This window comes from Metabacillus dongyingensis (genome assembly GCF_019933155.2).
Classification (GTDB): domain Bacteria; phylum Bacillota; class Bacilli; order Bacillales; family Bacillaceae; genus Bacillus_P; species Bacillus_P dongyingensis.
This window is the reverse complement of sequence record NZ_CP082944.1, coordinates 2452353-2567695: the sequence shown is the minus strand read 5'-3', so window position 1 is coordinate 2567695 and position 115343 is coordinate 2452353. Positions and strand designations below refer to the sequence as shown.

General features: G+C 37.8%; 122 protein-coding genes, 8 pseudogenes and 1 riboswitch (2 of these 131 cut by a window edge). Of the genes and pseudogenes, 79 read left to right on the top strand and 51 right to left on the bottom strand.

What is annotated here, in order from left to right:
- The 11 genes from K8L98_RS12795 to K8L98_RS12745 form a co-directional block, all read left to right on the top strand.
- Positions 1-982, top strand: partial view of a molybdopterin molybdotransferase MoeA gene (locus tag K8L98_RS12795; protein WP_223435217.1) — the 3' portion only. 308 nt of this gene lie to the left of the window's left edge; only the last 982 of its 1290 coding nucleotides appear in the window; its start codon lies beyond the left edge, outside the window; it ends in the stop codon at positions 980-982.
- Complete coding sequence (gene mobB, locus K8L98_RS12790) at positions 952-1482, top strand: molybdopterin-guanine dinucleotide biosynthesis protein B (protein WP_223435215.1); 531 nt, start codon at positions 952-954, stop codon at positions 1480-1482. The genes K8L98_RS12795 and mobB overlap by 31 nt, the downstream gene beginning before the upstream one ends.
- The gene (locus K8L98_RS12785) at positions 1463-1939 is read left to right on the top strand and encodes a molybdenum cofactor biosynthesis protein MoaE (RefSeq protein WP_223435213.1); all 477 of its coding nucleotides are present in this window, start codon (positions 1463-1465) and stop codon (positions 1937-1939) included. Before mobB ends, K8L98_RS12785 begins: the two co-directional genes overlap by 20 nt.
- Positions 1932-2165 (top strand): molybdopterin converting factor subunit 1, encoded by a 234-nt coding sequence (gene moaD / locus K8L98_RS12780; RefSeq protein WP_223435211.1) that lies wholly within the window; start codon positions 1932-1934, stop codon positions 2163-2165. The genes K8L98_RS12785 and moaD overlap by 8 nt, the downstream gene beginning before the upstream one ends.
- 225 nt (positions 2166-2390) lie before the next feature.
- Complete coding sequence (gene fdhF, locus K8L98_RS12775; protein WP_223435209.1) at positions 2391-5357, top strand: formate dehydrogenase subunit alpha; 2967 nt, start codon at positions 2391-2393, stop codon at positions 5355-5357.
- Positions 5341-5880, top strand: a complete 540-nt coding sequence (locus tag K8L98_RS12770) for a helical membrane plugin domain-containing protein (protein ID WP_223435207.1) — start codon at positions 5341-5343, stop codon at positions 5878-5880. Before fdhF ends, K8L98_RS12770 begins: the two co-directional genes overlap by 17 nt.
- Positions 5881-5945: 65 nt before the next feature.
- Positions 5946-7217 (top strand): L-lactate MFS transporter, encoded by a 1272-nt coding sequence (locus tag K8L98_RS12765; RefSeq protein WP_223435205.1) that lies wholly within the window; start codon positions 5946-5948, stop codon positions 7215-7217.
- Between the two features lie 130 nt (positions 7218-7347).
- A complete protein-coding gene (locus tag K8L98_RS12760) occupies positions 7348-7491 on the top strand; it encodes a hypothetical protein (RefSeq protein WP_223435204.1) in 144 nt (47 codons plus the stop codon).
- A gap of 117 nt (positions 7492-7608) precedes the next feature.
- Positions 7609-9285 (top strand): DUF6044 family protein, encoded by a 1677-nt coding sequence (locus K8L98_RS12755; RefSeq protein WP_223435202.1) that lies wholly within the window; start codon positions 7609-7611, stop codon positions 9283-9285.
- 22 nt (positions 9286-9307) lie between these two features.
- Positions 9308-10318, top strand: coding sequence for a glycosyltransferase family 2 protein (locus K8L98_RS12750; protein WP_223435200.1), 1011 nt, complete (start codon positions 9308-9310; stop codon positions 10316-10318).
- Complete coding sequence (locus tag K8L98_RS12745) at positions 10302-10727, top strand: GtrA family protein (RefSeq protein WP_223435197.1); 426 nt, start codon at positions 10302-10304, stop codon at positions 10725-10727. The genes K8L98_RS12750 and K8L98_RS12745 overlap by 17 nt, the downstream gene beginning before the upstream one ends.
- 98 nt (positions 10728-10825) lie before the next feature.
- On the opposite strand, the gene K8L98_RS12740 is transcribed toward K8L98_RS12745, so the two are convergent.
- The gene (locus tag K8L98_RS12740; protein ID WP_223435195.1) at positions 10826-12043 is read right to left on the bottom strand and encodes a TerD family protein; all 1218 of its coding nucleotides are present in this window, start codon (positions 12041-12043) and stop codon (positions 10826-10828) included.
- A gap of 325 nt (positions 12044-12368) precedes the next feature.
- Here K8L98_RS12740 and K8L98_RS12735 point away from each other — a divergent pair, with 325 nt between their 5' ends.
- The 3 genes from K8L98_RS12735 (at position 12369) to K8L98_RS12725 (ending at position 14660) form a co-directional block, all read left to right on the top strand.
- A complete protein-coding gene (locus tag K8L98_RS12735; RefSeq protein ID WP_252205539.1) occupies positions 12369-12737 on the top strand; it encodes a replication termination protein in 369 nt (122 codons plus the stop codon).
- A 113-nt stretch (positions 12738-12850) separates the two neighbouring features.
- A complete protein-coding gene (locus K8L98_RS12730; RefSeq protein ID WP_223435191.1) occupies positions 12851-13462 on the top strand; it encodes a hypothetical protein in 612 nt (203 codons plus the stop codon).
- 112 nt (positions 13463-13574) lie between these two features.
- Positions 13575-14660 (top strand): PRK06851 family protein, encoded by a 1086-nt coding sequence (locus K8L98_RS12725; protein ID WP_243550964.1) that lies wholly within the window; start codon positions 13575-13577, stop codon positions 14658-14660.
- Positions 14661-14697: 37 nt separating this feature from the next.
- Here K8L98_RS12725 and K8L98_RS12720 read toward each other — a convergent pair whose 3' ends face one another.
- From K8L98_RS12720 to sspL, 5 genes are all read right to left on the bottom strand, one after another.
- Complete coding sequence (locus K8L98_RS12720; RefSeq protein ID WP_223435188.1) at positions 14698-15096, bottom strand: hypothetical protein; 399 nt, start codon at positions 15094-15096, stop codon at positions 14698-14700.
- Between the two features lie 26 nt (positions 15097-15122).
- On the bottom strand, positions 15123-15302 hold the full coding sequence (locus K8L98_RS12715; RefSeq protein ID WP_070877424.1) for a hypothetical protein: 180 nt from the start codon (positions 15300-15302) through the stop codon (positions 15123-15125).
- Between the two features lie 171 nt (positions 15303-15473).
- Positions 15474-16109 carry a class D sortase gene (locus K8L98_RS12710; RefSeq protein WP_420828786.1) on the bottom strand — a complete coding sequence of 212 codons (636 nt, stop codon included), beginning with the start codon at positions 16107-16109 and terminating at the stop codon, positions 15474-15476.
- Positions 16102-17505, bottom strand: a complete 1404-nt coding sequence (locus K8L98_RS12705; RefSeq protein ID WP_223435187.1) for a processed acidic surface protein — start codon at positions 17503-17505, stop codon at positions 16102-16104. Before K8L98_RS12705 ends, K8L98_RS12710 begins: the two co-directional genes overlap by 8 nt.
- 150 nt (positions 17506-17655) lie before the next feature.
- Entirely contained in the window at positions 17656-17799 is a 144-nt protein-coding gene (gene sspL, locus K8L98_RS12700) for a small, acid-soluble spore protein L (RefSeq protein ID WP_223435186.1), read from the bottom strand.
- Positions 17800-17921: 122 nt separating this feature from the next.
- Here sspL and K8L98_RS12695 point away from each other — a divergent pair, with 122 nt between their 5' ends.
- The 7 genes and pseudogenes from K8L98_RS12695 (at position 17922) to K8L98_RS12665 (ending at position 25615) form a co-directional block, all read left to right on the top strand.
- Positions 17922-18083: a hypothetical protein gene (locus K8L98_RS12695; protein ID WP_223435185.1), complete on the top strand. Its 162-nt coding sequence runs from the start codon at positions 17922-17924 to the stop codon at positions 18081-18083.
- A gap of 557 nt (positions 18084-18640) precedes the next feature.
- Complete coding sequence (locus K8L98_RS12690; RefSeq protein ID WP_223435183.1) at positions 18641-19201, top strand: glycerol-3-phosphate responsive antiterminator; 561 nt, start codon at positions 18641-18643, stop codon at positions 19199-19201.
- Positions 19202-19240: 39 nt separating this feature from the next.
- The gene (locus K8L98_RS12685; protein ID WP_223435181.1) at positions 19241-20071 is read left to right on the top strand and encodes an HAD-IIA family hydrolase; all 831 of its coding nucleotides are present in this window, start codon (positions 19241-19243) and stop codon (positions 20069-20071) included.
- 285 nt (positions 20072-20356) lie between these two features.
- Positions 20357-21448 carry a HupE/UreJ family protein gene (locus K8L98_RS12680; RefSeq protein WP_223435178.1) on the top strand — a complete coding sequence of 364 codons (1092 nt, stop codon included), beginning with the start codon at positions 20357-20359 and terminating at the stop codon, positions 21446-21448.
- 98 nt (positions 21449-21546) lie between these two features.
- A complete protein-coding gene (locus K8L98_RS12675; RefSeq protein ID WP_223435176.1) occupies positions 21547-24108 on the top strand; it encodes an outer membrane protein assembly factor BamB family protein in 2562 nt (853 codons plus the stop codon).
- 237 nt (positions 24109-24345) lie between these two features.
- A pseudogene (locus tag K8L98_RS12670) lies at positions 24346-24516 on the top strand (UDP-glucose 4-epimerase GalE); the annotation flags it as partial.
- A gap of 208 nt (positions 24517-24724) precedes the next feature.
- Positions 24725-25615: an endonuclease/exonuclease/phosphatase family protein gene (locus K8L98_RS12665; RefSeq protein WP_223435173.1), complete on the top strand. Its 891-nt coding sequence runs from the start codon at positions 24725-24727 to the stop codon at positions 25613-25615.
- Positions 25616-25911: 296 nt separating this feature from the next.
- Here K8L98_RS12665 and K8L98_RS12660 read toward each other — a convergent pair whose 3' ends face one another.
- Complete coding sequence (locus tag K8L98_RS12660; protein WP_223435167.1) at positions 25912-26262, bottom strand: YkgJ family cysteine cluster protein; 351 nt, start codon at positions 26260-26262, stop codon at positions 25912-25914.
- A 423-nt stretch (positions 26263-26685) separates the two neighbouring features.
- On the opposite strand from K8L98_RS12660, the gene K8L98_RS12655 reads away from it, so the two are divergent.
- Entirely contained in the window at positions 26686-27081 is a 396-nt protein-coding gene (locus tag K8L98_RS12655; protein ID WP_223435165.1) for an SRPBCC domain-containing protein, read from the top strand.
- A gap of 272 nt (positions 27082-27353) precedes the next feature.
- The gene (locus K8L98_RS26695; protein WP_338036969.1) at positions 27354-29072 is read left to right on the top strand and encodes an aminoglycoside phosphotransferase family protein; all 1719 of its coding nucleotides are present in this window, start codon (positions 27354-27356) and stop codon (positions 29070-29072) included.
- 439 nt (positions 29073-29511) lie between these two features.
- Here the strand turns inward: K8L98_RS26695 and K8L98_RS12645 are convergent, their stop codons facing one another.
- Entirely contained in the window at positions 29512-30525 is a 1014-nt protein-coding gene (locus K8L98_RS12645; protein WP_420828785.1) for a L,D-transpeptidase family protein, read from the bottom strand.
- Positions 30526-30819: 294 nt separating this feature from the next.
- On the opposite strand from K8L98_RS12645, the pseudogene K8L98_RS12640 reads away from it, so the two are divergent.
- Positions 30820-31221: pseudogene (locus K8L98_RS12640) on the top strand (bleomycin resistance protein).
- A gap of 442 nt (positions 31222-31663) precedes the next feature.
- On the opposite strand, the gene K8L98_RS12635 reads toward K8L98_RS12640, so the two are convergent.
- Positions 31664-32074 carry a small multi-drug export protein gene (locus K8L98_RS12635; protein WP_275976706.1) on the bottom strand — a complete coding sequence of 137 codons (411 nt, stop codon included), beginning with the start codon at positions 32072-32074 and terminating at the stop codon, positions 31664-31666.
- 377 nt (positions 32075-32451) lie between these two features.
- On the opposite strand from K8L98_RS12635, the gene K8L98_RS12630 reads away from it, so the two are divergent.
- A complete protein-coding gene (locus tag K8L98_RS12630) occupies positions 32452-33231 on the top strand; it encodes a hypothetical protein (protein WP_223435159.1) in 780 nt (259 codons plus the stop codon).
- A 31-nt stretch (positions 33232-33262) separates the two neighbouring features.
- Here the strand turns inward: K8L98_RS12630 and K8L98_RS12625 are convergent, their stop codons facing one another.
- Positions 33263-33568 (bottom strand): hypothetical protein, encoded by a 306-nt coding sequence (locus tag K8L98_RS12625; RefSeq protein ID WP_223435157.1) that lies wholly within the window; start codon positions 33566-33568, stop codon positions 33263-33265.
- A gap of 252 nt (positions 33569-33820) precedes the next feature.
- On the opposite strand from K8L98_RS12625, the gene K8L98_RS12620 reads away from it, so the two are divergent.
- From K8L98_RS12620 to K8L98_RS12580, 9 genes and pseudogenes are all read left to right on the top strand, one after another.
- Complete coding sequence (locus K8L98_RS12620; RefSeq protein ID WP_223435156.1) at positions 33821-34384, top strand: cysteine dioxygenase; 564 nt, start codon at positions 33821-33823, stop codon at positions 34382-34384.
- Between the two features lie 60 nt (positions 34385-34444).
- Positions 34445-34762, top strand: coding sequence for a hypothetical protein (locus K8L98_RS12615; RefSeq protein WP_223435154.1), 318 nt, complete (start codon positions 34445-34447; stop codon positions 34760-34762).
- A 116-nt stretch (positions 34763-34878) separates the two neighbouring features.
- On the top strand, positions 34879-35253 hold the full coding sequence (locus K8L98_RS12610; protein WP_070877419.1) for a nucleotide excision repair endonuclease: 375 nt from the start codon (positions 34879-34881) through the stop codon (positions 35251-35253).
- 335 nt (positions 35254-35588) lie between these two features.
- A complete protein-coding gene (locus K8L98_RS12605; RefSeq protein WP_223435152.1) occupies positions 35589-35810 on the top strand; it encodes a hypothetical protein in 222 nt (73 codons plus the stop codon).
- A 134-nt stretch (positions 35811-35944) separates the two neighbouring features.
- On the top strand, positions 35945-36220 hold the full coding sequence (locus K8L98_RS12600; RefSeq protein ID WP_223435150.1) for a DUF1292 domain-containing protein: 276 nt from the start codon (positions 35945-35947) through the stop codon (positions 36218-36220).
- Positions 36221-36385: 165 nt separating this feature from the next.
- Positions 36386-37171: a phosphatidate cytidylyltransferase gene (locus K8L98_RS12595; protein ID WP_223435148.1), complete on the top strand. Its 786-nt coding sequence runs from the start codon at positions 36386-36388 to the stop codon at positions 37169-37171.
- Positions 37172-37367: 196 nt separating this feature from the next.
- Positions 37368-37682 carry a PadR family transcriptional regulator gene (locus K8L98_RS12590; RefSeq protein WP_223435146.1) on the top strand — a complete coding sequence of 105 codons (315 nt, stop codon included), beginning with the start codon at positions 37368-37370 and terminating at the stop codon, positions 37680-37682.
- A 13-nt stretch (positions 37683-37695) separates the two neighbouring features.
- Complete coding sequence (locus tag K8L98_RS12585; protein WP_223435144.1) at positions 37696-38334, top strand: hypothetical protein; 639 nt, start codon at positions 37696-37698, stop codon at positions 38332-38334.
- 36 nt (positions 38335-38370) lie between these two features.
- A pseudogene (locus tag K8L98_RS12580) lies at positions 38371-38981 on the top strand (DedA family protein).
- A gap of 1965 nt (positions 38982-40946) precedes the next feature.
- Here the strand turns inward: K8L98_RS12580 and K8L98_RS12570 are convergent.
- Positions 40947-42068 (bottom strand): NAD(P)/FAD-dependent oxidoreductase, encoded by a 1122-nt coding sequence (locus K8L98_RS12570; protein WP_223443044.1) that lies wholly within the window; start codon positions 42066-42068, stop codon positions 40947-40949.
- 345 nt (positions 42069-42413) lie between these two features.
- On the opposite strand from K8L98_RS12570, the gene K8L98_RS12565 reads away from it, so the two are divergent.
- Entirely contained in the window at positions 42414-43163 is a 750-nt protein-coding gene (locus K8L98_RS12565) for an FG-GAP repeat domain-containing protein (RefSeq protein ID WP_420828866.1), read from the top strand.
- Between the two features lie 439 nt (positions 43164-43602).
- Here the strand turns inward: K8L98_RS12565 and K8L98_RS12560 are convergent, their stop codons facing one another.
- Entirely contained in the window at positions 43603-44052 is a 450-nt protein-coding gene (locus K8L98_RS12560; RefSeq protein ID WP_223443038.1) for a cupredoxin domain-containing protein, read from the bottom strand.
- Between the two features lie 205 nt (positions 44053-44257).
- Here K8L98_RS12560 and K8L98_RS12555 point away from each other — a divergent pair, with 205 nt between their 5' ends.
- The 3 genes from K8L98_RS12555 to K8L98_RS12545 all read left to right on the top strand — a co-directional run bounded on the left by K8L98_RS12555 (position 44258) and on the right by K8L98_RS12545 (position 47957).
- Positions 44258-44449, top strand: coding sequence for a hypothetical protein (locus tag K8L98_RS12555; protein ID WP_223443034.1), 192 nt, complete (start codon positions 44258-44260; stop codon positions 44447-44449).
- 216 nt (positions 44450-44665) lie between these two features.
- Positions 44666-45640, top strand: coding sequence for a quinone oxidoreductase family protein (locus K8L98_RS12550; RefSeq protein WP_223443032.1), 975 nt, complete (start codon positions 44666-44668; stop codon positions 45638-45640).
- Positions 45641-45707: 67 nt separating this feature from the next.
- Positions 45708-47957 (top strand): molybdopterin-dependent oxidoreductase, encoded by a 2250-nt coding sequence (locus tag K8L98_RS12545; protein WP_223443030.1) that lies wholly within the window; start codon positions 45708-45710, stop codon positions 47955-47957.
- Between the two features lie 65 nt (positions 47958-48022).
- Here K8L98_RS12545 and K8L98_RS12540 read toward each other — a convergent pair whose 3' ends face one another.
- Positions 48023-48307 carry a hypothetical protein gene (locus tag K8L98_RS12540; RefSeq protein ID WP_223443027.1) on the bottom strand — a complete coding sequence of 95 codons (285 nt, stop codon included), beginning with the start codon at positions 48305-48307 and terminating at the stop codon, positions 48023-48025.
- 231 nt (positions 48308-48538) lie between these two features.
- Here K8L98_RS12540 and K8L98_RS12535 point away from each other — a divergent pair, with 231 nt between their 5' ends.
- The 19 genes from K8L98_RS12535 (at position 48539) to K8L98_RS12445 (ending at position 66238) form a co-directional block, all read left to right on the top strand.
- A complete protein-coding gene (locus K8L98_RS12535; RefSeq protein ID WP_420828848.1) occupies positions 48539-49789 on the top strand; it encodes a M20 family metallo-hydrolase in 1251 nt (416 codons plus the stop codon).
- A 235-nt stretch (positions 49790-50024) separates the two neighbouring features.
- Positions 50025-50702, top strand: a complete 678-nt coding sequence (locus K8L98_RS12530; RefSeq protein WP_223443024.1) for a Dph6-related ATP pyrophosphatase — start codon at positions 50025-50027, stop codon at positions 50700-50702.
- Between the two features lie 78 nt (positions 50703-50780).
- Positions 50781-50964, top strand: a riboswitch (cobalamin riboswitch).
- A 129-nt stretch (positions 50965-51093) separates the two neighbouring features.
- Positions 51094-51642, top strand: a complete 549-nt coding sequence (cobO, locus tag K8L98_RS12525) for a cob(I)yrinic acid a,c-diamide adenosyltransferase (RefSeq protein WP_223443021.1) — start codon at positions 51094-51096, stop codon at positions 51640-51642.
- Positions 51626-53158 carry a cobyric acid synthase gene (locus K8L98_RS12520; protein ID WP_223443018.1) on the top strand — a complete coding sequence of 511 codons (1533 nt, stop codon included), beginning with the start codon at positions 51626-51628 and terminating at the stop codon, positions 53156-53158. Before cobO ends, K8L98_RS12520 begins: the two co-directional genes overlap by 17 nt.
- 2 nt (positions 53159-53160) lie before the next feature.
- Positions 53161-54216 carry a nicotinate-nucleotide--dimethylbenzimidazole phosphoribosyltransferase gene (gene cobT / locus K8L98_RS12515; protein ID WP_223443015.1) on the top strand — a complete coding sequence of 352 codons (1056 nt, stop codon included), beginning with the start codon at positions 53161-53163 and terminating at the stop codon, positions 54214-54216.
- 33 nt (positions 54217-54249) lie between these two features.
- Entirely contained in the window at positions 54250-55239 is a 990-nt protein-coding gene (locus K8L98_RS12510; protein ID WP_223443012.1) for an ABC transporter substrate-binding protein, read from the top strand.
- Positions 55202-56269, top strand: a complete 1068-nt coding sequence (locus K8L98_RS12505; protein ID WP_420828847.1) for a FecCD family ABC transporter permease — start codon at positions 55202-55204, stop codon at positions 56267-56269. Before K8L98_RS12510 ends, K8L98_RS12505 begins: the two co-directional genes overlap by 38 nt.
- A 17-nt stretch (positions 56270-56286) precedes the next feature.
- A complete protein-coding gene (locus K8L98_RS12500; protein WP_223443009.1) occupies positions 56287-57630 on the top strand; it encodes an ABC transporter ATP-binding protein in 1344 nt (447 codons plus the stop codon).
- Entirely contained in the window at positions 57614-58573 is a 960-nt protein-coding gene (cbiB, locus tag K8L98_RS12495) for an adenosylcobinamide-phosphate synthase CbiB (RefSeq protein ID WP_223443006.1), read from the top strand. The genes K8L98_RS12500 and cbiB overlap by 17 nt, the downstream gene beginning before the upstream one ends.
- A gap of 4 nt (positions 58574-58577) precedes the next feature.
- Positions 58578-59648, top strand: coding sequence for a pyridoxal phosphate-dependent aminotransferase (locus K8L98_RS12490; protein WP_223443003.1), 1071 nt, complete (start codon positions 58578-58580; stop codon positions 59646-59648).
- On the top strand, positions 59645-60220 hold the full coding sequence (locus K8L98_RS12485; protein WP_223443000.1) for a bifunctional adenosylcobinamide kinase/adenosylcobinamide-phosphate guanylyltransferase: 576 nt from the start codon (positions 59645-59647) through the stop codon (positions 60218-60220). Before K8L98_RS12490 ends, K8L98_RS12485 begins: the two co-directional genes overlap by 4 nt.
- Positions 60217-60975, top strand: a complete 759-nt coding sequence (gene cobS / locus K8L98_RS12480; RefSeq protein WP_223442997.1) for an adenosylcobinamide-GDP ribazoletransferase — start codon at positions 60217-60219, stop codon at positions 60973-60975. The genes K8L98_RS12485 and cobS overlap by 4 nt, the downstream gene beginning before the upstream one ends.
- Positions 60927-61544 (top strand): histidine phosphatase family protein, encoded by a 618-nt coding sequence (locus K8L98_RS12475; RefSeq protein WP_223442994.1) that lies wholly within the window; start codon positions 60927-60929, stop codon positions 61542-61544. Before cobS ends, K8L98_RS12475 begins: the two co-directional genes overlap by 49 nt.
- Positions 61496-61903: a bifunctional adenosylcobinamide kinase/adenosylcobinamide-phosphate guanylyltransferase gene (locus K8L98_RS12470; RefSeq protein ID WP_223442990.1), complete on the top strand. Its 408-nt coding sequence runs from the start codon at positions 61496-61498 to the stop codon at positions 61901-61903. Before K8L98_RS12475 ends, K8L98_RS12470 begins: the two co-directional genes overlap by 49 nt.
- Positions 61904-62213: 310 nt before the next feature.
- Positions 62214-63494, top strand: coding sequence for an MFS transporter (locus K8L98_RS12465; RefSeq protein WP_223443376.1), 1281 nt, complete (start codon positions 62214-62216; stop codon positions 63492-63494).
- A gap of 133 nt (positions 63495-63627) precedes the next feature.
- Positions 63628-63969, top strand: a complete 342-nt coding sequence (locus K8L98_RS12460; RefSeq protein WP_420828846.1) for an ArsR/SmtB family transcription factor — start codon at positions 63628-63630, stop codon at positions 63967-63969.
- 24 nt (positions 63970-63993) lie between these two features.
- Complete coding sequence (locus K8L98_RS12455) at positions 63994-64518, top strand: SRPBCC family protein (protein WP_223442984.1); 525 nt, start codon at positions 63994-63996, stop codon at positions 64516-64518.
- A gap of 127 nt (positions 64519-64645) precedes the next feature.
- Positions 64646-65428: a nucleotidyltransferase domain-containing protein gene (locus tag K8L98_RS12450; protein WP_223442981.1), complete on the top strand. Its 783-nt coding sequence runs from the start codon at positions 64646-64648 to the stop codon at positions 65426-65428.
- A gap of 129 nt (positions 65429-65557) precedes the next feature.
- Positions 65558-66238, top strand: coding sequence for a GNAT family N-acetyltransferase (locus tag K8L98_RS12445; protein WP_223442978.1), 681 nt, complete (start codon positions 65558-65560; stop codon positions 66236-66238).
- Between the two features lie 263 nt (positions 66239-66501).
- On the opposite strand, the gene K8L98_RS12440 is transcribed toward K8L98_RS12445, so the two are convergent.
- From K8L98_RS12440 to K8L98_RS12430, 3 genes are all read right to left on the bottom strand, one after another.
- On the bottom strand, positions 66502-67833 hold the full coding sequence (locus K8L98_RS12440; protein WP_223442975.1) for an MFS transporter: 1332 nt from the start codon (positions 67831-67833) through the stop codon (positions 66502-66504).
- Between the two features lie 83 nt (positions 67834-67916).
- On the bottom strand, positions 67917-68213 hold the full coding sequence (locus tag K8L98_RS12435; RefSeq protein ID WP_223442972.1) for an ArsR/SmtB family transcription factor: 297 nt from the start codon (positions 68211-68213) through the stop codon (positions 67917-67919).
- A gap of 188 nt (positions 68214-68401) precedes the next feature.
- Positions 68402-68941: a transcriptional regulator gene (locus K8L98_RS12430; protein ID WP_223442969.1), complete on the bottom strand. Its 540-nt coding sequence runs from the start codon at positions 68939-68941 to the stop codon at positions 68402-68404.
- Between the two features lie 150 nt (positions 68942-69091).
- Here K8L98_RS12430 and K8L98_RS12425 point away from each other — a divergent pair, with 150 nt between their 5' ends.
- The 4 genes and pseudogenes from K8L98_RS12425 to K8L98_RS12410 all read left to right on the top strand — a co-directional run bounded on the left by K8L98_RS12425 (position 69092) and on the right by K8L98_RS12410 (position 71880).
- A complete protein-coding gene (locus K8L98_RS12425) occupies positions 69092-69331 on the top strand; it encodes a PLD nuclease N-terminal domain-containing protein (RefSeq protein WP_223442966.1) in 240 nt (79 codons plus the stop codon).
- Positions 69328-70233 (top strand): ABC transporter ATP-binding protein, encoded by a 906-nt coding sequence (locus K8L98_RS12420; RefSeq protein ID WP_223442961.1) that lies wholly within the window; start codon positions 69328-69330, stop codon positions 70231-70233. Before K8L98_RS12425 ends, K8L98_RS12420 begins: the two co-directional genes overlap by 4 nt.
- The gene (locus tag K8L98_RS12415; RefSeq protein ID WP_223442958.1) at positions 70230-71018 is read left to right on the top strand and encodes an ABC transporter permease; all 789 of its coding nucleotides are present in this window, start codon (positions 70230-70232) and stop codon (positions 71016-71018) included. Before K8L98_RS12420 ends, K8L98_RS12415 begins: the two co-directional genes overlap by 4 nt.
- Before the next feature lie 222 nt (positions 71019-71240).
- Positions 71241-71880 (top strand): annotated as a pseudogene (locus tag K8L98_RS12410) (formylglycine-generating enzyme family protein).
- A gap of 120 nt (positions 71881-72000) precedes the next feature.
- Here the strand turns inward: K8L98_RS12410 and K8L98_RS12405 are convergent.
- Both K8L98_RS12405 and K8L98_RS12400 read right to left on the bottom strand, forming a co-directional pair.
- Positions 72001-72255: pseudogene (locus tag K8L98_RS12405) on the bottom strand (LysR substrate-binding domain-containing protein); the annotation flags it as partial.
- Between the two features lie 72 nt (positions 72256-72327).
- Positions 72328-72501: an alpha/beta hydrolase gene (locus K8L98_RS12400; RefSeq protein WP_223443374.1), complete on the bottom strand. Its 174-nt coding sequence runs from the start codon at positions 72499-72501 to the stop codon at positions 72328-72330.
- A 429-nt stretch (positions 72502-72930) separates the two neighbouring features.
- Between K8L98_RS12400 and K8L98_RS12395 the strand changes: the two genes are divergently transcribed.
- Complete coding sequence (locus K8L98_RS12395; protein ID WP_223442956.1) at positions 72931-73446, top strand: GNAT family N-acetyltransferase; 516 nt, start codon at positions 72931-72933, stop codon at positions 73444-73446.
- Positions 73447-73659: 213 nt separating this feature from the next.
- Positions 73660-74415, top strand: coding sequence for a class I SAM-dependent methyltransferase (locus K8L98_RS12390; RefSeq protein ID WP_223442952.1), 756 nt, complete (start codon positions 73660-73662; stop codon positions 74413-74415).
- 877 nt (positions 74416-75292) lie between these two features.
- Here the strand turns inward: K8L98_RS12390 and K8L98_RS26870 are convergent.
- The 7 genes and pseudogenes from K8L98_RS26870 to K8L98_RS12360 form a co-directional block, all read right to left on the bottom strand.
- Positions 75293-75463, bottom strand: coding sequence for a PepSY domain-containing protein (locus tag K8L98_RS26870; protein ID WP_223442948.1), 171 nt, complete (start codon positions 75461-75463; stop codon positions 75293-75295).
- A 30-nt stretch (positions 75464-75493) separates the two neighbouring features.
- Positions 75494-75871 (bottom strand): MaoC family dehydratase, encoded by a 378-nt coding sequence (locus K8L98_RS12385; protein ID WP_223443373.1) that lies wholly within the window; start codon positions 75869-75871, stop codon positions 75494-75496.
- Between the two features lie 304 nt (positions 75872-76175).
- Positions 76176-77270: an acetyl-CoA C-acyltransferase gene (locus tag K8L98_RS12380; protein WP_223442944.1), complete on the bottom strand. Its 1095-nt coding sequence runs from the start codon at positions 77268-77270 to the stop codon at positions 76176-76178.
- Positions 77267-78715 (bottom strand): AMP-binding protein, encoded by a 1449-nt coding sequence (locus K8L98_RS12375; RefSeq protein ID WP_223442941.1) that lies wholly within the window; start codon positions 78713-78715, stop codon positions 77267-77269. The genes K8L98_RS12380 and K8L98_RS12375 overlap by 4 nt, the downstream gene beginning before the upstream one ends.
- Positions 78716-79276, bottom strand: coding sequence for a biotin transporter BioY (locus K8L98_RS12370; protein ID WP_223442939.1), 561 nt, complete (start codon positions 79274-79276; stop codon positions 78716-78718).
- Between the two features lie 311 nt (positions 79277-79587).
- Positions 79588-79728, bottom strand: a pseudogene (locus tag K8L98_RS26865) (helix-turn-helix domain-containing protein); the annotation flags it as partial.
- A gap of 336 nt (positions 79729-80064) precedes the next feature.
- Positions 80065-80883 (bottom strand): glycerophosphodiester phosphodiesterase, encoded by an 819-nt coding sequence (locus K8L98_RS12360; protein WP_223442936.1) that lies wholly within the window; start codon positions 80881-80883, stop codon positions 80065-80067.
- 215 nt (positions 80884-81098) lie between these two features.
- On the opposite strand from K8L98_RS12360, the gene K8L98_RS12355 reads away from it, so the two are divergent.
- Together K8L98_RS12355 and K8L98_RS12350 are read left to right on the top strand one after the other, a co-directional pair.
- Positions 81099-82106, top strand: a complete 1008-nt coding sequence (locus K8L98_RS12355; RefSeq protein ID WP_223442933.1) for a hypothetical protein — start codon at positions 81099-81101, stop codon at positions 82104-82106.
- 274 nt (positions 82107-82380) lie between these two features.
- Positions 82381-82689, top strand: a complete 309-nt coding sequence (locus tag K8L98_RS12350) for a hypothetical protein (protein WP_223442929.1) — start codon at positions 82381-82383, stop codon at positions 82687-82689.
- A 195-nt stretch (positions 82690-82884) separates the two neighbouring features.
- On the opposite strand, the gene parC is transcribed toward K8L98_RS12350, so the two are convergent.
- Together parC and parE are read right to left on the bottom strand one after the other, a co-directional pair.
- Positions 82885-85305 carry a DNA topoisomerase IV subunit A gene (gene parC / locus K8L98_RS12345; protein ID WP_223442927.1) on the bottom strand — a complete coding sequence of 807 codons (2421 nt, stop codon included), beginning with the start codon at positions 85303-85305 and terminating at the stop codon, positions 82885-82887.
- Positions 85306-85309: 4 nt separating this feature from the next.
- Positions 85310-87277 (bottom strand): DNA topoisomerase IV subunit B, encoded by a 1968-nt coding sequence (gene parE / locus K8L98_RS12340; protein ID WP_223442925.1) that lies wholly within the window; start codon positions 87275-87277, stop codon positions 85310-85312.
- Positions 87278-87610: 333 nt separating this feature from the next.
- On the opposite strand from parE, the gene K8L98_RS12335 reads away from it, so the two are divergent.
- Positions 87611-88207, top strand: a complete 597-nt coding sequence (locus K8L98_RS12335; protein ID WP_223442923.1) for a PadR family transcriptional regulator — start codon at positions 87611-87613, stop codon at positions 88205-88207.
- A 158-nt stretch (positions 88208-88365) separates the two neighbouring features.
- Positions 88366-88674, top strand: a complete 309-nt coding sequence (locus K8L98_RS12330) for a hypothetical protein (RefSeq protein ID WP_223442921.1) — start codon at positions 88366-88368, stop codon at positions 88672-88674.
- A gap of 138 nt (positions 88675-88812) precedes the next feature.
- Here the strand turns inward: K8L98_RS12330 and K8L98_RS12325 are convergent, their stop codons facing one another.
- Entirely contained in the window at positions 88813-89226 is a 414-nt protein-coding gene (locus tag K8L98_RS12325) for a CoA-binding protein (protein ID WP_240549822.1), read from the bottom strand.
- Positions 89227-89341: 115 nt separating this feature from the next.
- On the opposite strand from K8L98_RS12325, the gene plsY reads away from it, so the two are divergent.
- The 3 genes from plsY to K8L98_RS12310 all read left to right on the top strand — a co-directional run bounded on the left by plsY (position 89342) and on the right by K8L98_RS12310 (position 91604).
- Positions 89342-89926: a glycerol-3-phosphate 1-O-acyltransferase PlsY gene (gene plsY, locus K8L98_RS12320; protein ID WP_223442919.1), complete on the top strand. Its 585-nt coding sequence runs from the start codon at positions 89342-89344 to the stop codon at positions 89924-89926.
- 178 nt (positions 89927-90104) lie between these two features.
- Complete coding sequence (locus K8L98_RS12315) at positions 90105-91229, top strand: CapA family protein (protein ID WP_223442916.1); 1125 nt, start codon at positions 90105-90107, stop codon at positions 91227-91229.
- A gap of 72 nt (positions 91230-91301) precedes the next feature.
- Complete coding sequence (locus K8L98_RS12310) at positions 91302-91604, top strand: HesB/YadR/YfhF family protein (RefSeq protein ID WP_223442913.1); 303 nt, start codon at positions 91302-91304, stop codon at positions 91602-91604.
- Between the two features lie 12 nt (positions 91605-91616).
- Here K8L98_RS12310 and K8L98_RS12305 read toward each other — a convergent pair whose 3' ends face one another.
- The 7 genes from K8L98_RS12305 to acnA all read right to left on the bottom strand — a co-directional run bounded on the left by K8L98_RS12305 (position 91617) and on the right by acnA (position 96651).
- A complete protein-coding gene (locus tag K8L98_RS12305) occupies positions 91617-91919 on the bottom strand; it encodes a hypothetical protein (RefSeq protein ID WP_223442910.1) in 303 nt (100 codons plus the stop codon).
- An 8-nt stretch (positions 91920-91927) separates the two neighbouring features.
- The gene (locus K8L98_RS12300) at positions 91928-92344 is read right to left on the bottom strand and encodes an acyl-CoA thioesterase (protein ID WP_223442907.1); all 417 of its coding nucleotides are present in this window, start codon (positions 92342-92344) and stop codon (positions 91928-91930) included.
- A gap of 128 nt (positions 92345-92472) precedes the next feature.
- Positions 92473-92703 carry a small acid-soluble spore protein Tlp gene (tlp, locus tag K8L98_RS12295; RefSeq protein WP_223442904.1) on the bottom strand — a complete coding sequence of 77 codons (231 nt, stop codon included), beginning with the start codon at positions 92701-92703 and terminating at the stop codon, positions 92473-92475.
- Positions 92704-92797: 94 nt separating this feature from the next.
- Complete coding sequence (locus tag K8L98_RS12290) at positions 92798-92941, bottom strand: acid-soluble spore protein N (RefSeq protein WP_223442901.1); 144 nt, start codon at positions 92939-92941, stop codon at positions 92798-92800.
- A 66-nt stretch (positions 92942-93007) separates the two neighbouring features.
- A complete protein-coding gene (locus K8L98_RS12285; protein ID WP_375142520.1) occupies positions 93008-93148 on the bottom strand; it encodes an FbpB family small basic protein in 141 nt (46 codons plus the stop codon).
- A gap of 105 nt (positions 93149-93253) precedes the next feature.
- Positions 93254-93766 carry a TlpA family protein disulfide reductase gene (locus K8L98_RS12280; protein WP_223442898.1) on the bottom strand — a complete coding sequence of 171 codons (513 nt, stop codon included), beginning with the start codon at positions 93764-93766 and terminating at the stop codon, positions 93254-93256.
- A 158-nt stretch (positions 93767-93924) separates the two neighbouring features.
- Positions 93925-96651 carry an aconitate hydratase AcnA gene (acnA, locus tag K8L98_RS12275; protein ID WP_223442895.1) on the bottom strand — a complete coding sequence of 909 codons (2727 nt, stop codon included), beginning with the start codon at positions 96649-96651 and terminating at the stop codon, positions 93925-93927.
- Between the two features lie 242 nt (positions 96652-96893).
- Between acnA and sspO the strand changes: the two genes are divergently transcribed.
- Complete coding sequence (gene sspO, locus K8L98_RS12270) at positions 96894-97043, top strand: small acid-soluble spore protein SspO (protein WP_070877357.1); 150 nt, start codon at positions 96894-96896, stop codon at positions 97041-97043.
- 34 nt (positions 97044-97077) lie between these two features.
- Here sspO and K8L98_RS12265 read toward each other — a convergent pair whose 3' ends face one another.
- Positions 97078-97341: a hypothetical protein gene (locus tag K8L98_RS12265; protein WP_223442892.1), complete on the bottom strand. Its 264-nt coding sequence runs from the start codon at positions 97339-97341 to the stop codon at positions 97078-97080.
- 130 nt (positions 97342-97471) lie between these two features.
- Between K8L98_RS12265 and K8L98_RS12260 the strand changes: the two genes are divergently transcribed.
- The 3 genes from K8L98_RS12260 to K8L98_RS12250 all read left to right on the top strand — a co-directional run bounded on the left by K8L98_RS12260 (position 97472) and on the right by K8L98_RS12250 (position 98625).
- Positions 97472-97618, top strand: a complete 147-nt coding sequence (locus K8L98_RS12260; RefSeq protein ID WP_223442888.1) for a small acid-soluble spore protein P — start codon at positions 97472-97474, stop codon at positions 97616-97618.
- A 268-nt stretch (positions 97619-97886) separates the two neighbouring features.
- Positions 97887-98291 carry an Hsp20/alpha crystallin family protein gene (locus K8L98_RS12255; protein WP_223442885.1) on the top strand — a complete coding sequence of 135 codons (405 nt, stop codon included), beginning with the start codon at positions 97887-97889 and terminating at the stop codon, positions 98289-98291.
- Between the two features lie 154 nt (positions 98292-98445).
- The gene (locus tag K8L98_RS12250) at positions 98446-98625 is read left to right on the top strand and encodes a hypothetical protein (protein ID WP_223442882.1); all 180 of its coding nucleotides are present in this window, start codon (positions 98446-98448) and stop codon (positions 98623-98625) included.
- On the opposite strand, the gene K8L98_RS12245 is transcribed toward K8L98_RS12250, so the two are convergent.
- Complete coding sequence (locus K8L98_RS12245) at positions 98602-98754, bottom strand: hypothetical protein (protein ID WP_223442879.1); 153 nt, start codon at positions 98752-98754, stop codon at positions 98602-98604. The two genes, K8L98_RS12250 and K8L98_RS12245, sit on opposite strands and share 24 nt — an antisense overlap.
- 126 nt (positions 98755-98880) lie before the next feature.
- Here K8L98_RS12245 and K8L98_RS12240 point away from each other — a divergent pair, with 126 nt between their 5' ends.
- The 3 genes from K8L98_RS12240 to K8L98_RS12230 all read left to right on the top strand — a co-directional run bounded on the left by K8L98_RS12240 (position 98881) and on the right by K8L98_RS12230 (position 99875).
- A complete protein-coding gene (locus tag K8L98_RS12240) occupies positions 98881-99039 on the top strand; it encodes a YflJ family protein (protein WP_223442876.1) in 159 nt (52 codons plus the stop codon).
- Positions 99040-99183: 144 nt separating this feature from the next.
- A complete protein-coding gene (locus tag K8L98_RS12235) occupies positions 99184-99378 on the top strand; it encodes a hypothetical protein (RefSeq protein WP_223442873.1) in 195 nt (64 codons plus the stop codon).
- A gap of 71 nt (positions 99379-99449) precedes the next feature.
- On the top strand, positions 99450-99875 hold the full coding sequence (locus tag K8L98_RS12230) for a DUF2621 domain-containing protein (protein WP_223442870.1): 426 nt from the start codon (positions 99450-99452) through the stop codon (positions 99873-99875).
- A gap of 128 nt (positions 99876-100003) precedes the next feature.
- On the opposite strand, the gene K8L98_RS12225 is transcribed toward K8L98_RS12230, so the two are convergent.
- The 3 genes from K8L98_RS12225 to K8L98_RS12215 all read right to left on the bottom strand — a co-directional run bounded on the left by K8L98_RS12225 (position 100004) and on the right by K8L98_RS12215 (position 101777).
- The gene (locus tag K8L98_RS12225) at positions 100004-100486 is read right to left on the bottom strand and encodes a CcdC family protein (RefSeq protein ID WP_223443368.1); all 483 of its coding nucleotides are present in this window, start codon (positions 100484-100486) and stop codon (positions 100004-100006) included.
- A 109-nt stretch (positions 100487-100595) separates the two neighbouring features.
- Complete coding sequence (locus tag K8L98_RS12220; protein WP_223442867.1) at positions 100596-100955, bottom strand: response regulator; 360 nt, start codon at positions 100953-100955, stop codon at positions 100596-100598.
- Between the two features lie 114 nt (positions 100956-101069).
- Positions 101070-101777, bottom strand: a complete 708-nt coding sequence (locus K8L98_RS12215) for a cytochrome c biogenesis CcdA family protein (protein WP_223442864.1) — start codon at positions 101775-101777, stop codon at positions 101070-101072.
- Between the two features lie 268 nt (positions 101778-102045).
- On the opposite strand from K8L98_RS12215, the gene K8L98_RS12210 reads away from it, so the two are divergent.
- Both K8L98_RS12210 and K8L98_RS12205 read left to right on the top strand, forming a co-directional pair.
- Entirely contained in the window at positions 102046-102225 is a 180-nt protein-coding gene (locus K8L98_RS12210) for an aspartyl-phosphate phosphatase Spo0E family protein (protein ID WP_223442861.1), read from the top strand.
- A 752-nt stretch (positions 102226-102977) separates the two neighbouring features.
- A complete protein-coding gene (locus K8L98_RS12205) occupies positions 102978-103400 on the top strand; it encodes a spore coat protein (RefSeq protein WP_223442858.1) in 423 nt (140 codons plus the stop codon).
- A 278-nt stretch (positions 103401-103678) separates the two neighbouring features.
- On the opposite strand, the gene K8L98_RS12200 is transcribed toward K8L98_RS12205, so the two are convergent.
- The 11 genes and pseudogenes from K8L98_RS12200 to K8L98_RS12150 form a co-directional block, all read right to left on the bottom strand.
- Positions 103679-103849: a hypothetical protein gene (locus K8L98_RS12200; RefSeq protein WP_223442855.1), complete on the bottom strand. Its 171-nt coding sequence runs from the start codon at positions 103847-103849 to the stop codon at positions 103679-103681.
- A gap of 297 nt (positions 103850-104146) precedes the next feature.
- Positions 104147-104236, bottom strand: a pseudogene (locus K8L98_RS12195) (YneF family protein); the annotation flags it as partial.
- 219 nt (positions 104237-104455) lie between these two features.
- Positions 104456-105181: an STM2766 family helicase-associated protein gene (locus tag K8L98_RS12190; protein ID WP_223442853.1), complete on the bottom strand. Its 726-nt coding sequence runs from the start codon at positions 105179-105181 to the stop codon at positions 104456-104458.
- A complete protein-coding gene (locus K8L98_RS12185; protein WP_223442851.1) occupies positions 105178-107229 on the bottom strand; it encodes an STM2767 family DEAD/DEAH box helicase in 2052 nt (683 codons plus the stop codon). The genes K8L98_RS12190 and K8L98_RS12185 overlap by 4 nt, the downstream gene beginning before the upstream one ends.
- A 337-nt stretch (positions 107230-107566) precedes the next feature.
- Positions 107567-107798: pseudogene (locus K8L98_RS12180) on the bottom strand (recombinase family protein); the annotation flags it as partial.
- A 501-nt stretch (positions 107799-108299) separates the two neighbouring features.
- A complete protein-coding gene (locus K8L98_RS12175) occupies positions 108300-109235 on the bottom strand; it encodes a DUF4145 domain-containing protein (RefSeq protein WP_223442849.1) in 936 nt (311 codons plus the stop codon).
- A gap of 46 nt (positions 109236-109281) precedes the next feature.
- Complete coding sequence (locus tag K8L98_RS12170) at positions 109282-111036, bottom strand: coiled-coil domain-containing protein (protein WP_223442847.1); 1755 nt, start codon at positions 111034-111036, stop codon at positions 109282-109284.
- Complete coding sequence (locus tag K8L98_RS12165) at positions 111029-111466, bottom strand: hypothetical protein (RefSeq protein WP_223442845.1); 438 nt, start codon at positions 111464-111466, stop codon at positions 111029-111031. The genes K8L98_RS12170 and K8L98_RS12165 overlap by 8 nt, the downstream gene beginning before the upstream one ends.
- A 1-nt stretch (position 111467) precedes the next feature.
- On the bottom strand, positions 111468-112622 hold the full coding sequence (locus K8L98_RS12160) for a hypothetical protein (protein ID WP_223442843.1): 1155 nt from the start codon (positions 112620-112622) through the stop codon (positions 111468-111470).
- 547 nt (positions 112623-113169) lie between these two features.
- Positions 113170-113418 (bottom strand): hypothetical protein, encoded by a 249-nt coding sequence (locus K8L98_RS12155; protein ID WP_223442841.1) that lies wholly within the window; start codon positions 113416-113418, stop codon positions 113170-113172.
- Positions 113419-115335: 1917 nt separating this feature from the next.
- On the bottom strand, positions 115336-115343 hold the 3' portion of the coding sequence (locus K8L98_RS12150; protein ID WP_223442838.1) for an ATP-dependent helicase. The gene runs 2344 nt beyond the window's last position; the window shows 8 of its 2352 coding nt (coding positions 2345-2352); the start codon falls outside the window, past its right edge; its stop codon occupies positions 115336-115338.

The window sequence follows — 115343 nt, the reverse complement described above, 5'->3', positions numbered from 1 at the left end:
GACCGGAGCTCAATTACCTGAAGGGGCAGATGCGGTTGTCATGCTCGAACTAACGAAAGAGATTGCAGGGGAAGAAGGAAAAAGATTTGAATTAAAGCGCCCCTTGAAAAGCGGAGAAAACATCTCTTTTCAAGGGGAAGATACAAAAAAAGGAACCATACTTGCCGGAAAAGGAAGCGTCATTACCCCAGGCATTGCCGCTTTGCTTGCGACGTTCGGGTATCATGAGGTTCCGGCAGCGAAAAAGCCAGTAATCGGAGTGCTTGCAACGGGCAGTGAACTGCTTGATGTCAATGAACCGCTGCAGCCTGGAAAAATCCGCAACAGCAACTCTTATATGATTCTCGCTCAAATTGAACGGGCAGGCGGAGAGGCGAAGTATTTCGGGAAATTCAGCGATGATCTTGAACAATGCATCAATGCCGTGAGAGAAGCACTAAGTCAAGTCGATCTGTTGATTACAACTGGCGGAGTGTCTGTTGGTGATTATGATTATTTGCCTGCAATTTATGAAAAGCTCGGTGCAGATGTTCTTTTTAATAAAATTGCGATGAGGCCGGGAAGTGTCACTACCGTTGCTGCTTTAGATCAAAAATTGCTGGTTGGCCTTTCGGGAAATCCTTCTGCTTGTTTTGTTGGATTTGAATTGTTTGTCAGGCCTGTCATCCGGCATCACAATTTTCACCTATCACCGCATGTAAGAAAAGAAAAAGCTTATTTGGGCGAGGATTTTTCCAAGGCTAATCCATTTACCAGGTTTGTAAGGGCTGAGCTTCATTTTAATGAGGGCCGGCTTACTGTTCTTCCTTCTGGCTTTGATAAATCAAGTGCCGTTTCATCCTTAGCTGAAGCAAACGCACTTATTATTCTTCCCGGAGGAACGAGAGGCTATCAGGCTGGCATGATGGTGGATGTCCTATTATTGGATGATCAAAAGGGAAGTGATTGGCCGTGGGAAAACATTGTGCCGTCATACAAATAATCGGACATCAAAACGCAGGAAAGACAACTTTATTGGAAAAGCTCATAAAAAGAGCTGAAGAGAACAGACATCAAGTTGGAACAATCAAGCATCACGGACACGGAGGCATTCCTGATCATAGATTTCAGGTGAAAGACAGTGATCGCCATTCAAAAGCAGGGGCTGTTTTAGCAGGGGTTGAAGGCGATGGTGTCCTTTTGCTCAGTTTGGCAGGTCAGCATTGGCCGCTTGCAAAGCTGGTGGAAATCTACCAATCTCTCTCCATTGATACAATTTTCATAGAGGGATACAAGAAAGAACATTTTCCAAAAGTAGTTTTATTAAAAGAGGAAAGTGATCTCTCTCTATTAAAATTAAGCAGCATCATATGCGTTATTTCTTGGTTTGATATCCACAGCTTAAACATTCATGTTCCAATCTTTCATATCGAAGATGAACAGAATTATATCGACTACATAATAGGAAGTGTGAGGGGTCAGCATGAGTCAGGAATATTTTGAGATTACGAAGCATCCAATTTCAGCTGATCAAGTGACGAATAAAGTTGCAAGAAGAGAAGCTGGAGCCATTACAGCTTTTATTGGGACAGTAAGAGAATTTACACATGGCAAAAGAACGCTCCATTTAGAGTATCAGGCATATGAACCGATGGCTGTAAAAATGCTTGAACAAATTGGGGAAGAAATAAAAGGACGCTGGCCGGATGCCATAACAGCTATTACCCACCGCATAGGCAAGCTCGAGATTTCAGATATAGCTGTTGTGATTGCTGTTTCTTCTCCACACAGGAAAACAGCATATCAAGCAAATGAATATGCCATAGAGCGGATCAAACAGATTGTTCCAATCTGGAAAAAAGAACATTGGGAAGATGGGACAATGTGGATTGGAGATCAGCTTGGGCAAACACCATACCCTGAGGGAAAACCCATGAAAGAGGGCGGGAAAAATGATTAAAATCTTGCTGTTTGCCCATTTACAGGATGAGGCCGGAACCGCTGCAATGGAAATTGACAAAAAGGGCCTTACCGTGCACGAATTAAAACAGCTGCTGCAGGATAACCACGGGCTGCAAGGATTAAGCAGTGTCATGACCGCGATTAATGAAAGCTTTGCAAATGAAGGTGATATAATTAAAGATGGAGATACTGTTGCGTTCATTCCTCCTGTAAGCGGAGGCTAAGAAAAGATGGGTTTCAGTTTAGCTGAAACTCTTTTTTTGTTTCATTCCTTCATGATATGAACAGTTTGAGGTTTATCGATTGTTGAAAAGACAGAATCTTGCTACAATTTAGGAAGCGCTTACATAAAGTGCCGCCTTGTTTTGTTCCTGATAGCAGAGGGTAAATATAATGCTGTATTGAAAATTGATTGAACATTTCAACTATTCTTGAAAGGGGAGGTCTTTTTGTCAGATAGTTTTAGCGTGAAAATAAACGGATCCGAAGCCAAAGTAAATGAAAATCAGACAGCTCTCCAGATTCTTACCGGCCAAAAACTGGAGGTCCCCAGTGTTTGCTTTCATCCGAGCCTTGGTGCAATTGAAACATGTGATACATGCATCATTAAAGTAAACGGTGAATTTGTGAGAGCATGTTCAACAGAGATCAGGAACGGGGATGTGATCGATTCATTATCACCTGAAGTAATAGAGGCCCAGCTCATTGGCATGGACCGGATTTTGCACAATCATGAGCTATATTGTACAGTCTGCGATTACAATAATGGAGGCTGTGAAATACACAATACGGTGAAAGAAATGAAAATCAATCATCAAAGCATACCCTTTGCCCCGAAGCCTTATGAAATAGACCAGACGAATCCTTTTTACCGATATGATCCCGATCAATGTATTCTTTGCGGCAGATGTGTAGAAGCATGTCAGAATGTACAGGTTACAGAGACCCTTTCAATTGACTGGGAACGAGACCGGCCCCGTGTGATTTGGGACAACGACGTGGCGATCAATGAATCATCATGTGTTTCTTGCGGTCATTGTTCAACTGTTTGCCCATGCAACGCAATGATGGAAAAGGGGATGGAAGGGGAAGCGGGGTATTTAACAGGAATCTCCAAACAAACATTGCGCCCGATGATTGAGATCACGAAAAATGTTGAAACCGGCTACGGTTCAATCCTTGCTATATCTGACATGGAATCAGCTATGCGTGATGAGAGAATCAAAAAGACAAAAACCGTCTGTACATATTGCGGTGTCGGCTGCAGCTTTGACATTTGGACGAAAGGGAGAGAAATCTTAAAGGTTGAACCTCAGGCTGAGGCACCAGCCAATGGGATCTCAACCTGTGTGAAAGGCAAGTTCGGGTGGGATTATGTGAATAGCGAAGAACGACTTACGAAGCCGCTGATCAGAGAAGGAGATTCCTTCCGGGAAGCTGAATGGGATGAGGCACTGACGCTGATTGAGCGAAAGTTTTCTCAAATAAAAAATGAACATGGGCCTGACGCACTGAGCTTTATCAGTTCCTCGAAATGCACAAATGAAGAATCATATTTAATGCAAAAGCTTGCCCGGTCAGTAATAGGCACGAATAATATTGATAATTGTTCAAGGTACTGTCAGACACCGGCAACAATGGGATTGTTCCGAACAGTCGGCTATGGAGGGGATTCCGGCACGATAAAAGATATTGAGATGTCAGAGCTTGTCCTGATCATCGGCTCAAACACTTCAGAATCGCATCCAGTTCTGTCCACCAGAGTGAAGCGGGCTCACAAGCTGCATGAACAGAAGCTGATTGTCGCAGACCTCAGAAAACATGAAATGGCTGAGCGCTCCGACTTATTTATTCAGCCTGAATCTGGTACAGACATTGTGTGGCTATCTGCGGTAACCAACTATATAATCGACCGGGGCTGGGCAGACATGCAATTTTTGAAGAACAGAGTAAATGGATTTGATGACTATAAGGAAAGCTTAAAGAAATTCACACTGGAATATGCAGCAAAAACGACAGGCATATCTAAAAACAAATTGATAAAAATAGCTGAGATGATCCATGAATCGAAAAGCACAGTTGTCCTTTGGGCCATGGGCGTCACTCAGCATTCTGGAGGAAGCGACACGAGTACAGCCATCTCGAACCTGCTGCTGATTACAGGAAATTATGGCCGTCCCGGAACAGGTTCTTACCCTTTGAGAGGCCACAACAATGTGCAGGGAGCAAGTGATTTTGGAAGCATGCCTGACAGGCTGCCTGCCTATGAAAAAATTACCGATCCTGCTGTACGTGCAAAATATGAAAAAGGATGGGGAGTCAAACTGCCGGCGCACCCGGGTTTAAACAACCACGAAATGGTGGCCGGGATTCATGCCGGCAGTGTGAAAGCGATGTATTTAAAAGGAGAGGAAATGGGGATTGTGGATTCAAACTTGAACTACGTCCACGCTGCTTATGAAAAATTGGATTTCTTCGTCGTTCAGGACCTCTTTTTATCGAAAACAGCTGAATATGCTGATGTTGTGCTTCCGGCAAGTCCAAGCCTTGAAAAAGAAGGAACATTTACGAATACTGAACGCAGAATTCAGCGTTTATATCAGGTCCTAGAACCTTTAGGAGACTCAAAGCCGGACTGGAAAATCATCATGGAAATTGCGAATAAGCTTGGGGCTCACTGGGATTATAAACATCCTGCCGACATTATGTCAGAAGCAGCAATGCTCGCCCCTCTTTTTGCAGGAGTAAACTATGAGCGGCTTGAAGGGTACAGGAGTCTTCTATGGCCTGTAGCAGCTGATGGAACAGATACACCGGTCCTTTTCCTGAATGAATTTCCTTTTCCGGACGGCAAGGCCCGCCTCTTTCCCGTCGATTGGACGAAGCCGCTCCATTTTGGAGATGAATATGATATTCACGTGAATAATGGAAGGCTGCTTGAACATTTTCACGAAGGCAATATGACTTATAAATCAAAAGGAATTACTTCAAAAACACCAAGTGTATTCCTTGAGGTATCTCCTGAGCTTGCTTTGGAGCGCGGACTAAAAGACGGATCACTTGTCAGGCTGATATCTCCATATGGAAAAGTAAAGGTTAAATGTGTGATTACAGATCGTGTGAAAGGAAAAGAAGTGTACCTGCCGATGAATGATTCAGGTGAATCAGCTATTAATCTTATTACGAGCAGCTATGCAGATAAAGACACAGATACACCCGCTTATAAAGAAGTAAAAGCAAAACTTGAGGTGCTGGAAATCGAGGGTGTCAATCCACTGCCAAAAACCAATTTCCGATATGGAAACCCTAATCCTCAAAGAGGGGTAGAAGTAGAAAGAAAATGGAAGCGAAAAGATTATACATTCCCAGGCGACCTCGTTAGGAAGGAGGGAAATAAGGTTGGCAAAAGCAACTAAAACCATTACCCGAATTGAAAAAACAGAAGAAGAAAAGCGAAAAGATGACTTAAGAGAAGTTGAAAATGCTTTAATAGATCATAAAGACGCTATTATTGATACGCTTGAGATTCTTCAGCACATGCAGGATAGAGGGATTTTGCCCTTATTAAAGGGTTTATTCGGACAGGGTGACAAAGTAATGGACATTTTAGTTAAAACAGTAGATAAAAAAGAAACAACCAACAGTTTAAAAAATCTGCTTTTAATGACAGGGGTCCTTGGCATGATCAATGTCAAGCAGCTGGAACCATTTTTATTAAAAGTGAATGCGGGAATTGCAAGAGTGGCTGAAAATAAAAATCCATCAGAAAAAACGAGCTATTTTGACATTGCCCGCTCGCTGAAGGATCCTGAAGTAAACCGCGCAGTCACAATGCTGATCAGTTTCTTGAAGGGAATGGGTCAGGAGACCGAGCACATTGAAAAAACCACGCAAAGTAAAGAAAATCAAGCGCGTCATAAAAATGAAACTCTGGAATAAGGAAATGAGGGCAGACAACCAAAGTGTCTGCCTTCACCCTAATGCTCAGAAAAGAGGAGAAAAAAATGACGAAAACGAAAAATCGCTGGCTGATCGCAGCAGCGGCGGTAGGGATCCACATTTCAATTGGCTCTGTTTATTCGTGGAGTGTATTTACCAATCCCCTCAGAGATGAGCATAATTGGGGGTTAAGAGAAATCTCTCTTACATTCAGCATTGCGATTCTGTTTTTAGGATTATCTGCGGCATTTATGGGACATTTTGTTGAAAAATATGGACCAAGAGCTTCCGGTCTTGTTTCTACGCTATGTTTTGCAGCAGGATTAATAGGAGCAGGTTTTGCTGAAAGTATTGGTTCTTTGTATCTTTTGTATTTTTTTTATGGAGTACTTGGAGGCATTGGGCTTGGCATCGGATATATTACCCCGGTTTCCTCATTAGTTAAATGGTTTCCCGATAGAAGAGGACTTGCGACCGGACTTGCCATAATGGGCTTTGGGTTTGCATCTCTAATTGCCAGTCCTGTTATAGCATCCCTCATATCAAGTGTTGGAATAGACAGGACTTTTTATATACTTGGAACCGTCTATTTTATCATCATGATCTCATCATCGCTTTATCTTGCTCCTCCTCCTGAGGGATGGATACCTGTAAATAAGAAAGGGAATCAGCCTGCCGCAGAAATTGTAAAGAGTGATCTGTCACAGATGACAGCAAATGAAGCGGTCAAAACACTGCGTTTTTGGGCTTTGTGGGGAATGCTTTTTATCAATGTTACCTGTGGAATTGCAATAATATCAGTAGCATCCCCGATGGCTCAGGATATTGCAGGTTTAAGCACAGCTGCAGCCGCTGCTATGGTAGGTATTATGGGGTTATTTAATGGCTTTGGACGAATAGGGTGGGCATCTGTATCAGACTATATTGGCCGTCCTAACGTCTATACTGCTTTCTTTGCCATTCAAACCGCTGCATTTCTTTTACTGCCTAATGTCACAAACGCCATCGTATTCCAGGCCCTTATCTTCTTAATATTAACCTGCTATGGAGGAGGATTTGCTTCCATTCCAGCTTATATTGGCGATCTTTTTGGCACAAAACAGCTTGGGGCTATCCATGGATATATTCTGACGGCATGGGCGGCTGCAGGACTGGCAGGTCCTCTTGTTGTTTCATGGATCAGAGAAACGACTGACAGCTATTCCTTGACCCTCTATATTTTTGCAAGTGCATTTGTTGCTGCTTTAGCAATTTCTCTTCTAATAAGGATCAATATAAAAAAAGTTCGTGATCTAAATCGCACCTCTGCATCTAATGCAGTAAGCCATCATAATTAATAAAAACATGTGCATCCTATTTAATAAATAGGATGCACATGTTTTTATTAATAGGGAAAATATTCAAAAATAAGCAAAATACTTACTTTAAATGGCGCAATAGACACAAATAGGTAAAGGGTGATATATTATGGAACAAAAGCCTTTGCATTATGACGGCAGTGTACAAACTGTATCTGATAAGGAGCTCCGTTTGAACGAACAGCTCATAATAACAGATGAAATTAGAAAAAACCTTGGATTTAATCCTTATTTTTCTGACAGCAATGAATAAAATCGAGAAGGACTTGTGAAAACAAGTCTTTTTTTATACGGAAATAAACATGGAATATTTTATCTGAAGTTGTAAAAATTAAAGAAAACACACCTGCTTTATCCCCGAGGTGAATTTATGGAACAAAAAATGAATAAAAAAATTGAACGCATTTTGATCTTTTTATGCATGTTGGCAATTGCTTTATATGTGTCACCACTTTATATCCTAAACGAAAATGCGCACATTCGCATTCATGATAACCTGGATTCTAACCTTGCCTGGTATAAAGTACTGACCGAAAATGGTTATCTCTTCAGCGGACTGGATGGAACTTTGCCGAAAATCATAAACGGACTCCCAAGAAATGCGCTCGGTTCAGAATGGAATCTTCAAATCTGGCTTTATTATTGGTTTCCGACTATGTCAGCTTATGCATTATCTCAATCTATAACAAGAGTTTTTGCCTTTTTGGGCATGTTTCTTCTCTTGAAGGACCATTTTATGAAAGAAAGGAAATATCTATTTATTATCGCAGGGACTGCCTTAACATTTGCCCTGACACCTTTCTGGCCCCAGGGGATGCTCAGTACGCTTGGAATGCCTCTTGCTTTATGGGCCTTTTTAAATATCAGAAAGGGTAATCATTCTTGGCGCTGCATTGCTGTTTTAACCTTGCTTCCTTTTTACTCAAGCTTCGTCTTAGGTTTTTTCTTTTTTTTAGCGGCTATGGGTATTCTATGGATAGTGGATGTGATGAAAGACAAGAAATGGAATTTCCCTTTTCTTGTCTCCATCGGATACATGACACTTGTCTTTTTTATAGTTGAATACCGATTAATCTATTCCTTTTTATTTTCATCTGAACCAAATAGCCGTGATGAATACTTTCATGCGAGACTTCCTTTATGGCGAGTCATAAGGCTCACATTTAAGAACTTTGTATTAGGCCATACACATGTTATGACCGTTCATGGCCTGATTATCCTGCCGGTCACTCTGATTGCTCTATACATAATTATCCGTAAAAGAAAATGGAAACTTGAAAAGCCTTTTGTCTTTTTATTAAGCTTCAATTTCTGTTTATCAGCATGGTATGCCTTCTGGTTTTATAAGGGCTGGCTTCCTTTAACGGAACGTTTTCATTTCTTGGATACCTTCAACTTTGCTAGATTTCACTTTTTGCGTCCTATCGTTATTTATATTGGATTCGCTCTCGGACTAAAAATTTTATACAGTGAATTCCGGAGAAAATGGGTAATCGGGGCGTGTATTCTAGCTCAGGTATTTTTGCTTGGCAGCTTTAACGATGAAATTATCTATCAAAATAAACCATCTGTAAAAGAATTCTACGCAGAGGAACAATTCGCCGAAATTAAAAAACATATCGGCATGCCTGTTGAGGATTACAGAGTTGCAAGTCTCGGGCTTCATCCTGCCATCGCTCAATACAACGGATTTTATACTCTCGATACATATAACAACTTTTACCCGCTCTCGTATAAATATCAATTTCGGCAAATCATTGAAAAAGAACTTAGTAAAAATAATAGGCTGCGGATTTATTTTGATGAGTGGGGAGGGCGGTGCTATCTATTCAGCAGCGAGCTCGGGAAAAGGTATATGTTTACTAAAAATTCAACAATTAAATTGAAAGATCTTGATTTGAATATGGAACCATTTAAAAAAATGGGGGGAAGGTATATTTTTTCAAGCTTGCCGATCGAACATCCCGAAAAGAACCATCTAATTTTGGATCATGTATTTCATTCTCACGAATCTGTATGGAGAATTTATCTTTATAAGGTCAAATAAACACCATGGGGGACTTCACATAATGAATGCACCAACGCTAACCATTGTAGTTCCATGCTATAACGAAGAAGAAATTCTACCTCAAACCATTCATAAACTAAGTCAATTGCTGGACAGTTTGTGTATAGAGAAGAAAATCTCATCAAAAAGCAAAGTCCTGTTCATTGATGATGGCAGCAAAGACTCTACGTGGACAATTATTAATAAAGCATGCCTTCATTTGGACAGGGTAGCAGGGTTAAAATTATCACGAAATGCAGGACATCAACATGCATTGCTTGCAGGCATGTTTGCAGCAAATGAGGGATCCGACTGCATTATCTCTATTGATGCAGATCTTCAGGATGATATCACAGTCATTCATGAATTTATTGACAACTATCAAAAAGGGTATGAAATCGTTTATGGAGTCAGAAAGAAAAGAGAAACAGATACTCTTTTTAAACGCAAATCGGCTGAATGGTTTTATAAGTTAATGAAAAAGCTTGGAGTTGAGCTTATATACAATCATGCGGATTATCGACTGATGAGCAATCGTGCTGTACAAGAATTGAAAGGATTTGAGGAGGCTAATTTGTTTTTGCGGGGCATCGTTCCTCTCATTGGGTTTAAATCAGCCAAGGTCTACTATGACCGGAAAGAAAGGCTTGCAGGGGAAACCAAGTATCCTTTAAGCAAAATGCTTTCCTTTGCCTTTGATGGCATCACATCCTTTTCAGTTACACCGATCCGCTTAGTTTTATCAATGGGTTTGATTACTTTTATTGTTAGTCTTCTGTTCAGCGTTTACTGTCTGACGATGAAATATTTAGGAAGGACTCAATCAGGATGGACTTCTTTAATTGCCTCTATATGGTTAATAGGCGGTTTGCAGATGATTGCTACAGGATTAGTCGGAGAGTATATCGGAAAAGTGTACAAAGAAACAAAAAGGCGTCCCAAATATATTGTCGAGATTGATTTATTCAATCTTCCCATCCAAAAAAATAACCTGATTCAAGAAGAAGACTATCGCTATGAGCTCAGAAAGTAATTTCATTCGACTTGATCCTCTTTTACTAAAATTCATTCTCGTCGGAATTATGAATACAGCCGCAGGCTTATCAGCAATCTTGCTTTTGCTGAACGTAATTAATGTTTCTTACTGGCTATCAACTTTTTTGGGAAATACCATAGGTGCAGCCATCAGCTATTATTTAAATCGTTCATTTACCTTTTCAAGTCAGGCCAGCATCAAAAAAAGCCTCCCGCGGTTTATAATAGTGATTGTATTTTGTTATTTCGTGTCATTTTCCGTCGCAAAAGCTGCAGCTAAACTCATTTATACTGGATTCCCCCTAGGCTTTATCTTGACTCAAGATATGCTTGCTGTACTAGCAGGGACAGGTTTTTATACGATCTTAAATTTTTTGGGACAGAAGTATTTTGTTTTCAAATACTGATTATTAACGCTGATATCAGCTACCATACGAAAAAAGCAGAAGTATATACATTACTGCTGCTTTTTTTATCTATCTAAACTATGTTCTAAATAATCAGACTAATTTCCGAAATAATTGTTATAGTCCTGGTCATTTTTAAATTCTATCGGTCCTACATCCATTCTAAAGCTGCCATCTGAGTACAGAAGTGGTGAAGCCTCGGAATGATCACGTGAATAACGTTCTACATGTGATACTTTCATCGCCTTTGAGTCTGTGAAATCAATATGAGCTATGGCAACCCAATAAGCTAAATCATTACGTTCCAGCAGCGGAGCGACGACGACATTACCCATATGATTATCAACCACAGCTTTGGCTTTCATTGACTTAAAGCTTCCAATACCGTTTCCAACAGCACTATATGCAGCAAACATAACATATGACAATTCATCAGTCCGATATATTTCAATTGTTTCTGTTCCAAATTTCTGAGAGTCTCCATCAAGACGAATAAAAGGAAATTGACTGCTGCTTCCTAAATCCTTGTAATAGATCTTCCCTTGAAAACCTGTTTTAGTAACATAAAAACAATATAGATCAAGATCTTTATTTGACTCCCATTCAAGAACTGCGGTAATTCTTTGAGATTTCTGAATATTGACCGATTGTTTTTTCTTTAATTCGATTTTAGAAAAGTTTATTTTTGAAGCTGGCTTTTTCGAAATGGGTTCAGGTATATGATGAACTGATTTTACCTCTTTGGGAGCCAGCTGAGCAGGAGTTTCTTCTTCTATTTCAACTCCGAAATCCTTGCATAATGAAGCAAGACCTCCAAAATAACCTGCTCCAACACTATTAAACTTCCATTCTCCGGAATGTCTATATAGATCGCCGACAACTATTGCCGTTTCTTCTGAAAATGTATTTGGAACAGGGAAGCAATAATATTCCTTTCCAGACTGTTCATCAACAATAGATAAAGTGATATCCGAAACTTGTCTAAATGAACCCTTAGTTCCATTTTTTTGATAGATAGTAAGAGAAAATACGATTTTACTAATTTCGGAAGGAACTTTATTTAAAAAAATCTGAAAAGGCTGGATGCTCGAAAAGGAATTCTTTTTAATAACAGATCCACAGCCAGAGGAAGTCTGTCCGTAAAAGACAAAATCTGAATCTTTTAAAACTTTTCCATTTGAACCTACTAAAAATGCAGAAGCATCTATTTCCAGATCTATAGCTGTATGCCAGCTTAACTCAATATTTACACACCTTAATTTTGGATCAAGTCTTGTCAGATCAGCTTTTTGACCTTTAACTAGTACAATTGACATTCTGAAATCCTTCCTCTCGATTATTTTTATTAAATCATCCTTAAATTATAATCCAAAAGTAACAAATCTAATATAAAAAATTGTAGATTCATTCCTTTATTGAAGAAGCTATTTATTCAAATTAAACTATGTTCTAAATAATCATTATACTTATAAAAATGCTCAGACTATATTCCGATTACTACTCCATTTCACTTTCTAACTAAAAAAGGATATAAAGGGTCAAAAGACTCAATTTCCGTCTTAATGCAGGAAATTTTTCTAAAAACATTGAATTATTAGAACATGCTGCATGTAAACGATCTTCAAAAAGGAGATGGTTAAATTGGGTGAAAAGAGAAGTGCTAGCGGATTTTTGTTAAAACAAAGAGCTTTTTTAAAGCTCTACATGATTCGCATGACAGAGCAGGACCGGCTTTATGGATTAAAGCTTCTGGATGTGCTGCGGGACGAATTCAGAAGATATGGATACAGGCCAAATCATTCTGAAGTTTATAAATCATTACACGAATTAATTGAAGATGGTGTATTAAAGCAAGTGAAGCGGAAGAAAGAAGGCATGAAGCTGCAGGAAGTCGTTTATTACAAGTTTGAAGATTATGAGAAGGCAAAGCTATACAAAAAACAGCTGAAAACAGAATTGGATCGGTGTCAAAAACTTCTCGATAAGGCTATTCAGGATAATTTCTCATAACATCAGGCAGTTCTTCAGAATCCATGAAACGGATTCTTTTTTTGTTTGAAGTATGATTATGTTAGGTTATGATAAGTATTAGAATTTCTGCAAAAAAATTGGAGGACTATAAATTGCTGAAAAAAACAATAAAAGCATACATTGAAAATGAAATAGCCAATCATCCTGAAAATCTATCTATTGGAATTTACAAAGCAGAAAAGGAATATGCAGAGGCACACAGTCTGGTTCCGGAGCAAGTTACTTTAGAAGAGCTGAAAGCACTTTCCCGTTTTATGCATTCCTATGTTGAACGAGTGGATAAAGAAACGGAGGAATTGATTGCAGTTGAGAAGCCGTCAGATTTTCTTCAGGAAAAAGTAAGTTTCTTAAAAACCAATCAAAAAGAGTTTGTTTATTTAGAATCTGAATGGTTTGACATCATCAAAATTGATGGATTAACCCTTGAGCATGATGATGTTTTTGGATCTTATAAAGGTCTACTTGGGTTAAAGCAAAAAAAAGCTGCAGGAAGCAGCATCCGTGAATGGTTGAATGAAAAGGCAAATGGAGAATCAACTAAATTCCAGCTGCTATTCAATGACAAAGACGGCTTATGGGATGTTAATTTTGACTGTGATCTGATAGATGGTTTTCACGAAAACTTATCACTTAATGCAGCTTTTGAATTAATCTATGATTTCCTCTTTCAGCTTGTGAATGAATTAGATAGGAAAGGACAATAAAAGATTACACCAAGCCTGCAGAAATGCAGGTTTTTCATTTTTTGAAAAATTAGGCGTTCACCCTTATTCACTCTTAACATATGTTAGTAGAAAAGAGGGAGAGGATGATTGGATGAAAGGAAAAGCTCTACATTATTTTGCTAGCGGCAATACAGCTAAAGGATATTTCAGTCTGTATAATTTTTCAGTTAAAGGGTTAAATCGGGTATTTTTGCTACAAGGCGGGTCAAGATCCTGCAGATCAGAATACATGAAAACAATAAGTGAATCATTGCTTTCAGCAGGTCATTCGATTGAGTATTTACACTGCCCTTCAAATAATGACTGGATTGAAGGATTTATTGTTTCTGATGCCCGTATCGGTATTATTGATGATGCGGTTCCTGAGATTCGCAAACATATTTCGGATGAAAACCTGCAAGTTATTGTTCTTGAAAATGAAATGAAAATTCATTCTGCAAATAGGGATGCAATTGGACAGCTAAACGCCGATATTTCTTCTAAATTTCAAGAGGCTTACGGAACGTTTGCCGCATCACTAAAAGCGCATGATGAGATTGAAGATATTTACATCGCAAATATGGATTTTACTAAAGCCAACCAATTGTCGAATGATTTGATTGAACTTTTCTTTGGAGAGGAAAAGGCTGACAAACCTTCGAATGTAAAACACCGCTTCTTAGGCGCTGCTACACCTGATGGAGCAGTAGATTTTATTCAAAACTTAACAGAAGATATCGGGAAACGGTATTTTATAAAAGGCAGGGCAGGTTCAGGAAAATCTACTATGCTTAAAAAAATTGCAGCTGCTGGAGAAAAAAAGGGATACGACGTTGAAATTTATCATTGCGGATTTGATCCAAACAGCTTGGACATGGTCATTCTTCGTGAAAAAGGCATCGCAATATTTGACAGCACGGCACCTCATGAATATGAACCTGAACGAGAAACAGATGAGATCATTGATATGTATCAAACTTGCATAACGCCTGGGACAGATGAAAAATTCGCATCTGAAATCAATCGAACAACTAAAGCTTATAAGGACAAAATGAAAGAAGCAATCACATACCTGTCAGAAGCAAAAGAACTGATAGATCAGCTGGAGGAAATCAAGGGAGAAAAAAACTCTTCACGTTTTATTGATCTATACGAACTAATAGCAGGAGAGATAAAACTATATTTGAATCATTCATGATATAGAAAATAGAGCTAAACAAACATTTAGCTCTTTTCTATATTGTTAATTTAAAAAAGCGTATTGGTGCATTCAATTTATTCTGATCACGATAAGAACGATATGACACAACATGATGCTCTAAAGTACGGACGTCAAGCTGTAAAATGTCAGATCCCTTGGTTTCCAGTTTGTAATGAACATCACCTTGGTCCAATGTAAAAAACGAAAAGCTCAGACCTAAAAGATTCTTGGTCCTTTTTTTAGTATCGGGATGGTATTGAATATAAGCAGCTAATTGTTCAATTGTAGCTGTCTGAGTTCCAGTAAGAGAATCAATTCGCTGTTTTACATATGCAGCCGCCTGAATCAGATTCATTTTTGTTTTATTTATCATTTTTGAAATAGGAATATCCATATCGCTTCTCCTTTCAATAGGATCGGGAGAATTCATCATGAATTGTTCTCCCGATCATGCAAATTTTATTGATTTTGATCCGGCTGAGCAGAAAATTGATTATTTGCCCCTTGGCTGCTCATTCCTGTTAATTGCGGCATCATATTTTGAAGCTGTCCTCCGCGGCCTGTCATCAAACTATAAGCAGCTGCACCAATGCCGATAGAAGCAATGATAGGGAGAATTTGGATATTGTTTTTATTCATTTTATATCACCCATTTTATAATTATTTTTCATGCAGTTATAGGTTCTGTATTTTACTATAAATCTAAAGCTAACAAATCCTTCCTGGTCTAAATATTTGCAGAAAGAGGCAAAATACACGATGCCATATTAAAAAGCCTCTCTTTTTTACCAAGAGAGGCTTGACTGCAAACTATTTATAAATCGTTTTAGATGTCAAGTAAGCTACAAGAACATATCGTTTTGGTGCGGAACCAATAAATTCAAACGGGTAGCATGTGCTCACTGTAAGTGCTGCCCGCGGCTTTGGAACAATTACTGTGCGGTCATCCTCATCAACAATTCTTACTTTTTGTACCTTGAATATGAATTCACCGGCAGCAGTTCTGACTATCAGCAAATCACCCTTGCCAACTTCGCCAAGCCTTCTAAATACCGTATCTCTATGACCTGAAAGAACAGAGTTATCATTTTCGCCAGGGAGTACACTTTCAGCAAAATGCCCTACACCTTTTTCAAGTTCATTTTCATCAGTGCCGTGAAAAATAGGGAGTACCGCATTTAATTTTGGAATATAAAGTTCTCCCATTTCTTCTCCAATTTCAGGCCGGCTTGGGTATATCACTTTTTTTACTTCCGAATCTTTTCCTTCGGGTATGTTTTTTTGTTTTACTTCTCCTGAATTGTAATCAGGGGAAATAGAAAAGGATCCCGCAGCAAATTTATAGAGATTAGTTGCTGTAAACAGCAACCCGATTAGGATTAAAAACACAGGAAATGAAAGGAAAATCATCCGCTTTTTGCTGATTCTTCTTTCCATTTTAAACATTGCGGACCTTTCGATATAAGAAGCTTCCAGCTGCCGATAAGATTACCCCAATTGCTGCATAGGTGAGGTAATTACCTGCTGTTTTTGGCAATTTTGCGCCTTTTACAGTTTTCTGTTCCGCATGATTCATTGGTTTGGTGATGTGTTTTTTTACAGGCTGTACGGAAGTGTCAATTGTTTTAGCAGCTTGCATTGCAGATTCCTCAACTTGCTTTCCAGTTTCTTCAAGAACTTCAGAACTTACCATTTCACCAGTTATGATAAGGTCAGCAAGGAACGTTCCATCCACAGAAAATAGGGTTACTTTTAAATTTGCTCCTTTTAATTCATCTAATCTGATTAAGTCTGCAAGTGACAATGGGGTTTCCGACCCATCTTTAACAAGACTGTACGATGCCTTTAATTTAAAAATAGAAAGAATCTCATCATAGATTGAAGCAAGCTCGGCTATTTGACCTGCTGATAAATCTTCTGTAACTTCAAATTCCCCGATAGCAAGCATCCGGTTTCCTAAAACATCAAGACGTTCAATGGTTGCCTGGTCTGAAAGGTGATCCTCTAGTGAAATCAAATGCTCTTCAATATTTTGAAGCTCTTTTTCCGTTAATCCCAGCTCATCTTCAAAAATAGGCAAAAGATCCTCAGCTATTTCTTCTTCCAATCCCATTAAAGTCCATACTGTTTCCTCCAATTCGAAAATGTAGATATAATCATGAAGATCCTTATCATTCTCAGCAAGCAATTGAAGCAATGACTGCTGATCAAGATCATAATTTTCTTTGAAGTAAGCCAAGTTGCTCAAATCAGCTTTTATAACTTCTCCAAGAAAATCTTCAAGCTGCTTAACAGATTCAAAATTCGCAATGCTTTCATCGTAAATTTTAAGAGCTGTTTCAATATCCTCTTTAGTTACTTCAAATCCTCTTTCAGCACTCACTTCCGCAAGATAAACAGCGAAGTTCTGGTCAAAATCTGGATCTCTTTCAAACTCAAAATCTTCTGTATAAAAATAGATAGTTTGAGAAAGATCGTCAATGAATATATAATCTTCTAAACTTTCTCCGTTTTCTTCTAATAGAGATACCATTTCTTCATGATCTAAATTAAATTCATCATATAAATCTGTAAGATTTCTATAATCTGATTCAATAACCTCTCCTAAGAAACCCTTAAGGTCTGCTGCAGATTGATAATTCCGAAGACTATCACCGTAATATGAGAGCGAGATTTCGATATCAGCTTTCGTCACTTTAAATCCTCTTGTATTACTTACTTCGTTTAAATATTCAGAAAGTTCAAGCTCGAATTTTGAGTTTTGAGCAGCCGTCGTTAAATGTGGAAATAAACTTAAAACCAAAATAATTGTTAGTAAAAATGCCCCCAGTTGTCTTTTCATCCTTTTCTCCTCATTTTATAAAATTTATATAAACCTAGAAAATTATAAAATAGGAAGAAAGATTTAACAATGAGGTAATTTAAACCAATTACAAGGTCATAAAAGACTGACATAGAGAGTGGGAAGGGAGGCAGCAGTGCCTCCTGGTTTCTAGATTTTCGTATTGGATTTTTTAGCTCGATTCTCAAGCTCGCTTTTCGGTTCAGCTGAAACCTCAGTATCTTTTCCTTGGCCCTGTGGATTCACGCTTGGTGCTGCTTTACCGCGGTTTGATCCTGTAAATTTACTGCTCATTTCATTCACCTCCAGACCTATTATGCCCTTAATCATGGATTTAATTAGCAAATTTTGATGAACCCTCGTAAAAACGTTCTTTAAAACGAATATTATACTAATACATATATAGGAGGACTATAATGAAAACGATCATAACAAATAAAGAATTGGCATTTTTGGTTGAAACAGCAATAAAATCTGATGTCTCAAAAGAAGACTTCAAAGTGTTCGTTCAATCAAAAAAACTTGAAAGTGAAATAAAGGTCTGCGTAAATAATAAATTTATGTCCTTACTTAAATAGTTTGGCAGTTTTTTAAGCTGGCTTAAGTTTAATAGCAGACCTGACAAATGTCCCAGATCCATTTTAATTGGAGCTATCGTAAAATCAGCGTCATTTTTTTTATAAATTTATCATGCCATCACATAGCAAAACCAATAAAAGGTCTGGCATCTTGATCTTTGAATCCATTAAACTATACTAACTCTAGGATTTATGTTTAACAAAATTTGTCAATATAATTTACATGAAATTTATATATAGTTAATTTTGGATTAATAAACTATTGGTATTATTTAAACATAGAATTATTACTTAAAATTAATTCGCATTATTAATGATAATTCCTATTTTGTGTAAATTTCTTTATAATTAAATATCCTAAGATGTAATTGGGCGGAGACCAGGAGAGATCCCAAATATATTGAAGGTTCGAATCGTATGTATTATTTAATTTGTCAATTTATTGACGAAATTAGATGTATATGTTTGAACTTCATTATATTTGGGATTTTCTTATTTTTTCGAAAATTAAAACAATTGGTTCATCGCCAGTTATACAGGAAAAATAAGGAGGAACTATGGACCACATAAAACAACTTTTTGAATTAAATCCAATTGTAGCCGCCGTGAGAGATGTAAAACAAATTGAAGATGCATCGGAATCAAATGTTCAAGTTATTTTTTTAATGACTGGCGATATTTTCAATATTAAACATTGTGTAGATACTGCTAAACAACATAATAAGAGCATTTTTCTTCATGTCGATTTAATGAAAGGGATTGCGAAAGATAAAGAGGGAATCAAGTATTTAGCACGTGAGATTAAGCCTGATGGAATCATAACTACGAAAAGTAATTTAATTAAAGTAGCAAAAAAAGAAGAGCTAATTGCTATACAACATCTATTTTTTCTTGATACCCATGCTTATACTTCAGGTGTTCGAAATATAATGGAAACCAAACCAGATGCGATTGAAATAATGCCAGGATTAATGCCAAGAGTTATTAAAGATCTAAGTAAAGTTTGCCCGTATCCAATTATTTCAGCCGGTCTTATTAAATCGCACGAGGAGATTTTAGAAGGATTGGAAGCAGGTTCAAATGCAGTAGCTGTAGGGGCATCTGAACTTTGGAAATGAAAACTCAATTAAGCATTTTATAAAGGACTAATAAAGGTCGTGACTACTCTGCATGGAATGGAATGGAATGTAAATAAAATATCAGCATTCATTTTTGATTTAGATGGATGTATATATTTAGGCAACAAAGTTTACGAAGGTTCTGTAGAGTTACTTCATTATTTGATTGATTCAGATAAGAAAATATTTTTTCTAAGTAATAACTCTACTGATCAAGCAGAAACAATTCGCCAAAAATTAATTAATATGGGACTGCCAGCTGAAAAAACTACGATTTTAGTTGCGACAGAATTAATAGGGGAATACTTATTTGAAAATTATGGTTCAGTAAATGTTCTACCTATTGGAACAGAGCAGTTAAAGGAGTCTCTTCAAGTGCAAGGACATAAGATATGCCTCTCTGACAATGAAGATTCATATGACTTTGTTGCAGTAGGTCGAGATACTTCATTTACTTATGACACATTGCATAAATGTGCTCGATATGTGATGAACGGTTCGAAATTAATAGCTACTAATCTTGATTTATATCACCCTGGGGAAGATGGAAATAGAGTTCCAGAAACAGGCGCTCTAATTGCTGCAATTCAAGCAGTGACAGGGATAGAAGAAGTACAAGTAGTTGGCAAACCTTTTATCTATCCTTTTAATAAAATTATCCAGGAAACAGGGTTTACCCTAAATAACTGTGTAATGGTAGGGGATAATCCCTATACCGATGTTGAGGGAGCACATGCTGCAGGGTTAAAGACTTTTTGGATTTCTCACGGTCAGTCTTTTCCAAACGAACTTGGCTATCAGCCAGATTTAACATGTAGATCAATGAAAGAATTAGCTGAAATAGTAATTACGACTCACAGTAAAGAATAGGGGAAGTAATTATAGAAAAAAATGTTTTAAACCTGCTTCCTTATTCGACAATCCATTTACAGATATACAGGGAGTATGGTTGAAAATTTTACGGGACAAGTCTGTCCCAAATGCGTTGGGAAATATCAGAAAATTCTTAATTCCCAAACGGATGTACAGGGAGGACATTTCGCCAGAATGTATATAATCTGATTTCTCACGGTTATTCCTTTCCCGATGACAACCATTTTAAATCTAGTTAATAGAAAAAAACTATTAAATCAAAGATGTGAAGGTGTGAATCAAGTGAAAATATGGATAAAGTGCTGGTTTGTGATCTTATGTATATGGATGATGGCAGCTTCAATACCTGGGAAGGCATGGGCTCACACGGACAACAGTGAAGGTCAATCCAAAGTGACTGTGAACAACGATACTCTGCATTACGATCTATATATTGACTTTTTTGAACTCGGGCGGCTCGTAGATTTGGGAGTTCAACCCGGTGTCCCGCAAAGCGAACTGAAAACAGCTTTACAGAACAAACAAACAGACGTGACTGAATACCTCGAAAAGCGACTGGAGGTATTTATCGACGGGGCTAAAGCGGAAGGATACATATCGAACACCGATGTGGAGAAGAAACTGGACAGGGAGTACGCACACATCACAATAGATTACCCGATTTCCAGCAGCAGCTCGACATCAATCCAAATTGACTACAGTATCTTCTTTGACGACAACGATCCCATGCATAGAAATATTGTGAGCTATGAAGTTGGGGGTGATAAAGGACAGTTTATTTTCAATGCGAGTGACAGACAGCTGCAGGTAGGTAAAGGAACCGTCTTCGGACAGGTATCCCGTTTTATTCAGCTTGGCTTTCATCACATCATGATTGGGATCGACCATATTCTCTTTGTTATTGCGCTTGTGTTAGGTTCCAGAAAAATAGTCGATGTGCTTAAAGTGGTCACCGTGTTTACAGTGGCACACAGTGTAACATTGGGCCTCACGGCACTGAATCTTCTAAATATACCGCCGGAAATCATAGAGCCTCTGATCGCATTGAGTATCGCGTACGTCGCCATCGAGAACATACTGTTCCCGACATCCAAATATCGGCTTTGGGTGGTATTGGGATTCGGACTTTTCCATGGTATGGGGTTTGCCGGTGCCTTGCAGCTAACCAGCGATATGACATGGAAGACCCTATTGTCGATACTATCGTTTAATGCAGGTGTGGAAGCAGGTCAGGCTCTTGTTATCCTATTGCTGTTCCCGGCTTTATTTTTGGTACGCAGGTTCCAATGGTCAGGTTGGATTCAGGGAACGGCAACCACGGCAATTGCAATGTTTGGTTTCTGGTGGTACTTTGAACGCTTTTTGGCAGCGTAGGGGCAGGGATTACGCTTGAAGGAGGGGATGCACGCAAAAACAAATCTATTTTGGAAGAAACGTTTTAATAAAATTTTGAGAAGAAGGAGAAACCAAACATGGACAAATTCGAAAGATGGAAGAAAATAGTTCGGCCGTTCGCTGTACTCAGTATGGTTGGTCTCGCAGCAGCAGTGATGATAAAGCCGGCTCTTGCGGAAGAGGACAGAGCAGTTGTCTCAGGGGTGGTATTTGAAGATAAAAACGGAAACGGTCAGCAAGAAGGTAACGAAAAGGGACTTGAGGGCGTAAGCGTTTCTGATGGTATGGAGATAACCAAAACAGACGAAAAAGGGAACTACACACTGAAAGTAGACACCGAAAGACGCATTAACGATCTTGTTTTCATAACGATTCCAACCGGATACGGTGTTCCAACCGACCAGTACATGACTCCGCAGTTCTACAAACAGCTGGGTCAGTTACAGGTGAACGAGAATCGTCAGCAAAACTTCGGCTTGCTTCCTAAACCGGAGAGCAAAAATCCTAATTTCAATTTTGTCAACTATGCCGATGTGCACGTACAAGCGGGCACTGCCAATAACCTGGAACGATTCAGCGGCCAACTAGCTCAAACCAATGAGTTGACAGGGAACCCGGCATTCGTCGCGGTTAGCGGGGACTTGACCAACGGGGCTACGGATCAAGAGTTTCAGGATTACCGAGCAGCCACAGCCAAATCCAAGTTGCCTGTATTTCCTGCTGTCGGTAATCATGACTTAACGGCAGGTGCAACGTACAAGGACCGTATTGACCGCTACCGCCAGCTTCTTGGACCGGAGTGGTACTCATATGACTACGGTAATAAGCACTTTGTTACATTGGAAAACAACGTTGCATTCAGTGATCCCCAACAACTGGAATGGTTGAGACAGGATTTGGAGCTGAATGCCAAAGGAAAAGAGGTTGTTGTAATCGTTCACAAACCTTTGAACACACCACAAACCCCTTCTCCGGACAATACAAAGAAATTTATTGAACTGCTTGGACAGTATAAGACAAGCATGTTGCTGATGGGGCATACTCACGTAAACGATGTGTCAGCCGATACGATTAAGGGTGCAAAACATATCATAACCAACTCTGCCTCTTACACGATTGACCAGTCTCCGAATGGATTCCGTATCATCAATTTTAAGGGAGGTAAGCCAGAGACTCCGTTTAAGATGTTTGACGTGAAACAAAGCTTGACGATTGTCAATCCGGCACCAAACAGCAAGATCGCGCAAGATGAGACGGTGATCCAAATCAATGCATATAACACATCTAGCAATGTGAAAGAAGCTAAATACCGTATTGACGGTCGTTCCTGGAAGAAGCTTAACCGAACGAGTGCTTTCACCTGGGTTGCTGATTGGGACGCTGAAGATTTAAAGAAGGGTCAACATCAAATTGATGTAAAAATCACCGATGATGCACCGAAAACTTGGGAAAAATCCTCTGTGTTCCAAGTGGTCGATGAAGATAGTGTAAGCGAACCGAAAGGCGGAGAGGACTGGACGATGTTCAAAGGTAACGCACAGCATACCGGGAAGGCTCTGGACGTTCTCGCACCGGAACTGAACTTCGCATGGAGCCATCGTACACCTGGATCCATCTTGACGTCATCACCTGCCATTGTGGATGGAACCGTTTATGTAGGTACAAGGGATGAGAATGGCAGCGATAATAATACCGTTGTGGCTGTTGATCTGGAAGACGGGGAAAAACGGTGGAAGTTCAAAGCAGATTCGCAGGTACAAAGCTCTCCTGCCGTAGCGGACAGAATCGTCTATGCATCATCCATCCGTGGTACGCTCTATGCACTTGATACAAAGAGCGGTGAAAAGCTCTGGGAGAAATCGGTTGGCAAAGATGAAGTACAGCGCGCATGGATGTACTACTCTCCTACCGTTTCTGACGGAGTTGTCTACCAAGCTTACAGTACTGGAAAAGGTGGAGCCCTTATGGCGCTTGATGCAAAAACTGGTCAGGAATTGTGGACTAGCAAACTCGCTGGAAACTGGATTGCTGAAAACTCTCCGGTAGTTAAAGACGGACGTGTGTACGTAGGTGCTGACGGAGGCTATTTAATTGCCTTTGATGCAAAAACCGGAGCCGAACAATGGAGAAAAAGACCTGTTGGCGGTTGGATGCACTCCATGCCTGCCATTGATAACGGACGTATCTATATGGGATACGGCGGTGGACTGGTTGTCGCTCTGGATGCTGCAACTGGCAATGAACTGTGGCGTTATAAGAGTGAAGACAGCTCGTACATTGCAGGCGGCACAACCGGTTCCTCGCCTGCTATTGTGGACGGCAAGGTATATATGGGCTTCCCGGATGGCAACATTGCAGCTCTAGACGCAGTAACAGGTCAGAAGAAATGGAGCTATCGTACACAGGGTGGTATTATCTCTTCACCGGCGATCAGCGGCAATATCTTGTACATCGGTTCCAATGACGGCAACCTGTATGCTTTGGATCGTACGACCGGTGAAAAGAAATGGAACTTTGAAATCGGTGCATGGGTTGGATCTTCCCCTGCAATCTCTGGCAACACACTTGTAGTGGGTGCATTCGACGGTAACCTATACGCATTCACGACAGATAAGAAAGAAGAAAAGAAAAAAGACTAATTCAATTTCAAAACAAAGATCGTTAACTTTTTCTATTTCATACACAAAATTGTGGTTAGTGTAGACGGTGACTAGGTGGCCACTACTCTGAAGATCCCCAATTTGTTATTAAATGACATAGGAATGTTGGGTAGAACAAATGCCAAAAAACGAGTTTATCATCTCATTAACCAGTAAGTTAAGATACACATTAAAAGTGTGACCTACTGGTTAAAAGAGAAGAAATCAGCAGAAGTTTTTAATCTAGGTAATGGACTTGGTTATTCTGAAGTCATTTAGCCGTGTGAAAAGGTAACAGGGATAAAAGCGAATGTAGAAAACGTCGACCGCCGCACCGGGGATCCGGCAAGGCTAGTAGCTTCTTCCCAAAAGATCTTTTCTGAGTTTGATGGAAAGCAGAACGGATGACTTTGGCACCTAGTGAAATCCGATGCGAGGATTTTTCCAATGAAGGCTAGTGTTTTAGTCCTTATTAAGCTGGTTGTGTTATCTCTTATCTAGCTTTGATTATCATCGGCCAAAAGAAAGCCAGTAAACTCAAATTAGGCATTTTCGACAATGAAAATTGTTTATACTCTAAAAATAGTTTAATAGAAAACTTTGAGAGGTGTTAGGTTTGTTTAAAAAATTATTTATTTTCACTTTTATTTTATTGTTGTCCATGATTCCTATGTTCTCTTACAGCAGTGAAACTCATGCCACAGAACTACCAATGTTTGAAAGAGGTATTGAGACTGACATTAAAGTTATGGCTTATAATATTCATCATGGAGAGGGCACAGATGCCATTTTGGATTTGAAAAGAATTGCAGAGATTATTAAAACGTCGGATGCTGATATCATTGGTTTGCAAGAAGTAGATAATCATTTTTCAGAGCGCAGTAATTTCGAAGATCAAGCGAAATGGTTGGCAAATTACTTAGGAATGCATTATGCATATGCTGCAAATCTTGACTATGAACCTTTACAAGAAGGAGAACACCGCCGTCAATACGGAACGGCCGTGATAAGTAAATATCCTATCCTTTCTGCCGAAAATCATCTGCTCACTAATATTCCATATCCAGTAAACCCTACAGAACAGCGCGGTCTTTTGGAAACTGTGATTAACGTGAGAGGAAACCATGTTCACTTTTACAATACGCATCTTGACAATAAAAGAGCAGAACAGAGGGATCTGCAAATCAGGGAGATACTTGACATTGCAAAACAAAAAGAAGGAACAAGTATCTTTGTAGGAGATTTCAATGCTACACCTGAAAGTTCAGAAATTCTAAAGATGACTGCACAATATAAAGACGTATTTGCTGAACTTGGTCAAAATGATGACTTTACCATTCCTGTAGATAAACCGGATCGTCGCATCGACTATATTTTCACTTCTGAAGATGTCAAAATTAGGACTGGGGAAGTTATAAACACTAATGCATCTGATCATTTACCAATTACTGCAGAATTAGTACTGAAAAAAAAATCGCTATTTAATAATGGGATAGGCAATAACTAACCCCTAATGAGGACTACCTGTCCTTGATTATGTGAATACGAAACCCCTACAGTAAAGATATACTGCACCCCAATTGTTAGACATAATCTAACATTTGGAGGTGCAGTTTTTCTATGGCTAAATTTTCAAAATAAGAAAAAATAATGGCCGTTAAAAGATATCTAGCAGGTGTAGAATCTTTTATGGAATCGCTAATTCTATTGGTCCAAAAGCAAAATTAAAAGGCATGAGTCCGGCAGAATACCGAACTCATGCCCTACCCGTTGCCTAATAATAAAGTGTCTAACTTTTTGGGTTCACTTCAAATCTTTCCATGTAAAATCCAACGTTAAAATTCCAACATGTTTTTCTTTATCAGATTGATCTATGTTTTTTGTTGCTAATGCTGGTTTCCGAAAACAAACTAGATCTTTGTAATATCCAAACATACGACAAATTTCAGGTCTTACCGAATGTATTCCACATCTATCTTTATTTAGATCATAGAAAATACATGTTCCATAATATCTTTTTTGATTCTCTAGCTCCGAACGCATTTTAGTAGGCATTGATTTTATCTTCTTTTTTATTTTCTTAAATTCGCTTTCAGTGACAGGAACTGGACCGCAGCACAACCCTTTACACCCTTCGCATGGTAAGATTTCCATATATACACCCCTAATAATTTATTTAATATAAAAATAAGTGAGTTTTTTCCCTGTCTAAAATGTTGGCAGTACCCTTTAGACAATTAAAAAAGCCTCGCAAAAATGCGAGGCTTTTAAAAAATAGTATTGTGACAGAGTCAAAGAGTGCTGAGGCTCATAACAATTGAATGTAAACATACAGAGAGAATGCAATAAATGCAAGGCCAAATCTAATATTATCATTAATATAATTATAGCAAAAATTAGGAAAAAAAACAAAAGTTAAAAAAATTTATTGAATAATTAGCTTATTCTACAAAAGAGCGCTTATATGTAGGAACGTGTCTCTTTTCGTGTATTAGACCAGGTTATTTAACAAGAATTTAATTTCTGAGGGAGTTAATTTATAGCCATTAATTGCTACAAATTAAAGGAGGAATAGATATGGGTAAGGCAGAAGAGATAAGTTCAGTTTGGATTGATGGGGAAAAAGAAACCGTTTGGACTGCTATAACGGATGCGAATAAACTCTCACAATGGTATGCTCCAGGTTCACCTTGGGAAATCCCCAATCTGTATGTAGGGGAGAAAGTATTTTTTACGTTAATGCCTAGTGTTCATAATAATCTAACAGAGAAGCTTACTATGTCTTTAACAATTGAAGTCATTAATCCTTATCGGGAATTTTCCCTTTACTTGGATTCACAACAATTGCTTATTTCTTTTATGTTAGAAGAGGAAAACAATGGAACCAGAGTTACAATCAATTCTGGTGGATTCAATGAATCGTTAGCAAATTTAAAAGCACTAATAGAGGGAAAGGAAATACCTTTCATTTAGAGTATTCAACAATCGGACCTAATAAGTGCGAGCAAGCTTCTATAGCCTTCGATCTAACAAAACCAGCTAATATGATCTATTTCTGATCTTCAGCAACCCGGAAGCAAGTATACGCAATACAATATTAAACATTAATAACGAACTATAGAGCAGAGATGAATACGGTTTTGGTAAATCATCAGCAGTTTGGATGTGTATGATGCCGTTATAAATGCCGGTGTGCGCAATAATGATGGATTATTTATGTGGAATAAAGAAAAGGAGATAAAATCATGTTCGATATAAAAAACTATGCTACATTTGAAAAAATCAAACCGATAAACAAAGGCTGGTCGAGCGACAAAAAATACTATATTGAAACCGTGACGAACGAAAAAATGCTGCTCCGCATAGCCGATATTTCAGAGTATGCCAAGAAGAAAAGCGAATTTGAAATGATGAAACGGTTAGCCGAATACGGTGTACCCATGTCGCAGCCTGTTGATTTTGGTATGTGCGACAACTGCAAAAGTGTCTACATGCTTTTAATATGGTGTGACGGTGAAGATGCGGAGATTGTATTACCAAAAATGACTGAAACCGAGCAATATGTACTCGGTATAAAATCGGGGCGAATACTGAGGAAAATCCATAGTATTCCTGCACCAAAAGAGCAAGAAGAATGGGGAACACTTTTTAACCGCAAAACAGACAACAAAACCAAAAAATACAATGGCTGTGGCATAAAAATAGATGGTGACGATAAAATCATCGCCTATGTTGAGGCGAACAGACACCTCCTTGACGGCAGGCCGCAATGCTTTCAGCACGGCGATTATCATGTGGGAAATATGATTATTTCGCCGGAAGGAGAACTGAGCATAATCGATTTCAACCGTATTGACTACGGCGACCCATGGGAAGAGTTTAACCGCATTGTGTGGAGTGCTGCTGTCAGTCCGCATTTTGCCACAGGGCAGCTTAACGGTTATTTTAACGGAAGACCGCCTGTGCAGTTCTTCACGCTTTTGGCTTTTTATATAAGCAGCAATACGCTGTCGTCAATATATTGGGCAATCCCTTTCGGTGAAGATGAAGTTACCGTTATGAAAAATCAGGCAAAAGATGTTCTAACTTGGTTTGACGGCATGAATAATCCTGTACCGACTTGGTATTTAGCAGATTTTTATATACAGTACATAAATAATATTCCATACAAATTAAAATCTCCATTTGATATCTCTTTCATTGAGCAATATGGTGAGATTTTTAAAATTTATGACGATCAAGATTCGGGCAATATCTGCTTCGGCGTAGAGAACGGTGATAAGAGATACTTTATAAAATTTGCCGGCGCACCGACAGAGCAATATTCCGGCAAACCCGAAGATGCAATAGCAAGTCTGAAATCCACCGTTCCGATTTATCAGGATTTAGCGCACCCCAATTTGATAAGATTTATCAAAGCGGAGGAAATAGGCAGAGGGTTTGCCGTCATTTTTGAATGGACAGACGGCGTGTGTATGGGCAGAATGTATCCGCTGTCCAGAGAAAAGTTCTTGCAGATGCCGGACAGCACAAGGCTTGAAGTATTTAACGACATACTGAACTTTCACATTCATATTATAAAGCAAGGGTATATTGCCATTGACTTTTATGACGGCAGTATTATGTATGACTTTGACACAAAAAAGACCATTATTTGTGATATTGATCTCTATTCTAAAATGCCCTATATAAATACGATGGGCAGAATGTGGGGTTCATCACGCTTTATGTCGCCGGAGGAATTTACACTCGGTGTAGCCATAGATGAAATAACTAATGTGTATTTAATGGGAGCTACCGCGTTTGCTCTGTTTGGCAGGGAAAAAGACAGGTCAATCGAAAAATGGCGATTGGGCGACGAATTATACAAAGTGGCGTTAAAAGCGGTCAACGATAACAGAGGCAAGCGTCAGCAGTCGCTTTTGGAGTTTGAATGCGAGTGGAACAGGGCATGTCTTATATAAGCTTTAGAAATAATTCAACAAACGGGCGTGATTGCGGAATATCGAAAGCCTAATTCCTCACTAAAAATACTGAGAAATCAGACTTTTTTGTCTTTTGATATTTTTAACGTTGTAATCCTCATTTTCCTGACTATAAATAGAGAGTACCAAGCTTCTCTATAGGGGTGAAAATCCCAAATACGTCGCCGAGATCAGTAGGGAAGTAAAGCTTACAGACAGTGCGGTGTTTGGGAGGAAGACTGGAATAGAGGAAAGTGAGTGCTGGTTTATAGAATTATGTTTCGCGTTCAGGTGTGGCAAAATTGTATGTAGATGCTGAGAGATTTACGTCTAAACTACCTGGAACCGCAGCATTTTTAGAAATGCGATCACATTTATTCAGGGATGAAAAATTAAAAGAAACCTAGGTGATTTCGACATCTGCCTAGGTTTTTTAAAATTATATCCCAAGTGCTTTTTTCGTAGCAGGACCAACGATACCGTCTACAGATAGGTTTTTAGATTTTTGGAAAGAACGAACTGCTTTTTCTGTGTTAGAACCAAATACTCCGTCTACACCTTTAGTGTTGTAGCCTTTTGCAGTAAGTGTACTTTGAAGTGTTTTTACTCCGGTTCCACGACTGCCCATTTTTAAAGTACCGCTGACTGTTCCCGTGGATGGTTTATCAGGTGATGTCGGTGGCTTTGTTCCATCTAGTGCTTTTCTTGTTGCTGGACCAACAACACCATCCACTGTTAAATGAAGGGATTTTTGAAACTGGCGAACTGCCTGATCTGTATTATTTCCGAACGCTCCATCAATACCTTTGGTGGTAAAACCAAGAGAAGTAAGTTTGCGTTGCAGCTCTTCGACTGCAGGACCTCGGCTGCCTTTTTTCAGAATCGAGCCATTATTCATTGCAGGAATGGAAGGTGATACTGAACTCGCAGTCGTTTTGTATCCATACGATGCAGCAATAGAATCAAATGACTTACCTGAAGAAGTAATGATTACTGGTGTGTTGGTCGGCACTTGCCCGAACAGCCATTCTACTTCATTATCGAACATTCGAACACAACCGCTACTAACGTATCCGCCAATTGAGTTTGGATTGTTATTGCCATGAATGGCATACGTTGTACCGTATGTTCCCCTCGCATTTAATCCTAGCCAGCGGTTGCCAAGAGGATTTCGCGGATCACCACCTGGAATGTTGTCCTTGTAGTAAGGTCTGTTCACAATTTTATTCACAATCTTAAATTTCCCTTCAGGTGTAAGTGATTGACTTCTGCCTGTGCCCACCCTAAACACTTTTTTCAGCTGACTGTTTTCATAATATGCAAGCTGATTATTGCTCTTGTTGATGATGATGAATTTGCTTCCTGCTGCAGATGCAGAACTCAAATCTAAACTAAAAATCATAAGAAAAGATAACATAAAAAGAATAAACATTTTTTTAATCACAGTTACCATCCCCTTTATTCAAATTCACTCTGTATTCAACCTATATAACGAAGTAAATTTCAATATTGTTCCATAAAATAACAATATTTAGAAAATAAAAAAACGCTAAGATTATATTTCCTAGCGTTGATACTCATACCATCTATACACTTTCCCCAAAAGTTCAGCAAAATCAATTAACGATTTATTGAACTAAAGGATCAAGTTTCTTAAAAAAGGAAATATGATTCTTTTGAAGAAATTTTATGTAGATAACTTATTTGAAATTTGTAAATGGTTTAGTAATGTAGGGGGAATTAGGATATGAAAATGTTGCAAGCCATTCCAGCTTTACCAGTGAGAGATATTAAACGAAGCATAGATTTTTATTGTAAAAAGCTTGGTTTTTCCCTGGGCTATCATGAGGGTGGTTTCGCGGTGCTTCTTTATAATGATGTTCGCCTTATCCATCTTTGGGAAGCCAGTGATGAAAGCTGGCGTACTCGCAGCAACTCAACACCGGTCGTTTCAGGTGCAGAATCGTTTATTGCAGGAACTGCTAGTTGTCGAATAGAAGTAGAGGGTGTTGATTAACTGTATCAACACATACAGCCGTTGGGTATTTTGCACCCAAATGCGAAACTAAGTGACCAGTGGTGGGGAGTACGTGATTTCGGTGTATCTGATCCCGACAATAATCTAATAGGATTTTTCGAAAACCTATAAATTCTCCTGTCATTGAATTAACAGGTGTATTTGTTGGATACATTAATCCCAATTTCTCATGGGCATTTTACTGTGCGGCTGAATGCATTAGAATAAAGTACAAGATAATGAACGTCGGCTTAAAGAAAAAAGGATCTACCCTATAAACCGGTGGATCCTTTTTAAACTAAGGGGGAATACCTTCGGGAATTCAGGATCATACCACCCTAGCAAGGAATATAAATACTTTCTAAACGAAAAAAAACATGTATATCAACATGTCAAACAGTCTAAATTGACTAGAGGAACCTTTTTTATAGGGCCTTTACGAGTTGTTAATTTACTAGAATTTGATTATTACTGAACAAAAAATGCAGAATTTTTTTGCAAAGTAACTATAATATAGTTTTCTCGCTTTCTACAAAAACAGATGGCCTAAGTCGGATTCTAGCAGCTCACCCAGCTAAATCCAATTTACGTATTTAAGGCCATAAACAGAGCCAACTGTCATAAGAATTGACCAAATGACTAAGCTGATTCCCATCCAAGTAATTACTCTAATTCTAGATGAACCAAGCAAAATAGCTGTTAAAGCAGCTAAATCTGTTCCAAGTAACGAGGGTGAAAGCAAAGCAAACGCTGGGAGACCATATTTCTCCCAAATATGTCTGGCTCTAGTTTCTCTTTTTGAAGGCTCTGATTTCCCCTTTTTTTCTCTCCGTTTTTTACGCCATTCAGAAATTTGTCTAAAAAACATTGCAAAGACTAAAACCATAATAAAATTTCCTAAAAAAGCAATAATCCCAACGGCTACAGGTGACATCTCCAACACAATTCCTACTGGAATAATATAAAAAACATCCAGTAATGGCAATATTGATATTAAAAATAAAGCGATGTATTGCCAAATTCCATCTGCTTGTTGAACCTATTCAACCATCCGAACAACCCCTTGTAAAATAACAAAAATTTCTCTCTCTTTACCTATTATACAATAGTAATAAAAAACCGTTTAATTTTCTTGTATTATTCAAAAGCAACAAAGTTTACGAAAAGAGCCTTAATGAAAAATCATTTCTTGGTATTTATCCGAACTAAGAACTTCTCCTTTATTCCTCGATTTCTTATTATTTTCTGTTTACCATTATTTCATTTTTTCCTTTTAAACGGAGCTCAAATAGATGCGGGTCACACGGTCAAAGACACCCACATAGACTATAAAGAATGAATTAGAAAGAAAGGAGGAAAAGCGTGTCCAAAAATGACAGCCATAAAGGTCAATCAAAGGCTTATTTAACGATTCCTGCAAAAGCGAGTACTTCAAACCAGGAATTTTTCCGTGTAAATTATATGCAAGAATTTTTGAAACACCAGCAGCATGTAAATACCGGGCTATCACATGCAGCAGATACCTTAAACAGCTTGCTGCATGAATCTAGATCAGAGCAAGCCCAACACTTTCATGCTGTTTACAGGCAATTAGAAAAACAGGAAGCTGCGACATCACCGCTGCTGTCAAATATAGAAACACAGCAGTCTGCATCAAGAATAATGAGTGAACGATTAGAAAATCTTGAAAAATCAAACAAAGAATTGATGATTAAGTTATTAAGTGAAGGTCATATAAGCCAGGCAATTATTGATCAGCTCACTTTCCAGGATCAGTCCATAAAAGAACTTTCAGGGAGATTTAAAACGTACGAGAGTCTGCAGGAAAAAATAATAGACCAGCTGGATTCACATGCTGTACTTAAAGAACAGATTAAAGACAGGCTGGAACTGCAAGAAGTGTTTCATCAGAGTGTAATCGAGAGGATCAGTCATCAAGAAGCTTTGACCGAGAAAATTTCAAGAGATATAGATCACTTAAAATCAGTTATCTATGAGAGAGTATCTTATATCGCTGAAAAAGTTGAAGAGAATTTCAAGGTGACGAAAGAGTATATATTCAATCTTTTTTCAAAGAGTGGATCTATTAAAGAATATACCATTACAAAACCTCATAAGAAAAAGGACCTTTCAAACCTTTGATTCTAAAAAACCAACTTAATTGTTGGTTTTTTCATGATTTATTTTTCAATTTAGCAATCTCCTCCGTTACTACAAACGCAAGATCGTCATTTCCAAACAGGGATAGTACGCCAAGAAGGGTATCGTTTGAAATTTCGCCAGCTTCCTCTTTGGACACAGTTAATTCAATCGCTTGCTTTAATTCGTGATTTTCAGCCTGGTTAGGATATGCGCGTAAATAAAGTTCTGCAGGATCAAAATCATGATTAATGCACCACTGCGCAAAGACAAGAATCATCATTTGCTCGTCCCGCTGATAATTGCGGATAATTTGTTCTTGTGTTTCTTTTGAATTCATATGAAAAACTCCTTACTATGTATCGATTTCATACCTATCATAGCACAGGATTTTTTCCTTGTAATGAATAGAAGAAGAAAGATGCTTCGATATTTGTTCATCATAATTCCTTTCTCTGCCATTTAGGTTATTCACCTAGAAAGAAAGTAGTGACAAAGTGAATATAGACAAAAGAAAAATTTTTTTCATATGGATGAGATATCTAATCATATTGTTTAAAGTGATACTCGAACTTGCGAGGAGGTTTAAGAATTGGAGCTTTCTGAAAGGCTGCAAACCATTCTTGGAAATGTTCATTCAGCATCGAAAATGGAATTATTGGAAGCTTTAAAAAGTCTGAACATACAGATTGAAGAATTGAAGCCCTTCTTAAAAAAAGAACGGAATAGACCATACTACCGAAAGCTTCTTTATAAAAATGAAACACTCGAATTACTTGTGATGAACTGGTCTGAACTGGATTGTGCACCACATGATCACGGGAAGTCGCATGGTTGGATTCAAGTCATAAACGGAGTTTCTGAAAACACTGTTTATGAAGTGAAAGAAAATCATCTGCCTTCTGAATTATTTACTGAAAAAAAGGAGAAAGGAAGGAGCTTTTTTGCACCAAAAGGAGGGGTGCATAAAATGGGGGAGTCTGAAGGCACAAATCTGGTGACGCTTCATCTCTATTCTCCGCCAATAACAGGAATGAAGGTGTATGATCTCGAAAAATGTGCAGCATGCGTAGTTTCTGATGATTGCGGGGCATGGTGGCCTGATGAAATACATCAAAAAGTAAAAGAAATAAAATTGAAAAAAGCTGCGGAATAAATTGCAGCTTTTTATTATGCCGTTTTTGAAATTGGATATAACTAAACAGAGGTGATTTCATTGAAACGGCCAATAGGAACAATCATTCTATTCATATCAGCGTTTTTACTCTATTATGCCTGGTCAAGCTTTGTTAAAAGTGAACTGACAGTTACAACATATCAAGGAGATGTTGTGAAAAAATATCAGACAACAGACATCGCAGAATCAGGAATAAATGTCATGTCACAGCAGGTTTATCACATTAAGCTTTCAACAGGAACGCTTTTGTCAGTTTCAGCATTTGTTTATGACTCTCTCAAGACCGGGCAATCAGCCGTTTTCGCAGAAAAACAAAATCATGTGTACCTTATAGCCGAAAACAAGTTAATATATTGAATAGTCTTTTTATAAGATTTGGTGGTATTTTCCGATATACATATGAGATAATACTTAAGTTCATTTTTACTCGAAATAGATAAGAACAAGTCACATAAAATAGGAAGTGAATCTTAATGATCAAAATTGAAATACCTAGAGCAGATGTTGTTTTGACTAGAAATCCGGTCAAAGGTCAGCCTGTTGAGGCTCCATTAAGCAGCGAATACGGTTTTACTGATTACAACAGAATTCCCCGCGATAAAGGCGGAATTTTTATGTTTTACAATATCAATGATGAGCTGTTGTTTGTAGGAAAAGCACGCAAACTTAGACAGAGAATCAAAAAACATTTTGAAGATACCGTATCTCCAATCAAAAATAATCGTGATGAAGTACATGAAATTGCTGTTTGCATCGTAGACAATGCTGTGGATCGTGAAATTTACGAGACTTACATTATTAATGAGCTTCAGGCTAAATATAATGTAGATAAAGTTTTCTATAAATAAATAACATGCAAGAAGCGGTGACTATGCTGTCACCGCTTTTTAATTTGTATTTTTACGTGCGTTGAACATTAGATATTTGAAAATATAGTAGTGATTGCTTTTGGGAATTTTGCTCATTATTCTGATGTACTCTGAATACAAACACGAAGAATCCTCATCTGGCGCTGCCGGATGCTCTTTTTTTGCAGCGAATGAAAAAAATTGTATGTTAATTTTATAAGATGCCTTATTAATTTAGTGAGGCGAAATACTTTAATGAGCATGTATTTGCAGGAATTAGCGAATGCCGGAAACCCCATCCAAATGTCTTTAATGATGAACAGAGGTCTTATGAAATGAAGGGCATTGCCAATTCATTAAGCCAGAAGGCCTTTTCATTCGGCTGGGCAACGATGGGCCCGCTTTCAACTTTCATTGTTGCAAAGTATGGATCTTATTGGGGCTACTCCTATGTTTTTTTGATTACTGGCATAATCTATTTTAGTGGGGCTCTCTACTTTTTACTTGTGTTTAAAGAAAAGAAAAATAACTTAGTAAATGAATCCGCGGCTGCTTAACGATTAATAGGTAATTTCTTTTCAAAGTGTTATAATAAATTGGGTTCAAAAAGAGGATTATATTACTTGAGTTAGGGAAAATAACTAAAGCAAAGAATTCATCCGAATTTCAACTAATGAAAGGAGATTTTACGATGGATAAAATTGAAGTAGGCGAGATTTTCACAATCAGCGATGAGAACGATCAGGAGCAGGAAGTAGAAGTTCTTGGGGTATTAACAGTTGAAGGCACAGAATATGTTGCAGTCGGGTTTGTAGAAGAAATCCAGCAGGAAACTGACGAAGACATTGATATCTATTTCCTTCGAGTAGACGAAGAAGGAGATTTTACTGCAATCGAGAGCGACGATGAGTTTGATAAAGTATCTGCTGCATTTGACGAATTGATGGATGAAGAAGAAGAAAACTGATTTACATATACTAAGACCAAGTGCATTTGTGTATTTGGTCTTTTTTGATGGATATTAATAGGAATTGAGGAAACATCTATATAAAAATACAGATTTGTTTTTCGTTTTTCTTATCTTTATAGTACAATCAATTCTAATGGAAAAAAAGATAAGGAAGTGTAACAAATGAAAGAACGCGTCATCACCGGCATTATTATCTTGATTTTATTCATGATTCCATTTTACATTGGAGCATTCTGGTTTACTTATTTAGCAATGGTACTGGCCATAATTGCCTTTCATGAATTGACTACCATCATAAAAATACGGAAATATGGGACGAAATATTTTGTAGGTCTTGCAGGAATCGTCCTGTTATTTCTCCCGCTGCTTCCGTTTTTGAATGTAACATTTGAGATTATCCAAATTAAAGTGCTGCTGGCACTCGTTTTGTTTTTCCTGACATCCACTGTCTTTAATATTGAATATTCGATCGAAAAGGCTGGGACACTGCTGATCGGTGTTCTGTACATCGGATTTGGCTTTGTGTTTTTGGCAGAAGCAAGAATTGATGAAGGACTTATCTGGACGTTAGCTGTTTTAATCTCAATTTGGGCAACTGATTCAGGAGCCTATTTTGTCGGCAGAAAGTTTGGTAAAACGAAGCTTGCTGAAAAGGTAAGCCCGAATAAGACGATTGAAGGTTCAATCGGGGGCATCATCATTGCTCTTATTATTGGCCTTATTATGCAAATGAGTTTTCAGCCATTTGACAATTACGGTGAAACGGTTCTACTCATTTTGGTCGTTTCTATTGCCGGTCAAGTGGGGGACCTGGTAGAATCAGCTTTAAAACGCCACTTCAAAGTAAAAGATTCGGGCAAGCTGCTTCCTGGACATGGCGGAATTTTGGACAGGCTGGACAGCTGGATCTTTGTCTTCATCGGATTAAAATTAATTGGGTTAATTTAAGATATACGGTTACCGTATATCTTTTTTTTGATCTTGACATGGTAATAGTCCTTCTTTATTCCATTATAGGGCCAAATTGGTAAAAAAAGAAAATAGGTAATAATAAAGATTATTCTAGTGACTAAAACCAGCATTTTCTTGCTGGTTTTTAATTTACATAAAATAATATTAAGTAGTTGGTTGGGAGTGTATGGGATTGAACAAAGAATTGTTAAAAGGAAATATCGATCTGCTGATTCTTTCTGTCGTGAAGGAAAAAGAGAGCTATGGCTATGAGATTTCAAAGACAATAAAGGATAAAACAGTCGGAGAATATGAAATTCAAGAAGCCACACTCTATTTGTCGCTCAAAAGGTTAGAAAAGCAGGGAGCAGTCGCATCTTCATGGGGAAAGGAAAGTCATGGAGGTAGGCGCAAATACTATGCGATTACAGATGAGGGTGTTCAATTATTAGATCATCTTATAAGTGATTGGAAAAAAGTGATGGAAATGGTGAAACGGTTTATTTAAGGGAGGGCAAATCATGAGTCAGCAAAAAAAGAAAATTTTTAGTCTCGGAGATATTAAATATAGCTGGATACTATCACTTTCAGCGATCTTTTTTTGCATAACGAATTACTTGGATCGAATGTATTCAAATGATCCACTTTGGGTACATGCTGGTTATTGGATTTCGTTTGCGATTGCCGTTCTGTGGGGCGTGCTAAATTATATTAGTCATATTCGAATGAACAATATGTACAAGAAACAAGATGACCTGCAGGTGTATGTAAATCAATTAGTCATGAGTGAAGAGGACAAACTGGAATTACGAACTTATCTAGAAGATTATGTCCAAGATTTGATGAAGCAAGGCAACACCGAGGCAGATGCTATGAGAGAAGCAATCAATCAATTCAAGGTCAAAGAATTTTTATCACTATCAAAAAATACGATGTTCTTCAATTTGCATGCTCATTATTATTTAATTGGTTGGACTTTTCTTTCAGTTATTGCTTCTATTTTAGTCTGGATATTTGAGCTTACGCTATTTCCTTATCCATTAATTACACTCACGATAGAAAGTATTTTTATTGCATATGCTATTGGACTTTTTGGAATGTTTTTCTTGTATAAGATTATCGATGCGGTCATTTATCGGAAGTTTAAAGAGTTATTTTAATACAATTTATAATAATTAATAGAAGGAGAATATGAAATGGAAAGCTGGATTACAAGTATAATGGAGCAATTTGGATATATAGGTATTTTCTTATTAATTACGTTAGAGAATCTATTTCCACCGATTCCGTCAGAGGTCATCTTAACATTTGGAGGATATATGACTACCCATACAAACTTAAATGTTTTCGGGGTGGTTGTGGCTTCCACAATTGGATCAGTGGCTGGTGCCATCGTTCTATACGGCATCGGGTTACTTATTGATATAAACAGAATAGAAAAAATTGTTGAGAAGTGGGGGCATATTCTTAGACTATCAAAAGGAGATATTCATAAGCAAATAATTGGTTTTCTAAGTATGGGGTGTGGACAGTATTCTTCTGTCGCTTTATCCCTTTAATTAGAAGTTTAATCTCCTTACCAGCTGGAATGGCACATATGAATTTTGGAATATTTCTGGTATTAACAACGTTAGGAACGATAATTTGGAATGTTGTTCTTGTTAATATAGGTGCTGCAGTTGGGGGATCATGGGAAACTATTGTAGGTTATATGGATGTATACTCCAATGTGGCATATGTAGTGTTGGCGTTACTATTTATGGTGTTTGTTGTTTTATTTATCAGAAAAAGAATTATATTAAATTAAATTAGTATTCTTTTATTAGAGGAATACATTTTCAAAGTCTATTTTTTATTCTCCTGTAAGGATTAAAATACGGTTTGTTTTTTAAGTAAAATGTATACTAATATAGCCTTCTATGTTTAAATCAATATTTTGAAGTGGTGGGGATTTTCTTCGTAATAAAACATAAGTAATCACAAAGAAACGGGCGCTTTTCTGGAGTAATGAAACAGTCCAACTTTTCAATTTAATATTGAGAAATTGGACTTTTTATATAGGAATTTCCTTAACGTTGTAAATTTGCATTTTCCTGACGCCACCCCTAGAAACGCTGCAATTTGCTGAGTTGTCGGGGGATAAAAGCAGATATCATTTGGAGCATGATAAAAAGAAAAGGCTGATGATGGATGGTTTAATTACTGTAAGTATTGGAACGAAGATAGGGGGAATTTAAATTACATTTCAAGGGGGATGACCAGTGAATGTATCCGGTCTGTCTTTACAGGAGATGCCATTGCATGAATCTTCATCCTGAAAAAAATGCCTCAAAGCGAATGTATGGAGCAGAAAAATCGTCTCCAGCCTGAACAAAGTGCGTCAAAGCGTGCGTTTGGAGCAGAAAAATCGTCTCCTGCCTGAACCAAAGTGTGTCAAAGCATGTGTTTGGAGCAGAAAAATCGTCTCCTGCCTGAACAAAGTGTGTGTTTGGAGCAGAAAAATCGCCTCCAACCTGAACAAAGTGCGTCAAAGCATGTGTTTGGAGCAGAAAAATCGTCTCCTGCCTGAACAAAGTGCGTCAAAGCTTGTGTTTGGAGCAGAAAAATCGTCTCCTGCCTGAACAAAGTGTGTGTTTGGAGCAGAAAAATCGCCTCCAGTCTGAACAAAGTGCGTCAAAGCGTGTGTTTGGAGCAGAAAAATCGTCTCCTGCCTGAACAAAATGCTTCAAAGCATGTGTTTGGAACAGAAAAATCGCCTCCTGCCTGAACAAAGTGTGTCAAAGCCTGTGTTTGGAACAGAAAAATCGTCTCCTGCCTGAACAAAGTGTGTCAAAGCGTGTGTTTGAAGCAGAAAAATCGTCTCCTGCCAGAACAAAGTGTGTGTTTGGAGCAGAAAAATCGCCTCCAACCTGAACAAAGTGCGTCAAAGCGTGTGTTTGAAGCAGAAAAATCGTCTCCTGCCTGAACAAAGTGCGTCAAAGCTTGTGTTTGGAGCAGAAAAATCGTCTCCTGCCTGAACAAAGTGTGTGTTTGGAGCAGAAAAATCGCCTCCAGTCTGAACAAAGTGCGTCAAAGCTTGTGTTTGGAGCAGAAAAATCGTCTCCTGCCTGAACAAAATGCGTCAAAGCATGTGTTTGGAACAGAAAAATCGCCTCCTGCCTGAACAAAGTGTGTCAAAGCCTGTGTTTGGAACAGAAAAATCGTCTCCTGCCTGAACAAAGTGTGTCAAAGCGTGTGTTTGAAGCAGAAAAATCGTCTCCTGCCTGAACAAAATGCATCAAAGCGTGTGTTTGGAACAGAAAAATCGCCTCCAACCTGAACAAAGTGCGTTAAAGCGTGTGTTTGAAGCAGAAAAATCGCCTCCAGCCTGAACAAAGTGCGTCAAAGCTTGTGTTTGAAGCAGAAAAATCGCCTCCAGCATAAACAAAGTGCGTCAAAGCGTGTGTTTGAAGCAGAAAAATCGTCTTCGGCCTGAACAAAGTGCGTCAAAGCATGTGTTTGGAACAGAAAAATCATCTCCACCCTGAACAAAGTGCGTCAAAGCTTGTGTTTGGAGCAGAAAAATCGTCTCTAGCCTGAAATAAATGCGTCAAAACGAGTGAATGAACAGAAAAATCGAATTACGATTGAAAATATTGAACAAATGGAGGGACACAAAAAAGTTAAATGGGGTCTGTTTCTCGGAATCAAACAGGGAAAGAAGTATTAATTGGAACAGGTTACAGAATAATTAGAGATTAGTACTGAAGAGCTCCCATAGGGAGAGGGAGATTCAATCCCCCAATGCATTTTTTATTTCATATTGCTTAAGATCAATTTCAAGCTCCATGCCTAGTGCAAGCTTTGCAAGCTCACGGCCAATATAAGGTCCCATCGTAAGCCCGGATGCTCCCAGTCCATTGGCGGCTGCTAAGCCTCTCCAGCCAGGAACGAATCCGACAACAGGCAAAAAGCCGGGAGTGAATGGTCTAAAGCCGGTTCTTGCTTCAAGAAATGTACATTCTTCTAAACCCGGTGCTGTTTCTATAGCTTTATTAAAAACCTCCTGAAGGCCGCCGGCAGTGACTCTCGTATCAAACCCCTCAATATTATTTTCATGCGTGGCTCCTGACACAATCCGCTGCTCATCAAACGCCAGCAGATATTGATCACTTGGTGGCATGACTACCGGCCAGGAAGACGTATTTGCATCTTCCATTTTTAAATGGGCGATCTGAGCTTTTTGATAGGTGACTTTAAAGGTCAAGCCAAGCGGCTTTAATAATTCATTTGCCCAAGCTCCTGCACAGATTATGACCTCATCTGCATAAAAACTTTTATCATCAGCATACACTCCCTTAACATGTTCACCTTCGTATAGGAGTTTAGCATTCCCATGAATATAAAAGGCTCCCTTTTTCACGGCAGCCCTCAAAAGGGAGTCTCTTAGGGCACGTCCATCTACACGTGCAGCTCCTTCAATATGAACAGAGAAAAAGTCTTCTGAGAGTGGAGGGAAGCTATTTTTTGTTTCTTCTTTGGATAAAGAAGTAATGCTTCCGATTTCTGGTGCATCTTCTTTTCTTTTCACGGCACGTTCTTGGATCTTCCTGATTTTATCTTCTTCACGATGAAGGATAATCGCGCCAACCTGTTTATAGCCTGTGTCTGTTTCTCCATCTTTTTGCAGTTCTTCAATTAGTTCGGGATAGTACCTCGCTCCGCCTTTGGCAAGCTTATACCAGGCTTGATTTCTGCGCTGTGACACCCAGGGACAAACTATTCCTGCCGCAGCATCAGTTGCTTGTCCTGCATCTTTACGGTCGATGACTGTCACATCCGCCCCGAGTTTTGTTAAATGATAAGCAGCAGAGGCACCTAATATGCCTGCACCTACAATAATGATTTTTTTCATACCATTCATCCTTTGACAATATTTAGTACGATACATGAAGTTTTATATTACTTCTATTAATTTCTGCCTAACTGACCATGCCTGTGCATATCATAGTTTAACAAATGTTCTTATGTGAGGTGCACAATGAGTGAGAATTATCATTATTTGCCGCTTGTAAAACAATTTTTGCCGCCTGAGGCAGAGGTCTTTGAGCTGACCGAGCCTGATAGTCGTATCGCTATCTTTACAGCGGACTTAGATGGCGATCAGATTTTTGAAATAGCTGCTGCTTACCGTTTGAAAGGCGATCATTATGTTATGATCTTAAAAAATAATCATAACACATGGCACCAGGCAGCGAATATGAAAGGAAACAGCGCTTTTTTCGCAGAATTCTATACTGCTGCGGAGTATGACAGATTTATTGTGACAGAAGAAAGGGGAGACGTCACAGGAGATGGCATTCCTGATACTGTTTTTTTGACGGCCAATCAACTTGCCCCTGACAGTTCTTATCTGAACAATATCACGCTTAATATTAAGGATGGAAGAAATGGCCAAGTACAGCAAATTCCCTTAAAACAAAATGCAGGATATGATCCATCTTTATTTTTGGGTGATTTTACAGGCGATAAAATTGACGATATCTTAGTTGTCATTGATTCCGGCGGCAGCGGCGGCATGATATTCGCCTATGTATTTTCGTACAAGGACAGAAGCTTCAAGCAGATTTTCGACTCTGATGCTTTTAATGAATCCAATAAATACGAAGTTTTATATCTGGATCAATTCAAAGCACAAGTGGATAGCTTAAAGCCCGCTAAACGATATATACTTGATCTTCAGTATAAAGGGAAAGAGTACCTGAATGAAATTTACAAGAAAGACGGCACTTTAAAGGCCCCTGTAGAGGGGTGGGTAGCTCCGCTGTCAGGGCTGTACCCTGTTGATTTTGAACGGGACGGTATGTATGAACTGGATACGTATCAGAATATTGCAGGCAGATACAGTGCAGATGGACTGGGATACATGATGAACGTGTTAAAATGGGATGGACTTAAATTTGTGACAAATCGGCAAAGCATCGCGATTTTTGGAGAAGATAAAGAATAATAAAAGAGCCTGATGTGGAACTGCACCCCAAATGATAGTCACGGTCTACCATTTGGGGTGCAGTTTTTTATGGCCTGAATATACAGCGCAAGAAAAGATTATAGCCTTCAAGCGATATCTTGAAGGCACAGAAGGACATAATACGATCGCTAAATTCATTGAAGCAGCATAGGGGTGTTGCAAGCATGGGTCCTGAAGTATCAATATCTCTGGAAAAGTGCTTTTATCAAACGCTATACAACCTATACGGTGGACGATAAATTTGAAATATTAAACATTAGTGCTTGCGTAGGGTTTTACTATATTACAAACGAATTAAGGCAAAATGAAAGAGCAAGAGTCCGGTACAATACCGGACTCTTGCCAAATAAAAGCAGCATGACGATAAACCTGTCTAACATTTTGGGGTCACTTCATGTCAGCTCTTTTTTTATTCCTATTAATCAACAACTATATATGCAACCATCGGCACGCCCTGTCCGTGATGCGAATGTGTATCGCAAATGAGACGATAGATGCCTTCTTCTTCAAATTTTAAAGGAATTGCCGTCTTAGAGCCTTTCTTGACAACACCTTTAATTTCTGTTCCTTCAATACGAAATGGATGTTCATTGCCATTCACACCATGAATATTTAATGTAACTTGTTTTCCTTGAGGAATATAGATCGTACCTGGGTCCCATCTGTAAGCCTCAATTTCTTTGCCATCTGCTGTTTTTGATTTGAATTCTCCAGTAACCATATGAATCTCTAAGTTCATACTGCTGTTTTCCATTTTTAAAGTAGTGTCGGCTAGAGGATTTAAGTAATACCAGCCGCCAAACCCTGCCAGTGCGAAGAGCGCAGCTCCAATTAAAATCCATTTCTTTTTTATTAAGACAAAACGCATAATTTCTCCTCCAAATCAAATCTATGTTTTCTAATCTATATGTTGATGCGCGGGAAAACTTGTCTATAAGCTTTTAAATTTTTAAAAATGCTATAGGCTAAATAAGGAAATCTATTTATTACAGAAATTGAGAAATGAAGCAGAACGTTTTTTTGTATAAACTGCTTAATATTATCAAATCCTTTTAAAAAAGGAGTTGGATATCATGGAAAGAAAAAAGGATCAACATTTCTCTGCTGCCTCATCAGCCAGAAAACAGAATACTGCTGAAATAGATGATGCTCCTCCAAATCAAAGGGATATTGAAGGAGATTCTGTTGATAAACTCAGAAATCTGGAAGAAGCGAATATTATGTTAAGCGGAGATGAAATAAAGCAGCAGAATGAAAATTTGTGAAAGTTGTATCTTGTTAATAGAATAGCAATTGTCTCAGAGCTGTCTTTAATGCAGCTCTTTTTCTGTTCATTAAAATATTAATTGAATAATCTGATAAATATTTATATAATAATAAAATACTAACTAGTCAGTATGTAATTTGGATTTCGTTAGCTATAGATTTTTTAAAAACGAAATAAATCTTTTTGAACGGATCATAAAAGGAGATGAATCTGCATGAAAGCGATACAATTTAAAGAATATGGCAAGCCAGATGTACTTCGAGTAGTTGATGTACCCGTTCCCCCGCTAAAAGCGGGCGGAGTACTGATAAAGGTGAAGGCAGCTGGAGTGAATTTTGCAGACACCGCTCGCCGTTATGGTCAATATTTAGCAAAAACACCTCTTCCATATATACCAGGAGCAGAGGTTGCAGGTATTGTTGCCGAAGTTTCGCCGGAAGTAACAAATTTTAAACCTGGAGACCGTGTTGTTGCATTAACAGAAGATGGCGGTTATGCAGAGATTGCTTCCCTTGATCAATCTCAGCTTGTAAAGATACCGGATCAGGTAGATTTTAACCAGGCAGCATCCATACTGGGGCAAGGGTTATCCGCATATCATATCCTCAAAACATCAGGACAAATACAAAAAGGCGAAACCGTTTTAGTTCATGCTGCAGCAGGGGGTGTCGGTACATTAGCCGTTCAACTGGCGAAGCTGATGGGTGCTGGTGCGGTTATTGCGACGGCAAGCAGCTCTGAAAAATTGAAACTTGCTGTATCCTTAGGCGCTGACGATGGGATTAATTATACAGAAGATAATTGGCATAAAAAGGTGTTATCGAGTACTGGAGGAAAAGGGACAGATATCATTCTGGAAATGGTAGGGGGAGACATTTTCAAAAATAGTTTGAAATGCATGGCTCCAAATGGAAGACTTGTTATCTATGGCCGAGCAGGGGGAAAGGAAACATTATTCGATCCAGCAGTGCTTATGCAGCGCAATATCAGTGTTGTAGGTTTTTGGTTAGTGCATATTCTTAAAAACCCTCAGTTATATAAAGAAAGTGTTGAGGAATTATTGCAATATATAGGAGAAGGAAAGCTGCAGCTTGTTATTGGAGGAGCGTTGCCTTTAGAAGAAGCCAAACGCGCTCATGAACTATTAGAAGGACGAATGACCAAGGGGAAACTCGTTTTGAATCCTTAAGACAGCTCATCATTCATAAGTTTTCTGATAACTTATTTGAATGAAGCGGAAGGAGAAGTGATTCCTGTTGCCAATTGCGAAGAATAATTCTGTAAACATTCATTATCGAACTTGTCCATTGTGTGAAGCTACATGCGGTCTGGAAATTCATACGCAAGGAGAGGAAGTTGTTCACATTAAAGGTGACAAGCTTGATCCTTTAAGCCGCGGCTATTTATGCCCAAAGGGATATAGTTTAAAAGAACTGCATTCAGATCCTGATCGCATAAGTAAACCCATGATGCGCCATGGTCAGGAATGGAAGGAAGTTTCATGGGAAAAAGCATTCACAGAAATCAGTAACAGGCTGAGGTCAATTATTAAAAAGCATGGCAGGGATTCTGTAGGGGTTTATTTAGGCAACCCCAGTGTCCACAACCTATCAGGTCCCTTGTATACACCAATATTTCTGAGGTCGCTGGGAAGTAAAAATATTTTTTCAGCAAGCACTCTAGATCAGATTCCAAAACAGCTTTCGTCTGAAATCATGTTTGGAAATGAAGCAAATCTGCCGATTCCTGATATTGATCATACAGATTATCTGCTCATGATCGGTGCAAATCCGCTTGCTTCGAATGGCAGCTTAATGACAGCTCCAAATATGAGAGGAAGATTGAAGGCACTTCAAAAGCGCGGCGGAAAGCTGATTGTCATCGATCCGGTTCGTACAATAACAGCAAAACAAGCTGATGAACATCATTTTATTCGTCCTGGCACAGATGCTTTGTTTCTATTTGGGATGATTTTTACATTATTTGATGAGGATTTGGTCAACACTGGAAAACTGACAGACCTTATTAATGGAGCTGATGACCTGAAAATGGCTTCACAAGATTTTACTCCTGAAGCTGTATCTTCTTTTTGCGGAATTCCATCAGAAACCATACGTCAGCTTGCCCGTGATTTAGCCGCATCTTCAAAAGCGATTGTTTATGGAAGAATGGGAACCTGTACACAGGCATTCGGTACAATGAACAGCTGGCTTATTGATGCAATAAATGTGCTGACTGGCAATTTGGACAGGGAGGGAGGTGTGATGTTCCCGAAACCTGCAACAAGACGAGCGCTGTCTGGAAAAGCCAGGAAAATTCGCTATGACCGCTATAAAAGCAGAATTAGGAATTTACCAGAGGTATTAAATGAACTGCCAGCCTCATGCCTTGCAGAAGAACTGGAAACACCCGGATCCGGACAAATTAAAGCTTTCATTTCCATCGCAGGAAATCCTGCATTATCTGCACCAAACAGCAGCCGTATTCAGCATGCGCTGGAAAAAACAGAATTCATGGTCAGTATCGATTGCTATTTAAATGAAACAACTCGTCATGCACATGTGCTCCTCCCCATTCCGACACCCTTAGAACGATCACACTATGATCTCATCTTCTCAGGTTTTGCTATAAGAAATATCGCTCATTTTTCAAGTAAGGTTTTTGATTTGCCTGCAGAGAAAAAAGATGAATGGGAGATTCTTCTGCACTTAGCGGCTGCTGTAAGTGAACAAACGATAGACGGAGATCCTGTTAAAGCTCTTGATGATATGTCCCTGCAGCAGCTGATTAAACATGAAATAAGGAATCCAAACTCTCCAATTTTTGAGGAGGGCTGCAGCAAAATCATGGGGATGCTAATAGATAGAAGGGGCCCTGAACGATTACTGGATTTTTATCTGCGTGTAGGCCCTTATGGAGAACATTTCGGAAAAAATCCCGATGGGTTAAGCTTATCCAAGCTTCAGGCTCATCCCCACGGCATCGATTTAGGTGCACTGCAGCCGAGGATTCAAGAAATCCTTCAAACTCTTTCAGGAAAAATCGAATTGGCTGCACCTTTATTAATAGAGGATGTAAAGCGACTGCGTAAAATGATGAAAGAGTCAAAACCTGATACATTGCTATTAGTAGGGAGAAGAGATTTGCGCAGCAATAATTCTTGGATGCATAATCTTCCTGTACTCGTAAAAGGAGAAAACCGCTGCACGCTTTGGGTTCATTCTGTAGATGCGGGACAATTGAAGCTGCTAAAAGGGGATAAAGCTATAGTGAAATCCCGTACAGGAAAAGTAGAAGTGATCGTACACGTTACTGAAGACATTATGCCTGGAACGGTGAGCCTGCCTCATGGATGGGGCCATAGCCTAACTGGAACTCGTCTGCAGACAGCAAGCAAACATGCTGGTGTAAATGTTAATCTTTTAACGGATGAACAAGTAATAGATAAGCTTTCCGGAAACGCTGTCCTTAATGGGGTACCTGTAATGATTGAAAAAAAAGACTAAAGGTATGTCAAATATGACTTACCTTTTTTTGCTTTGTGTGTGAATCTAACTAATTTTAAAAAGGATTACTTTTCCTCATTAAAGAACTCGTTATTAAAAAGATCATAAGCTTCATCTTCCGTTTTATCCTTTTCATGCAGGGAGGAACCCGAGCAGCTGTTTTTTCTTCTGCGATTTAAGTCTTTAAATTCTGCTTCAAGAAATTCTGCCTGATGGTGTGAGAGCTTAATCGTTACTTCATTGTTATTTTCATCTGCAGCTTTCAAAAGAACATAGCTATCTACAGAATCACGTAATGTGACATTGCTGAGTGTCAAATTCATATTGTTCAGTTCATATCTTGCTTTCATAGCTGAAAGGAACCTCCAGTGGTCATTTAGATTATATATACTATTTTATAGGTATGGAAAGAAAAGCACAACGAAGCTGATGAATTAATGAAAGAGAACAAGCGAAAGACTCTGCTGGACAAAATGTAACATTTCATCATTATTCTTTTTACATAACGAAACATGTAATAAGAGGATTTTTCCTATACTATTAATACAGAATATTCTACTAATTATTAAGGAGGAATATTTTTGGCTGATAAAACTCTGACAATAAACAAAGCACGGCTTGAAGAAAGAATAAATGCCCTTGCACAGATAGGAAAAATCAGTGAGACCGGAGTTTGCAGGCTTGCCCTGTCTCCAGAAGACAAAGAAGCAGTCGAAACAGTAAAAGGCTGGATGGAAGAAGCAGGATTAACAGCAAGAATTGATCACTTTGGAAATTTAATCGGACGGCTTGAAGGAAGGAATCCTGAAGCTCCCGTATTAATGATTGGTTCACATATTGATTCACAGCCGTATGCAGGCAGATTTGACGGTGTAATCGGTGTTTTAGGTGCACTGGAGGCCGCTCAAACATTGAAAGAGCTGAATATTACTCCCAATATGCCAATTGAAATCGTCGCATTTTGTGATGAAGAGGGCTGCCGTTTTAATAAAGGGTTGTTTGGAGTAAGGGGTATCCTCGGCAAACTGGAAGAAGGGGAGTTAGACCGGACAGATAAAAGTGGAATCACTCGAAAAGAGGCATTGATTGAATTTGGATGTGATCCCGAAAAATTTAAGGACTCAGAATATCCTTCTGGAGGCATTTCCGCATTTATAGAGCTCCACATTGAACAAGGGCCGATTCTTGAAGCAAAAGATACACCTGTTGGAATCGTTACAGGAATATCAGGACCATTATGGCTGACGGTAGAACTTGAGGGCTTTGCAGGACACGCAGGATCTGTTCCCATGCATATGAGGCAGGATGCGCTTGTAGGAGCTGCAAAAATTGTTGTTGCCCTTAATGAATTAACAAGCGAGGATGTCACTGCGCCTACAGTCGGTACAGTCGGAAGCATGAAAATCTTCCCAGACTCGCGAAATATCATTCCGGAAAAAGTCAGCTTTACAATTGATTTAAGAGATATTGAGATTGAAAGACGCGATTTTATTGAAAATCTGCTGAGAAAAAAAATCCACACAATTTCTGAACTGCATGGATTAACTTATACCATTTCAGAAGATACAAATAGTGAACCGCGGTATTGCTCTGAAAGAATCATGAAGATAATGAAAAATGAGAGTTCACATATCGGACTGAATCCGATTGAATTGATGAGCGGACCTTTTCATGATTCATTAGCGATGTCGTACGAATGTGAGTATGGGATGATCTTTGTCCGCTGTAAAGACGGTATCAGCCATAATCCTAAAGAGTATTCAACGATGGAGGATATCTCAATTGGAACGGAGCTATTATACAGAACGGCTATGAAAATGGCTTTAGATTAAATAATGAAAATAGTAATGGTAAAGCTATATAAAGAGCGCCAAAGTGGATAATTATTCATTTTGGTGTTTTTTGATAGAAAAATACCGGCCTTTAGAAGCAACTTGATGTATTTTAATACATCCATGTCAAATAAGGCAGCAATTTCTTTTGACTTAAGATTCCTTATGAATCATAATCAAAATGGAAAAAGTCAGACAAAGAATACATAAAAAAGATTGAAAGCGGTGTATCGAAATGAAGAAAAAAATTGCTCTATCATGGAGCGGCGGCAAAGATGGCTGTATGGCACTGCATATGCTCATTGGCCAAGGTCATGAAATTGCATGTCTTATAACCACTGTACCTATTGAGCTAGAGAGAACGTTCGGACATGGCGAGAAAATGGAAGCAATACTAAAACAAAGCGAAGCCTTAGGTATTCCTGTGCATTTTATTAGATGCACATTTAAGGGATATACTCAAAGTTTTATAGACTCACTTAAAGATTTGAAGAATAAATATCAACTTACTAGCGCAGCTTTCGGAGATTTATATCTTGATGAACACCGCAGCTGGGGAGAAAATACGGCAGACTCAGCTGGCTTAGAAGCACTGTATCCGTTATGGATGAAGAAGGATGAAGCTGCGCAAGCCCTTCAAGATTTTGCAGATAGCGGATACAAAGCAGTCATCATCAGAACTCAGGATAATGTGCTTGATGACACATGGCTCGGCCAGGAAATTGATCAGCAGCTAATAGAAAGAATGAAGTCCACACCGATATGTCCAATGGGTGAGGCAGGAGAGTATCATACCTTTGTGTATGATGGGCCGCTATTTAAAAGACTGATCAAACTGCAATTTGGCGAGAGAATTCAAATGGAAACAACAACTCGCCTGGAGCTGGAGGATTTAAGCCTAATCGAGAAATAGCCTGACTTAATGAGTTCATTTTCAGCTACAAAAAAGAAGTTGATGACATTTCCAGATTTATAGATTACAATGAACAAAAAATATGATTTCTTTAAAAGTGCCTGATGAGATCAGGATAATAGGGAAACCGGTCAGAATCCGGTGCAGCCCCCGCTACTGTAAGCGCAGATTCAGTTGAAACGCCACTGACTTTTCAAGTTGGGAAGGTTCAATAGAAAATGAAGCGCAAAGCCAGGAGACCTGCTTTTAATGATTGATTGCTTGTTTTTCGGTGGGAAGAATAAGTCAGGTACCCTTAGTGTGTATGACTTTGCTTATTAAAGGCCTTGACTGACTTCCATTCAGTTCAAGGTCTTTTTTATGTTTATAGACGAAAAGAGGAGATGAGTGAATGACAGGGAAAGATCAAAAAGGAAGATTGCTTGTTTATACGGGTAATGGCAAAGGAAAAACAACAGCATCCATCGGTCTTGCTGTCCGTGCGATTGGAAGAGGTATGAAAGTATCCATCCTGCAGTTTATAAAATCACCTGAGAGAACCTACGGTGAAAAAAACGTGCTTGAAAAACTCAACGGTGCTGAAATCCATCAGCTTGGAGCAGGATTCACTTGGACTAAAACACCAGATGTGCACCGGAAAGCTTTAAAATCAGCCTGGCAAATCGCCAAGGAAAAGATTTTGAGCGGAGAGTATGATGTCGTCATTCTTGATGAAATCAATAATGCGCTTGCTATTCATACGTTTCCGATCGATGACGTGCTGCCTATTGAGGATGTCATACATACGATTCAAAACCGCCCAAATCATGTTCATATTGTTTTGACAGGAAGAGATGCAAAGGATGAAATAAAGGAAATCGCTGACCTTGTGTCTGTTATCAATGTGGAAAAGCATTACTACGAAGAAGGTGTAGATGCCATCTATGGAATTGAATACTAATGAGCCAAAATCATTAAAACTGATGATTCAGGGTACACACTCAGACGCTGGAAAAAGCATGTTCGTTACGGCACTATGCCGGATATTTCGAGAGGACGGCTATAGAACAGCGCCTTTTAAATCACAAAATATGGCTCTGAATTCTTACATTACCAGTGATGGCAAGGAAATAGGCAGAGCTCAGGGAATTCAGGCCGAAGCTGCCGGAATTGAAGCCACAACTGATATGAATCCGATCCTAATTAAACCTTCAAAAGATATGGAGTCTCAGGTCGTTTTTCACGGGAAGCCCTATGCAAATATGAAGGCATCCGAGTACAGAGAGGACTTTTTCCAATTAGGTCTTGAGGCGATTAGAGAATCGCTGATGAAACTGTCGGACAAATACGAGGTCATTGTGATAGAAGGAGCAGGTTCTCCTGCAGAGGTTAATTTAAATGACCGAGAGCTTGTCAATATGAGAGTAGCAGCAATTGCAGAAGCTCCAGTGATTTTAATCGGAGATATTGACAAAGGAGGCGTTTTCGCCAGTCTGGTCGGGACCCTTCAGCTCATTAGCGAGTGTGACCGGAAGCGGATTATAGGTGTCATCATCAATAAATTCAGAGGGGACCTTTCACTGCTTCAGCCGGGATTGGACTGGTTTGAAGAATATACGGGGCTGCCGGTACTTGGAGTTGTTCCATTTTTGCCTGACCTTGAAATAGATGGGGAAGATTCCCTTGTTTTAAGCCAGTATTCAAATGGTACCAATCACGATGCAGAACTTGACGTAGCTGTTCTTTCATATCCGAGATTATCCAACTTTACAGATATCGATCCGTTAAGACTGGAGCCTGATGTGAATATCCGTTTTGTTAAAAAAGCTGTGCATTTTGGAAATCCTGATCTCATTATTTTGCCTGGAACCAAAAACACAGCTGAAGACCTGCTGTTTCTTAAGCAAACAGGACTCTTTGACAAAATAAGATCTGCTTATGAAAAAGGAACTCAACTAGCAGGCATTTGCGGAGGCTATCAAATGCTCGGCGAAAAGCTGATGGATCCAAACGGCGTTGAATCAGATCATCAGGAACTTGGTGGACTTGGTATTTTCCCTGTAAATACAACCATCTTATCCGAAAAGAAAACCATCCGCTCTGAGGGCTATTGCTCACTAAAAGATTTTGGCAGAATTTCTTTATCAGGGTATGAGATCCATATGGGACAAACAGCATCAACAAGGAAAGCAGAACCTTTTTCAGTCCTCTCCGGAACAGAGGAAGGCTGTACCGCTCGAGATGGCCAGGTGTTCGGCACGTACTTGCATGATGTTTTTCATAACGATGAATTCAGATGGCTTTATTTGAATAAGCTCCGTCAGAAAAAAGGCCTGAAGCCGATTGAGCGCTCGCTCCGCTTTCGTGCTTTTAAAGAAAGCGAATACGACAGACTTGCTGCCCACGTTAAAGGCTCTATTCAAATGAAAAAGATATATTCAGCAATGAAAACGTTTTTTTATAAGGAGGTGAAATAGAAATGATTGATATTTATCAGCAGATAGATGCGATAGAGCCTGTCAGTAAACAAAAAGGGATTGAAGCATTAGCCTACATACATTCCTTAACAAAGCCAATGAACAGCCTTGGTGAAATAGAAAAAATTGCTGTGCAGCTTTCAGAAATCACAACTGATGTAAAACCTGAAGTATTTCCCCCGGGTGTAATCGTCTTTGCTGCAGACCACGGAGTAGCAGAGGAAGGGGTCTCTGCCTATCCTCAAGAGGTGACTGCTCAGATGGTAAACAATTTTCTGAGCGGAGGGGCAGCCATAAACGTTTTTACAAAACGGATAAATGGGTTACTGGAAATCGTAGATGCAGGAGTGAAAACAGATATTCCGGGAGTCCGTTCTGAAAAGATCGGCTATGGAACAAAAAATTTCGCGGTTGAACCTGCCATGACAAGAAAGGAAGCAATCCGTTCACTGGAATTGGGAATGGAAAGGGCTGAAGCTATGATAAAAAATGGCGCAAGGCTCCTGATCCTAGGAGAAATGGGCATTGGCAATACAACATCAAGCAGTGCCATTGCAGCCGCCCTGAGCGTGTTAAAGCCTGAGGATATCACGGGAAGAGGAACAGGAATTGAGTCGAAGCAGGTTGCTTATAAAGCCGAGGTTATTAAAAAAGCTCTAAATAAGCTGAAGCCTGACGCCAATGACCCGATCGATGTTCTTTCTAAGGTAGGCGGTTTTGAAATCGGAGCGATGACAGGCGCCATGCTTTACGCAGCATCTAAAAAAATTCCGGTTATTTTAGATGGATTTATATGCACAACGGCTGCGCTCGTTGCTTCAAAATTAAATCGGCATGTGCGTAATTATATGATTGCCGGGCATTTATCGGTTGAACCGGGACATCTTCATGTATTGAATTTGCTCGGGAAAAAGCCGCTGGTGTCACTGGGGATGAGGCTTGGCGAAGGTACCGGAGCTGTGCTTGTCTACCCGCTGATTGAAGCAGCCGCTGAAATGGTAAAAGGGATGGCAACCTTTGATACGGCAGGTGTATCAAAGGAACGTACAATAAAATAAAAAAGACAATTACATAAAAGGCGGAGAAAACAAATGAAAACATCTTTCGGCACCTATTTTCATCGTATTGCCCTAATGCTGCTTTTGCTGGCAGGAATTCTCTCGGGATGTACACAGGGAGAACAGACACAGCAAGCGAGCAAGAGCAAGGAACAAACACAGCAGGCTGAAAAAAAGGAAGAAGCTTACCCAGTAACAGTCACAGATGATGCTGGAAAAGAAATAACGCTAGAGGAAAAACCTGAGAAAATTGTTTCGCTGCTACCGAGCACGACTGAAATGCTTTTTGCACTTGGATTGGACAAGGAAATCGTCGGTGTCTCTGATTATGACAACTATCCCGAAGCCGTTTCAAAAAAGGAAAAAGTAGGAGCACAGGATCTTAATGCAGAGAAAATCATTGCTCTGCAGCCGGATGTAGCTTTTCTTCAGGAGTACCATGCCCAAAATCACGGGGAAATCATCAAACAGTTTGAAGCGGCAGGCATCAAGGTGTTTATTGTCGGCTCCCAAAATTCATTCGACCAGGTTTACAAAGCCATCCGCACTGTCGGGAAGGCAACAGGCACGTTAGATAAAGCAGACAGCATCATTGCAGATATGGATGCAAAAGTTAAGGCCATCAAGGAAAAAGCAAAAGCTGTCAAAGAAAAAAAACAAGTTTGGATTGAAGTCTCTCCACAGCCTGATATTTACACAACAGGCAAAGGAACGTTTATGAATGAAATGCTTGAAATGATTGGTGCGTCCAATGTAGCTTCATCTGAAGAAGGCTGGGTAAAAATGGACGAAGAGAAAATCGTCAGCAGCAATCCGGATGTGATCATCACCACATATGGCTACTACGTCGACAATCCAGCTGAGCAAGTTCTAAACAGAAGCGGCTGGAAGGAAGTAAAAGCTGTTCAGTCAAAGGAAGTGTTTGACGTAAACAGCGACATGGTGACTCGTCCTGGACCCCGTTTAGCGGATGGAGTTGAAGAGCTTGGAAAACTCATTTATCCAGATGTTTTCAAAAAATAAACATCAGTTTCTCATTTTATTTGCAGCAGTCTTTGCGATTTTCAGCATGATATCAGGAGTCTTTGTAGGGGCGGTAAATGTTACCGTCCCTGATATTTTAAACATCATTACTGGCAAAATGTTTCATCTTCAGCTGTATCAGGGAGAAAAAAGCACAGAAATGATTATTTGGGAGATCCGGTTCTCACGAGTTTTGCTCGCTTTTTTTGTTGGAGCCTCATTGTCGCTGGCCGGAGCTGCCTTTCAGGGACTGCTTCAAAACCCGCTTGCTGACCCGTATACAATCGGTGTTTCATCGGGAGCCTCTCTGGGAGCAGTTATCATTATCTTTTTTCAAATTCAAGTTACGATTCTGGGCAGTTTCACACTGCCGATCATCGCAGTTCTCTTTGGTATGATCACGCTGCTCATCGTCTTTGCTCTGACTCATTTGGCAAGCGGAAAGCTTACAAATGAAACCATTATCCTCGCAGGCATTATCATCTCTTCGTTCATCAGTGCGTTCATTTCCCTGCTGATTGCCCTGATTCCCCGTGAGGATATCAGTCAGATTCTCTATTGGATTATGGGAAGCGTTGCGATGAGAGGATGGGGGCATGTTCAATTAATCGTTCCATTTTTTGTTCTGGGAGCTGCGATCATTCTTTTCCATTACCGTGAACTGAACAACATGGCTTTAGGTGAACAGGCAGCCCAATTTTCGGGAATGAATGTAAAAAAGAAGAAAACGATTGTCTTGATTGCGGCATCCATTTTAACAGGAAGCGCCGTAGCTGTTTCAGGTGCGATTGGATTTGTCGGGCTTGTTATTCCTCATCTCGTCCGTTTGATGGCCGGATCGAATCACCGGTATGTTCTTCCGCTTTCCGTGCTGATAGGAGGAGGGTATCTTGTTCTCGCCGATCTGCTTGCAAGATCTATTATCTCTCCTAAAGAACTTCCGATAGGAGTCGTAACTGCACTGATCGGTTCGCCTATATTCACCTTATTGCTTGTCAAAAACCGAAAACAGAAGAAGGCACAACTTTAAAGGAAAGAAGGTTGCATATGCTGCACGTCAAAAATCTGACGGGAGGTTACGATGATAAAAAAGCGGTCATCAAGGATCTCTCTTTTTCCATTGAAAAAGGACGTTTTTTTGCTTTAATCGGACCAAACGGCAGTGGAAAAACAACGATTATCCGGTTAATTATGGGCGCTCTGCCCATTCACAATGGAGAAATCCTGTTCGATGCTAAGCCCCTTGCATCTTATTCACAAAGGGAACTCGCAAAAAAAGCGGCAGTTATGACCCAAGAAAATGAAGCAGGGCTGGATTTTTCAGTAGAAGAGATTGTCATGCTCGGCAGGTATCCTTATCAAAAAACGCTGTTTTTTAAAGAAAACACTCAGGCTGACTTGATAGCAGCAGAAACTGCCATGAAGCAGACTTCCGTCTGGGAGTACCGCAAACGCCCTTATCATTCCTTAAGCGGCGGGGAAAAACAAAGAGTGCTGCTTGCTAAAGCGCTTGCTCAGGAACCGGAACTGCTTTTGCTCGATGAACCAACGAATCATTTAGATGTGAAGCATACGAAGGAGCTTTTGGAATTACTGAAAAAATTGCAGAAAGATATGAATTTGACCATCCTCGCCATTTTGCACGACCTGAATCTGGCATCCCTCTACGCCGATTCGATCGGATTGCTTAAAAAAGGAGAACTGGAAGGGAAGTATGAGGGACTTCATCTGCAAAACGAGAATTCCTTTTCGAATGTGTATGAAGTTAAGCTCAATTTTACCTCTCATCCATCTGTTTCAAAAACCCAAATTTCACTTTCTCCTGAATATATGGAAGAAAAACCTGTAAATCTCTTGTCTGCTGTCCAAATTCAGCAAACAGAAAAGGCAGCATGCATAAAAATGGATAAACCTTTCAGAACACTATCTGCAGGGGCAGACGGCAAAGGTCTTCATTGGAGCAGGCAGTGGATTTTTTCTCAAGCAGAACAGGCTGAGACGGGAGAATCCATCTTTTTCTCAAGCAAACAGCCTTATATTCTGTGGTCTATCGATGCGAAATTGCCTAAAAAAGAGCTGCGTCAGAATTCGTTTATCGTAAATCAAAGCGGGTTCACATTTTGTGCCATAGTGTCTCATTCTCCTTATGACGGTAAAGTGCACGCCGCTATCTTGACGGATGCACCTCTGGACGACTCCGATATAATTAATTTGGCTTTAAAAATAAATGCTGTCAAATGCCGTGTTGAGAAGAACTTCGGAAAAATCGTGGTTGGCATGCAGAAAAAACAGCAAAATCAAGCTGATCAAGAACGTATCTTTGAAGCAGCCGAAGAACTTCTGCAGACGGCTTTAAAAAGGCTGGAAACTCCTAATGCAGCCTTTCGCTGAACAAACTGTCCTGCTCATTTTGATGAGTGTGATGCTCGATCTTATAATCGGCGATCCGAAATGGCTGCCTCATCCGGTCATTTTGTTTGGAAAAATCATCCGCACCACTGAAAAAGCATGGAATAAAGGAAGCACGAAAAAGCTTAAAGGCATTATTCTTGCTGCGTTCCTGCCTTTTTCTGTTTTCATTATTTCTTTGTTTCTGCTAAAACTGCTTTATGCGATTTCTTATCTCCTGGGAACTGCGATTGAAATCTATCTGATTTCAACGACCATCGCCATTAAGGGGCTGAGAGATGCAGCAATGGAAGTCTATCATCCTTTAAAGTCAGGAGATCTTTCCGAAGCCAGGAAAAAACTAGGGTTTATTGTAGGAAGAGATACTGACGGGCTTCTTTCCCCTGAAATTGTCAGGGGAACAGTAGAAACCGTTGCAGAAAACACAGTGGACGCCATAATATCCCCGCTCTTTTTTGCCATCATCGGCGGTGCGCCGCTTGCTCTTGCATACAGAGCAGTCAATACGCTGGACTCAATGGTCGGGTATAAGAATGAAAGATTTAAAGACTTCGGATTCGGATCGGCAAGGCTTGATGATTTGATGAATTTGCTGCCGGCCCGTATTTGCACTGTGTGCATGTGGCTGGGCAGTTATTTTATGAAAGAAATGAGAAGAAAGTACGCAATTTCCATCACGAGAAGAGATGCATCAAAGCATCCCAGCCCAAACAGCGGCTGGCCGGAATCCATGGCAGCCGGACTGCTCGGCGTTCAGCTGGGTGGAGTCAATATATATGGCAAAATTGTCTCAGAACGTGCAAGGCTTGGTGATCCGCTCGAACCTTTGTCTTTTATCCATATAAAAAAAACGATTCTTATTATGAACGGTGCCTGGATTCTTTTTTTGACAGGTTATTTAATCCTTTTTGGATTAGGGAGGTAAAAAAATGTGGCCACAGCACGGCGGGAAAACAGCAAGCATTAAAGCTGTTTTTAGAAATAAGGGAATTAACGAAAAAGAGTTCATCGATTTTAGTGCAAATTTAAATCCGCTTGGAACACCATCTATAATTCTAAAAGCTATGCAAGAAAGCATCGTTCATTCAAGCACTGTTTATCCTGACCCTGAGTATTCAGAAGAAAGAGCTATTCTGGCAGCATTTGAAGGGGTAAAACCTGAAAACATTCTTTTGACAAATGGAGGAGCAGAAGCTATTTTCCTTGTCACGAGTCTTTTTAAAAACGGGAAAGCGGGCATCTTTCAGCCCTCATTCAGCGAATATGAACGTGCCTGCCGCTGCCACGACATACAAGTGACAGATCTGAGTCATGAAGAGTTAAAGAAAGGTATCGGAAGGATTCAAAAAGAAGATGGTGATGTCCTGTTTTTGTGCAGACCCAACAATCCTACTGGAGAAATGATTTCTAAGGAAACCGTTCTAAACCTCCTGGATTCAGCTTCCCTGAATGAACAAGCAGTCATCATTGATGAAGCTTTCATCCATTTTACGGAGAGTGACGAAAGTCTTGAAAACCTGCTGCAGCACTATTCCAATCTCATCATCATTCGCTCGCTTACCAAAATATATGCAGTGCCGGGAATAAGGTCAGGTTACATATTGGCCAATGATTCTATTATCCAAAAACTTGAGGCCATATCTGTTCCATGGAGCGTCAATTGCGCTGCTCTTGCCATGATTCATGCTTTGCCGCATACATATGATCATTTGACAGAAACAAAAAAATGGCTGCAAGCTGAATGGAAGCAGCTGAGAACGAAACTTCAAGCTTTAAACTTCATCGTTACAGAATCTGTGGTCAACTTTTATTTATTAAAAGATCCGCTGCTTGATAATCATGAGCCCCTGCTGTTATTTCTTGCAAGGGAAGGAATCCTCGCCCGGCATACGATGAATTTTCATGGCATAGAAGGGTGCTCTGTCCGCCTCGCAATACGGACAAGAGAAGAAAATGAAAAACTGCTGACTGCCTTAAGGAAATGGAGAAATCCATCATGATTACCTTTATATCAGGGGGAGCACGGTCCGGGAAAAGCAGTTTAGCAGAAAGAATGGCATTGGACGAAGTTAGAGATGAGTTGCCTTACTATATTGCAACTGCAGCTAATAATACTGGAGAGGAAATGGCTGAGCGGATTGAGATGCATAGAATGGACAGGGGAGAAGCATGGGAAACCATTGAAGAACCCTATAATATTGATGATGCACTTCATCTCCTTCCAAATAAAGCTGTTGTCATGATTGATTGTTTGACCGTCTGGACCAGCAGCTTAATGTTCAGTAAAAACCTCTCACCAAAAATGATTCTGAAGCGTTTAGAAAGGACATTATCCATTGCCCGGAGAAAAGAACTCTGCCTTTTCATTGTGTCTAACGATGTAAATGAAGGAATTCCCATTCAAGACAGACATGTTGCAAACTATATAAGCTGTCTAGAAGATTTACACAAATTCACTGTCAGAGAAGCAGACACAGTACTTGAAGTAATCTGCGGAATTCCAGTCGTATGGAAGATCAATGGCGTCCTGAGCAAAAATGTTTCAATGATTTCAACTGGAGGACAAGTATGAAAAATATGGTTTATGGAGCGATTCTTGCTCTGCAGTTTCTTACAAGGTTTCCTCTCCCGGTGAATTGCTCTATGGATCATAATACCCTTAAGTGGGCCTTGCGGTTTTATCCCTTTGCCGGTTTGGCAATAGGAGGAACACTCTATCTCATTTATAATTTATTGAATGGACTCCTGCCCCTTTATATGCTCACACTTATTCTTCTCACTCTGTGGGTTTTCCTGTCAGGAGGCCTCCATTTAGACGGTGTCATGGACGTGGCAGATGCCGTTGGTTCAAATGGGAGCACAGAAAAAAAGATTGAGATTTTAAAAGATTCGCGCGTAGGGAGCTTTGCAGTGCTGAGCGTTATCTTTTTGCTGCTTTGGAAAAGTGTGCTGTTGTATGCAGTTTTAGATTCCAGTGAAAACGAACTGTTTATAATAGCCATCCCCATGATGGCCAGATTTCAGGCTTTATTGCAGCTTTTCGTTTTTCACCCTTTCCAAAACAAGGGAATGGCGCATTACTGGAAACAGCATTTATCCATGCGGGACGTGATTATCGCTGCCTGCTGGGTTCTGCCATTTGCAATCACACAAGTAACGCTAATTATTTTGTTCAGCCTGCAAATCTGCTTTTCCTTTATCTTCGGAAAATGGGCTGTTAGACAGTTTCAAGGAGTAAACGGAGACACAGTTGGTGCATCAATTGAGGGGGCTGAGTTATGGAATCTTGCCGTTCTTTACAGCTTATTCTTATTCGGCATAGTATGACAGAATGGAATAAAGCAAAACGATATTTAGGCCACACGAATCTTCCTGTACTAGAAGATTCGTTAATAGAGTACGAACCTCTTAAAAAATACATAATTCATAATCATCCTGAAGCCGTTTATTCGAGCGATTTACTCCGGTGTCAGCAGACGGCAGCATTTTTGTTCCCAGAAGTGTCCATTATAAAAGATCCGCGCTTGCGCGAAATCAGTTTCGGGGTTTGGGAAGGCAAAACATATGAAGAGTTAAAAAATGACCCGCATTATTCCTGCTGGCTCGATAACTGGGAGATAACCAGCACGCCCGGCGGAGAAAGCGGCATGGCATTTCAAAAACGTGTTTCATCTTTCTTATCGGAAATCCTCAAATCGAACCTCAGAAGCGCAGCTATTATGACTCACGGAGGGGTTATCAGAAAAATCGTTTCTGACCTTGTTCCTGAAGCTGCATTCTGGGACACTTCTGCGCCTTTTGGAAAAGCGATCGTTCTTGAGTTAAAAGAAGAAAGGAGGAAATGGACATGCATCTCATTATTGGTGGAGCCTTCAGCGGGAAAAGAGCCTTTGTGAAAAGTAAGTGGCAAGATGCCACTTGGATTTCAGCATATGAGGGGCAGCATTTGCTGCAATGGCAGGAGGAAAATGCTTCGAAAGCACCGCTTGTTTTCGAAGGATTTGAACAATGGATAATGGAAGACAACAGGGATGCTTCCAAATTGAGAGAAGACTACCGGCTTTATTTGAAAGCAGTACTGGAGCTTGAAAAGGAAGTCATCTTGATCATGCTGGAAACGGGAAAAGGCATTGTTCCCATTTCTGCAGAGGAACGGCGGATGAGAGACCTTTTAGGCTGGATTCAGCAGGATGCTGCAGCATTGTGCAACGACGTTTACCACGTTTGGCATGGAATGGCGAGAAAAATCAAATAATCATTTAAAGAAAGGGCTGAGCCCTTTTTTTGTTTCAAAAAAATGAATATCTATTTGTTTATAGAATCGTATATAATTTACTCTGAATCTTCTCAGGTTCTCTTTTTTAAGAAAAAAGAAAGAGGGGTTTTAGGGAAAGGAACAGAATATAAATGACGAATGATTCTGGGAAATGACATTATAATTAAAAAGTGTCTGTTTTTTTCTAGGTCTGAAATGATATATGAAAGGGGAACATGTAAGATAACGAATTTTAAATTTATCGCATCACTTAAGTACTAATTTTAATAGCTGGAAAGGCATGATAAAAATGGAAAAAAACATATCTGAAGCTTTGCCCGCGCAGAGTAAGTCTTCAGGAAACTTATTTAAAAACAGGATCGTGCTTGCGATCATGGGCTCTAACTTTTTACTGCAGCTCGGCATCTGGATCAGAAACTTTGCCATCTTATTATACGTAACTGATCTTACCAACAATGATCCAGTGTATGTATCCCTTATATCAATTGCAGAGTTCGCACCGATTTTTATTTTTTCTATTATCGGAGGAACATTTGCCGACAGGTGGAAGCCCAAACTCACTATGGTATGGTGTGACGTCCTTTCGGCGGTATCCATCTTTGTCGTTCTTTTAACTTTGATATACGGTTCTTGGCATGCTATCTTCTTTGCCACTTTGGTTTCTGCGATCTTGTCGCAATTCTCGATGCCTTCTGCTATGAGACTATTAAAGCAGCACGTACCAGAAGATCAATTACAATCTGCAATGGCTATTTTCCAATCCCTGATGGCTGTTTTTATGGTCATCGGTCCAGTCATCGGGACACTTGTATACCAATCATATGGCATCTACACCTCAATCATTGTAATGGGCGTTATGTTCCTTCTATCAGCTGCCGTTTTGACGTTCCTTCCGCGTGATCTTGAAAAAGCCAAAACAGAAGAAGAAACAAGCTTCAAGAAAGAACTGGCAGACGGCTTCCGTTATGTTATCGGGAAAAAAGTTTTGACTACAATGGGCGGCGTTTTTGCTGCCTGCGGTCTGGCAGTCGGGTTAATTTCTCCGCTGATGATTTTTATTACAATCGAGAATCTTGGATTGTCCAAGGATTATCTACAGTGGCTGATCATGGCGAACGGAATTGGAATGCTTGCCGGCGGCGGGATTGTCATTGCCTTTTCTAAAAAGATCTCGCCTCAAAAGCTGCTCGCAATTGGTATTTTTGCCAGCATGATCTTTACCATCAGCATCGGCTGGTCAACAAGCTTCCCGCTGACGATTGCCCTTGAGCTGCTGAACGGATTCTTTTTCCCGTGCATCCACATCGGAATCAATACTCTGATTCTTAAAAATACAGATGAATCCTTTGTCGGCCGAGTGAATGGTGTTCTTAATCCATTGTTTATGGGAATGATGGTTGCCGGTATGTCACTCTCAGGCCTTCTCAAGAATCCTCTGACTTTATCAGGCGTTTTCACGGTTTCAGGGTTGTTGTTCTTAATGGGAACTCTGCTGATACTCCCGCTATTTAAATTAAAAGAAAATACAATGGTTTCTCAGCAAGTTGTGAAAGTTGGAGAAGAAAGTTAACGTTTTAAAGAGAAAGTGCTCCCGAAAATTCGGGGGCATTTTTTATGTGCTAAAAAAACTCAATTTCATTTAAATATTCCTTTACAAGAATATTCCTTTTAGGGTATATTAAAAACAGAAAGGAGAATGAATGATGGGCATCAACATTACAGCAACTTTGCAAGCACTTGCAGAGCCCAATCGACAGCGAATTGTAGAATTATTGCGTGATGGTCCGCTTACGGTGGGTGAAATTGCTGAACGGCTTCAGCTTCTTCAGCCGCAGACGTCCAAACATCTCCGTATTCTCAGTCAGTCAGGTCTTGTAGAGGCAGAGGCGGCTGCCAACAGGCGAATTTATAAGCTGCGGCCGCAGCCATTTCAGGATCTCGAAGGATGGCTAAATTCATTTCAGCGACTCTGGCATGACAGATTTGACCGTCTTGATGACTATTTGCAGGAATTAAAGGATAGCGAGAAGAATGACAAAGGGTAAGATTAAAATTTGGGAGGAATTAGGATGTCAGCAAACAAAGGGATTGTAAATATGACTTCACGTGTTGAGGGCAAAGAACTAATAATGGAAAGAACGTTTAATGCACCAAGAGAGCTTGTTTTTAAAGCATTCTCGGATTCTGAACATCTGGCCAGCTGGTGGGGACCGCAGGGATGGAAAACAGAAAACAAAACGTTTGAATTTAAACCAGAGGGTGTTTGGCACTATTGCATGCGCTGCGAGGATAAAAACCAGGGAGACTTTTATGGTATGGAATCATGGGGCAAAGCTACCTACAAAGAAATTGTTGTCCCTGAAAAAATTGTTTATGTCGATGCTTTCTCAGACAAAGAAGGCAGCACATCAGATCAAATGCCTGAAATGATTATTACCATGGTGTTTGACGATCAGGGCGAAAAAACAAACCTCACGATCCGCTCCCAATTCTCTTCAGAAGAAGAATTAAAGAAGATCGTTGAAATGGGAGCTGTACAGGGTATGTCTTCTCAGTTTGACTGTTTGGATGAAGTTCTTGAGGAATTGAAATAAGAAGGTTAAGGGGAAGCTGTAGCGGCAGCTTCCTTTTCGTTTTATGGAAATAAAATTAAATACCATTTAGACTATGAAAAAAGCTCATGTATACTTAAAAGAAAAAAACATTAGGGTGAATTCATCAATGAGGGAACAAATTCTGGAAGTCCTTAAAGAAATTGAAGAGACACATCAAGTGAAAATTCTTTATGCATGTGAATCCGGCAGCAGAGCCTGGGGGTTTCCTTCAAAAGACAGCGACTATGACGTAAGGTTTATCTATGTACATAAAGCAGAGCACTATCTGAGCATTGATCCAATTGGAGTCGGCTCCAATCGTGATGTCATAGAACGTCCGATAAATGACCTCCTGGATGTTTCAGGCTGGGACCTGACTAAGGCATTAAAGCTTTTCCGAAAATCAAATCCGCCTTTAATGGAGTGGATGAACTCACCAATTGTTTATTATCAAGCTTATTCAGCAATGGATAAAATCACTGATATGCAATCAGAGGTATTCACCCCCCATTCAGCTATTTATCACTATTTGAACATGGCGAGCAATAACAGCCGGAAGTACCTGCAAGGGGATACCGTTAAAATTAAAAAATACTTCTATGTACTCCGGCCTTTACTTGCAGCGAGATGGATTGAAGTAAAAGGCGAGTTTCCGCCAGTGGAATTTCATGTCCTCATAGAAGATATGCTGCCTGATGGAGTGCTGAAGAAAGAAGTATTAACTTTGCTTGAACGGAAGATGATTGGAGATGAATTAGCTAGAGAACCTAAAGCTGAAGTTATAAACGAGTTTACAGATTCTGAAATCATTAGACTTAAAGAGTACGCGAAACAGTTGAACTTAAAGAAGGAAGATCCTACTTCTAAATTAAACGGTATTTTCAGGGAAACGCTTAAAGAGGTTTGGTGAAGTTAAATTCCATGTTAATTCTATGACAGATGAAGAATGAAACAGGGAAGAAATTAGAGCATTCATATAATAAAATAAAACAATACATAGTTAAATCAGTGTAATTTTTTTGAAAGAAGGCAGGTAAGTATGGAAATTAGATGGGAAGAAATCACAGGTAATCATTTAGATCATTTAGATGAGGTTTTCAAACTTTACAACACTACATTTCCGTTTGAAGTAAGAGAACCAGACACCATTTTTTTAAAGAGCTTAGCCTATGCAGAAAAAGAAAAGCATAATAATTTTCGTTTCATAGCGGGGTTTGAAGGAGAGGAGCTTGTTTCCTTTGCTACTGGACACTATTTGGCTGATGTTAACTCAGGTTTTATCGTTTATATAGTCACTAATCCTGCTGTTAGAAGCAAAGGATTAGGTGCCAAAACACTATTTAAAATGGAACAATTATTAAAAGAAGATGCCATACGAGCGGGAAATTTATCACTTGAATCATTAATCCTGGAAACAGAAACAGAGGAAATGGCCCATACGGCGGAAGAAAAAGAAGACTGTGTAAAGAGAAAGACATTTTTTGAAAGAAATGACTACAAACTGTTAGAAGAGGTTCATTATCTGCAGCCTCCGCTGCATTCTGGTGACAACAGCATCCTTTTGAATCTTTATTTAAAAACCTTGCAAGAAACCGAAATAACTCTTAAAGAGGTTAAAGAAATTATTAGAGCTATGTATAAAGAGAAATATGAAAAAGTAAATGAGATTGATAAAAGTATGCTTAGCGGTTGTTTGGAAAAAATGGGATTGATCCATTAATTCATTTATATGAAATCCAGAAAAAGAAAAAAAACAATGAGACTTCAAATAAACCCTACTTCTATAAAAAATTCGTTTAAAAGCGATCCAGAAAAACAAAAATGAATAAAGAAAAAGCCAAAATTGGCTGTTTCTTTCCTTCGTCGTAAAATGACCTGCAAAAAAAATATAATTCCATTAAATCTCGAACTCGAGGTCCCTTGAACTATTATAATGCAAAATAATCATGAATTTGACTCTAATTAAGTCAACGTCAATCTGTCTTATTTTGCATGTACTACTTTTGAATGAGCGGCAGATAGCTTAAACAATAGCAGGAAATGTACCCCCAGCAAAAGTGAGATTAATATAAAATTCAAACTGTAGCTGTTTGTCGATTCCATTATTTTACTTGCTGCTGCTGGACCAAATGCCATACCTACAAAATTTAACAAGTTATATAAACCAAGACCCACTCCAATTTTAGATGCATTTAAAGTTTTGGGTATAAGAGTGTTCAAGGATACTTGAATAGCAGAATAGCTCATAAACGTTAAAATTACTGCAATCAGAATAACAAAGAGGTTCGCATTTGGAATTAAACCTAAAGCCAGGAAACCAAAAATCATTATGGCAGAGGCTACATAAATCATTTTTATATTCCCTACGGTTTTTATAGCTCTTCCTGTTAAAATACTAGACACTATACCAAATAATGAGGCAATAAACAAAGCAATACCTATTAAAAATGGTGTAAGTCCATTTTTTTCAACTAACAGCAATGGGAGAAGCAACAGATTTGCACATAGAGCAACGTTTATGATGAAACCAATCGTTATTAATCGCAGAAAAGGTTTATTTTTAAATAATTCAAAGTCAATGAAAGGATGTTTAGCTTTTGTCATCCTAACTTTAAATAAAAATAACAGGACCAAAGAAAGAACAAACATTATACCGTTAATATTTACTCCTAATAAAACAGTTGCAATTAACGCAAATAATAAAATAGAGCCAATGAAGTCAAAATGAAAGGGTTCAGACGAATGATTTGCGTCGTCATTAGGCATAAATTTCATTAATAATCCTATACCGATAACAGAAATCACCATAACCAGAAACAGATACGGCCAACCAAGCGTATTTGTTATCGCACCTCCAATTAATGGTCCAATACCAACAGCTAAAGCGATTGAAGAACTAATCATGGCTAATGCTCCAGGCCGTTTATCTGGCTCAAACATTTTTGCCACTGATACCATGCCAAGTGCAATAAAGGCAGCTCCGCCACTTGCTTGCAGAAGTCGAGCAAAAATGACAAATTCATATGATTGATTTATAAAACCAATGACTGAACCTAATATAAATAAAATAATGGCTATAATTAAAAGTTTTTTCACACTAAATCGATCAGCTAATTTTCCATAGACCATTGAGCCAATTCCAACAACCAGGGAATAACCTACTACAATCCAACTTGCTTTTGAAGGACTAATTGATAAATCATTGGAAATATCGGCTAATGCTACATTAAACAGGACAGCATTCACAGGTCCTAACAATACGATAAAACACAATGTAAAGAGCAGCCATTTTGAATTGATTACTTTTTCCTTCAAATGAAACACCTCAATATTTATTAATTGATTAGATAGTTTTAAAACTTTAGAACTAATGATTAAAAATTAAGGTTTTTCGGCTTCTATAAAGTTGCCAAAAAACCTGGTAAAAATGCTTGAAATGTATCCTCCTTTAATTTAATAAATTTATATTGACCATCACGTCCAACATCAACTAAGTCAGCCTCTACCATAATTTTTAGATGGTATGAAACATTTGACTTGTTCATTCCAATTGATTCTCCAATTTCTCCACATGAATTATTATTTTTATTTTTATCATGATAAAGATAGCGGATGATTTCAATGCGCTTGACCTCTGATAAAGCTTTAAATATCTTTACACGTTTTTCATCTAGGTTAACTTGTTTGAATGTCATGAAACTATCATATTGTTTGATATTAATTTTGTCAAGGAAGTTGTAAAATATCCAAAAAGGAAATGAGAAAAGAGGGAAAGGGTTTAATCTCATGGCAGCTTCAATTTCTCTAGGTTTTGCAATTGGTCCCGGATCTTGTCAACATTCCAATCACCGGTCGCTGCAAAGCTTACTATGATTTAATTCGTTTAAGTTTCTGGAATAATTGTAACAGCGATTGTTCGAACTGGAGCATCTATTTCATTGCTCGGGGTATGGTAGTATTTAGTCATTAATTCGTTTAATTCATTTTGAAATTGTATGAAGTGATCCTCATCTATCTTTAATTCTACCAAAGAGAAAGTAGCACCATCTTCCCGGCAGTTTTGTTCTTCTAATTTCTTAAGATAACTTTGATATTGAGTCATCAGTGATAATTGATAATATGAAACATAATTAAGCTTCTTCTCACTAGAAGCATTTTTCCAATCTTCTATATTAAGTCTAGCCTCACTTTCATTTAAAGCGTAATATTTTTCGGAAACAGATTTGACTTTTTTTTCCTTAATAACGCGAATAATACCAGAATCCAACATAACTTGTAAATGCCTATAAAGAGTTGCCTGAGGTACGCCTTTAATAATTTTCACCATTTCTAAGGGTGTTAATCCATTGTTTTTATTCCTCATTAGCACCTGAGAAATTTTCATTCTTACTGGATGCATTAAAACTTCAACTTTATTAACCATAATGTTCTCCTTATTTGTGTTTATTAATTGTGTGTTTATTTACTTTAAATTTATTCTTATTATAAATAATGAGAATAGGTATTGCAATGTACTTCCTTTGAAGTTATTATTATCATTATCAATAACGATAATGAAAAGGAAGTGTTTAATATGCAAATTCACTATGGGTTTGATGAATTAAAGGATATTGACTTTATGGCTTTTATCCCCATAATATTGCCGTTTATTGCAGTAGGTTTCCTATTAGTTCTAATTGCTTTAATAGATTTATACAGACATAGAAAAACGAGAAAAAATGTTCTAGTGTGGACATTAATTATCCTTTTAGTAAATACAATTGGTCCAATTCTGTACTTTGTTATAGGGCGAGAGGAGAGTGAGAGATTATGAAATTGGAAATCAAAAATGTGACGAAAACATTTAAAGAAAAAGTCGCTGTCAATAATTTCTCAATGGAACTGCAATCGGGAGAATGTGTCGGTTTGATCGGGCCGAATGGAGCTGGGAAATCGACTTTAATAAAAGTGATTTCAGATATTATCGACCCAAACGCAGGCGAAGTTTTACTGAATGGGAAAAAAATATCGAAAATGAAAAGGGAAATTGGCTACCTGCCACAGTACCCTAACTTTTTTCATTGGATGACAGCGAAAGAAACTCTTACGTTTATGGGGCAGCTTTCTGGATTGCAAAAAGAAGAATTAACAAACTCAATACCTGAAATTTTGACCAAAGTCGGACTAATAGGTGAAGAACATTCAAAAGTTGGCACATTTTCAGGTGGAATGAAACAGCGACTCGGAATTGCACAAGCACTGCTGCATAAGCCTTCGCTTATTGTCATGGATGAACCGGTATCCGCACTAGATCCAATCGGGCGAAGAGAAGTGTTAAACCTGATCGAAGAAATAAAAAAAGATACCACGATTTTATTATCAACCCATATATTAGGCGATGCGGAAGAAATATGCGAACGATTTGTCATTATAAAAAATGGAATAAAAATAGAAGATACCACCATCAACGAACTGTTAAAACGCAATAGCAAAAATAGTCTAAACGTAGAAATCACAGCGAAAGATCATAAATGGATTGACGTTGTAAAAAAATTACCTTATGTGGAGGAAATAGAGGTCATTGGGCATAAAGTCAAAATAAAAGTTGAAAACATCGAAAAAAACAAAAATATGTTACTTGTAAATGCACTTGAGCATGAAGTGAACATCGTAAAATTCGAAATTAATAACGGTACTTTAGAAGAAATCTTCTTAAAACTGGTGGTGAGGAAATGAATAATTTTAATGTCCTGATAAAAAAAGAATTTGTTCAAATGATACGTGAGTTTAAAGTTATTTGGCTGCCGATCGTTTTTATCTTTTTAGGGATAACCCAGCCTATAGTAACTCATTTCTTGCCAGCAATATTGGGAGCGGCAGGCGGTGGTCAGGGAATTACAATTGATCCGAGCATGACAGCTCAAAAAGGCGGTGAAGTACTGGCAAGCACATTAGGATCTCAATTTGATCAGCTCGGGCTTATGATTCTGGCAATCTCAATGATGGGTATTATTCAAACAGATAAAGCAAATGGCATGCTGGCCTTTATTTTAACACGACCTGTTACTGTTCTTTCATATATAGCTGGAAAAATTGCATCAAATTATTTGATAGCAGCCTTTAGTGCAGCAATTGGATACTTTGCTTCTTATTTATATGTAAATTATCTTTTTACAGATGTTCCATTTTCACACATGATTCTTGCACTATTATTTTATCTTGTATGGGTTCTTTTTATCGTATCTTTTACAACGATGATTAGTACGATTTTTAACAGTCAGGGTATTATCGCATTAATTTCAATTGTTTTCCTTTTAGGTTGCAGAATTATTGTTGGTTTAATTCCAATTATTGATTTTATAAATCCGGCAAGTATGAGCAAACATGCAATGGCAGTGCTGGTCACAGGATCAGCAGATACAAAAGCAATAGAGAACGCACTAGTAGCGATTGTTTGGATTGTACTGATACTCTTTGTAACGAATTATTGGATTGCCAATAAAAAATTTAATCACGAATAAACAAAGAATAACTTTAATGGGGAAGATGAGGATTTTTGCTCTGTGTTTACGAGACCAACACCAAACTAAGGGGTTCAGCGTTTTCTTGTTAAATTAACGGACAGTTATCTGCAAAAAAACAAATTGATATAACGCTTCTAAATACGGTAAAATTTGTAAAAACGAGATCATTAGGAGGATGGTAGAGTGTCAAATGAAATAAAGAGTTACATTGACCATCTAATGGTTGAAATTCCAGGGGGAGAAATAGAATTAAGTGACGATAGAATAAAAAGCAAATGGAAAGCTGAAATAAGACCGTTTCTTCTCGCACGGCATCCTGTAACTATGGGTCTATACAATGCTGTTAATAAAACACTTAATCCTTTTGACGTTGATCTAAAACCGGTTGTAAATATATCTTGGAATGATACAATTTCTTTTTGTAATCTGCTTTCACAAAAAGCTTGTCTGAAAGAGTGTTATTCTATAAGTAATGATGGTGAAAACATTATTTGTGATTGGGAATCAGACGGCTATCGACTTCCTTCAGAAGCAGTGGCAATATGCATGTAAAGCAGGGACTGCTGGTTATAGATACGGAGAGCTTGATAAGATAGCCTGGTTTAATGAAAATTCAGGAGGCAAAATCCATGAAGTAGGAAGAAAGGAACCGAATGCATGGGGTCTTTATGATATGTTAGGGAATGTTTGGGAGTGGTGTTGGGATATATATGATGAACAAGTATACGGCTCCTACCGAATTTTCCGAGGAGGTAGCTGGGCTGAAGAGGCCAGGGGTTGTGGGGCTTCGTGTCGTCGTCGCAGCCATCCGTCATTTACAATAGAGGACCTTGGATTCCGTCTTGCCCAGTCTATTTAACTTCTACACACAAGCCCGACTTTCGAGGTTTTACAGACAACTAATGGGAACGATAGTTCAAATAACCGCCATTAAGGAACAAAAAAACTATAGATATGTATCTATAGTTTTTTTGAAGTTTTAGAAAGCTTTACTTACACCAAAACTGTTATAAGTTAATTGTATAAAAGATTGCAAAGGAAGTGTCATAAATTTATCTTTATGCCAAACAATTTGTGTACTAATAGGTGTGACAACACTTTTACAAACTAATTCTTTTAGTATACCTCTCTCAATCTCTGTTTTTACTACCATTTCCGGTAATATTGCAATACCTAGGTCTAAAATGACACATTGCTTAATTGCTTCTACACTTACAAATTCGAACTTATTGGATGCGTCGTGCCAGATTGTTTAGGAACATTTTAAAATTTTAAGGTGTCACGAAAAGTTGACATCCCTCATTATTTATACAGTTTTCATCATATTATTTAAAATATCATAAACCAATGGGAAAGAAATGAATCCATCATCTTCTAGAAAATGACCACCTTTTTCAACAGGATAAAATGATGTATTCAATTGTTCTGATAAATTTTGACTTACTTGAAAAGGTACAATATAGTCATCTTTTGCAGCAATAACAGCACGTGAATTAGTTGCAGAAATTATTTTCTTATTGTAGTTATTCCATTAAAGGGAGCATTAATCCAAAACGCTCTTTTGGAGGTGATCTAAATTTTCTGGTTATTTGGACTAATCGCTGGTATCATTTCTTTATCCTGGGCAATAGATTTTAGACGAAAGAAAAATAATAACAATAAAGGTCATAATCCTAATGTTAAAACTGGTGGAAACAGCAATCATACTATGGGAGACAATAGATATATGAATGGTGATGGAAGCTAAGACAACTCGTGTCTTTGCTTTTTATTTATTATATTTCCGAGTGTACGTAATTTAATTGTATTTCTATTTCAACAAACAGTGGCATTAATTATTGGAAGAAGATTATTTCGTGAATTTGTAGAATGTTATTACCTTGATTAAATAGATTGGTGGTTGATTTTAATGGACATTAGGTTAGAAAAAGCAACAAATGCTGATTCTCAAATTATTTTTGATATTCAGGTAAATGCATTTTTGCCACTGTTGGATAAATATAAAGATTACAAAACAAACCCAGCAAACGAAACTATAGAAGGAGTAATAAAGAGAATAAATAACACTAACGGTGGGTTCTATAAAATTATTGTCGATAACAGTAATGTAGGTGCGATCTGTATATTTTGGAAAGAAGAAGTGCAATTTTGGATAAGTCCAATGTTTATTCTTTCTGAATATCAAGGGAAAGGGATTGCCCAAAAAGCTATAACTTTAGTTGAAGAAATGTTTCCAAAAGCAATAAGTTGGGAATTAGCTGCAATTTTAGAGGAAAAACGTAATTGCTATTTATACGAAAAAATGGGATACAAAAAAACAGGTGTTAAAAAGAAATTAAATGAAAATGCAACTCTTATTTTTTATAAAAAGGTAGTTGGAAATTTTTCACCTTTATCAGCACTACCAGTAAATAACACTCAATAATCAACTTCGATGATCTTTAACAATCGCGGAAATGATTAACAAATAGTGTATATTAACTAGATAAGTGATTCTGAAGTTCTTTTACATAAGGGCCAGATAATGGGTTAGTTTTTTGGCTGAACTCTAAAGTTGTAGACTTAGAGGTTACAGCAAAAAATTTAATTATTTGGTTCCTATTTCTGCACTTTATATCGTGGGGAAGAAGGTAGTATTGTGAAAACAACAGGAAATTTTACCGACAAGGCCGATATATATGCGAAATATCGCCCCAGTTACCCTAATGAATATATTGATTATTTGTTTTCAGCTAACCAACTGAAAGTGGATCGGATTGTGGCCGATATTGGTTCAGGTACGGGGATATTTAGCCGCCAGCTGCTTGAAAGAGGTCTAAATGTTATTGGAGTAGAGCCAAATGATGACATGAGAAAGGAGGCTGAGCAATCGTTAAAACTATATTATCGTTTTAAATCAATAAAGGCAACTGCTGAAAATACCACTTTAAAAGGGAAAAGTGTGGATTTAGTAACTGTAGCCCAGGCATTTCATTGGTTTAATAAAGAAGCATTCAAAATCGAATGTCAACGGATTTTGAAACAAAAGGCAAATGTCGTTCTTGTTTGGAATAGCAGAGATTTAACTAGCCTGATTAATAAAGAGAATGCAGAAATTTGCCAAAAGACCTGTCCAAATTTCAAAGGATTTAGCGGTGGAATGGAAGAAACTCCAGAAGTATTTAACAGCTTTTTTAAAGATGGAAAGTATGAGTTTAAAAAGTATCAAAATGATTTGCTATTTGATTATGAAGGATTTTTAGGAAGGAATTTATCAGCGTCCTATGCTCCGAAAAAAAATTACGAAGAGTATGAACGTTTTGTTTTTCTCCTGTCAGAGTTATTCGAAAAATACAGTAAGAATGGAAAAATTGTTCTCCAAAACATAACGCGAAGCTATCTAGGCAATGTCTAAACAACCGCACAAAAGGGGCTTTAATTGAAATTCCCTTTGAATTTTAGATTACATTTACTAATATCGATCTTCCACAATCGGGCCATTATCAGGAGGAAGTCCTAAGCACTTTACAGAATGCCCAAATCTGATGGTGATTATCACTTAGTTGTTCATGTTTGGATAAAGAATGAAAAAGAGGGGTATTTAATACCTCTTTTAAATAAACTTTTTCTTTGTTTACATAATATATATTATAGGCAGTTATATAATGACGTATTTAAATCGTCTCATAATCTAAGTAAACTTAAGATAGTGAGACAAAAGTTAAAAAAACCGTATTTTGATGTTAGTTGCTTTTAATCAGTAAATTTAATTACTTTTTAATAATTCATGTATAAAAAATCATTCACCTTATATTTGATTATTTATTATTTAAATTATTGTTTTATCTAGTTCACTTCTGGTGGGTTTGATCTTATGATTGCTCAGTTACCTAAAATCTCGTTGTTTTTAAGTTTGCCCTTCATTTTATTCCTACATTACCCTCTCTTTCTAGTTTACATAACACCAAGTACTTTTTTCATTTTGAGTACAGTTTTTTTTAGCCTATTATTGATTATTTAGAACATATCTTAACTAAAGAATTGTTATTTGATTTCCTTTTATGTGCAAAAAAAAACACTGCCATCCAGTAATGCTCTTTAATCAGGAATATTTATTTGTAAAAATTTTTCTACTTCTTCTTAACTGGCATTCCGCACTGAGCCCCAAATTTCATCACACTCAGAGCAGCCGCAGATATTAGGGCCAAACCTGCCATAGTTAGAGCACTGTATCTATACAGAGTGTCAAAAGTAGATCCATCATATAAAGATATGAGAAAGCCTGAGTAATCTTACTTAGTTGATAAAACTTTCCCAGTGCTCGCATCAATTTGAACTTCTTGATTGTTTTCTAAGCGAACCCGGTAAACATTTGAACCAGGGCTTAATTCTATTCTGATATCTTCGACCGATTTTATACCTTGAATTTCCTGAGAAGTCGCATTGAAAATGACTAATAACAAAAAATTTGCTATTTAGTTTCTTTCATGGTTTTATAACGATGCTGCTTCCCCCATCTTTAATTGCCCCCTAACTACCACTTCTTTTCCATTCCTGCCTATTATGACAATATAGGTAGAATCATTTTCCAGCTTCATTTCCGCAAATATATGAATCGTATCATTCTTAAATATTGGTTTTAGAAATTGCATCTCATACGTGGAAATCTTCCTCCCTTTTTCGGTAATAAAAGAAGCGATATCCAATGTAAGACCCATTGTCAACATTCCATGGGCAATTGGTGCTTTATATCCGAAACGTTCTGCTTCCTCTTGATCCAGATGAATCCGATTGAAGTCCCCTGATAGAAACGCATACTGCTTAATTTTTTCTTCAGTTATGGTAAACGTACTACTATTTCGGACACACATCGAAAACACTCGCTTCCTTCCAAGTTGTACCCTACGAGAGATTGGGTGTAAAACGTATACTTTCCTTTTTGCGTTTCTTGATCAAGTGTGACTACACAGCGATAGCTTTCCCCAATGGAAAGTTCCTTGGTACAAACACAGGTCTGTTTCCGATGAATTGGTGCGCTCTTGTAGTCCCATGGAACCGTGATATAACGATAAAAGATCATTGGAAAGGTTGGCGGTAATCTGTTTTGTTTCCCAAAGATAGTTTCATAGTTTTGGACCATTTCTTCTGTTATCGGAACTAAAGTCACATCTGTTTTCATATCATACTCTCCCATAAAACAGCGATTCCAATTCCCCCGCCAATTCCTATAGCAGAAATAGTATAGTTCGCTTGGTAACGCTGGACTTCATAAAATAATCTTGTCACCAAAATAGCTCCCGATGCACCATAAGGATGGCCTAAGGCAATGGCGCCGCCTTCTACGTTTAATTTTTCATAAGGAATCGAAAGCTCACTTGCACATGCAACTACTTTTGAAGCAAAGGCCTCATTTAATTCAAACAGATCGATATCCTGAATCAATAAAGAATGCCTAGATAATAATTGGGAAACGGCAGGAATTGGACCAATGGCTGGATAGTTTGGGTTCACTCCTGATACCACACTATCGACAAAACGCATGATTGGTTGGTATCCTAGCTCCTTGGCTTTTTCCTCAGACATGACAAGGACCGCCGATGCCCCATCATTGATTCCACAACAGTTTCCCAACGTTACCGTTCCATTTTCCTTAAAACAAGGAGACAATCGACGCAACATTCTCTCATAATTAAGCTTTGGATTTAAACTTTCATCTTGTAAGGGAATATCGGTAATTTTAACGAGTTCATCAGAATAGTAGTCTTTTTTTAATGAATGAATGGACCGTTGATAACTAAGCAGAGCATAATCATCCTGCATCTGCCGTGTAATCCCGTATTTTTCAGCTACATGTTCCGCAGAAACGCCCATATCAGGGTCTCCGATCTGTTCCGGTGAAAAACGCGCCCGTTTAGCGTACGGAGATTGACTGGTACTTTCGACACCACCCGCAATATATATTTGCCCCGCTCCGCCTTGGATCAGATAACAAGCAAGGCGAATTGCTTCTAATCCAGAGCCGCATTGCCTGTCGATTGTCATACCGGGTACAGTATGAGACAGACCGCTCTCCAATCCTGACAATCTCGCAATATTACCTCCAGGCCCCACCGCATTGCCGAAAATAATTTCATCAACTTGTTCAGGCAGATCTTGAACGATGTCTCTAATAACAAAAGCTGCTAATTGTTCGGGGGGATACTTTCTTAAGATACCGCCTTTTTTTCCTATTACGGTTCTCTTTGCTTTGACGATTACCGCTCGCGTCATTCTAACCCCCCTTTCTCAAACCATTTTCTTACTTCCGGGCGTGAAATCTTCCCTCCCGTTGTGTGGGGGAAATTTGCTACTTTTCTCCAAACACGTGGAATTTTATAAGAAGATAGATTCCGAAGGCAATAATTTTTTAAAGAGGGCAAGGACACATTTCCTTTAATGAAAGCAGCCACTTTCTCCCCCCAATACTCATCTTTAATTCCCAAAACAATCGCTTCTTCGACCCCATCGTATTTCATTAATACCTGTTCTATTTCTTGGGGATAAATGTTCATTCCGCCATAAATAATCATATCATTTTGCCTGCCAAGGATGTATACATAACCTTCTTCATCTATTTTGGCGATATCATAAACTGTTGCCCAATCTCCCTGTAATATTTTTTTTGTTTCTTCCTCATTATTTAAATATCCATCAAAAAGCATTTTGCTTTTTACATATAAAACTCCTTCTTCTCCAAGCCCTACTTCTTCTCCCTTATCATTGCGAATACTAATTTCAACATTCTGAAATACTCTTCCAACTGAAGCCGCATGTTGGATCTGCTCGTTATTTTTTAAAACCGTAACAAAACTAAGCTCGGACGATCCGTAAAACTCATAAAAATTAGCGGTTGGAAATTGAAGGCGCATTTTGGCCTTTACGCTTGGCAGCCACTTTGCCCCTGTAGATATAAAGGAAACTGATTGTTCATTATAATATCCTTCATTTAATAGCCCCTGAATTATTGTAGGGACTACATATACTTTAGAAATCGGATAGTTATGTAAGAAATCCATCAAACGCGCTGGTGAAAACTTTGTCAGCACATAAATCGTGCCCCCTAAAAATAAGGTACTTAAAGCTCCATATAAGAAGGTAGAATTTATAAATGAACCGGGGATTAACACATGTTCTTTCTCCGTCATCTCAAGATCTATTTGATTACACCGAAAACTTTCTATCCATGAAGAATGGGAACGTATGAATGCTTTTGGTTTCCCTGTTGAACCAGAGGTAAAACCAATGTAAAAAGGGGCATTACCGTCATTTTTTTGAAAATCACTGCTGGAACATAGCCATTCCTCGATCTCATCTGAAAAAATAGTTTTTGTTGAAGACTGATGAAAATATCCCTTCATCTTTTCATCAGCAATGATAAGATCAGGAGTTATTTGTTGAAGCCGTTCTTCTATTTCCTGCTCTTTCCACCTCATATCTCCGACCATACTAGCCCAGCCTGCTTCGCTCGCTCCAGCGAACAGCTGTAAAAATAAGCGTCCATTTGGCAAGAATAAGGCAACTCTTTTATAAATTCCAGTTACTTTATAAAAAGAGGCAGCTGTTCGCTGCACTAAATCATACCATTCACTATATGGAACTATTTCTTTATCTGTTACGATGGCAGGCCGATTGTTATTTATTTGAGCATACGTTCTATAAGTGCTGGTAATTCTCATTTAGGCCACCAGTTTTTTTGAAAGTGGGATAGATTTTTGCAACTTAATAGCAAGCAAGGAAGCAACAATTACCTTTATAAAATCACCTGGAAGATACACCATGCTAAGGATAACCGTTTTTGCATGAGGAATATTCATCATGAAGGCCTGAATCGGAATGCCGAATAAATAAACAATAAAAATACCACCAAGAATATTAACAAGCAAAATCTTAACAAATGATATGTTTTTCATACGATAAGTTAAAAATCCTATCACATAAGCACCTACGATCCACCCAATGAGATATCCTCCTGATGGACTGAAAAAAACACCAATTCCACCCCGGCCGCCAGATAATAAAGGTAAACCGGTCATTACCAAGAATAAAAATAAGATTTGACTAAGGGCCGCATATTTGGGACCTAAACGCGCTCCCAACACACTTCCTGATAACATGACACCTAACGTTTGTAAGGTAATCGGAACGGGAGAAAATCCTAAAAAGATTGGCGGAACAATCCCTAGTGCTCCCATAATTGCCGCAAACATAGAAACATAGACTATTTTTTTTAATTCCATTATGTTAACCTGCCTTACTTTGAAGTTAACATAATTATAAAACCCATCCTATTTATTTGTAAAGATTAATTATTTTCATATTCAAAAAAGCCTTAGATACAGAAACCCTGATGAAGATTTACCTCAAGATTTCGAAGAACACAAAGAAGAATTTTTCCAAGCGCTAAAAGCGTCTTTCCTGCACCTTGTTGGCTAATGCTTTCTAAGAAGGGCCTTGCTGTTTTCACAATATCAAGCTGATCTTGTGCCTGAAATGCCAGTTGAAACCATTTTTGTGATAAGATGAATTTTTCTTGTCTATTTTTTGTGATATATCCAAGCTGCTCAAGAGAAGATAAAAATCGATGTACAGTTGCTTTATTGCTGTCCAGCTTTTCGACCAATTCAATAAATGTCATTGGCTTTTGTGCGATCACTTCTAAAATTCCGATGGATTTTTCTACTGTTTTAATAACCTCGCTGAAGATAAAAACCTCCCTTTTCTAGAACTAGTTTCACTATGTAAAACTTCAGTTCAAAATTATTGACAATATTAAGAATATTTACTTTAAGATTCTATATATCAAGTAAATCCCTGTATTTATTCTTGCAAAATAAGAAATAAAAAGAGATTTCATTCTAGTTCAGCTGGAGACAATGAAGTATTTCCGAACATGGTTATCTAGCTTATGGTGTCTGAGCGGCGATTTTATTAATGATTATTTAGAACATAGTTTAATTAAAATAATATGGATTTTTCTATTTCAAAAAAAAGATTGACCCCTCATTAAGGGTCAATCTTTTTTTCCTTATCTCGGATCCACATAATCCGGATAATCCGTTATAATTCCATCCACTTGCATCTCTAAAAGAAAATCAGCCGTTTCTTGACTGCGTACCGTCCATGATTGAATTTTCATTCCTTCTTCATGTACTTGATTAACAAGGTCTTTTGTGACGATTGTATAGCTTGGGTTGAAATAGTCAGCGTATGCACTGAATTCTTTTAATGCTTGCTGTGTTGTATGTAATCGAGATGATGTCAGGACTCCAATCGGTACTTTTGGAAGTAGATCGTTTATCTTCTTCATTGATTCAAAATTAAATGATTGGATAATTGTTTTTTCATTTTGAGGTTTATCTAAGTTTCTCTCTTTTAGCTCAAGAGCAACGCTCTCTTCAATTCCTGGATATAGCTCTGGTGCTTTAAGTTCAATCAGTATTCCTACTTTCCCGTGATAGCGATCAAGGATTTCATCAAATGACGGAATTTTTTCACCAGCAAATTCTGTGCCTTTCCAGCTGCCTGCATCAAGATTTCTTATTTCTTCGTACGTTAAACTTTGAACGGGTCCGCTGCCATCTGTGGTACGGTCTACTGTAGTATCATGAATGACGACTAATTCCCCGTCCTTACTTCTTTGAACGTCAATTTCAATGTAATCAGCTTTCATTTCGACAGCTTTGTCAAACGCTGCAATCGTGTTCTCAGGTGCATATCCTGAAGCACCCCGATGTGCTACATTATCAATCTTGGTCCCCGCTGCTTCTGCTGAAGATGGCTGTGTGATTGGACCAACTAACAATGCGAGTGCAATACCCGCTCCCGCTGCCCACTTTTTATTCATTTCATCGTCTCCCATTCTCAATTTTATCCAACAGCTTTAGTTTAATAGATCATTGTTTATGTAATGTGAAGAGGATATATCAGAATATTATTTTTCCTGTGAATAAGTTTAGGAGATTTAGCCTGGTTTCCTTTACAAACATTTATTGGAAAAATCATGCAGCCTATTTGTGCTGTAATGCGTGATAGAATGACATTTGAGGAAGTGATTGTTAGATGAAAATAGTGCTAATTCTTCTCCTGTCTTTCCCGTTTTTGCTCAGTCTGGATCCTTTGGTCTATGATTCAGACTATCATGCAAGCTATCAATCTCCTGAAGGAATCATATTTTTAAGCTATACAGATGCCTGGGATGAAACGAAGCTTCAGCAGTTATACAAAGAGCTGATTCAAAATAAGCATGGAGATGAGCTTTCCCTGCTTCAGGAAGTGCGGATCAGAGGCGCTTCTTTAGGAGAATCTTCAACTAAAGGAAGCTTTCATGCCTTGACAGACAGCATTACATTATATCAAGGGGATAAATATACTGAAGTATCTTCGTACAGGGACACCCTTTCCCATGAATATGGCCATCATTTTGCTTATCATTACGTGTTATCTCATCATTTGCCTTTTTCTGAGTGGAGTAAAATCAGAAAAATTGATGATTCACCTATTCGTTGGGATGCGTTTTGGAATTACTCAGATGACGCTCACCAATGGTACCCGCAGGAGATAATTGCCGAGGATTATGTCCTCTTATATGGAGCTGCTGAAGAAACTGACATACAAGAGGTCAAGAGCAGCAATGAACCTTTTTATTTAAGAACGCAGCATGAAAATGAACGAATTCCAAATGTGCTGGATAATAAAAAAATGTTTCGCTACCTGGAAGAAGCAAGCGGTTTGAAGATCGATGATTCACGCTATATAAAAACTCCTGAACTCCTTGGCATCGATGATCAGGAGCTGCGGTTTGGAATAGCAAACAGAGATCAAATAGCTTATAAATTCAATTTTACTTTTTATGAAGAAGGTGTCAAAAAGGAATCAAAAGAGCTTTTGAAAATTTCTTCTGATGAGACTGGCGATTTAAAAGTACCTTTAGAGGATTATTTAAGAGGGACAGCTTATTCAGATGTTTCTCTTTCAATTGATGTCCTGGATTTAAATACTTCCAGAGGCTTTGAAACTGAAAAATATCACCTTAAGATTGATCGCAATTCCATGTTATCTAAAAAATAGGCTAATCAAAAGTCAATCTATGTAGCTGATATACCTGGAACAAACATTAAACCATTTATTTATAGAGCAACATGCATATGACAGCCATTCGGCAAATGAAGTGCGCTGATTTGTTCACGTTCAAACATTCATTATTGATCTCGCCACAGTATCATGACAAAGCAAGTCTATATCACTTTTTGTCTATTTGGCTAGAAAAAACAAAAAAATTTCCTCTATTCTAATTTGAAATTGTGCGTTATGATAGTTCTATTATAAAAAAAGGAGGAAAGTTATGAGACAGCCTATCTTACTTATTCTCATTGCCCTACTCCTTGCAGGAACCGTTCCGCAAATCCACCAGCATTCATTTACCGCACCTGCTTTTGATCTTGAAGAGCATGTGCAGCCATCCTCTGCTGATGACAAAGACGATCTGAAGTTCCCTTTCTTCATTGAACACAGTCTGGCAGAAACTGAATCTTTTCTTTTAGCTGCAGTCTATTTCATTGCCATGCTTACAGGATGGAATTTCAGAAAGAAATTTTTACTGGCTGTTTTTTACCAATCATCTTATTTCGATAAAGCATCGCTTCCATCCTAGAGACTATATGTAAAGGAGGGCGACGCGATGTTTTGGCTGAGATTTATTATGGTGACAGGTTTTTCATTAACAGCTGTCAGTCTATTCCTGTATCAGGGAATTGAGATTATGCATGCATTCACTGATTACTTTACTAAAAGCAAATAAAAAGAAAAGACATCCTCTATTTTCTGAGGATGTCTTTTTTATCATTAATTATTTCGTTATGCGCCAAACTTCTTTTACAGATCCTGAATCTCCTTCATCTATGAAAAATGAACCGTTGCTGTAACGATCATTTGCTCTTAAGGTTTGAGGTGCAATTTCTTCAATCTGTCCTTTTTCCGTTTTGATCATAATCGTATCCTCGGGACGAATGATCTGCATGCCGACTAACCGGTGAGGGTTATTTTTAAGCTCGCGCAGCATGATCAATCCGCGTTTTGCACGTGAGGTTTTTTCAAATTCCTTGAGTGACATTTTTTTAGCGGCTCCCCTTTGAGTAACAATAACAACTTGAGGAATTTCTCCGGCTGTAAAGGCTGAGCCTCCGACTACGGAATCTCCCTCTTTTAAGTTAATGCCTTTCACACCCGCTGCTCTTGCTCCTACGATGTTCACTTCTTCCTCTGAGAACCATAAGCCGTACCCGAATTGTGTTGCAATAAAGAGATCATCTCTTCCAGATGTAACATGTACATCTATCAGGATATCATCATTTTTCAAGTTTACTGCCATCAATGCCTTAGAATATCGCTGTGCTTTATACAGCTTTAACTCCGTTTTTTTGACCATGCCGTTTTTAGTGACAAACAGCAAGTATTGTTCAGTTGTAAAGTCTTTGACCGGAATCGCTTTTATCAGCTGTTCATCCCGCTCTAGATTTACGATATTGGCGATATGCTGCCCAAGGTCCTTCCAGCGGATATCAGGCAATTCATGCACAGGACAATAGATGTAATTTCCTTTATTCGTAAAGAGAAGAACGACATCAGTTGTATTTATGTCATATTTAGCGAGCAAACGGTCTGTTTCCTTCATTCCAAAGTCCTGGCCATTTGATGCTGCATATGACCGTCCGCTTGTGCGTTTAATGTAGCCATCTTTCGTCACCGTGACGATTACATCTTCTGAAGCAATCATGACTTCAAGATTGATTTTAATCTCCTGAATTTCATTTTCAATGACAGATCTTCTTTCATCGGCATACGTCTTTTTGATTTTTTTCAAATCTGCTTTGATGACTTGGTATAATCTTTTTTCGTTGTTCAGGATTTCAAGAAGGGCTGTGATTTTTTCATCAAGCTCTTTAGCTTCATTTTGAAGCGCCGTTATATCCGTATTGGTTAATCGGTATAGCTGCAAGGAGACAATGGCTTCTGCCTGAAGCTCTGTAAACTGAAATTTAGAAATTAAGTTATCTTTAGCATCCCGCTTATCTTTTGAAGCACGAATTGTCGCAATGACTTCATCAAGAATCGAAAGTGCCTTGATTAAACCTTCAACAATATGCTGTCTTTCGCGTGCTTTTTGCAAGTCATAGTTGGAACGGTTAGTAATGACTTCTTTCTGGTGTGCAATATACGCATCTAAGATTGTCGGAAGCGTCATTAACGTTGGCCTTCTGTTATGAATGGCAACCATATTGAAATTGTAAGGCACCTGCAAATCACTGTTTTTATAAAGATAGTTCAGGATGCCCTGTGCATCTGCTTCTTTCTTCAGCTCAACAACGATTCGCATGCCTGTGCGGTCTGTTTCATCACGGACTTCTGCAATGCCATCCAGCTTCCGTTCAATTCTGAACTCATCCATCCTTTTGACAAGATTGGCTTTATTCACTTCAAAAGGGATTTCTGTAATGACGATTTGCTGTTTTCCGCCTCTGATGCTTTCAATTTCTGCTTTTCCTCTAATGATGATCTTGCCTTTTCCTGTTTCATAGGCTTTTTTAATGCCTTCGATTCCCTGGATGATTCCTCCAGTCGGAAAATCAGGACCATTAATCACCGTCATCAGCTCGTCAACCGAACAGTTCGGCTGATCAATCCTTTTCATGACAGCGTCGATCACTTCACCCAGGTGATGAGGAGGAATATCCGTCGCATAGCCTGCTGAAATCCCCGTTGAGCCGTTAACGAGCAAATTCGGGTACATGGCAGGCAGTACGAGAGGTTCCTGGCTGGTATCATCAAAGTTTGGCACAAATTCAACAGTACGTTTATCAATATCACGGAGAAGTTCCGATGCAATCGGAGAAAGCCTTGCTTCTGTATAACGCATCGCAGCTGGAGGATCTCCGTCGTTGCTGCCGTTGTTTCCATGCATTTCAATCAGCAAATTGCGGACCTTCCAATCCTGGCTCATCCTCACCATGGCGTCATATACTGATGTATCGCCATGAGGATGGTAGTTGCCGATTACGTTACCGACTGTTTTTGCGGATTTGCGGAAGTTTTTGTCATTTGTATTTCCATCCACATGCATAGCATATAGGATTCTGCGCTGAACTGGCTTTAGCCCGTCGCGTGCATCAGGCAATGCCCTGTCTTGAATGATGTATTTACTGTAACGCCCAAAACGGTCACCTATCACATCTTCAAGAGGGAGATCGCGAAATTTTTCTGGCTGTGTCATATAGTTATTCCTCCTCTGCGACGGATAGGTTCTCGTTTTCTAAAATGTTGGTTTCTTCATCTAAGCCAAATGCAACATTGCTTTCTATCCATTTCCGTCTAGGCTCAACCTTGTCACCCATCAATGTCGTGACACGCCTCTCAGCACGTGCGGCATCATCAATGCGGACGCGGATTAATGTTCTTGTCTCCGGATCCATTGTCGTTTCCCACAGCTGATCTGCGTTCATTTCTCCAAGACCCTTGTAGCGCTGTATCATATAGCCTTTTCCTACTTTTTTTAGAACAACCTGAAGTTCTTCATCAGACCAGGCATATTCCACAACCGCTTTTTTTCCTGTCCCTTTGCTGACTTTGTATAAAGGCGGCAGAGCGATAAAAACTTTGCCTGCTTCAATGAGCGGCTTCATATAGCGGTAAAAGAAGGTCAAAATCAGTACTTGAATATGCGCTCCGTCAGTATCGGCATCTGTCATGATAATGACTTTATCGTAATTGCAGTCTTCCACATTAAAATCGGCTCCGACACCTGCTCCGATGGCATGAATAATTGTATTAATCTCTTCATTTTTGAAAATGTCTGCAAGCTTTGCCTTTTCTGTGTTAATGACTTTTCCGCGCAATGGAAGAACGGCCTGAAAGCGTCTGTCCCGTCCCTGTTTCGCTGAACCGCCGGCAGAATCACCCTCAACCAGATAAATTTCATTTCTTTGAGGATTTCTGGATTGTGCAGGGGTGAGTTTTCCGCTAAGCGTGGCCTCAGAACGTTTTCTTTTCTTTCCGCTTCTTGCTTCCTCGCGGGCTTTTCGTGCTGCTTCCCGTGCTTGAAAAGCTTTAATCGCTTTTCTGACAAGCAGCGTGCTTGTCTCCGGATTTTCCTCAAGAAAGTAAGCAAGGTTTTCCGATACGACAGAATCAACTGCAGATCTTGCCTCACTTGTGCCGAGCTTTCCTTTCGTCTGCCCTTCAAATTGCAGCAGTTCTTCCGGAATTCTTACAGAAATGATGGCTGAAAGTCCTTCCCGTATATCTGATCCATCCAGATTTTTATCTTTTTCTTTTAAAATGCCGACTTTTCTTGCGTATTCATTAAATGCACGGGTCATGGCCGTTTTGGAACCAGATTCATGTGTTCCGCCGTCTTTTGTCCGCACATTATTAACAAATGAGAGAATATTCTCTGAGTATCCGTCGTTAAATTGAAAAGCAAATTCAACTTCAATGCTGTTTTGAATACCCTCAAAGGAGACAACATTGTGAAGGGAATCCTTTTCTTCATTCAAGTAGGCAACAAATGCTTCGATTCCTGTTTCGTAGTGATAAACGTCTTTTGTTTGATTCCGTTCATCAATCAGTTCAATTTTCAGGCCTTTTAAAAGAAAAGCGGATTCCCGTAAGCGCTCGCTTAATGTTTCAGCGTTATATGTTGTTGTGCTGAATATAACTGGATCAGGCTTAAAATGAATGATAGTGCCTGTTTTACCCGATTTTCCGATTTTCTCAAGAGTTGTTGCAGGTTTACCGCCATTTTCAAATCGCTGTTCATAGACAAATCCATCGCGATGGATGGTGACGACTACCCATTCAGACAGTGCGTTAACTACAGAGGCGCCAACACCATGCAGCCCGCCGCTGGTTTTATATCCGCCTTGTCCGAATTTCCCTCCGGCATGCAGGACTGTCATAATGACTTCTGCTGTCGGTTTTCCGAGCTTGTGCATTCCAGTAGGCATTCCGCGCCCTTTGTCCTGGACAGACACACTATTATCTTTATGTATTTTCACGATTATGTGATCACCAAATCCGCCTAATGCTTCATCAACGGAATTATCAACGATTTCATAGACGAGGTGATGCAAGCCTCTCGCATCAGTGCTGCCGATATACATACCCGGTCTTTTCCGCACTGCTTCTAATCCTTCTAATACTTGAATCGCATCATCATTGTAATCAAACTGCTGCTGCTTACCCAAACGATTTAAGCTCCTTTCAAAAAAAACAAATGTCACGTCAGACATTGCTGTACATTAAGAACGTATGTTTCTTTATCATATCTTACCATCAGGCAACGTGACAAGCCCTGCACCTTTACTCTCTTTCAAGTTTACCATTGTTTAGAAAAAGTAGCGTATAAAAATAATTACCCAAGCTATATTTTATCTGTTGCTAAAAATTTCGCAAACTAAATCTTAGCAGATGCACGCTGAAATTGAAAATATTTTGGAAAAATGTTGAATTTGTTCCCTTTTTAGACATAACATAATGATATATCAGATTGATACATCAATCCATAAGGAGGCCTCACATTGTCGATTGAACACTCTATTTTAGCCGTCATCAGTTTTACTCCCGCTACAGGATACGATATAAAAAGTGAATTTGAGACCAAAGCTTCAAGCCTTTTTTGGGGAATGAGCTATGGGAGCATCTATCCCAAGCTTAAAAACCTGGAGGAGAACGACTACATTTACTCTGTTTCAAAAGAACATGGCGGCCGGCAGAAAAAGCACTATGAACTGACGAAAAAAGGCTGGATTGAACTTGAAAACTGGCTGTCTGAAGCCCCGTCCTATCCATCTGTGAAAGATGAATTATTTATGAAATTGGCAGCATGGCATTCAGAAATGGACGAAGATCTTCTAGTATCCCATCTAGAGAAAAGAAAAGAAGAGAGTACGGAGCTGCTTCAATACGTCCGCCATTGGCAGCAAAACGGCACTTCATTTATTTCAAGTATCGGAATGATCGGCATCCGCTATGCAGAAATGAAATTGGAAACTGAAATTCGCTGGATAGATGAATCTGTTGAAAAATTAAAAAATGGGGCTCTGCCGCCCTCACAAGACCCCCTCAGCATGGAGCATGAGCTTCTTAAACGGCGCAATAGCAAGTTAAATTCTTGAACTTACAGGAGGTTATGCTGTGAGGTCAATTTAAATCTTTAAAAGTCCCAGCTTTTATTATTTGGTCACAGGTTCTTCAGCCTGTTATTCAATGAAACTAATCGGGCTATCTTTAGGTGGTTTACTAATTGCTTTGTACGGTGTGAGATGCCCCTTATTTGGATGATGGCAGCTGCGGTGTGGTCATAATTGCAAGAGGTATGGGAGCGTTATCGGGTTTTCTTAGCGAAATCATTATTGTGCATGCAGGGCTCGGGAGATTAAAAATATTTGTTCTGGATTATTGGATATGGTATACAAGTGCGTTCATGCTAGAGCTGTTGGGTTCTGTTTTTGCCATTCCTTTTGGTTACTTGCTGCAGGATGAAACCCCTAAAGAATTCATGGGCAGCGTATCCGCTGCAGCCATGGCTCTGCATACACTCTCTATGCTGTCATCACCAGCTTGCGGGAACCATAATTTCTAAATGGATAGGCTCTGCAAGCGTGCTAATGTATGCAGGTGCCGCAACGATTGTTTTAGAGGCAATTGCTGCATTTTACAAACCATCACTTTCTTCATAGAATTCCGGCATAAGAAAATCACAGGGTCACCCCCTGTGATTTCATTTTGTTAAAGCGTGTTCTACTTTAATGCAGCGGTCCATGATAACCGTGCAGCCTTTATCCTTCAATAAATGATAGGCATCCTCATTTACGAGACCTAATTGAGCCCAGAATACGTCTGCATCAATCTCTAAAAATTCCTCTGCAACAGGGAGCAAATGCTCTGACCTGCGAAAAACATTCACAATGTCAATATGACCGTCTATATCTTTTAAAGAGCCAACTGCTTTCACACCAAGCGCTTCTTTGATTGTCGGATTCACCGGAATAATTTCATATCCTGCATCCTGCATCGCTTTACTGACCATGTAAGAAGTGCGCTCAGGCTGATCCGACAGGCCCACTACAGCGATTCGTTTGCTCTTTTTTAATATTTTTCCAATTTCTTCTCTCGATGGGATGGATATACTCATTGTAAAAACTCCTTTTGTATGATTTTTTTTCGTTTCTTTTTTATGACGTAGTCTTAGGTGCTAGTTACATGATAAAATAGTTTTATTCAATTATAAACTAAGGAGAGCGGATTCATTGATTATTGCAGCCATTATTATTTTAGCTTATTTACTCGGTTCCATTCCTTCTGGCCTTATCGTCGGGAAAGTCGGTTACGGGATTGACATCCGTGAGCATGGGAGCGGGAATCTGGGAGGTACGAATACATTCCGCACTCTTGGTGTAAAAGCAGGACTGCTTGTAACCAGTGCGGATATACTAAAAGGAACGCTTGCAGCATCCCTCCCATTCTTTTTTGGTTTAGAGAACGTGCATCCGCTGCTGATCGGAATCTTCGCTGTCATTGGCCATACGTACCCGTTGTTTGCCAATTTCAAAGGCGGAAAGGCAGTTGCTACCTCAGGTGGCATTCTCTTGTTCTCTGCACCGCTGATGTTCATTACGATGCTTGCTGTTTTCTTTCTGATCTTATACTTAACAAAGTATGTATCACTGTCATCCATGCTCACAGGCATCTATGCAATCATTTTCAGCATTTTCATCGGTGACCCGGTTTTAATTGCAGTCGTCAGCATTTTGTCCCTGTTTGTTATATACCGTCATCGCGCAAATATTAAACGTATAAGGGATAAAACAGAACCTAAAGTAAAATGGATTTAAAGCTGCCCTCGGGCAGCTTTTTTCATGTAAATAGAAAGCAGAAGACCTTTATCTCAATCAACACAGCGGACACATAGTATTCCCCTAACCTATCAGGCTGAATGAGCCTAAATAAGATTTCCTTTTTTTATTCTATCGTTTATGATAATAAAAAAGATCATTAATAGGAGAAAACTACATGATGAAGAAATGGATCCTCTCAGCTGCCGTTCTGCTTGCCGCAATCGGAGCAGCATTCTTTCTTTTGGCAGAGCCGCAGGAAAATACAGAATACCCTGTGAAAGCGCATTCCGGAATGAATATGTCTCAGCAGCCCAAATCATTCAAATCCGCTGTTACACTTTCAGCAATTGGAGATATATTGATCCACGGGCGTGTTTATAACGATGCAAAAACAGGCAGCAGCACGTATGATTTCAAACCAATGATTAAAGATGTAAAACCTTTGATTGGCAAGAGCGACATCACATTCGCCAATCAGGAAACAATGATTGGCGGCACTGAAATAGGTTTGTCCACCTATCCTTCTTTTAACAGCCCATTCGAGGTTGTGGATGCATTTCAGGATGCTGGTGTGGACATTGCGGGAATTGCCAACAATCACACGCTTGACCGCGGCGAGAAAGCCATATTGAACGCGACTGACCGCTATGATGAAATCGGGATGCCTTATGTTGGAGGCTACCGAAACAGTCAAGATGCTGATGAACCTCGGGTAATCAATAAAAATGGCGTGAAATTAGGTTTTCTGGCTTATACATACGGAACAAACGGTATTCCCGTTCCAGAGGGAAAACCTCATCTCGTTAATTTAATTGATAAACCCAAAATGATAAAAGATATTGAAGAAATGAAGAAGCTTTCAGATGCTGTCATAGTAAGCATGCACTGGGGGGTAGAATATATCCGTCTTCCAAATGAGGAACAGCAGGAGTTAGCGAAGTTTTTGGCTGATCAGGGTGTTAATTTAGTGATTGGACATCATCCCCACGTCCTTCAGCCAATGGAATGGGTAGAAGGTCAAAATGGCAAAAAAACCTTTGTCGTCTACTCTTTAGGAAACTTCTTATCAGGTCAAGTTGGTGAATATAAAGAAATAGGCGGAATTTTCTCCGCAAAAATAACGAAAGAACTTTCAAAAGGAACAAAAAAAATAGAGGTGACTGAGCCGGGCTTTGTTCCGACAATTGTCGTCAATCAAAACAACCGTGCATACCGCGTAAAAGAACTGAAGAATGTTGATCAGGCTCAAAATAATGCGATACAAGAGCATATGTTTCAAAATTTAAATGAAGAAAATTAAAAGAATTTTGCCGAGTTTTGTTTTTGATTTGCCTTTTCGTGGTATCGTATGAAAGAAGGAGTGATACTCAGGATGAACATACATATTAGTGGCAAAGCGGCAGAGTGGTATCAGAATGAAATGAATGTTGCAAGCGGAGATTCGTTTCGATTTTTTGTCCGATACGGAGGCACCAGCACCATACAAAAGGGTTTTTCATTAGGTGTAGTAAAAGATCAGCCAAAGCAAGCTGGTGCAAAAACAGAAAAAAACGGCATTACCTTTTTTATTGAAGAAAGTGACATTTGGTATTTTGATCAAAACGACTTAGTGATTGACTTTGACGAAGAAAAAAGGGAACCCGTATTTGATTATAAAAAAACCGCAGGTAAATAATCTGCGGTTTTTTTAACGTAAACGGAAACGTTCGATGTGTTCAATTAAGTTATGTGCCTCTAAGACTTTTAGCTGTACCGCTCCCATCAAGTCAAAATGGGGATAATCCTTGTTATGATGAATCCACTCTTTCTTTAATCCAAACGTTTCTCCCCACTCGATGAGCTTGGACAAATCAGCGCAGCCTGCTTTTGTAACAGCATGCGAAGCAGGAAATCTTGGGTCTGTCCAAAAATGGGTCAGAAATGCAACCTCTCCTTTTGCTACTTTGGCTTTCCAATCCGACATTTCCTTGCGCTTAATTCCAAATGCCACAGAAATCCCTACTTTTTCGCTTTTTCATATGCTGCATGCCATTCCGGATATTTTTTGCGGATTTGAATTGGTTTGAAATTTTCCTTTTTGACACACACATGGTTTGAAACTGCCTGAAGTGCAAGCTCTCCCTCAGGCGTATACATTTCGTAGCCGTATGCCACTTTAAAGCCGTTATATTCTTCTATCCAAGTATGTACTTTGACGGTTTCACCGTATTTCATCGGTTTTTTGTACTGAACCTGGAGATCAATGACTGGAGATATAATTCCTTCTTTCTCCATATCTGCATAAGAAAAGCCCAGATCCTGAATCAGCTGTGTTCTGCCCACTTCCATCCATACTAAATAATTGGCATGATACACGACACCCATTTGATCCGTTTCTGCGTACCTTATTTCTATCTCTTTTTTTGAAACATGCATATTTGTTCCCTCTCCTTATGAAGCATCCAAATTTAGGACAACGAATAAATATTATCATACCATATGCTGTCATTGGCAACAAAAAATAAAGGATAACCCTTGAGGGTCATCCTTTATAATTTTTTTAGTTATTTATAGCCATTCTCGCGTGCAGATGCTTCATCGCTGATTTCAGAACGGAAGGCTTCAAGACTTTCTTCACGGCGGTGGTTTTTAGCTTCGATGCGGGCTCTTTCTTCGCCACTTGAGAACTCTGCCGTTTCCTGTGCCTTTTCTATATTTTCAATCGTGTTTTGAACCATATCCTGCAGCTTTTCAACATTATCTGAACGATCATCTGGATTTGATTTATAACCCATGTGAACACATCCTTTGTTAAGTTTGATTAAAATAAGAATGAAATGCAAACAAACAATAAGTTTACATAATAATATTATGAAAACTTATTTTGAACTACTCACCTTTTGTTTGCATTACCTGTGGATGTTCATTCGATTTATTTTGCATTTTTTTTCCTTTATTTCCGCCAAAACCTCTGGATTTTGTTCCAATGTGGTTTGGAGTGAAATGGCTTTGTTTATCATTTGAGTTTGTCATGATCTTTCGCCTCCTCACTATTATCTTCACCATTTGAGCGGCAAACATGACAACCAAGTGTTGGATTTAACTGAGCTTATCCAGCAGCCTCTGCTCTACTCTCTCTTCGAGCCGATTTAAAGCTTCCTGGTCCTTCAACAGTTCCTTCTTATTTTCAAGAACTAACTCTTCAAACGTCATTTTTTTTATTTTTCTCAAGCGAGACACCTCCATACATAATACATTCAGTTTTGCCATAAAAAAGAAAAATAGTACAAGTTTTTAGAAAAAACAAAAAAAGACTGCTTAGTTTACCTAAACAGTCTTTAAAACTTAGATTTCAAGCAGTTTCTCCATCGTTTCCTTTGTCATCGCACCGCGGGAAATATTAAGGATTTTTCCTTCTTCATCAAGAAAATATGTTGTGGGATACGAATATACTTCGTATTGAACACTTACTCTTCCATCCTTATCCAAAGCTACAGGAAAGGTTAGTTTCCGTTTTGAAATAAATGTTTCAACATCTTCCCTGCTTTTTTCAGCATTTGTCATGTTAACAGCAAGAACAACCAATTCATCAGGGTGTTCATTTTGCAGCTTCTGCATTTCCGGCATTTCCGCTTCGCACGGCGGACACCATGTAGCCCAGAAATTGACCATCACTTTTTTGCCTTTTACGTCATCTAAATGAACTTTTTCTCCGTTTAGCATCTCAAGTTCAAATTCTGGCGGCTTATTTCCTATCTCAAGCCCTTCTTTTGGTTCTTTAGGCAGGATCGCAAACCAGACTGCATAGCCCGCTAAAAACACAAGCAGACCAATGGCAAGTATTCGTTTCAATTTCATTTCCCCCTTGCTGCATATCCCTTATATCTCATTTATATGTAAGGAAGATGGTAATAGGACAACCACCTATTTGCGTTCTATTTTATTAAATCATCTCTTATTAAAAAGGACAATAAAACCACGCAAAAAAAGGACGGAAACTCCGTCCTTTTCACAATTTAGCCTTTTATTTTTTCGCGTAAGACCATTTGAAGGATGCCGCCATGGCGGTAGTAGTCAACTTCAACATCACTGTCAAAGCGTACAAGCACTTCAAATTCTTTTACATTGCCTTCTTCATCAGTTGCTCTTACTTTCACATGGTCGCGAGGTTTAACTGCTTCATTTATCAGAACCTCGATAGTTTCTTTACCTGTTAAGCCAAGAACCTCAGCACTTTCACCTTGCTTGAACTGCAGAGGAAGAACGCCCATGAATACAAGGTTGCTTCTGTGAATACGCTCAAAGCTCTCAGCAATAACTGTTTTGATGCCCAGTAAGTTTGTGCCTTTTGCTGCCCAGTCACGTGAGCTTCCCATTCCATAGTCTTTACCAGCAAGAACGGCAAGACCAGTTCCGTCTTGTTTATACTTCATGCAAGCGTCATAGATGGAAGTCACTTCACCAGTTGGCCAATATGTTGTATAGCCGCCTTCTGTTCCTGGTGCTACTTGGTTTTTAATACGGATATTTGCAAATGTTCCGCGCATCATAACTTCATGATTTCCGCGGCGTGAACCATATGAGTTAAATTCTCTCGGGCTGACGCCTTTTTCCTGAAGGTAACGTCCTGCAGGAGTATCTTTTCCGATTGAACCGGCTGGAGAGATATGGTCTGTTGTAACAGAATCGCCGAATTTTGCAACAACACGCAAATTCGTTAGCGGCTCAACAAGACCTGGCTCTGGATTCAGGTTTTCAAAGAATGGAGGGTTTTGAATATAAGTGGAATCCTGATCCCACTGATACAATGCCTCATCTGTTGTCTGAATCGCATTCCAGCGCTCGTTATCATCAAATACTCTGCCATATTCCTGGCGGAAGAGCTCAGGTGTTACCGTTTGTTTTACGATCTCATTGATTTCGTCCATTGATGGCCAGATATCGTTAAAGAATACATCGTTGCCATCCTTGTCTTTACCTAATGAATCATTTTTAAGGTCGATATTCACTGTACCAGCTAAAGCGTAGGCTACAACCAGCGGCGGTGAAGCCAGATAGTTTCCTTTTACAAGCGGATGAATTCTTCCTTCAAAGTTTCGGTTGCCTGAAAGAACAGATGTAACAAGCAAGTCGTTTTCAGCAACTGCCTTTTCGATCTCTTCTGCAAGAGGACCGGAGTTCCCGATGCATGTTGTGCATCCATAACCGACAACATTGAAGCCTAATTGGTTCATATAAGGAAGTAATCCGGAGTTCTCAAGGTAGCCTGTAACAACTTTTGAACCTGGTGCTAAAGAAGTTTTAACATAAGCAGGAACCTTCATGCCTTTTTCGATTGCTTTTTTAGCTACTAAACCAGCTCCAACCAATACATATGGATTAGAAGTGTTTGTGCAGCTTGTAATCGCGGCAATGGCAATTGCACCTGTTTTCATTTTTGTTTTTTCACCGTTAGCAAGCGTTACGCTAATTTCTTTATCAGCTTCTGCTGCTTCTAAACCAAAGCCCTGGTTGCCGGCTGGAGCAGCAAGAGCTGTTTGGAAAGATTTCTGCATAGCTGACAGTGGAATTAAATCCTGAGGACGCTTAGGACCTGAAAGATTTGCTTCAATCTCACCAAGATCAATTTCTACAACAGATGTGTAGACTGGCTCTACATCAGGTGAGAAGAATAGTTCGTTTGCTTTGCAGTATGCTTCAACAACATCTACAAGCTCCTGGTCACGGCCAGTTAACTTCATGTATTCTAATGATTCATCGTCTACTGGGAAGAATCCGCAAGTTGCGCCGTATTCAGGTGCCATGTTGGCAATTGTTGCACGGTCTGCAAGCGGAAGCTGCGGTACACCAGGTCCGAAGAATTCAACAAACTTGCCTACAACGCCTTTTTGACGAAGAACTTGTGTTACTTTAAGGGCAAGGTCTGTTGCCGTTGTGCCGTTTGGCATTTGGCCTGTCAATTTTACTCCGATTACTTCTGGAACAGGGAAATATGATGGCTGTCCAAGCATTCCAGCTTCAGCCTCAATGCCGCCGACACCCCATCCTAATACGCCGATGCCGTTGATCATCGTTGTATGTGAATCCGTTCCTACAAGTGAATCTGGGTATGTTTCAAATGTGCCGTCTGCGCCTTCAACTGCATGAACAACGTTTGCCAGGTACTCTAGGTTTACCTGGTGAACGATTCCAGTTGCAGGAGGTACTGCGCGATAATTATTAAACGCTTTCTTTGCCCAGCTCAAAAATTTATAGCGTTCAGCGTTGCGTTCGAACTCAAGTTCCATATTGAATTGAAGGGAATCCATTGTTCCTGCTTTATCAACCTGAACAGAGTGATCGATTACCAAGTCCACTGTAATTTCAGGATTAATGACATCAGGATTTCCGCCGATGTCTGCCATTGCTTTACGGAGCGAAGCAAGGTCCACTACAGCCGGAACGCCTGTGAAATCCTGCAGAATAACACGTGATGGCTTAAATGGCACATCAAGCTCTTTTTGCTCTGCCGTTCCCCATTTTGCTAAATTTTCAACATGCTCTTTTGTGATGACTCTTCCATCTACTTGTCTTAGAACTGATTCAAGCAGAACTTTGATTGAGTATGGCAATTTTGAAACATTGCCGACCCCTGCATCTTCTAATGCTTTTAATGAATAATAGTTGTATGTTTTTCCGCCTACTGTAAAACTTTTACGCGCTTGGAAAACATCGTGATGTGATAATTGCTGTTGTTTCGTCATATGTTTTCTCCCCTTTTAAATCAAAATCGACGTGTGTCGAAACCTCGGTCTCTCCCACCAAATTATTCGCACAATTTCATCTTAATACATGTTTAAACATAAGTAAATAACAATGCTGTTATCAAACTACATAAGTAGTTCTTATCGTTTAAAACTTCAGTACTTTTTTAATATATTGAATTGTAAACGCGCACATCATTTTCCTTAAGAAACATACACTATATCCATGGGGGTGAAAGAGAATGGCAAAACGTAAAGCAAACCATGTCATAGAAGGCATGAACGCTGCTTCAGCACAAGGAAAAGGGACAGGATATAATGAGGAATTTTCGAATGAGCCTCTGACCGCTGCCCAGAAGCAGAATAATAAAAAACGCAAAAAAAATCAGTAATCAAAAAACGACGGCATTCCCGTCGTTTTTCAACTTATTGATTCTCAATATTCACTTCTGCAACAATTCTTGAGAGATCTTTTCTGTATTGCTCTAATGTTGCACGCTGAGTTTCTGAGGCTACTTCTAATGCATTGTTAATTTGTTCATATGCCTCATTCACTTCTTCTTTTAAGTGGCTAAGCTGAATGCCGTATTCTGAGCTGTCAGCGGAAAGCTGCTGATACATATTTTCCGCCTGTGCGGTTCCTTGCTGGGCAGCCTGAAAAGCCTGCTGTTTATCCTTATGGTATGGCATTTAATTCCCTCCTGTAATAATGCTGATATGTAGCTTATTGTGGGATATAAATGGTCATATTATACAGGCTTTAATTTGTATGATTGCATCTTAAAAGTTTCATCCTAATTAGAAAGGATGGTGAAAAAACATGACCAATAAAAATGACAGTAAAGATATGCACAAGAATGCACCAAAAGGCAATAATCCGGGTCAGCCTGAACCATTAAGCGGGTCTAAAAAAGTGAAGAACCGGAATCATACACGCCAAAAACATAACTCACACCACGACATGTAATCATCAATATGAACGGCTCTGCTTCAGGCATCCGTTCAACTATTTTTATTTTTTTTGGCTAAGCATTAACATCCCTGTCTGTTAATAAAATATTTTATACAGATTACATCCCCTCAGAGCTCAGGTGATCTTGTGAACAATCTTCCGCAGAAAAAAGTTTTGACCCTTTCATTATTATTACTCTTCTATATTTCTTTTACTTTCATTCACGCAATGTCTATGAACTGAATATGATTTAAGTAGTATGGTTTTTGGAGGTCAATTTTAGATGGACAAAAAAAAACGTTCAAAGCCATCTGATCTAAGCTGTATTGAAGACTGGATGAATCAATTTTTCACAGATCCATTCTCAGCTCTGCTTGATTACCATTCTTTCCGTGTGGATTTATTTGAAACAAGTGATGAATATATTGTAGAAGCAGAATTCACAAATATAAATCCAGAAGATATAAAAATAGTAACCAATCAAGAAACGTTAATCATCTCGGCCCATCCTTCTCTATCTGCAAATGAAGATAAAGATCAGCTGGAAAGATCCATTCTTCTTCCTTTTTCGCTTGAGAAAAAAATGATAGAAGCCTTTTTTTCAAATGATATTCTGGAAGTGAAAATATGCAAAGAAGGCAGCTGTGCACGCAACGGGTGTCACATCCCTGTCCAATTTACAAATTAAAGCAAGATTTTATCTTGCTTTTTGTTTTGGCTAAATTTCTTAATAGCCATGCCTGAGCAAAATCAAGAGCAAGCCTTTTTATGTCTCTTTAGGTAAAGGTTTAGACAAGTCCTTTTCAATTGGCATATTAGTATTGAGAAGGAGCGTGGAAGGATTGGGTGTATTTATTAAAAATCTTGTCATACATGAAATTACAGGCGGAGTAGTGAATTTTGGGAATTCCATTCAAACAGGAGCAAATGAAACAAGTAAGACTGTTCAGGATTCAGAGCAGGAAACGAGCGAAACGGCACCTGAAAAGATGCCGCAGCTAGGAGTCCGATTCTTTTTTTAAGCCAGTTGTTTTCGGATGGTGGGTTTGAACATTTATTTCAATTTTATTAATTACCTTGTTGCCGCAGCGTTTGCATAATTGGTTTTGATTTAAAAGCTGCATACAATTTGTACAATAATACTTCTCCATGTCTAAGCCTCCTATAGATCAATATATGATGGGAAGACATGAAAGTTTCTTAATAAAGACTGTACTTGTTCTGAAAAACCTCTTTTTATCATATTTTCTCCTAACTATATAAAAAGGGGTTTTCATATGGCTTATTATGGTTCAAAAGGATGGTATGTTAAAAAACTGAGAGAAATGGGGATCACGAAACACCCAATTGAAAGACGGAAATTGAAATTATACAAAACCTACGTTCTGCGGAACCTGTATTTCCGATTCACTCAAGAAATGGATGAAACTTCCTGACACAGGAAGTTTTTTATAGGTATATAGAACTATAAAATCGAATGACTTCAAAAAAAATTTACATTAATAAGGAAAATAATTCTTTTTTATAGTCGTTTTTAATCATATAATGAATAAGAAACTGCTGAATAAGGAGGAGCGTTTATGACGTTACTGTATGAAATTCTGTATCTTCCCACAAATTCCGGGACAATCCGTATTGACCTCTCTTATAAACGCTCTTTTTATATTGCACATGCAGAGCTGCTGGGACACCTCTCATCAGGCAAAGACCGAAATAAGCGCAATGCGATAAAAAAATCCTTGCTGGAGCTCTCAAAACAGGTCCAGTCCGGATAAGACAACTTTTCAACCCCTTTTTCGTGGTGTATAATAGAGGCAGATTGCAGGCTGGATCGGGGGTTTGAAAGATGTTAGACGGCTGGTTCCTATGGTTTATTCTTTTCTGGGTCGTTTTTTTGGCAGGAATGCTTGGAATAGGCGGATTTTTTATGTTCCGCAAATTTTTAAAGCGTTTACCAAAAGAGGATGGAAAATCGGACCTGGATTGGGAAGATTATTACATACAGCAAACAAGGCACCTATGGGATTCAAGGCAGAAAGAGCTTTTAGAAGACCTTGTAGAACCTGTGCCTGAATTATTCAGAGATGTTGCAAGAGCTAAAATTGCAGGCAAAATCGGGGAAATGGCATTAAAGGAAAACGCAGAACGAATCACTCAGGACTTGGTGATTCGCGGTTATATTACAGCAACTCCTAAACGAGATCATAAATTCCTGTTAAAAAGACTTAAGGAAAAAGAAATCGATCATACACCATACAGAGCTTTATTTTAAGAAAAGCGTAAACGCCTTGTTAAGTTCAGGCATGACAGTGCAGTTCTGAGCAATGAGTTATGCGCTTGAACAGGCATTAAATAAATCTCTATCATTTAAAAAACCCACCGGATCTCCTGGTGGGTTTTTCATGTAGCCTGAATATTTGGCGGATTGAGCTGATTTTCGAGCTTCCGATAGGAAAGATACATGGCAATTCGCCAAGGGACAATCATTCCAAACGCAAGGATCCAGAACATCCCGCTTAGTTCCCCTACGTCTATCGTATTGCTCAAGTAAAATTTTAAAGCGATTCGAATAATCAGCAGTCCGATTAATATAAATGCAAAAGCTTTTGACCTTTTCAAGTATATCTTGTCTTCTTTCACTTCAAATGTTGAAGTTTTAATTAAAAAGATAGAGAAAATACATCCGAGCGTGATCGCTTCCAAAAATTCAAACGGAGTCACACGGAACATAGGATGCAAAAACATCAATGCACCAGTGCTCATAAAGATTGGCGGTAAGATAATCTTTTTGGCACTAGCAGGCTTTTTAGAAGCTCTCATGCGTATCATCATGACACCTAATGCCATCACGACTGCAATAATTGTTGAGAAAATGACCAATATGATCAATCCTTTTCACGGAGTTACTTATATTATAATATACTTTAGTCATAAATAAAAAACCATCTTGTCTAATATCCGATGGTTCTTTGATTTAATGGAGATGGAGAGTTTATCCCAATACACGATTTATAGCATCGTACACTCTCGTTTCATCAAAAGGCTTAATGATAAAGTCCTTTGCTCCGGCTTCAATTGCTTCAACGACCATTTTCTGCTGCCCCATCGCTGAACACATTATAATCTTTGATTGAGGAAATTCTTTTTTAATTTCTTTTAATGCTTCGATGCCGTTCATCACAGGCATTGTGATATCCATTGTAACCAGGTCTGGCTGCAATGTTTGATAAAGGCGAACGGCTTCTGCTCCATTTTCAGCTTCTCCTGCAATTTCATGTCCATTGCTTGTAAGTATTTTAGATAATGTTACCCTCATAAACTTGGCATCATCCACAATCAGTACATTAGCCATGCCAGCTCCTCCTCACAGTCTTACCGAAAGCAAATTCTACTATTCTATGAGTTATTATAACAAAAAAAGGAGCAGAAGGTAGTAAAATCGACCTAAAAATAATATTTATTAGGTCTAAAATCCTGTAAACCCTCCAAACAGTCTGCTGAATAAGATAATAATCTGAGTCATCCAGTCGAAAAAGAGCATGATTCCAATTAGAATCATCAGCCATCCGCCAATCTTCATGATTTTCAAATTATGTTTTCGGATCCATCCCAGCCTGCCAATAAAGAAAGCCATTACAAGAAACGGAATAGCAAAACCAAGTATGTAGGCTATCATATAGATCATTGCAGAACCAGGATTGCTGAGCGTTAAAGCGAAAACAGCTGTTAAAATTGGTCCTGTACATGGTGTCCAGCCGGCGGCAAATGCAAGACCTATTAAAACAGAACCTAGATATCCAGACGGTCTGTTTTTTAATTCAAAGCGGTGTTCCTTCATTAAGAACTTCGGCTGGAAAACACCAACGATCACAAGCCCAAAGAAGATTATAAGAATAGCTCCCACTTGCCTGATCAATTCAGAATATCCAAAAAAGAACTCCCCAATAAAAGAACTTCCAAAACCGAGCGCGATAAAAATAATCGAGAATCCAAGTAAAAAGAACAGTGTATGAAGAAGACTCCTTTTTTGCAGCATAGCATTTTCCGTTTTAATCTCTCCGACCGAAACACCAGTTATGTATGATAAAAAGGCTGGATATAAAGGCAGGCAGCATGGTGAGACAAAAGATAAAAAACCAGCTCCAAAGGCTAAAAATAGATTCAAATCTGTCATTTGTGTTATCCTCCTCCCTTAGTTGAGTCACATTACATTCTAGCAAATACATCCAGAGAATTATATGTTTCACTATGTGACATTTTTATGTCAATTACTTAACAACTATGCAAATGGATTTCTTCATAGAGCCGTTACCATTATAATAGTCATATATTAGTTGAAAAAATCCTTATTTTCCCTTCGAATTATTTTCCAAATTAGGATATAATAGAAAATATTAGCAAAAGGATCGGATAGAACTTACATACAGAAAGGACAAGTTTTCGTGTCTAAACAAGAATTATTGAAACTTATTGAAAAAAAACGAGCGGAAATGATTGAAATCGCAACGAAAAATGGAATTAACTCAAACGTGTCCATTCAATACAGTCAGGAACTCGATCACTTGCTGAATGAATACAATCGTTATAGCTACAGTTCAATGAAACGAATGACTTATTCTTAAAAACTATAAAAAAAGCACGCTTCTGAACGTGCTTTTTATTTTGCCTGATTGATTTTCTTTTAGGGAGGGTTTCATTCCCATTTGCATCAAACCCTTGATATATAAGAGATTTCCCCCTCTTTACCGACCGCTTATTCTGTTTAGAAAAATCTGCATTTTAAGTGAAATAAGGTATATTCTCGCATAATCTTTCATATTTTTCGTAAACTGCCTCTACCCCATTCATCAATTCCCTATTATGTACTTTCAAGAATGCAACACTTCCGAATGGCCACTCAGGTATACATCCTGTGCTATAACTTATCAAACACCATTACAAATATTTGTAATACATTGTGTGAAGTTAGGGTATAGAGGAGTACTTCTTCAGATTCAGACACTTAAAAGCAGCCCTCAAGCTTGCTCAATTTAGAGAAGGTCGTTTTTGCTGTTCAATATTCAAATGAAGGAATTCTTAAATATCCTTTTTTCGTCAAATTACGGTATGTTACAATGCCTTTTAACTTAGGCGGCCCAAGGCAGATAAAGTCAGAGTTTTCCTTAACAATGTACTTACTGTTTCCCCCATATAATTTCCTTCGGTGTTCCGGTTTCATAAATTCCATTTTGCCGGCTGGAGAACCATCCTCAAAAGAGAGCAATACTCCAAATTCATTTTATTATTTAAACAAAAATAGGTTTTTATATTAGTACAAACATATATCAATTCTCATACTGTATTGTGTAGCTAAAAAACAGGAAGGGGAAATAAAATGAATTGGAATTGTAATCAACCATCTCAAGTATTACCTGCAATTGTTCATCCTACTAAATGCTGTACCAAACACACTTTCAGTAACGTTGTTCAACCTCACATCCATCCATCTCACACAACAATTGTGAATCATACGAATGTTCAAAATCAACACTATTTTCCACAAACTCAATCAGTTGCAAATCAAGTAACAAATCAAAATTTTAATATGGGACCAGGGCCGGGACAGGTGGCTGGTGCATATATGCCAGGACCAGGTCAGGTGGCTGGTGCGTATATGCCAGGACCAGGACAGGTGGCTGGTGCATATATGCCAGGATACGGGCAGCCAGGACAGGTGGCTGGCGCCATGTCGAATATGCCAGCACCAGGTGTTGGTGGAGCATATAATCCAGGTAATATGAAGAGACCTTGGCGTTGAATCGTGTTAACTGGCCAGATATAAATTCTGAGCAGCTTTTAATTGTATATTTCATCTTTTGACGTCCAATCGAGAAATAATAAAAGTAAAAGAGCAGCAAAAAAGCCCCTCTCTATTAAGAGAAGGGCTTTTAACGTTATAATAGTCAATCTTGAGTCCTCTTAGTTAAAGGAGGTCTTATTTAAAAACTTGTATTGATTTTTAAATACAGAAAATAAGAAAGAAATAATAAAAGCTCCCATATCTGCTGCACAGTACATATTCTTAATCAAACTTAACTACTGCTTATTGCTAAAAAAATTTCCGATTCCATAAATTTGCATTTCCATATAAATAGCATTTTGAATGAGTTCAATCCATTCTTCATCAAGTACTTTTCCATTGTCAACCGACTGACTTAATATTAACTTTTCCTCCAATTTACGAGCTGGTCCAATAATCATAAACACGAGACATCAGAACTCTTTACAAAACAGTTTTATGTAATAACTTGTAATTTTTTTATAAAGATCACTTAACAAACAATGGTACAAATATTCATTTTCTAGCTCTTCAATTTCCACTAAAAAAACCGCCTTCCTGTTAATTTCTCAACAGTAAAAGCGGTTTTGAATTGGTAAAAAGAAAGATTAAGCATTTTTTGAAGAAATTATGATGAAGGATTAACTCAAAGGGTTTATGTATGAAGTGATTTCCGTGGAAAACTTGCCTAAAACCCGTTGGAACCCTTGATGTATAAGCTTTTTTTATTTTGCTTGATTGTTCATCATTTTCATCATTTGATTGATTTTCTTTTGGGATGGTTTCATTCCCATTTGCATCATCATCATTTTTAACCCCGTAATATCAAGGGTTTTACTGACTAATCCGAAATCTCTTTCTCATATGAAAAATATACCTTATTTAGCACACCTTGTCTAGATAAATAAAGTAATTAATATAATAGTGGTTTATCATTCTTGCAATAATAAGCTTAATCAGCACTGTAACATAAACAAAATAAAACCCTGCAGGACTAATAAATCCTGCAGGGTTCAGTTGTTCAAGATACACAGTTATCTTTTCTCCAGATGATTTTCATGAACATAAAAACAAGGGTAACTGGAATTAAGAATATTCTCTAGTCCCGTCAGTGACCATTCTTTCTTTTGTATTACAGAATCAAATAACCCCAACTTAAAAGTAGCTCGATTAGAAAAGAAAATATCTAGATGATGAATAGGATGGAAAATAGGACTTGCCCTATCAGTTTCATCAAAATCATATCTTAAATACCCTGGTTCAAATAGGAATAATTTCCTTACTAAATGCCAAATTTCTTTATCTGTAATGATACTTAAATTAGCTTCTTTTACAGCCACAAGTATCTGTTCGTAGAACATTAAAGGTTCACTTGAGTCGTCTATAGAATCCTCAAACCATTTCTCATTTGAAAGGGAGGTTAATACACTTATTATTTGGCTATCTATTTCAATATAGTTATCAACAATAATCCATGTAGTTAACAGTTCAGGATTTGGTTGCTCAATTAATTGAAAAGGGAATGAAAAAGAAAATCTTTTGTGGACTGTACCGTCCTCTCGTTGAAGAGTAAACGTTAATCGACTTGACTTATCTACCAATAATTCACCATATCCTAGATTATTATCAATACTTTCATCTGCAAAGATTATTTCCTGTAATGCCGCAAGTAGTAAATGTATAACTTCGCTCTTCTCTCGGATGGGCTTACTTGCCTGTTCCGCTAAGGTGTGTGACAAAAAGAATTTTATGTTTTTCATAGTAATTCTTGATTCCTAACAATAATTCGCTTAATTAACACTTTATCAACAGAGTCTGGATGCAAAGAATGTACTGATTTTCTTAATTGCTCTTGGTGATGAACAGGTATTTTACATTCTTCAAATATTGCATCAACAATGTCTTTCTGAGAAAGAGTAATATCATTCACATCAAGTACTAATTCAGATTGGTCGATTAATTCGTCAGTTGTTGGTTTAACAATAACCAATTTACTGTTAGTGTTTATACTTTGAAGTCCAGTTTTGACTTCAGGTAGTATGCTTGCATTTGTTGATTTATTCACAACTAAGTAGGAAGTGATAAATGATCGAGTTAGTGTCATGTACAAAGAATTTCTTTTTCTAACTTTTTTACCAATCGTAGAGTTAGCTAAACAAATAATGAAGGGAAACTCTAATCCCTTAACATTATTAATATTACTAATTGAAATATGTTCTTTTTTTACAGACTTTGTGTCATAAATTTTATTAGATTTCCATCCGAGATGACTTGAAATTTTAACTGCAATTAGATTCATTAGATCATAGGAAAATCTACTGTCATCTGTAAATATTATTGCGATATCTTCAGCAACTACAGTTGAATGGTCTCTTTTTATCTCTTCAATAATTTCAATTACTTTATCAGATGTATTCAACTGTTCAACTTCAACTAAATCCACACTCTTTATAGAAGATTCCTCTAAATCAATAAATTTACGAAGAGGATTTCTGGACAAAGTATATTGAGAACCGTTAATATGTTCAATATTATATCCACAAGCATTCCATTGCTCATCACTTAACCAGCGAATAGCTGGTCTTTCAAAAAGACCAAAACCTAAGGAATGTGCAAACATTAAAGTTTTGGGATCTGTTCTGTAACATTTGTTTAATAAAAAATCAGGTAGTGCATCAGTAGTATTAGGTTGGAAAATATTTTGGAAAATGTCACCAGCAACGTAAACGTTTGATTTTGTAACTAACTCGCAGAGTGCAAAGAAACTCTCTTGAAAGTCTTGGCTTTCGTCAATTAAAATGTAATCAAACATAGGAGTAATTACTCCTCTTGCTTTTAAGTTTGAAATTGCTTTCAAACATGCCTGATCAAAGCTGCCTGAACTCAATCCTTGAAAAGGTATATCATAATATTTACAAATCGAACTATATAAACCAATATTTGATCTGTCTGTTTGTGACCCCCAACTGTGCATTACCCATAACCTTTCTCCCCATTTAATCTGTTCTTCTACTTTCATAAAATCGAAAAACTCGGGAATCCGATTACTTAATGAGTTTGCGAGAGACTTATTATAACAGGTGAGAGCAATTCGATTGTCAGTATTTTCAGTATACAGCTCTTTAAGTTTGTGTAGTAATAATTCTGTTTTTCCAGTTCCAGCTAAACCTTGTATTGTAATTCTTTTCTTAGGTAATTTTTTGAAAATGAACCTCGTCTGATCACTATCGAACAAAGTAATATTTCTTTTCACCTTATCTAAAACAGTTTCAGGCAGGTCTTTTCCGATTTTATCGACTGAATTTATACTTCCTATTAATAAAGAGATGAGCAATTCAATTTGTCTTCTTTCCGTGGGGTCAGTAAGAGTGTTTTCAGTGATAAAGTTTTCAATATCTCCATCAAAGTGCTTTAAGTGCTTATCGGTTATTAGATCTTGTTTCCATACTCTGGGTCTACCCAGAATTTTTTTGTATTCAAACTTATCAGATAGATGCCCTAGATCTTCTGAAAAATCATCGATAAAATCATTGAAAGAATCAGAATCGTCCTGAGTATCTATCAGCATAATCTGATGTTCTGGAATTAGTAAAATCATTGGTTGATCAAGTTCATAAGTATATTTCTTGTCACCCAAAGGCCCATCTATTAGATAGATTGGGGTATTTTTCTCATTGGCATATCCCTCTAGTTGTTGCAAAAAGTTATCCAGCTCCCTAGAAGGTTGGATATTCGAAAAAAAGTGTGATTGTTGTTGCATAGGATTTTCCCCTTTTAAAAAATAATTATTAATTGTATCACCTTTCATAACAAAAGCTCGCTGCAGCATGAACTTATTTCATTCTATTTATTCATTTTTTTCATTTAGGTGAAAGATAGTAAAGATGTATGTACTACATAATAACAAATTTTTCTCTATTTTCTCCTCCGTCTCCGTACCTTTTCAATTACATTGTAATTATATCTTTAGTTATGACTACTTTCATAGAGTAATTATAAGACTGTTCAAAAAAACCCAAATTTTTCCCACAATGTATACTTGACTAAGAACTAAACCCTTGAATAAAATTCAGAAAATTATATGAAGTTTACTTTTTATCGGTTACTGCTTTTTCCAAATGTGTTTATACCTACCCCCTATCACTTCTGGAGTATTTTCTAGGTCTACCTTCTCTGAAATCATCAAGTTGTTTTGCCAATGCTTTACCTTCTTGAGTTCGTTCTACAATCATATCTCTTTCAAACTCTGCGAATGAACTTAGTATATTGAAAATCAGTCTGCCTGTTGCAGTGTTCTCAACCATTTATTAAGAATGTGAACCTTTCCCCCTCTTGAAAAAGTGCCTTAACCGTTTGAATCCCTTCAATTGCCGATCTTTATCTATCCGTTTTATCACTTTTACCGCACTAATTCACCATAATTATTTGAGTCGTATTGGACATTTTACATACCTGAGTGGTGGTTTCTTTAAATGAAAAATTAACTTACTCACATACATTAAGCCAACCTATATAATTCTATTTTTAATCAACCTGCATTAAAAAGTTATCGTATATTCAGTCCAAATTTTTGATTAATTCACTTCAACTTCATTAAGCGGTAAACGCTTAGAAGGACATATCTTGGAAAGCTCTTTGATTTAAAATCCTTATTCCATCTATTTGCCCCATTTGTATGATAAGTTCAATAAAAAGAGCATCTGTTATGTGCAATATTTTCGGCTAAAATTAACAATTATTGTTTTGATTATTGAGATATATCCAAGCTACTGATTTTTTATTTTTAAATAAATCCATAATAAAAAACCGTATCCACTTAGCTCAGTGAATACGTGATTCAATTCGTTATACCTTCACCAAATATAACTTATTTATCGTCTAATATCCTATTTCTCCCCTATAAACCTCCTGTATCTCTAATAACATCCATTCTTCTGTTTGTCCAATTGAACTTACCTTAGATATAATAGTGGCAATTATTCCGTTCTTTTCTTCTAGTTTTAATCTCTTTAATTCTTGCACTTGTGGGATAGTTAAATCTACAACAACAGAAAGACCATTAATTAAATCTAATAAAGTTATCTCTTTAAATAATTCTGTTTCAAAATCTATTTCACAAATTACAAATACGCTTGTAATTACTCTAGGTTTATTTGTTACTTCTAATTGTAAATCTATATCTTCTTGTCTTAAAATATTGCGATAACGATATTTAAAATCAATAAAACTAATATTTTGATTTGAAATTAATTTTTCTGCAACTTGAGAATAATCAATTTCTTCAACTTGTAATATACTTTTAAGTACACTTTTAAACGAGGAAATAACAATGTAACACTGTTTCTTGATTTCATTAAGATTTTCATAAATATTCGCTTTGCTAGAATGAATGTAGTTATTTCTTATTTTCCTAATAGTATGTAAGGCATTCTTAGCTTTTGTATCGATTTCCTTTTTACTATATATCAGATTTATTCGATTGAATTGTGTTATATCGCTAGCACCGATATTATTTTTTTCAACAATACTCTTACATAGCTCTTCTGCAGCAACCCCTATTAAAGAAATAGCACCAACATAGTAACCGAATGAATAGAGTTCCTCTGCTTCATTAAGTAGTTTTAAAAAAACTCCATCTTCACCTATTACTCCGATATCTTCTAACTCATACCATCTCTCAACTATATATTCTATATCTTCAGTAATACGTGATTGAACTATTTTTCCTAAATGTTTCTTATCTCTATTTACAAACTCTTTACGTTCTTTTTCAGATTTATTGCTATAGTCTGCTTTGATATAATCTAAATACATTTACTTATCTCCTATTTATTTAATTCTAATAAGAATATAAATTTGTTTAATCTATGTTAGGAGAATAAAAAGGAATGAATCCAGTTTTACTATCTGTAACTAGATTTTCAGAATAATCAACTTCTAACCCCAAATCCTTGTATTCTTCGTCATCAAAAATAAATATCTGTAAATTATCTTTGCCAATCATTTCATAAGCTGCGGAAATAATTTGACCTATAGATTTCTTATTGTCATTATCAAAAGGCTTAGAAATATGATCTATAACTATTAAAGGAATTAGCGGGTATTTTTCTTCTAATAACATCAATGTCATGAACGCTAAATATCCACTTAATTGAATTAGAGTATGTCTAGCCATGCTTCCTACATAGTAATTTACTATTTCTTCTTTATCTTCTTCATTTATTTTTTTAGTAACTGGTTGTAGCACATTTCCTTTTTTAAAATATAAAATTTTAAAACCACTTTGTTTAATATCTTCTTGCACAACTTCAGATATAGAAGCTGCCGATTCATATAATTGTGTAATATATTGGGACATTTTTTTTATTTTTTTATTATCATCTGAATTTTGGAGAACTTTCAACTCATTCTTTATTTCACTTATAGTTTTTTTCTTTTTTTCTAGTTCTTTATCGACAGAGTTAATATCAGCAGACAAATATTCTTCTATAAGTGCTATAGCTTTAGTTTTTTCTTCCACAGAAAAAATTTTAAATCTATTATTATTATCTTTAATTTCATTTTTTAATAATTCTCTTTTCAATTTGAGATCTTGAATAGTTTTATCATTAATCAAATATTTAGAGAAAGAAATAGAATTGTCTAATTCAGCCAACAAATTTTTTAAAGGAGCAACTAAATAGTCGAAGGATTCATTTTCTTTCAATAAGTCATCTAAATTTGTCAAGAGTTTCTTCCTATTTTCGTTTTCAGTTTGAATGTGTTTCATATCAAACAATCTATTTTCATAAATCTTAATTTGCTCGTCTATCGAATTGAAATTGACTTCCAAATCAACAATATTTTTAGATTTTTTTATTCTTGTAACTACTTCTAAATTTTTATATTTGCTAATATAGTCTAAAATTTCATCTTTATTCTTTCCATTATAAGACTTTGGAGCATCTAACTTCGCCAAATTACTATTAATCTGTTCGGTAATAAACTTATTTCTAGTAGCAGTTATTTCTAGTTTTTTCATTTGTTTCTGAAGCTCTATTAATTCATTCTGTAATTCTGATATTTTTTCTAGATTATTATTAAAAATGTAGTTCAATATCGAATTTAACTTTGAATAATATTTAATATCACTACATTTATCCAAAAAGTTATATGTAACCCCTTGTCTTTTTTCACCTAAAAAATTAAACATAGTGAAAGTTCGATATGTTAAATTTTCATTTGTGAAATTTTTAATATCTCTTAATATTTGAGTTTCCCCTTTAGCAAATATAGAATTTAACTTTGCTCTGTATTCTGTTAAATCTATCACTTCATAATTATTTTCAGGGTCTTGATAATATGTAAAATAATTTTTTTGAGTATCTCTAGTTCTAGTAGTTCTATAACTTATACCATCCAATTCAAAAACCATAGTAGCTTTTTCAAATGTTTTAAAATACCAAGGTTTTTTTGAAATATTATCAGAAGCACCAAACATGTAATCTAGGAACTTATAAAATTCTGTTTTACCTGAATTATTAACACCTTTAAAATAATTTACTCCGTTGTTGAATCTATAGGTATATTCTTCTCCTGTTAATGAATACATTGTTAAAGTAGAAATCTTAAACACTACATAAAACCTCCTTAAAAAATTGCTTATCTGATATATTACGGCTTTCTTCAATAGCTTTTTTCAGAAAAATACTTTCCCCATATAAACTTTTAGTATCAAGTTTTTTAAAATTTCTCTTTAGAATACCATCTTCAAATTCTATTAAGCCATTAATTTTTAAAATATGTATGGATTTTAATACAAGACCAATACTATTAGAAAACTCATCAAAGTCACCTGATAATAAAGATAAACTTTTATACATAAGGTCTGCAGAATGTCGTCCATCATATAAGCGTTGACTTTCATATTTGTTTTTCTTTACTAAATATGAAAATACTACTATTTTACTCAAACTTAAATTAGCATGTTCTTGCAATATATTTAGAATCACTTCGCAATAAATACTTATTTGCAGTGTTTCTGATTGAAGCTTTATATTTTTCATCTCATTCTTCCTCCCATGAGATTTGTTTATCTCCTATATTATCTTTAGTAAGGTATATGACGACTCCATATTTAATTTGTTCGTTATCAGCATAAGAATTCATCCTATTTTTGGTCCTTTCTAACCTATTGTATGGATTATCATTTTTAGACCTTTGTAGAGCAAATATTTCTTCATTATAGTTATCGAAAGCAGTAATCTCTATGTTATCTATCTTTATTATTTTATTTAATTCACTATTCGTTAATCGATAATGCTCATAGTAAAAGCCATAAGTTAAGTGAGCTTCAATCAAAGGAATTGTTAATTCACAAGATTTTAGTTGTTTAAACTCACGTAAGTTAGAAATAGCTAAATCATTAACATCGATAGAACACATTCTTCTAAAACTCATATAATCTAAAATTGGATTGTCGTCGCTTATTTCTTTACAGATATGTTCAATTAATTTCATAAATCCGTCATGAGTTATACTAAACGAATCCTTAGTGTTAATTTTTTCGAGGATATTACTAGTTATCTTTTCTAATAAAGCTTTTATTCTCTGGAAAAATATTATTTCATTACTAACTCCTTTTTTCCTTAATAACACCGAATAAGCTTTTGCAATTTCTTCATCTAAATCACTAGTCACTTTAAACTTATATTTTGATTCTATTGATTCATATATGTTCTTGAACGATTCATAATCGTCCTTAAAATACTTTTTAACCTTACCAATAGTAGACTTTGTACTTTTATCAGTCGCTTTTACTAAAGCAAAAAGATCTTCACAGCTTATATCAAACATTTTATCTTCGTTATTATATATAGCATCAGTAAACAAAATATACCGAGATACTTCAATTTGCGAAGCTTCTAAAAGAAACCAATTTAACAGTGTTTGTCTAGCTGTTTCGTTTGTTATATCAGTTCTTTTCACTTGAATAGCAATAATTGAATCGTTTTTAACTATAGTACTTTTGAAATTCTCACTTTTTTCATCGAGTTTTTCAGCATTAATTTTTGAAAAGCTCACATCATCAAAACTCTCAAATTCGAGTTGCATTCCTTCTTCTTTGAGTAAGCTTAAATAATAAACAAACACCTTTATCTGATAAGAAAAACCTCCTAAGCTATTTATACCACTCTTATCAGGCTCAAATACTATAGACATGTCTTTCACCTCACTTGTATTACTAACTATTAGACTGAAAATATTTTAATAACTACTTATAAAGTAAGCGAACAACTAACCTCGCTTGTCCTTATCTCATTTTAACAAAAAAGGATTTTAATCCCAAACTAATTATTTTTTTATTATGAGTGTTTAATTTAACGCTTCCATTAGACACATGAAGCGTAAAATCGGCGTTTCACTACAGTGAATGAAATTAGGGTTTCTGTGTGTCTATACTGATAATGATATAGCTAGGCATTGCTTAACCTGCGTTATATTTCATTCTGTAGCAGTCAAAATAAAAGACGGGTTATGATCATCGAGGTCTTGCCCCTTAACCGATACTTTATAATTCCCCCCCATTGTTTCCTCCATCGAAGTTCCTCTCTATAACTGTTGATATAAATGTTAAAGGCGGGATTTCTCATACATAGATTTAACACTTAGCCTTTATTCACGTTCCTTATAGGCTAGGTTTATTAATTCCTTTATACTTTCTAGCGTTACAATGTCCTTCAACTCTATGTCAATCTGGTTTTTGTCTCTAGGATATATTTTCTTTAAACTGATCAAAAACCGAGTCTCTTAATTTAATAGGAAGATGGAACAACACTCTATTACTTTTAGTTGAAATTGATAAAAATTTATGACGTCTCGTTTCCCTTCTTACCATTATTCCGTCTATTCCGTCAGCCAAATAGTAATCCACTTCTTCTAGACTATAGGCATAGTCAAATATTTCTTTTGCTATTTGTTGTTCATTTGTACTAAATGTTTGAATTACTTCATGCAACTGAACCCACTTCAAATTGTTACTGCATTTATAAAATGATTACAAACGTTACCGAATAAGTAACTCAATCGGTAACAGTAAAATAAAAAAACTTGCCTTTAAACAAGCAAGTTTTCTACTGATCAAATCTAAGCTGTTTTAATATCATCATCGCTAGAAGTACTATCAATTAATTCTTTAAGATTAACCGCTGCTAATTTCATACTATTTATAATTTCTTTGATATAGTTTGATTTCATATGTTGAATCGTACCATCATGTACAACAGAATTGGAGAACCTTAATAATTCTCTTAAGTTCTGATAAAAATCCTTATCAATAGTATTGTTATCACGCAAAAACATTAATGTTTTAATAGGAGAGAAATTATTTTGAAAGTCTTTATCGGTTTTTCTTAATAATTCACTTATTAAATTTTCTAGTATAAACCGCTGTTTAAAAACTTCAAGTACAGTTGGTGCATCCTCTAAAATTCTATTTCTTTTTCAGGAGCAGGAGAACCATGAGTATTATTAATTATGGTTGGGACAGTATGTATATTTATTTGACTACTGTTAGTTTGAGTAGAATTCTGTTTTGCAATTTTATTATTTCTCACTATAGGCTGCACTACTTTTATTATTAACAAAGGAACAACTATAATAAAAACTAATACTGATAGTAACAATAGAGTATTACTTTATGTACCCTTACTCGGCTCAACATACCCGATAATCCAAATGATACCACAACTGCTGTTACAATCGAAATAGTTAATGACCAGAGGCTTCTTTTATTACTATTATTAGGTAAATCAACTTCTTCATACATTAAGCCATTAATTCTATCTTCAATTTCGGATAATAAACTAGGTCGTATATCAACACTAATATGTTCATTTTCATAAACTTTAGCATATACCATTTTAAGAATTTGTTCCGTATTATGCCTTAAGTTAAAATTCTTTGAAAACATCATCCCTTTAAGCATATATGTTAAGTTAATATTTGATATATTCAGACTTTTATTTACTGAATTACGAATGATAAGATTAACTAATTCTTCTGTTAAGCGAATTGTTTCTTTTGTACTATGGTTTTTTTGCCTTGCTTCTTGTTTAATAGCACTGAAAAAATTGCAAGAGTTGCATTAAATTGAGATGTAGAAATAAAACTAATAAATTCCTCCAACGATTTCACCTCCACATGAATTAAACATCATTAATATTTTATCCATTTTTTGTAATATTGGAAGGCACGAATGGTAAAATAACTAATTTAAAATTATATGTATTAAAGACTTTTTATATTTTAAAAAGAATTTAATAAAATCAAAATTTTATTCATTTCTCTATAGTACAATTAAACTTGTAATGCAAACTCACTTTTTAATTTAACTATTAAAGAACTTATCATACAATTCATATAATTGTTCTTTTGTTGGTTTTACAAAATCTTCCCACATATTTCACTCCTTTTTAATTAAAAAAATAGGGCCTAACTACATGACTGAGGCTTTTTCCATTTCTGTTATATCTATTCCTTTTATGCTGCTCGTTGTATTAAAGCACCCGTTAGCCATCCATGAAGCGCAAAAATCAGCGCTTCACCACAGAGAATGAAAATGGTTAGGAAGTGTCAATACTGATAATGACCTAAATCCAGTCAACCCTAATCCATAGACTTATTAATTATCGCTCTCCTCTTTTTTAAACGATTGAGCAGGGTCTTTTTAAGTATTGTCATTTTTCAAATCTTGAAGAAACTTATTAAATGGTAGTTCAAAAGTTTGGTTTGATAAATCCCCTCTATCTTCAAGTTAAAAGAGTATCCATAATGCTTTTCTTAAAATGCTTCATAATTTACGCAGAGAGTACGTCACAAATTTGGTTAAAAAGAAAAGACAGCTTAAAACTGTCTTTTCTATTGAGTTACTCTATCATTTAA

Excerpts from the sequence above, each read along its gene's own strand:
- K8L98_RS12465 (WP_223443376.1), top strand. The coding sequence starts at position 62,214 with ATGGAAAAAAACATATCTGAAGCTTTGCCCGCGCAGAGTAAGTCTTCA.
- K8L98_RS12245 (WP_223442879.1), bottom strand. The coding sequence starts at position 98,754 with ATGGAGAAGTATTATTGTACAAATTGTATGCAGCTTTTAAATCAAAAC.
- acnA (WP_223442895.1), bottom strand. The coding sequence starts at position 96,651 with ATGACGAAACAACAGCAATTATCACATCACGATGTTTTCCAAGCGCGT.
- K8L98_RS12395 (WP_223442956.1), top strand. The coding sequence starts at position 72,931 with ATGGACATTAGGTTAGAAAAAGCAACAAATGCTGATTCTCAAATTATT.
- K8L98_RS12260 (WP_223442888.1), top strand. The coding sequence starts at position 97,472 with ATGACCAATAAAAATGACAGTAAAGATATGCACAAGAATGCACCAAAA.
- K8L98_RS12785 (WP_223435213.1), top strand. The coding sequence starts at position 1,463 with ATGAGTCAGGAATATTTTGAGATTACGAAGCATCCAATTTCAGCTGAT.
- K8L98_RS12160 (WP_223442843.1), bottom strand. The coding sequence starts at position 112,622 with ATGTCTATAGTATTTGAGCCTGATAAGAGTGGTATAAATAGCTTAGGA.
- K8L98_RS12520 (WP_223443018.1), top strand. The coding sequence starts at position 51,626 with ATGGAATTGAATACTAATGAGCCAAAATCATTAAAACTGATGATTCAG.
- K8L98_RS12715 (WP_070877424.1), bottom strand. The coding sequence starts at position 15,302 with ATGAATAAAAACAATATCCAAATTCTCCCTATCATTGCTTCTATCGGC.
- K8L98_RS12490 (WP_223443003.1), top strand. The coding sequence starts at position 58,578 with ATGTGGCCACAGCACGGCGGGAAAACAGCAAGCATTAAAGCTGTTTTT.
- K8L98_RS12190 (WP_223442853.1), bottom strand. The coding sequence starts at position 105,181 with ATGAAAAACATAAAATTCTTTTTGTCACACACCTTAGCGGAACAGGCA.
- cobO (WP_223443021.1), top strand. The coding sequence starts at position 51,094 with ATGACAGGGAAAGATCAAAAAGGAAGATTGCTTGTTTATACGGGTAAT.
- K8L98_RS12360 (WP_223442936.1), bottom strand. The coding sequence starts at position 80,883 with ATGAATAAAAAGTGGGCAGCGGGAGCGGGTATTGCACTCGCATTGTTA.
- K8L98_RS12185 (WP_223442851.1), bottom strand. The coding sequence starts at position 107,229 with ATGAAAGGTGATACAATTAATAATTATTTTTTAAAAGGGGAAAATCCT.
- K8L98_RS12230 (WP_223442870.1), top strand. The coding sequence starts at position 99,450 with ATGTTAGACGGCTGGTTCCTATGGTTTATTCTTTTCTGGGTCGTTTTT.
- K8L98_RS12500 (WP_223443009.1), top strand. The coding sequence starts at position 56,287 with ATGCTGCACGTCAAAAATCTGACGGGAGGTTACGATGATAAAAAAGCG.
- K8L98_RS12675 (WP_223435176.1), top strand. The coding sequence starts at position 21,547 with ATGGACAAATTCGAAAGATGGAAGAAAATAGTTCGGCCGTTCGCTGTA.
- K8L98_RS12300 (WP_223442907.1), bottom strand. The coding sequence starts at position 92,344 with ATGCATGTTTCAAAAAAAGAGATAGAAATAAGGTACGCAGAAACGGAT.
- K8L98_RS12750 (WP_223435200.1), top strand. The coding sequence starts at position 9,308 with ATGAATGCACCAACGCTAACCATTGTAGTTCCATGCTATAACGAAGAA.
- K8L98_RS12570 (WP_223443044.1), bottom strand. The coding sequence starts at position 42,068 with ATGAAAAAAATCATTATTGTAGGTGCAGGCATATTAGGTGCCTCTGCT.
- K8L98_RS12705 (WP_223435187.1), bottom strand. The coding sequence starts at position 17,505 with ATGAAAAGACAACTGGGGGCATTTTTACTAACAATTATTTTGGTTTTA.
- parC (WP_223442927.1), bottom strand. The coding sequence starts at position 85,305 with ATGACACAGCCAGAAAAATTTCGCGATCTCCCTCTTGAAGATGTGATA.
- K8L98_RS12710 (WP_420828786.1), bottom strand. The coding sequence starts at position 16,109 with ATGTTTAAAATGGAAAGAAGAATCAGCAAAAAGCGGATGATTTTCCTT.
- K8L98_RS12485 (WP_223443000.1), top strand. The coding sequence starts at position 59,645 with ATGATTACCTTTATATCAGGGGGAGCACGGTCCGGGAAAAGCAGTTTA.
- K8L98_RS12755 (WP_223435202.1), top strand. The coding sequence starts at position 7,609 with ATGGAACAAAAAATGAATAAAAAAATTGAACGCATTTTGATCTTTTTA.
- K8L98_RS12435 (WP_223442972.1), bottom strand. The coding sequence starts at position 68,213 with ATGACATTCAAACAAGTTAACCTAGATGAAAAACGTGTAAAGATATTT.
- K8L98_RS12585 (WP_223435144.1), top strand. The coding sequence starts at position 37,696 with ATGAGTCAGCAAAAAAAGAAAATTTTTAGTCTCGGAGATATTAAATAT.
- K8L98_RS12370 (WP_223442939.1), bottom strand. The coding sequence starts at position 79,276 with ATGGAATTAAAAAAAATAGTCTATGTTTCTATGTTTGCGGCAATTATG.
- K8L98_RS12625 (WP_223435157.1), bottom strand. The coding sequence starts at position 33,568 with ATGAATTCAAAAGAAACACAAGAACAAATTATCCGCAATTATCAGCGG.
- K8L98_RS12175 (WP_223442849.1), bottom strand. The coding sequence starts at position 109,235 with ATGTATTTAGATTATATCAAAGCAGACTATAGCAATAAATCTGAAAAA.
- K8L98_RS12645 (WP_420828785.1), bottom strand. The coding sequence starts at position 30,525 with ATGGTAACTGTGATTAAAAAAATGTTTATTCTTTTTATGTTATCTTTT.
- K8L98_RS12415 (WP_223442958.1), top strand. The coding sequence starts at position 70,230 with ATGAATAATTTTAATGTCCTGATAAAAAAAGAATTTGTTCAAATGATA.
- K8L98_RS12655 (WP_223435165.1), top strand. The coding sequence starts at position 26,686 with ATGGGTAAGGCAGAAGAGATAAGTTCAGTTTGGATTGATGGGGAAAAA.
- K8L98_RS12420 (WP_223442961.1), top strand. The coding sequence starts at position 69,328 with ATGAAATTGGAAATCAAAAATGTGACGAAAACATTTAAAGAAAAAGTC.
- K8L98_RS12445 (WP_223442978.1), top strand. The coding sequence starts at position 65,558 with ATGGAAATTAGATGGGAAGAAATCACAGGTAATCATTTAGATCATTTA.
- K8L98_RS12310 (WP_223442913.1), top strand. The coding sequence starts at position 91,302 with ATGAACATACATATTAGTGGCAAAGCGGCAGAGTGGTATCAGAATGAA.
- K8L98_RS12690 (WP_223435183.1), top strand. The coding sequence starts at position 18,641 with ATGGACCACATAAAACAACTTTTTGAATTAAATCCAATTGTAGCCGCC.
- K8L98_RS12350 (WP_223442929.1), top strand. The coding sequence starts at position 82,381 with ATGAGACAGCCTATCTTACTTATTCTCATTGCCCTACTCCTTGCAGGA.
- K8L98_RS12470 (WP_223442990.1), top strand. The coding sequence starts at position 61,496 with ATGCATCTCATTATTGGTGGAGCCTTCAGCGGGAAAAGAGCCTTTGTG.
- K8L98_RS12380 (WP_223442944.1), bottom strand. The coding sequence starts at position 77,270 with ATGACGCGAGCGGTAATCGTCAAAGCAAAGAGAACCGTAATAGGAAAA.
- K8L98_RS12610 (WP_070877419.1), top strand. The coding sequence starts at position 34,879 with ATGATCAAAATTGAAATACCTAGAGCAGATGTTGTTTTGACTAGAAAT.
- K8L98_RS12425 (WP_223442966.1), top strand. The coding sequence starts at position 69,092 with ATGCAAATTCACTATGGGTTTGATGAATTAAAGGATATTGACTTTATG.
- K8L98_RS12740 (WP_223435195.1), bottom strand. The coding sequence starts at position 12,043 with ATGTCAATTGTACTAGTTAAAGGTCAAAAAGCTGATCTGACAAGACTT.
- K8L98_RS12720 (WP_223435188.1), bottom strand. The coding sequence starts at position 15,096 with ATGATGAATTCTCCCGATCCTATTGAAAGGAGAAGCGATATGGATATT.
- K8L98_RS12290 (WP_223442901.1), bottom strand. The coding sequence starts at position 92,941 with ATGACAAACTCAAATGATAAACAAAGCCATTTCACTCCAAACCACATT.
- K8L98_RS26695 (WP_338036969.1), top strand. The coding sequence starts at position 27,354 with ATGTTCGATATAAAAAACTATGCTACATTTGAAAAAATCAAACCGATA.
- K8L98_RS12760 (WP_223435204.1), top strand. The coding sequence starts at position 7,348 with ATGGAACAAAAGCCTTTGCATTATGACGGCAGTGTACAAACTGTATCT.
- K8L98_RS12745 (WP_223435197.1), top strand. The coding sequence starts at position 10,302 with ATGAGCTCAGAAAGTAATTTCATTCGACTTGATCCTCTTTTACTAAAA.
- K8L98_RS12605 (WP_223435152.1), top strand. The coding sequence starts at position 35,589 with ATGAAGGGCATTGCCAATTCATTAAGCCAGAAGGCCTTTTCATTCGGC.
- moaD (WP_223435211.1), top strand. The coding sequence starts at position 1,932 with ATGATTAAAATCTTGCTGTTTGCCCATTTACAGGATGAGGCCGGAACC.
- K8L98_RS12220 (WP_223442867.1), bottom strand. The coding sequence starts at position 100,955 with ATGGCTAATGTACTGATTGTGGATGATGCCAAGTTTATGAGGGTAACA.
- K8L98_RS12355 (WP_223442933.1), top strand. The coding sequence starts at position 81,099 with ATGAAAATAGTGCTAATTCTTCTCCTGTCTTTCCCGTTTTTGCTCAGT.
- K8L98_RS12550 (WP_223443032.1), top strand. The coding sequence starts at position 44,666 with ATGAAAGCGATACAATTTAAAGAATATGGCAAGCCAGATGTACTTCGA.
- K8L98_RS12280 (WP_223442898.1), bottom strand. The coding sequence starts at position 93,766 with ATGAAATTGAAACGAATACTTGCCATTGGTCTGCTTGTGTTTTTAGCG.
- K8L98_RS12555 (WP_223443034.1), top strand. The coding sequence starts at position 44,258 with ATGGAAAGAAAAAAGGATCAACATTTCTCTGCTGCCTCATCAGCCAGA.
- K8L98_RS12530 (WP_223443024.1), top strand. The coding sequence starts at position 50,025 with ATGAAGAAAAAAATTGCTCTATCATGGAGCGGCGGCAAAGATGGCTGT.
- K8L98_RS12265 (WP_223442892.1), bottom strand. The coding sequence starts at position 97,341 with ATGCCATACCATAAGGATAAACAGCAGGCTTTTCAGGCTGCCCAGCAA.
- K8L98_RS12660 (WP_223435167.1), bottom strand. The coding sequence starts at position 26,262 with ATGGAAATCTTACCATGCGAAGGGTGTAAAGGGTTGTGCTGCGGTCCA.
- K8L98_RS12430 (WP_223442969.1), bottom strand. The coding sequence starts at position 68,941 with ATGGTTAATAAAGTTGAAGTTTTAATGCATCCAGTAAGAATGAAAATT.
- K8L98_RS12455 (WP_223442984.1), top strand. The coding sequence starts at position 63,994 with ATGTCAGCAAACAAAGGGATTGTAAATATGACTTCACGTGTTGAGGGC.
- K8L98_RS12510 (WP_223443012.1), top strand. The coding sequence starts at position 54,250 with ATGAAAACATCTTTCGGCACCTATTTTCATCGTATTGCCCTAATGCTG.
- K8L98_RS12375 (WP_223442941.1), bottom strand. The coding sequence starts at position 78,715 with ATGAGAATTACCAGCACTTATAGAACGTATGCTCAAATAAATAACAAT.
- tlp (WP_223442904.1), bottom strand. The coding sequence starts at position 92,703 with ATGGGTTATAAATCAAATCCAGATGATCGTTCAGATAATGTTGAAAAG.
- K8L98_RS12235 (WP_223442873.1), top strand. The coding sequence starts at position 99,184 with ATGACGTTACTGTATGAAATTCTGTATCTTCCCACAAATTCCGGGACA.
- K8L98_RS12205 (WP_223442858.1), top strand. The coding sequence starts at position 102,978 with ATGAATTGGAATTGTAATCAACCATCTCAAGTATTACCTGCAATTGTT.
- K8L98_RS12325 (WP_240549822.1), bottom strand. The coding sequence starts at position 89,226 with ATGAGTATATCCATCCCATCGAGAGAAGAAATTGGAAAAATATTAAAA.
- sspL (WP_223435186.1), bottom strand. The coding sequence starts at position 17,799 with ATGAGCAGTAAATTTACAGGATCAAACCGCGGTAAAGCAGCACCAAGC.
- K8L98_RS12475 (WP_223442994.1), top strand. The coding sequence starts at position 60,927 with ATGGAATCTTGCCGTTCTTTACAGCTTATTCTTATTCGGCATAGTATG.
- K8L98_RS12595 (WP_223435148.1), top strand. The coding sequence starts at position 36,386 with ATGAAAGAACGCGTCATCACCGGCATTATTATCTTGATTTTATTCATG.
- K8L98_RS12385 (WP_223443373.1), bottom strand. The coding sequence starts at position 75,871 with ATGTGTGTCCGAAATAGTAGTACGTTTACCATAACTGAAGAAAAAATT.
- K8L98_RS12695 (WP_223435185.1), top strand. The coding sequence starts at position 17,922 with ATGAAAACGATCATAACAAATAAAGAATTGGCATTTTTGGTTGAAACA.
- cobS (WP_223442997.1), top strand. The coding sequence starts at position 60,217 with ATGAAAAATATGGTTTATGGAGCGATTCTTGCTCTGCAGTTTCTTACA.
- K8L98_RS12165 (WP_223442845.1), bottom strand. The coding sequence starts at position 111,466 with ATGAAAAATATAAAGCTTCAATCAGAAACACTGCAAATAAGTATTTAT.
- K8L98_RS12725 (WP_243550964.1), top strand. The coding sequence starts at position 13,575 with ATGAAAGGAAAAGCTCTACATTATTTTGCTAGCGGCAATACAGCTAAA.
- K8L98_RS12240 (WP_223442876.1), top strand. The coding sequence starts at position 98,881 with ATGGCTTATTATGGTTCAAAAGGATGGTATGTTAAAAAACTGAGAGAA.
- K8L98_RS12600 (WP_223435150.1), top strand. The coding sequence starts at position 35,945 with ATGGATAAAATTGAAGTAGGCGAGATTTTCACAATCAGCGATGAGAAC.
- K8L98_RS12215 (WP_223442864.1), bottom strand. The coding sequence starts at position 101,777 with ATGACAGATTTGAATCTATTTTTAGCCTTTGGAGCTGGTTTTTTATCT.
- K8L98_RS12315 (WP_223442916.1), top strand. The coding sequence starts at position 90,105 with ATGATGAAGAAATGGATCCTCTCAGCTGCCGTTCTGCTTGCCGCAATC.
- K8L98_RS12460 (WP_420828846.1), top strand. The coding sequence starts at position 63,628 with ATGGGCATCAACATTACAGCAACTTTGCAAGCACTTGCAGAGCCCAAT.
- K8L98_RS12565 (WP_420828866.1), top strand. The coding sequence starts at position 42,414 with ATGAAAGGAAACAGCGCTTTTTTCGCAGAATTCTATACTGCTGCGGAG.
- K8L98_RS12540 (WP_223443027.1), bottom strand. The coding sequence starts at position 48,307 with ATGAAAGCAAGATATGAACTGAACAATATGAATTTGACACTCAGCAAT.
- K8L98_RS12255 (WP_223442885.1), top strand. The coding sequence starts at position 97,887 with ATGGACAAAAAAAAACGTTCAAAGCCATCTGATCTAAGCTGTATTGAA.
- K8L98_RS12560 (WP_223443038.1), bottom strand. The coding sequence starts at position 44,052 with ATGCGTTTTGTCTTAATAAAAAAGAAATGGATTTTAATTGGAGCTGCG.
- cobT (WP_223443015.1), top strand. The coding sequence starts at position 53,161 with ATGATTGATATTTATCAGCAGATAGATGCGATAGAGCCTGTCAGTAAA.
- cbiB (WP_223443006.1), top strand. The coding sequence starts at position 57,614 with ATGCAGCCTTTCGCTGAACAAACTGTCCTGCTCATTTTGATGAGTGTG.
- K8L98_RS12765 (WP_223435205.1), top strand. The coding sequence starts at position 5,946 with ATGACGAAAACGAAAAATCGCTGGCTGATCGCAGCAGCGGCGGTAGGG.
- K8L98_RS12450 (WP_223442981.1), top strand. The coding sequence starts at position 64,646 with ATGAGGGAACAAATTCTGGAAGTCCTTAAAGAAATTGAAGAGACACAT.
- sspO (WP_070877357.1), top strand. The coding sequence starts at position 96,894 with ATGGCAAAACGTAAAGCAAACCATGTCATAGAAGGCATGAACGCTGCT.